Origin of the sequence: Duganella sp. P38 (assembly GCF_050859475.1) — a bacterium.
Taxonomy (GTDB): Bacteria; Pseudomonadota; Gammaproteobacteria; order Burkholderiales; family Burkholderiaceae_D; genus Rugamonas.
On record NZ_CP193936.1, the window covers coordinates 3003876 to 3116373 of the forward strand.

At 64.6% G+C, this 112498-nt stretch carries 100 protein-coding genes, 2 tRNA genes, 7 pseudogenes and 1 other annotated feature (2 of these 110 only partly in view); of the genes and pseudogenes, 52 read left to right on the forward strand and 57 right to left on the reverse strand.

Annotated elements, in window-relative coordinates; all coding sequences use genetic code 11:
• The 8 genes and pseudogenes from ACRQ5J_RS13945 to dcd all read left to right on the forward strand — a co-directional run.
• Positions 1-1800, forward strand: the 3' portion of a protein-coding gene (locus ACRQ5J_RS13945; protein ID WP_432377510.1) for a DNA internalization-related competence protein ComEC/Rec2. It extends 633 nt beyond the left edge of the window; the window shows 1800 of its 2433 coding nt (coding positions 634-2433); its start codon lies beyond the left edge, outside the window; its stop codon occupies positions 1798-1800.
• Between the two features lie 359 nt (positions 1801-2159).
• Entirely contained in the window at positions 2160-8516 is a 6357-nt protein-coding gene (locus ACRQ5J_RS13950) for an SdrD B-like domain-containing protein (RefSeq protein ID WP_432377511.1), read from the forward strand.
• A 95-nt stretch (positions 8517-8611) separates the two neighbouring features.
• Positions 8612-9274 carry a PEP-CTERM sorting domain-containing protein gene (locus ACRQ5J_RS13955; protein WP_432377512.1) on the forward strand — a complete coding sequence of 221 codons (663 nt, stop codon included), beginning with the start codon at positions 8612-8614 and terminating at the stop codon, positions 9272-9274.
• Positions 9275-9485: 211 nt separating this feature from the next.
• Complete coding sequence (locus ACRQ5J_RS13960; protein WP_432377513.1) at positions 9486-11804, forward strand: type I secretion system permease/ATPase; 2319 nt, start codon at positions 9486-9488, stop codon at positions 11802-11804.
• The gene (locus ACRQ5J_RS13965; RefSeq protein WP_432377514.1) at positions 11801-13117 is read left to right on the forward strand and encodes an HlyD family type I secretion periplasmic adaptor subunit; all 1317 of its coding nucleotides are present in this window, start codon (positions 11801-11803) and stop codon (positions 13115-13117) included. The genes ACRQ5J_RS13960 and ACRQ5J_RS13965 overlap by 4 nt, the downstream gene beginning before the upstream one ends.
• Complete coding sequence (locus tag ACRQ5J_RS13970; RefSeq protein WP_432377515.1) at positions 13117-14499, forward strand: TolC family protein; 1383 nt, start codon at positions 13117-13119, stop codon at positions 14497-14499. The genes ACRQ5J_RS13965 and ACRQ5J_RS13970 overlap by 1 nt, the downstream gene beginning before the upstream one ends.
• A 70-nt stretch (positions 14500-14569) precedes the next feature.
• Positions 14570-15392, forward strand: a pseudogene (locus tag ACRQ5J_RS13975) (alpha/beta fold hydrolase).
• Positions 15393-15412: 20 nt separating this feature from the next.
• Positions 15413-15979 (forward strand): dCTP deaminase, encoded by a 567-nt coding sequence (dcd, locus tag ACRQ5J_RS13980; protein WP_161014070.1) that lies wholly within the window; start codon positions 15413-15415, stop codon positions 15977-15979.
• Positions 15980-16007: 28 nt separating this feature from the next.
• Here the strand turns inward: dcd and ACRQ5J_RS13985 are convergent, their stop codons facing one another.
• From ACRQ5J_RS13985 to ACRQ5J_RS13995, 3 genes are all read right to left on the reverse strand, one after another.
• The gene (locus ACRQ5J_RS13985; protein ID WP_432377516.1) at positions 16008-16265 is read right to left on the reverse strand and encodes a hypothetical protein; all 258 of its coding nucleotides are present in this window, start codon (positions 16263-16265) and stop codon (positions 16008-16010) included.
• Between the two features lie 74 nt (positions 16266-16339).
• On the reverse strand, positions 16340-17929 hold the full coding sequence (locus ACRQ5J_RS13990) for an ATP-binding protein (RefSeq protein ID WP_432377517.1): 1590 nt from the start codon (positions 17927-17929) through the stop codon (positions 16340-16342).
• 3 nt (positions 17930-17932) lie between these two features.
• Complete coding sequence (locus tag ACRQ5J_RS13995; RefSeq protein WP_432377518.1) at positions 17933-18625, reverse strand: response regulator transcription factor; 693 nt, start codon at positions 18623-18625, stop codon at positions 17933-17935.
• Between the two features lie 200 nt (positions 18626-18825).
• On the opposite strand from ACRQ5J_RS13995, the gene ACRQ5J_RS14000 reads away from it, so the two are divergent.
• The 3 genes from ACRQ5J_RS14000 (at position 18826) to ACRQ5J_RS14010 (ending at position 21068) form a co-directional block, all read left to right on the forward strand.
• A complete protein-coding gene (locus ACRQ5J_RS14000; RefSeq protein WP_432377519.1) occupies positions 18826-19392 on the forward strand; it encodes a Spy/CpxP family protein refolding chaperone in 567 nt (188 codons plus the stop codon).
• Positions 19393-19423: 31 nt separating this feature from the next.
• Entirely contained in the window at positions 19424-20086 is a 663-nt protein-coding gene (locus tag ACRQ5J_RS14005; protein WP_432377520.1) for a hypothetical protein, read from the forward strand.
• A 73-nt stretch (positions 20087-20159) separates the two neighbouring features.
• Positions 20160-21068, forward strand: a complete 909-nt coding sequence (locus tag ACRQ5J_RS14010) for an intradiol ring-cleavage dioxygenase (RefSeq protein WP_432377521.1) — start codon at positions 20160-20162, stop codon at positions 21066-21068.
• 15 nt (positions 21069-21083) lie between these two features.
• On the opposite strand, the pseudogene ACRQ5J_RS14015 reads toward ACRQ5J_RS14010, so the two are convergent.
• The 18 genes and pseudogenes from ACRQ5J_RS14015 to wrbA form a co-directional block, all read right to left on the reverse strand.
• A pseudogene (locus tag ACRQ5J_RS14015) lies at positions 21084-22518 on the reverse strand (DUF1501 domain-containing protein).
• Positions 22519-22528: 10 nt separating this feature from the next.
• Positions 22529-24304 (reverse strand): DUF1800 domain-containing protein, encoded by a 1776-nt coding sequence (locus ACRQ5J_RS14020; RefSeq protein ID WP_432377522.1) that lies wholly within the window; start codon positions 24302-24304, stop codon positions 22529-22531.
• Positions 24305-24585: 281 nt separating this feature from the next.
• A complete protein-coding gene (locus ACRQ5J_RS14025) occupies positions 24586-26838 on the reverse strand; it encodes an Orn/Lys/Arg decarboxylase N-terminal domain-containing protein (RefSeq protein ID WP_432377523.1) in 2253 nt (750 codons plus the stop codon).
• Positions 26839-27031: 193 nt separating this feature from the next.
• Positions 27032-27604, reverse strand: a complete 573-nt coding sequence (locus tag ACRQ5J_RS14030) for a DUF4337 domain-containing protein (protein ID WP_432377524.1) — start codon at positions 27602-27604, stop codon at positions 27032-27034.
• Between the two features lie 15 nt (positions 27605-27619).
• Complete coding sequence (locus ACRQ5J_RS14035; RefSeq protein ID WP_432377525.1) at positions 27620-28105, reverse strand: dihydrofolate reductase; 486 nt, start codon at positions 28103-28105, stop codon at positions 27620-27622.
• Positions 28098-28805: an alpha/beta fold hydrolase gene (locus tag ACRQ5J_RS14040; RefSeq protein ID WP_432377526.1), complete on the reverse strand. Its 708-nt coding sequence runs from the start codon at positions 28803-28805 to the stop codon at positions 28098-28100. The genes ACRQ5J_RS14035 and ACRQ5J_RS14040 overlap by 8 nt, the downstream gene beginning before the upstream one ends.
• Positions 28806-28807: 2 nt before the next feature.
• Complete coding sequence (locus ACRQ5J_RS14045; protein ID WP_432377527.1) at positions 28808-29779, reverse strand: thymidylate synthase; 972 nt, start codon at positions 29777-29779, stop codon at positions 28808-28810.
• A gap of 40 nt (positions 29780-29819) precedes the next feature.
• On the reverse strand, positions 29820-31469 hold the full coding sequence (locus tag ACRQ5J_RS14050; RefSeq protein WP_432377528.1) for a DEAD/DEAH box helicase: 1650 nt from the start codon (positions 31467-31469) through the stop codon (positions 29820-29822).
• Positions 31470-31482: 13 nt separating this feature from the next.
• Positions 31483-32568, reverse strand: coding sequence for a threonine aldolase family protein (locus tag ACRQ5J_RS14055; RefSeq protein WP_432377529.1), 1086 nt, complete (start codon positions 32566-32568; stop codon positions 31483-31485).
• A 32-nt stretch (positions 32569-32600) separates the two neighbouring features.
• Positions 32601-32780 (reverse strand): sterol desaturase family protein, encoded by a 180-nt coding sequence (locus ACRQ5J_RS14060; protein WP_432377530.1) that lies wholly within the window; start codon positions 32778-32780, stop codon positions 32601-32603.
• 16 nt (positions 32781-32796) lie between these two features.
• Positions 32797-33372 (reverse strand): sterol desaturase family protein, encoded by a 576-nt coding sequence (locus ACRQ5J_RS14065; protein WP_432377531.1) that lies wholly within the window; start codon positions 33370-33372, stop codon positions 32797-32799.
• A 67-nt stretch (positions 33373-33439) separates the two neighbouring features.
• A complete protein-coding gene (locus ACRQ5J_RS14070; RefSeq protein WP_432377532.1) occupies positions 33440-35143 on the reverse strand; it encodes an ABC transporter transmembrane domain-containing protein in 1704 nt (567 codons plus the stop codon).
• Between the two features lie 173 nt (positions 35144-35316).
• Complete coding sequence (locus ACRQ5J_RS14075; RefSeq protein ID WP_432377533.1) at positions 35317-36558, reverse strand: lipocalin-like domain-containing protein; 1242 nt, start codon at positions 36556-36558, stop codon at positions 35317-35319.
• Entirely contained in the window at positions 36558-39107 is a 2550-nt protein-coding gene (locus ACRQ5J_RS14080; RefSeq protein WP_432383653.1) for an ABC transporter permease, read from the reverse strand. The genes ACRQ5J_RS14075 and ACRQ5J_RS14080 overlap by 1 nt, the downstream gene beginning before the upstream one ends.
• Positions 39108-39232: 125 nt before the next feature.
• A complete protein-coding gene (locus ACRQ5J_RS14085; RefSeq protein ID WP_432377534.1) occupies positions 39233-39664 on the reverse strand; it encodes a DUF4124 domain-containing protein in 432 nt (143 codons plus the stop codon).
• Between the two features lie 11 nt (positions 39665-39675).
• On the reverse strand, positions 39676-41082 hold the full coding sequence (locus tag ACRQ5J_RS14090) for an FAD-binding oxidoreductase (protein ID WP_432377535.1): 1407 nt from the start codon (positions 41080-41082) through the stop codon (positions 39676-39678).
• Positions 41083-41098: 16 nt separating this feature from the next.
• Complete coding sequence (locus ACRQ5J_RS14095; protein ID WP_432377536.1) at positions 41099-41485, reverse strand: DUF2069 domain-containing protein; 387 nt, start codon at positions 41483-41485, stop codon at positions 41099-41101.
• 5 nt (positions 41486-41490) lie between these two features.
• The gene (gene wrbA, locus ACRQ5J_RS14100; protein ID WP_432377537.1) at positions 41491-42096 is read right to left on the reverse strand and encodes an NAD(P)H:quinone oxidoreductase; all 606 of its coding nucleotides are present in this window, start codon (positions 42094-42096) and stop codon (positions 41491-41493) included.
• Between the two features lie 63 nt (positions 42097-42159).
• Here wrbA and ACRQ5J_RS14105 point away from each other — a divergent pair, with 63 nt between their 5' ends.
• Positions 42160-43536 carry a YihY family inner membrane protein gene (locus ACRQ5J_RS14105; protein ID WP_432377538.1) on the forward strand — a complete coding sequence of 459 codons (1377 nt, stop codon included), beginning with the start codon at positions 42160-42162 and terminating at the stop codon, positions 43534-43536.
• Here the strand turns inward: ACRQ5J_RS14105 and ACRQ5J_RS14110 are convergent.
• Both ACRQ5J_RS14110 and ACRQ5J_RS14115 read right to left on the reverse strand, forming a co-directional pair.
• Positions 43520-44287 (reverse strand): alpha/beta fold hydrolase, encoded by a 768-nt coding sequence (locus ACRQ5J_RS14110; RefSeq protein WP_432377539.1) that lies wholly within the window; start codon positions 44285-44287, stop codon positions 43520-43522. The genes ACRQ5J_RS14105 and ACRQ5J_RS14110 overlap by 17 nt on opposite strands.
• Position 44288: 1 nt before the next feature.
• Positions 44289-45380 (reverse strand): PLP-dependent transferase, encoded by a 1092-nt coding sequence (locus tag ACRQ5J_RS14115; RefSeq protein WP_432377540.1) that lies wholly within the window; start codon positions 45378-45380, stop codon positions 44289-44291.
• Positions 45381-45576: 196 nt separating this feature from the next.
• Between ACRQ5J_RS14115 and ACRQ5J_RS14120 the strand changes: the two genes are divergently transcribed.
• Positions 45577-46029: a CBS domain-containing protein gene (locus ACRQ5J_RS14120; protein WP_432377541.1), complete on the forward strand. Its 453-nt coding sequence runs from the start codon at positions 45577-45579 to the stop codon at positions 46027-46029.
• A gap of 45 nt (positions 46030-46074) precedes the next feature.
• Here ACRQ5J_RS14120 and ACRQ5J_RS14125 read toward each other — a convergent pair whose 3' ends face one another.
• Positions 46075-48342 carry a putative bifunctional diguanylate cyclase/phosphodiesterase gene (locus ACRQ5J_RS14125; protein ID WP_432377542.1) on the reverse strand — a complete coding sequence of 756 codons (2268 nt, stop codon included), beginning with the start codon at positions 48340-48342 and terminating at the stop codon, positions 46075-46077.
• A 251-nt stretch (positions 48343-48593) separates the two neighbouring features.
• Between ACRQ5J_RS14125 and aroC the strand changes: the two genes are divergently transcribed.
• Entirely contained in the window at positions 48594-49691 is a 1098-nt protein-coding gene (aroC, locus tag ACRQ5J_RS14130; RefSeq protein WP_432377543.1) for a chorismate synthase, read from the forward strand.
• An 11-nt stretch (positions 49692-49702) separates the two neighbouring features.
• A complete protein-coding gene (locus ACRQ5J_RS14135; protein WP_432377544.1) occupies positions 49703-50854 on the forward strand; it encodes an MFS transporter in 1152 nt (383 codons plus the stop codon).
• On the opposite strand, the gene ACRQ5J_RS14140 is transcribed toward ACRQ5J_RS14135, so the two are convergent.
• From ACRQ5J_RS14140 to ACRQ5J_RS14155, 4 genes are all read right to left on the reverse strand, one after another.
• The gene (locus ACRQ5J_RS14140; protein WP_432377545.1) at positions 50851-52347 is read right to left on the reverse strand and encodes an HDOD domain-containing protein; all 1497 of its coding nucleotides are present in this window, start codon (positions 52345-52347) and stop codon (positions 50851-50853) included. The genes ACRQ5J_RS14135 and ACRQ5J_RS14140 overlap by 4 nt on opposite strands.
• Positions 52344-54065: a putative bifunctional diguanylate cyclase/phosphodiesterase gene (locus tag ACRQ5J_RS14145; protein ID WP_432377546.1), complete on the reverse strand. Its 1722-nt coding sequence runs from the start codon at positions 54063-54065 to the stop codon at positions 52344-52346. Before ACRQ5J_RS14145 ends, ACRQ5J_RS14140 begins: the two co-directional genes overlap by 4 nt.
• 165 nt (positions 54066-54230) lie before the next feature.
• Positions 54231-55079, reverse strand: a complete 849-nt coding sequence (locus ACRQ5J_RS14150) for an enoyl-CoA hydratase/isomerase family protein (RefSeq protein ID WP_432377547.1) — start codon at positions 55077-55079, stop codon at positions 54231-54233.
• On the reverse strand, positions 55076-56245 hold the full coding sequence (locus ACRQ5J_RS14155; RefSeq protein ID WP_432377548.1) for an acetyl-CoA C-acyltransferase: 1170 nt from the start codon (positions 56243-56245) through the stop codon (positions 55076-55078). The genes ACRQ5J_RS14150 and ACRQ5J_RS14155 overlap by 4 nt, the downstream gene beginning before the upstream one ends.
• Before the next feature lie 72 nt (positions 56246-56317).
• On the opposite strand from ACRQ5J_RS14155, the gene ACRQ5J_RS14160 reads away from it, so the two are divergent.
• The 4 genes from ACRQ5J_RS14160 to ACRQ5J_RS14175 all read left to right on the forward strand — a co-directional run bounded on the left by ACRQ5J_RS14160 (position 56318) and on the right by ACRQ5J_RS14175 (position 59495).
• Positions 56318-57985, forward strand: a complete 1668-nt coding sequence (locus ACRQ5J_RS14160) for an isovaleryl-CoA dehydrogenase (RefSeq protein WP_432377549.1) — start codon at positions 56318-56320, stop codon at positions 57983-57985.
• 54 nt (positions 57986-58039) lie between these two features.
• Complete coding sequence (upp, locus tag ACRQ5J_RS14165) at positions 58040-58690, forward strand: uracil phosphoribosyltransferase (protein WP_432377550.1); 651 nt, start codon at positions 58040-58042, stop codon at positions 58688-58690.
• 2 nt (positions 58691-58692) lie between these two features.
• Positions 58693-59046, forward strand: a complete 354-nt coding sequence (locus tag ACRQ5J_RS14170) for an Hpt domain-containing protein (protein ID WP_432377551.1) — start codon at positions 58693-58695, stop codon at positions 59044-59046.
• 245 nt (positions 59047-59291) lie between these two features.
• Positions 59292-59495: a cold-shock protein gene (locus ACRQ5J_RS14175; protein ID WP_008448165.1), complete on the forward strand. Its 204-nt coding sequence runs from the start codon at positions 59292-59294 to the stop codon at positions 59493-59495.
• Between the two features lie 47 nt (positions 59496-59542).
• On the opposite strand, the gene ACRQ5J_RS14180 is transcribed toward ACRQ5J_RS14175, so the two are convergent.
• On the reverse strand, positions 59543-60454 hold the full coding sequence (locus ACRQ5J_RS14180; protein ID WP_432377552.1) for a LysR family transcriptional regulator: 912 nt from the start codon (positions 60452-60454) through the stop codon (positions 59543-59545).
• Between the two features lie 159 nt (positions 60455-60613).
• Between ACRQ5J_RS14180 and aceB the strand changes: the two genes are divergently transcribed.
• Complete coding sequence (gene aceB, locus ACRQ5J_RS14185; RefSeq protein ID WP_432377553.1) at positions 60614-62206, forward strand: malate synthase A; 1593 nt, start codon at positions 60614-60616, stop codon at positions 62204-62206.
• A 70-nt stretch (positions 62207-62276) separates the two neighbouring features.
• Here aceB and gloB read toward each other — a convergent pair whose 3' ends face one another.
• On the reverse strand, positions 62277-63083 hold the full coding sequence (gloB, locus tag ACRQ5J_RS14190; protein ID WP_432377554.1) for a hydroxyacylglutathione hydrolase: 807 nt from the start codon (positions 63081-63083) through the stop codon (positions 62277-62279).
• A gap of 20 nt (positions 63084-63103) precedes the next feature.
• Here gloB and ACRQ5J_RS14195 point away from each other — a divergent pair, with 20 nt between their 5' ends.
• From ACRQ5J_RS14195 to ACRQ5J_RS14210, 4 genes are all read left to right on the forward strand, one after another.
• A complete protein-coding gene (locus ACRQ5J_RS14195; protein ID WP_432377555.1) occupies positions 63104-63880 on the forward strand; it encodes a class I SAM-dependent methyltransferase in 777 nt (258 codons plus the stop codon).
• Positions 63873-64316, forward strand: a complete 444-nt coding sequence (rnhA, locus tag ACRQ5J_RS14200) for a ribonuclease HI (RefSeq protein ID WP_432377556.1) — start codon at positions 63873-63875, stop codon at positions 64314-64316. The genes ACRQ5J_RS14195 and rnhA overlap by 8 nt, the downstream gene beginning before the upstream one ends.
• Positions 64317-64349: 33 nt before the next feature.
• On the forward strand, positions 64350-65075 hold the full coding sequence (dnaQ, locus tag ACRQ5J_RS14205) for a DNA polymerase III subunit epsilon (RefSeq protein ID WP_432377557.1): 726 nt from the start codon (positions 64350-64352) through the stop codon (positions 65073-65075).
• Positions 65076-65124: 49 nt separating this feature from the next.
• Positions 65125-65199 (forward strand) — tRNA-Val (locus ACRQ5J_RS14210).
• A 17-nt stretch (positions 65200-65216) separates the two neighbouring features.
• On the opposite strand, the gene ACRQ5J_RS14215 is transcribed toward ACRQ5J_RS14210, so the two are convergent.
• Complete coding sequence (locus ACRQ5J_RS14215) at positions 65217-65636, reverse strand: tyrosine-type recombinase/integrase (RefSeq protein ID WP_432377558.1); 420 nt, start codon at positions 65634-65636, stop codon at positions 65217-65219.
• 473 nt (positions 65637-66109) lie between these two features.
• Positions 66110-66378, reverse strand: a pseudogene (locus ACRQ5J_RS14220) (IS110 family transposase); the annotation flags it as partial.
• Between the two features lie 90 nt (positions 66379-66468).
• On the opposite strand from ACRQ5J_RS14220, the gene tnpA reads away from it, so the two are divergent.
• From tnpA to tnpC, 3 genes and pseudogenes are all read left to right on the forward strand, one after another.
• Positions 66469-66867, forward strand: a complete 399-nt coding sequence (tnpA, locus tag ACRQ5J_RS14225; RefSeq protein ID WP_432383654.1) for an IS66-like element accessory protein TnpA — start codon at positions 66469-66471, stop codon at positions 66865-66867.
• Positions 66864-67211: an IS66 family insertion sequence element accessory protein TnpB gene (tnpB, locus tag ACRQ5J_RS14230; protein WP_432377559.1), complete on the forward strand. Its 348-nt coding sequence runs from the start codon at positions 66864-66866 to the stop codon at positions 67209-67211. The genes tnpA and tnpB overlap by 4 nt, the downstream gene beginning before the upstream one ends.
• A gap of 29 nt (positions 67212-67240) precedes the next feature.
• Positions 67241-68834: pseudogene (gene tnpC, locus ACRQ5J_RS14235) on the forward strand (IS66 family transposase).
• Here tnpC and ACRQ5J_RS14240 read toward each other — a convergent pair.
• The 3 genes from ACRQ5J_RS14240 to ACRQ5J_RS14250 all read right to left on the reverse strand — a co-directional run bounded on the left by ACRQ5J_RS14240 (position 68789) and on the right by ACRQ5J_RS14250 (position 70961).
• The gene (locus tag ACRQ5J_RS14240; protein WP_432377560.1) at positions 68789-69184 is read right to left on the reverse strand and encodes a hypothetical protein; all 396 of its coding nucleotides are present in this window, start codon (positions 69182-69184) and stop codon (positions 68789-68791) included. The pseudogene tnpC and the gene ACRQ5J_RS14240 sit on opposite strands and share 46 nt — an antisense overlap.
• 46 nt (positions 69185-69230) lie before the next feature.
• Positions 69231-70019 (reverse strand): IS110 family transposase, encoded by a 789-nt coding sequence (locus ACRQ5J_RS14245; protein ID WP_432377561.1) that lies wholly within the window; start codon positions 70017-70019, stop codon positions 69231-69233.
• Positions 70020-70481: 462 nt separating this feature from the next.
• The gene (locus ACRQ5J_RS14250) at positions 70482-70961 is read right to left on the reverse strand and encodes a hypothetical protein (RefSeq protein WP_432377562.1); all 480 of its coding nucleotides are present in this window, start codon (positions 70959-70961) and stop codon (positions 70482-70484) included.
• A gap of 298 nt (positions 70962-71259) precedes the next feature.
• On the opposite strand from ACRQ5J_RS14250, the gene ACRQ5J_RS14255 reads away from it, so the two are divergent.
• Both ACRQ5J_RS14255 and ACRQ5J_RS14260 read left to right on the forward strand, forming a co-directional pair.
• Positions 71260-71487 carry a hypothetical protein gene (locus ACRQ5J_RS14255; RefSeq protein ID WP_432377563.1) on the forward strand — a complete coding sequence of 76 codons (228 nt, stop codon included), beginning with the start codon at positions 71260-71262 and terminating at the stop codon, positions 71485-71487.
• Between the two features lie 78 nt (positions 71488-71565).
• Positions 71566-71721: a hypothetical protein gene (locus ACRQ5J_RS14260; RefSeq protein WP_432377564.1), complete on the forward strand. Its 156-nt coding sequence runs from the start codon at positions 71566-71568 to the stop codon at positions 71719-71721.
• A gap of 531 nt (positions 71722-72252) precedes the next feature.
• Here ACRQ5J_RS14260 and ACRQ5J_RS14265 read toward each other — a convergent pair.
• Entirely contained in the window at positions 72253-72597 is a 345-nt protein-coding gene (locus ACRQ5J_RS14265) for a hypothetical protein (RefSeq protein WP_432377565.1), read from the reverse strand.
• Between the two features lie 753 nt (positions 72598-73350).
• Between ACRQ5J_RS14265 and ACRQ5J_RS14270 the strand changes: the two genes are divergently transcribed.
• The 3 genes from ACRQ5J_RS14270 (at position 73351) to ACRQ5J_RS14280 (ending at position 73890) form a co-directional block, all read left to right on the forward strand.
• Positions 73351-73424, forward strand: a tRNA-Gly gene (locus tag ACRQ5J_RS14270).
• Between the two features lie 65 nt (positions 73425-73489).
• Positions 73490-73639, forward strand: coding sequence for a hypothetical protein (locus tag ACRQ5J_RS14275; protein ID WP_432377566.1), 150 nt, complete (start codon positions 73490-73492; stop codon positions 73637-73639).
• Between the two features lie 80 nt (positions 73640-73719).
• Positions 73720-73890, forward strand: a complete 171-nt coding sequence (locus ACRQ5J_RS14280; RefSeq protein WP_432377567.1) for a hypothetical protein — start codon at positions 73720-73722, stop codon at positions 73888-73890.
• On the opposite strand, the gene ACRQ5J_RS14285 is transcribed toward ACRQ5J_RS14280, so the two are convergent.
• The 5 genes and pseudogenes from ACRQ5J_RS14285 to ACRQ5J_RS14305 form a co-directional block, all read right to left on the reverse strand.
• Positions 73887-74048, reverse strand: coding sequence for a hypothetical protein (locus tag ACRQ5J_RS14285; RefSeq protein ID WP_432377568.1), 162 nt, complete (start codon positions 74046-74048; stop codon positions 73887-73889). The two genes, ACRQ5J_RS14280 and ACRQ5J_RS14285, sit on opposite strands and share 4 nt — an antisense overlap.
• A 62-nt stretch (positions 74049-74110) precedes the next feature.
• Positions 74111-74383, reverse strand: a pseudogene (locus tag ACRQ5J_RS14290) (integrase core domain-containing protein); the annotation flags it as partial.
• A gap of 39 nt (positions 74384-74422) precedes the next feature.
• Positions 74423-75510 (reverse strand): IS3 family transposase gene (locus tag ACRQ5J_RS14295; RefSeq protein ID WP_432377569.1). Its coding sequence is split into 2 segments (ribosomal slippage): positions 74423-75249 and positions 75249-75510, totalling 1089 coding nucleotides; the frame shifts between segments, so codons are not numbered across the junction.
• Between the two features lie 71 nt (positions 75511-75581).
• A pseudogene (locus ACRQ5J_RS14300) lies at positions 75582-76558 on the reverse strand (IS3 family transposase); the annotation flags it as partial.
• Positions 76164-76280: a sequence feature (AL1L pseudoknot), on the reverse strand. It overlaps the preceding pseudogene by 117 nt.
• Positions 76559-76663: 105 nt before the next feature.
• A complete protein-coding gene (locus ACRQ5J_RS14305) occupies positions 76664-76864 on the reverse strand; it encodes a hypothetical protein (RefSeq protein ID WP_432377570.1) in 201 nt (66 codons plus the stop codon).
• Between the two features lie 39 nt (positions 76865-76903).
• On the opposite strand from ACRQ5J_RS14305, the gene ACRQ5J_RS14310 reads away from it, so the two are divergent.
• The 4 genes from ACRQ5J_RS14310 to ACRQ5J_RS14325 all read left to right on the forward strand — a co-directional run bounded on the left by ACRQ5J_RS14310 (position 76904) and on the right by ACRQ5J_RS14325 (position 78648).
• Positions 76904-77341 carry a hypothetical protein gene (locus ACRQ5J_RS14310; RefSeq protein WP_432377571.1) on the forward strand — a complete coding sequence of 146 codons (438 nt, stop codon included), beginning with the start codon at positions 76904-76906 and terminating at the stop codon, positions 77339-77341.
• A 219-nt stretch (positions 77342-77560) separates the two neighbouring features.
• Complete coding sequence (locus ACRQ5J_RS14315) at positions 77561-77767, forward strand: hypothetical protein (protein WP_432377572.1); 207 nt, start codon at positions 77561-77563, stop codon at positions 77765-77767.
• A 160-nt stretch (positions 77768-77927) separates the two neighbouring features.
• Positions 77928-78146: a hypothetical protein gene (locus ACRQ5J_RS14320; RefSeq protein WP_432377573.1), complete on the forward strand. Its 219-nt coding sequence runs from the start codon at positions 77928-77930 to the stop codon at positions 78144-78146.
• Positions 78147-78303: 157 nt separating this feature from the next.
• Positions 78304-78648 carry a hypothetical protein gene (locus tag ACRQ5J_RS14325; protein WP_432377574.1) on the forward strand — a complete coding sequence of 115 codons (345 nt, stop codon included), beginning with the start codon at positions 78304-78306 and terminating at the stop codon, positions 78646-78648.
• 94 nt (positions 78649-78742) lie between these two features.
• Here the strand turns inward: ACRQ5J_RS14325 and ACRQ5J_RS14330 are convergent, their stop codons facing one another.
• Positions 78743-79003 (reverse strand): hypothetical protein, encoded by a 261-nt coding sequence (locus tag ACRQ5J_RS14330; protein ID WP_432377575.1) that lies wholly within the window; start codon positions 79001-79003, stop codon positions 78743-78745.
• Between the two features lie 103 nt (positions 79004-79106).
• Between ACRQ5J_RS14330 and ACRQ5J_RS14335 the strand changes: the two genes are divergently transcribed.
• A complete protein-coding gene (locus ACRQ5J_RS14335; protein WP_432377576.1) occupies positions 79107-79451 on the forward strand; it encodes a nuclease domain-containing protein in 345 nt (114 codons plus the stop codon).
• 160 nt (positions 79452-79611) lie between these two features.
• Here the strand turns inward: ACRQ5J_RS14335 and ACRQ5J_RS14340 are convergent, their stop codons facing one another.
• The 4 genes from ACRQ5J_RS14340 to ACRQ5J_RS14355 all read right to left on the reverse strand — a co-directional run bounded on the left by ACRQ5J_RS14340 (position 79612) and on the right by ACRQ5J_RS14355 (position 82003).
• Entirely contained in the window at positions 79612-80298 is a 687-nt protein-coding gene (locus tag ACRQ5J_RS14340) for a DUF2459 domain-containing protein (RefSeq protein ID WP_432377577.1), read from the reverse strand.
• Positions 80299-80362: 64 nt separating this feature from the next.
• Positions 80363-80647 (reverse strand): zf-TFIIB domain-containing protein, encoded by a 285-nt coding sequence (locus ACRQ5J_RS14345; RefSeq protein ID WP_432377578.1) that lies wholly within the window; start codon positions 80645-80647, stop codon positions 80363-80365.
• Between the two features lie 16 nt (positions 80648-80663).
• Positions 80664-81041, reverse strand: a complete 378-nt coding sequence (locus ACRQ5J_RS14350; protein ID WP_432377579.1) for a TerB family tellurite resistance protein — start codon at positions 81039-81041, stop codon at positions 80664-80666.
• Complete coding sequence (locus ACRQ5J_RS14355; RefSeq protein WP_432377580.1) at positions 81041-82003, reverse strand: TerC family protein; 963 nt, start codon at positions 82001-82003, stop codon at positions 81041-81043. Before ACRQ5J_RS14355 ends, ACRQ5J_RS14350 begins: the two co-directional genes overlap by 1 nt.
• Before the next feature lie 115 nt (positions 82004-82118).
• Between ACRQ5J_RS14355 and nhaR the strand changes: the two genes are divergently transcribed.
• Positions 82119-83018: a transcriptional activator NhaR gene (nhaR, locus tag ACRQ5J_RS14360; protein ID WP_432377581.1), complete on the forward strand. Its 900-nt coding sequence runs from the start codon at positions 82119-82121 to the stop codon at positions 83016-83018.
• A gap of 244 nt (positions 83019-83262) precedes the next feature.
• Entirely contained in the window at positions 83263-84360 is a 1098-nt protein-coding gene (locus ACRQ5J_RS14365; protein WP_432377582.1) for a calcium:proton antiporter, read from the forward strand.
• A gap of 9 nt (positions 84361-84369) precedes the next feature.
• Here ACRQ5J_RS14365 and ACRQ5J_RS14370 read toward each other — a convergent pair whose 3' ends face one another.
• From ACRQ5J_RS14370 to ACRQ5J_RS14385, 4 genes and pseudogenes are all read right to left on the reverse strand, one after another.
• A complete protein-coding gene (locus tag ACRQ5J_RS14370; protein ID WP_432377583.1) occupies positions 84370-84666 on the reverse strand; it encodes a hypothetical protein in 297 nt (98 codons plus the stop codon).
• A 43-nt stretch (positions 84667-84709) separates the two neighbouring features.
• On the reverse strand, positions 84710-86752 hold the full coding sequence (locus ACRQ5J_RS14375) for a family 43 glycosylhydrolase (RefSeq protein WP_432377584.1): 2043 nt from the start codon (positions 86750-86752) through the stop codon (positions 84710-84712).
• Between the two features lie 15 nt (positions 86753-86767).
• Positions 86768-88192, reverse strand: a complete 1425-nt coding sequence (locus ACRQ5J_RS14380; RefSeq protein WP_432377585.1) for a DUF4982 domain-containing protein — start codon at positions 88190-88192, stop codon at positions 86768-86770.
• A gap of 190 nt (positions 88193-88382) precedes the next feature.
• Positions 88383-89489, reverse strand: a pseudogene (locus ACRQ5J_RS14385) (sugar-binding domain-containing protein); the annotation flags it as partial.
• A gap of 77 nt (positions 89490-89566) precedes the next feature.
• Between ACRQ5J_RS14385 and ACRQ5J_RS14390 the strand changes: the two are divergent.
• Positions 89567-90577 carry a LacI family DNA-binding transcriptional regulator gene (locus tag ACRQ5J_RS14390; protein WP_432377586.1) on the forward strand — a complete coding sequence of 337 codons (1011 nt, stop codon included), beginning with the start codon at positions 89567-89569 and terminating at the stop codon, positions 90575-90577.
• On the opposite strand, the gene ACRQ5J_RS14395 is transcribed toward ACRQ5J_RS14390, so the two are convergent.
• Positions 90574-92100 (reverse strand): cryptochrome/photolyase family protein, encoded by a 1527-nt coding sequence (locus ACRQ5J_RS14395; RefSeq protein ID WP_432377587.1) that lies wholly within the window; start codon positions 92098-92100, stop codon positions 90574-90576. The genes ACRQ5J_RS14390 and ACRQ5J_RS14395 overlap by 4 nt on opposite strands.
• Before the next feature lie 11 nt (positions 92101-92111).
• Positions 92112-93047 carry a MerR family transcriptional regulator gene (locus tag ACRQ5J_RS14400; RefSeq protein ID WP_432377588.1) on the reverse strand — a complete coding sequence of 312 codons (936 nt, stop codon included), beginning with the start codon at positions 93045-93047 and terminating at the stop codon, positions 92112-92114.
• A gap of 93 nt (positions 93048-93140) precedes the next feature.
• Between ACRQ5J_RS14400 and ACRQ5J_RS14405 the strand changes: the two genes are divergently transcribed.
• The gene (locus ACRQ5J_RS14405; RefSeq protein ID WP_432377589.1) at positions 93141-93572 is read left to right on the forward strand and encodes a hypothetical protein; all 432 of its coding nucleotides are present in this window, start codon (positions 93141-93143) and stop codon (positions 93570-93572) included.
• Here the strand turns inward: ACRQ5J_RS14405 and ACRQ5J_RS14410 are convergent.
• Positions 93569-95698: a TonB-dependent receptor gene (locus tag ACRQ5J_RS14410; RefSeq protein WP_432377590.1), complete on the reverse strand. Its 2130-nt coding sequence runs from the start codon at positions 95696-95698 to the stop codon at positions 93569-93571. The two genes, ACRQ5J_RS14405 and ACRQ5J_RS14410, sit on opposite strands and share 4 nt — an antisense overlap.
• 221 nt (positions 95699-95919) lie before the next feature.
• Here ACRQ5J_RS14410 and ACRQ5J_RS14415 point away from each other — a divergent pair, with 221 nt between their 5' ends.
• From ACRQ5J_RS14415 to ACRQ5J_RS14425, 3 genes are read left to right on the forward strand one after another with little or no spacing between them, the layout of a single operon-like run.
• Entirely contained in the window at positions 95920-96204 is a 285-nt protein-coding gene (locus tag ACRQ5J_RS14415) for an iron transporter (protein ID WP_432377591.1), read from the forward strand.
• Entirely contained in the window at positions 96201-97808 is a 1608-nt protein-coding gene (locus ACRQ5J_RS14420) for a PepSY-associated TM helix domain-containing protein (RefSeq protein ID WP_432377592.1), read from the forward strand. The genes ACRQ5J_RS14415 and ACRQ5J_RS14420 overlap by 4 nt, the downstream gene beginning before the upstream one ends.
• Positions 97805-98182 (forward strand): DUF3325 domain-containing protein, encoded by a 378-nt coding sequence (locus tag ACRQ5J_RS14425; RefSeq protein ID WP_432377593.1) that lies wholly within the window; start codon positions 97805-97807, stop codon positions 98180-98182. Before ACRQ5J_RS14420 ends, ACRQ5J_RS14425 begins: the two co-directional genes overlap by 4 nt.
• Here ACRQ5J_RS14425 and ACRQ5J_RS14430 read toward each other — a convergent pair.
• From ACRQ5J_RS14430 to ACRQ5J_RS14440, 3 genes are read right to left on the reverse strand one after another with little or no spacing between them, the layout of a single operon-like run.
• Positions 98175-99461 (reverse strand): M20/M25/M40 family metallo-hydrolase, encoded by a 1287-nt coding sequence (locus ACRQ5J_RS14430; protein ID WP_432377594.1) that lies wholly within the window; start codon positions 99459-99461, stop codon positions 98175-98177. The genes ACRQ5J_RS14425 and ACRQ5J_RS14430 overlap by 8 nt on opposite strands.
• Complete coding sequence (locus ACRQ5J_RS14435; RefSeq protein ID WP_432377595.1) at positions 99461-101662, reverse strand: ATP-binding protein; 2202 nt, start codon at positions 101660-101662, stop codon at positions 99461-99463. The genes ACRQ5J_RS14430 and ACRQ5J_RS14435 overlap by 1 nt, the downstream gene beginning before the upstream one ends.
• A gap of 7 nt (positions 101663-101669) precedes the next feature.
• Complete coding sequence (locus tag ACRQ5J_RS14440; protein WP_432377596.1) at positions 101670-102821, reverse strand: pyridoxal phosphate-dependent aminotransferase; 1152 nt, start codon at positions 102819-102821, stop codon at positions 101670-101672.
• A gap of 127 nt (positions 102822-102948) precedes the next feature.
• Between ACRQ5J_RS14440 and ACRQ5J_RS14445 the strand changes: the two genes are divergently transcribed.
• From ACRQ5J_RS14445 to ACRQ5J_RS14465, 5 genes are all read left to right on the forward strand, one after another.
• Positions 102949-104112 (forward strand): branched-chain amino acid ABC transporter substrate-binding protein, encoded by a 1164-nt coding sequence (locus ACRQ5J_RS14445; RefSeq protein WP_432377597.1) that lies wholly within the window; start codon positions 102949-102951, stop codon positions 104110-104112.
• 112 nt (positions 104113-104224) lie between these two features.
• Positions 104225-104719, forward strand: a complete 495-nt coding sequence (locus tag ACRQ5J_RS14450; RefSeq protein ID WP_432377598.1) for a sigma-70 family RNA polymerase sigma factor — start codon at positions 104225-104227, stop codon at positions 104717-104719.
• Positions 104712-105662, forward strand: a complete 951-nt coding sequence (locus tag ACRQ5J_RS14455; protein ID WP_432377599.1) for a FecR domain-containing protein — start codon at positions 104712-104714, stop codon at positions 105660-105662. Before ACRQ5J_RS14450 ends, ACRQ5J_RS14455 begins: the two co-directional genes overlap by 8 nt.
• A gap of 2 nt (positions 105663-105664) precedes the next feature.
• Positions 105665-107974: a TonB-dependent receptor gene (locus ACRQ5J_RS14460; RefSeq protein ID WP_432377600.1), complete on the forward strand. Its 2310-nt coding sequence runs from the start codon at positions 105665-105667 to the stop codon at positions 107972-107974.
• 72 nt (positions 107975-108046) lie between these two features.
• Positions 108047-108499 (forward strand): Fur family transcriptional regulator, encoded by a 453-nt coding sequence (locus ACRQ5J_RS14465; protein WP_432377601.1) that lies wholly within the window; start codon positions 108047-108049, stop codon positions 108497-108499.
• Here ACRQ5J_RS14465 and ACRQ5J_RS14470 read toward each other — a convergent pair.
• The gene (locus ACRQ5J_RS14470; protein ID WP_432377602.1) at positions 108471-109205 is read right to left on the reverse strand and encodes a hypothetical protein; all 735 of its coding nucleotides are present in this window, start codon (positions 109203-109205) and stop codon (positions 108471-108473) included. The genes ACRQ5J_RS14465 and ACRQ5J_RS14470 overlap by 29 nt on opposite strands.
• Before the next feature lie 169 nt (positions 109206-109374).
• Here ACRQ5J_RS14470 and ACRQ5J_RS14475 point away from each other — a divergent pair, with 169 nt between their 5' ends.
• The 3 genes from ACRQ5J_RS14475 to ACRQ5J_RS14485 all read left to right on the forward strand — a co-directional run.
• Complete coding sequence (locus tag ACRQ5J_RS14475; protein ID WP_432377603.1) at positions 109375-110994, forward strand: glycosyltransferase family 39 protein; 1620 nt, start codon at positions 109375-109377, stop codon at positions 110992-110994.
• Between the two features lie 63 nt (positions 110995-111057).
• Positions 111058-112098: a bifunctional UDP-4-keto-pentose/UDP-xylose synthase gene (locus ACRQ5J_RS14480; RefSeq protein ID WP_432377604.1), complete on the forward strand. Its 1041-nt coding sequence runs from the start codon at positions 111058-111060 to the stop codon at positions 112096-112098.
• Positions 112099-112131: 33 nt separating this feature from the next.
• Positions 112132-112498 carry the 5' portion of a response regulator gene (locus tag ACRQ5J_RS14485; protein WP_432377605.1) on the forward strand. Its footprint extends 296 nt past the window's final position, so only the first 367 of its 663 coding nucleotides appear in the window; its start codon is at positions 112132-112134; its stop codon lies beyond the right edge, outside the window.

Below are 112498 nucleotides of genomic sequence, written 5' to 3' on the forward strand. Positions count from 1 at the left end.
GCGGCATTGCGCGAGCGCATTCTGGCTGCGCTGCCCGGCAAGCCCTACGCTGGCGTGATCGTCGCGCTGGTGGTGGGCGACCAGCGCGGCATTGAGCAGTCGGACTGGCAGGTGTTCAACCGCACCGGCATTGGCCATCTGATTTCGATTTCTGGCCTGCACATCACCATGGTCGCCGGGCTGTTTGCGCTGGCGGCGTTCACGCTGTGGCGCTGGTCATTTTTCACGCGTGCGCAACTGCCATTGCTGCTGCCGGCCCAGAAGGTGGCGGCGCTGGTTGGGGCGGCGGTGGCGCTGTTGTACGTGCTGCTGGCCGGATTTGGCGTGCCAGCCCAGCGCACGCTGTACATGTTGCTGGTGGTTGCCGCTGCGCTCTGGCTCAATCGCCTGACCAGCATCTCGCACGTGCTGTGCACCGCGCTCGGCGCGGTGCTGGTGATCGATCCGTGGGCGGTGCTGTGGCCGGGGTTCTGGCTGTCGTTCGGCGCCGTCGCCATCATCCTGTATGCGACCGTGGGCCGCACCACGCCGCCGCGCAAGCGTGCCGCTGCGGTGCACATGCCGGCGCCAGTGAGCTGGCGCGAGCGCTTCTGGCTGACGCTGCGTGTGGGCGCGCATACGCAGTACGCCATCACCCTCGGCCTGGTGCCGATGACGATGCTGCTGTTCGGCCAGGTATCGTTGATTAGCCCGCTGGCGAACGCGGTGGCGATTCCGCTCATCAGCCTGGTCGTCACGCCGCTCGCGCTGGCCGGCAGCATGCTGCCCGCGCTGCTGGCCGCACCGGTGCTTGGTTTCGCGCACTGGCTGGTGGAGGTGCTGGCGCTCTGCCTGCAATATTTCAGCGCCATGCATTACGCCGTGTGGAGCGCGCCGCAGCCGCCATTCTGGCTGTTTTGCTGGGCGATGTTCGGCACCCTGTGGCTGCTGGCGCCGCGCGGCTGGCCCGTGCGCTGGCTCGGCCTGGCGACGTGGATACCGCTGCTGGCCGCCGAACCCACCCATCCGGCGCCCGCCCGCATGACGGTGACCGCCTTCGATGTGGGGCAGGGCATGGCGCTGCTCATCGAAACCAGCGGCCACCGCCTGTTGTATGACGCCGGTCCCGCCTACAGCGTCGAATCCAACGCCGGCAACCGTGTCATCCTGCCGTATTTGCGGGGGCGCGGCATCGGCGCGCTGGATGGCATGATCGTCTCGCACAGCGATGCCGATCATGCCGGTGGCGCGCTGTCGGTGCTGGATGGCGTGCGCACTGGCTGGGTGCTGTCGTCGCTGGCGCCAAATCATCTGATTGCGCAGGCCGCGCGGCGGCATGTGCGTTGCGCGGCCGGTCAAAGCTGGACCTGGGACGGCGTGCGCTTCGAGATCCTGCATCCAGCCGCCGCCAGCTACGCCGACGCCACGCTTAAGCCGAACGCGCGCGGCTGTGCGCTGAAGGTCACCGCTGGCGGACTCTCCATGCTACTGGCGGGCGACATCGAGGCCGCACAGGAGGAGCAACTGCTTGATGCAGACGCGGCCAGGCTGCGCGCGGATGTGCTGGTCGCCCCACATCATGGCAGCGGTACCTCGTCCACGCTGCCTTTCCTGCAGGCCGTCCGGCCGCAACTAGCCTTATTTCTGGTCGGCCATCGCAACCGATATCGCCACCCCAAGGCTGAAGTCGTCGCCCGCTATCGGCAACTCGGCGTCGCGTGCTTGCGCACGGACGAGTCGGGGGCCATCACGCTGCATTTCGCCGGGCAGGTGACAGCCTCCGCTTACCGTCATCATCACAGACGATATTGGCATAAGTAAAGCCCTTAGATGAAACCAGTAGTTACTGGCTTATAAATTCCGTGCGGCAATCAATTTGACTAATTAGTCACATAAATTAAAAAATGTAAATGAATTGGATGCAACAAATGATTATTAAAAGAATCATTTAAGTGACAAATATGCCATCCAACTAGCGATTTATTGACTATAATAACGACAACTTAAATGTTTCAAGAGCAACGCTCCGCCTCCCCGAGCGTTTGTCGTCCAGACTATTAACGCCCCTGTCACCCCGCGCGTCGAATAGTCCAGTCTGGTTTTCACACAATTCAAATCATTGGGATATCTACTATGTTCAATCGACTGAACAGCGGCAGCGTTCGCGTTAAGGAAGCAGCATGAGCACTACCAACATCGGCGCCGTAGTCACCGTCTGCGAAGATACGGAAAGTATCTTTTCGGTCGCAAAAATTTTGAAGGACGCCGGCTATAACGGCACCGGCTCATTCAACGTTTCATCCGTCAAGGTGATGCTGCCGGACGGTACTTTTGCCACCGGCAACACCAATATCTTTGGTCTCACGGCCAGTGGCGACCTGTATGTCCGTCCCGACTTGTGGGCCGCCAACTGGAATGGCGCTTTTAAAACCGCTGAATTGGTGGTCGATAACGGTAACGGCAAAACCATCAGCCTCAGCCTGCAAGTGGTCGTGACGCCGGTGAATGACGCGCCTGCCGGCGCCGACAAGACATTCGACTTGTCCGACGCCCACGGCGTGGTGCTGAACCAGGCCGATTTTGGTTTCCATGAAGTGGTCGCGAACGAACATGACGTGCTGAAATCGGTCATCATCACCACGCTGCCGCCGTCGGGCCAGTTGCTGTTGAATGGTGTGGCGCTGGGCCTGAACGCGGAGATCACCGCCGCCGACATCGACGCGGGCAAACTGGTATTCGTGCCGGACGCCAGCAAGGGCGGCACGTTCAGCGTTGGCTTCGAAGTACGCGACACCGGCGGCACCGCCGGCTGCAACGCGCAAGACACCTCCGCCACGCCGAACTACCTGACGTTCAAAGTGCCGCTGGCCCACATCGGCGACCTCGTATGGGAAGACAAGAACGGCAACGGCTTGCAGGACGCGGATGAAGCGGGCATCGCCGGCGTGACCGTGCAGCTCAAGGACGCCAACGGCCAGATCGTCGCCACCACCAGCACCGACGCCAACGGCGCCTACCATTTTGACGTCAATGGCGGCACGTATTCGGTGGCCATCGTTGCGCCGGCCGGGTATCTGGCCACCACGCCCCGCGCTGGCGGCAACACTGGCGCCGACAGCGATATCGACAGCACCGGCCACACCGCGCCAGTGACGGTTGCGCTGGGCGAAACCAACACCACCATCGACGCCGGCTTGTATAAAGCCGCCTCGCTGGGCGACCGCGTATGGATCGACAGCAATCGCAACGGCGTACAGGACGCCGGCGAAGCGGGCCTGGCTGGCGTGAAGGTCACCCTGCTTGATGCCAACGGCAACATCGTCGGCGCGCCGCTGGTCACCGACGCCAGCGGCAACTACCTGTTTACCAATTTGCCGCAGGGCAGCTACAGCGTCGTCTTCGACAAGACCACGCTGCCAGCAGGCTATGTGTTCACCACGGCGAATGCCGGCACCGACAGCGGCGTTGATTCGGATGCCGACGCGAACGGCGTCGCCAACGTCGTGCTGCATGCTGGCGATAATAATCTGACGATCGACGCGGGTGTGGCCGCCAAGCCAGCCACCATCGGCGACCGCGTATGGGAAGACAGCAACCATAACGGCGTGCAGGATGCGGGCGAAGCCGGCATCGCCGGCGTGACCGTCAACCTGCTGGACGCCAGCGGCAACCAGGTCGGCACCACCACCACCGACGCCAGCGGCAATTATCACTTCAGTGTCGACCCAGGCACGTACTCGGTTGCAGTCGTCGCTCCGGCGGGGTATCTGGCGACCACGCCAGCCACGGGCGCAGACACCGCAGCTGACAGCGATATCGACGCGAACGGCCACACGGCCGCGATCACCGTCGGCGCGGGCGAAGTCAACAACACCATCGATGCCGGTCTGTACCGTACCGCCTCGCTGGGCGACCGCGTTTGGATCGACAGCAACAAGAACGGCGTGCAGGACGCGGGCGAAGCCGGCATGGCTGGCGTCAAAGTCACGCTGATCGACGCCAACGGTAATGCCGTCGGCAGCCCGCTGACCACCGATGCCAACGGCAACTACCTGTTCACCAATCTGGCTCCGGGGAGCTACAGCGTGCAGTTCGACAAGACCACGCTGCCAGCCGGCTATGTGTTCACCACCGCGCATGCCGGTGCGGATGGCGTCGTGGATTCGGATGCGGACTCCAACGGCCTGAGCGACCCGGTTGTGCTGAACTCCGGCGACGTTAACCTGAGCGTCGATGCCGGCATCGTCGCCACGCCAGCCACCATCGGCGACCGCGTCTGGGAAGACAGCAACCATAACGGCGTGCAGGATGCGGGCGAAGCCGGCATCGCCGGCGTGACCGTCAACCTGCTGGACGCCAGCGGCAACCAGGTCGGCACCACCACCACCGACGCCAGCGGCAATTACCACTTCAGTGTCGCCCCAGGCACGTACTCGGTTGCGGTCGTCGCACCGGCGGGCTATCTGGCGACCACGCCAGCCACAGGCGCAGACACCGCAGCCGACAGCGATATCGACGCGAACGGCCACACGGCCGCGATCACCGTCGGCGCGGGCGAAGTCAACAACACCATCGATGCCGGTCTGTACCGCACCGCCTCGCTGGGCGACCGCGTTTGGATCGACAGCAACAAGAACGGTGTACAGGACGCGGGCGAAGCCGGCATGGCTGGGGTCAAAGTCACGCTGATCGATGCCAACGGTAATGCCGTCGGCAGCCCGCTGACCACCGATGCCAACGGCAACTACCTGTTCACCAATCTGGCTCCGGGTAGCTACAGCGTGCAGTTCGACAAGACCACGTTGCCAGCCGGCTATGTGTTCACCACCGCGCATGCCGGTGCGGATGGCGTCGTGGATTCGGATGCGGACTCCAACGGCCTGAGCAACCCGGTTGTGCTGAACTCCGGCGACGTCAACCTGAGCGTCGATGCCGGCATCGTCGCCACGCCAGCCACCATCGGCGACCGCGTGTGGGAAGACAAGAACGGCAATGGCATCCAGGATGCAGGCGACACCGGCATCTCCAATGTTACCGTGCAGCTGAAAAACGCCGCCGGCGCGGTTGTCGCCACGACCACCACCGATGCCAGCGGCAACTACAGCTTCAGCGTGGACGCCGGCACGTATTCCGTCGCCGTGGTGTCGCCGAAAGGCTACGTCGCCACGCTGCAAAACGCTGGCGCGAATGAGGCCGCCGACAGCGACATCAACGCCGCCGGCCAGAGCGACAGCGTGACCGTGACCGCCGGCCAGAACTACAAGGACCTCGATGCCGGCCTGGTAAAAACCGTCTCCATCGGCGACCGCGTCTGGCTTGACTGCAATGGCAACGGCCTGCAGGACAAGGGCGATACCGGCGTGGCCGGCGTCAAGGTCTACCTGCTGGACGCGACCGGCCGCATCGTCGGCAGCCCGGTAGTCACCGACGCCAATGGCAATTACGTGTTCACCGGCCTGAAGCCGGGCACTTACAGCGTCCAGTTCGACAAGGCCACGCTGCCTGCTGGCTATGTGTTCACCACCGCAAACGTCGGCAGCAACGACGCCATCGATTCCGACGCCAATCTCGCCACCGGCATCACGCACAGCGTGACCGCCAATTCCGGCGACGTCATCACCTCGCTGGACGCCGGTATCGTCAAGGCGCCGAAAGCCACCATTGGCGACCGCGTCTGGGAAGACAAGAACGGCAATGGCATGCAGGACGCCGGCGAGTCGGGCATCGCCTGCGTTACCGTGCAATTGAAAGACGCGTCGGGCAAAGTGATCGACACCACCACTACGGATTCGAACGGCAACTACAGCTTCAGCGTCGATGCCGGCACGTATTCCGTCGCCGTGGTGTCGCCGAAAGGCTACGTCGCCACGCTGCAAAACGCCGGTGCGAACGAGGCCGCCGACAGCGATATCAACGCCGCCGGCCAGAGCGACAGCGTGACGGTGACCGCCGGCCAGAACTACAAGGACCTCGATGCGGGCCTGCAGAAGACCGTCTCCATCGGCGACCGCGTGTGGGTCGACTCCAACGGCAACGGTGTGCAGGACAGGGGCGAGGGCGGTGTGGCCGGCGTCAAGGTCTACCTGCTGGACGCAGGCGGCCGCATCGTCGGCAGTCCGGTAGTCACCGACGCCAGTGGCAACTACGTGTTCACGGGCCTGAAGCCGGGCACCTACAGCGTACAGTTCGACAAGACGACGCTGCCTGCTGGCTACGTGTTCACCACCGCCAACGTGGGCAGCAACGACGCCATCGATTCCGACGCCAACGCCGCGACCGGCATCACGCACAGCGTGACCGCCAATTCCGGCGATGTCATCACCTCGCTGGACGCCGGCATCGTCAAGGCGCCGAAGGCCACCATCGGCGACCGCGTATGGGAAGACAAGAACGCCAACGGCGTGCAGGACGCCGGCGAGTCGGGCATCGCCGCCGTTACCGTGCAACTCAAGGATGCAGCCGGCAAGGTGGTCGATACCACCACCACCGACGCCAACGGCAACTACAGCTTCAGCGTCAACGCCGGCACTTACTCGGTTGCCGTGGTCGCGCCGAAAGGATATGTCGTCACTACCCAGAACGTCGGCGCGAACGACGCCGCTGACAGCGACATCAACGCCGCCGGCCAGAGCCAAAGCGTGACCGTTGCCGCAGGCCAGAACTACAAGGACCTGGACGCCGGCCTGTACCAGAACATCAGCATCGGCGACCGCGTCTGGCTCGATACCAACGGCAACGGCATTCAGGACAAGGGTGAGGGCGGTGTGGCCGGCGTCAAGGTCTACCTGCTCGATGCGGCCGGCCGCGTGGTCGGCAGCCCGGTCGTCACCGACGCCAACGGCAATTACCTGTTCAGCGGCCTGAAACCGGGCACTTACAGCGTGCAGTTCGACAAGACCACGCTGCCGGCCGGCTATGCCTTTACCAGCGCCAACGCCGGCACGGACGACAGCAAGGATTCGGATGCGAACACCGTGACCGGCATCACGCACAGCGTCACCGGCAGCTCGGGCGATGCGATCACGTCGCTGGACGCCGGGATCGTCAAGGTCAAGGGCAGCATCGGCGACCGCGTCTGGGAAGACAAGAACTTCAACGGCCTGCAGGACAGCGGCGAAAGCGGCGTCTCCGGCGTCAAAGTCAATCTGCTTGACGCCAACGGCAAGCTGCTTGCCACCACCACCACGGCGGCGGATGGCAGCTACCTGTTCGACAACCTCGCCGCCGGCAACTACAAGGTGCAAGTGGTGACGCCGACCGGCTACTACTACACCAAGAGCAATGTGGGCAGCGACGACAAGATCGACTCCGACGTTGACCGTACCACCGGCACCACCGGCACCATCGCCCTGGCCGCCGGCCAGTCGGTGAGCTCCGTGGATGCCGGCCTGTACCGCAAAGCCAGCATCGGCGACAAGGTGTGGGAAGACAAGGACCATGACGGCATCCAGGACGTCAAGGAAAGCGGCATCGACGGCATCAAGGTCACGCTGTACAACAGCAACAACGTCGCGGTCGCCACCACCACCACGCACGATGGCGGCAGCTACAACTTCAGCAACCTCGATCCGGGCACCTATTACCTGAAGTTCGACAAGACCAACGTGATGTACCACGGCGTCAACATGAGCACCTGGTATTTCGGCCAGAAGAATATCGGCGCCGATGGCCAGCTCGATTCGGACGTAACCGACGACAGCGCCAACAAGGCCGCCCATGGCACGCCGATCAATGTGGGTTACACCGACAAGACCTTCCTGGAATCGGGCGAGAACGACATGAGCTGGGATGCGTCGATTACCCCGATCGTGATCGACCTCAACGGCGACGGCGTGCACACCATTTCGAAAGATGCCTTCACCGGCAAGTTCGACCTGCTGGGCACCGGCTCCGCGATCCAGTCCGGCTGGATTTCGTCGTCGGACGGCTTCCTGGCGGTCGACCACAACGGCAACGGCAAGATCGACGATATTTCGGAGCTGTTCGGCGGCGTCAGCAAAGGCAGCGGTTTTGCCAAGCTGGCCGACTACGACAGCAACCACGACGGCGTGGTGGACGCCAACGACGCGTTGTTCGCTGAACTGCGCATCTGGCGCGACGCCAACAGCAACGGCGTCACCGACGCCGGCGAGTTGATGACGCTGAAGGACGCCGGCGTGGCCAGCCTGACGGTCAGCTACACCGAACTGCCTTACCTCGACGCCAACAACAACCTGCACCTGGAACGCAGCAGCGCCACGCTGGCCAGCGGCAACTCGGTCGATATGACCGATGTGTACCTGGATGTGTCGGCCAAGGATGCGGCGACGGCAGGCATCAAGCTGCCAACGCTGGCGGACCTGCTGGGCGACGACACCGCGCTCGATACCGTGTTGAACGGCAGCGCCGCAGCCGCCACCACAGCGACGGCGACTACATTGTCGTCGGCAGCCGCCAGCGCGGCGGCCATCGACACCACCGTGCATTGCGACGTGGCCGACCTGTTGCGCAAGGCGCATGCGGCGGCCGCCACGCTGCAGGCCGCAACCCAGGCCTGATCCGCAGAAAGTTTTATCAGCAAAGGTCTGGCGCTGGCGCCGGACCCCAAAAATAGCATCACTAACGTTTTAATAATTTAGAGAAAAAGTCCATCATGAAAAACTCCATCGCCATCCTGCGCGCCGCTGTTGCCGCCACCGTTCTGACCCTGGGCGCCGGCGCCGCCAGCGCCGCCACGCTGACCTTCACCGAAGACCTGAGCTCCGTTTTCACCACCAACAACTTCGGCATGGGCGATCCGGGCGTCGGCATCCGCAGCGTTTCGCTGGGCGGCGCGGACTCCGTATTTGCTTTCTGCATCGATCCGCTGACTGGCCTCGATAGCAACAACAACTACAGCGCCGGCGCCGCCAGCGTGACCGACGGCACCAAGAAACTGTACGAATCGTCGTACGCGTCGGTCATCGCCGGTTACAAGGCGAATCCAAGCGACCTGAGCGGCGTGGCCGGCTTCCAGTTGGCCCTGTGGGAACTGCAGAACGACGATGGCGACCTGTCCAACGGCGGCCTGTCGTTCAAGGGCGGCTTGCAGAACCAGGCTGAGGTGGTTGCCGCGCAAGGCTTCCTGACTGCCGCCGCCCGCTATCAACTGAACACCAGCAGCTTCAACTACACCGCGCTGACCAGCGCCGGCGCGGGCACCGAATCGCAGATGCTGCTGACCGTTACCGCTGTGCCGGAAGCCGATACCTGGGCCATGCTGGCTGCCGGCCTCGGCCTGATGGGCGTGGTGGCGCGCCGCCGCAAGTCCGCTTAAGCAACGTTGCAAACAACGCCACGGGCGGCGATGCGCCTCCCGTGGCGTTGTTTTTTTCGTCATCCGCAGCTGGTTTATTCGTCTCGATGACTGCGAATGCAAAAAATCGCTGGCTAGCATTTGATTACCCAATGGAAAGTAAAATTCCCGTGGCAGAATATCGCCAGCAGTGTGTTTTCACACCCGATATCCCGCCCATCCTGGATTCTCTATGACCGCTCCGTCCGCCTCCGCTGATCAGATCGACCACGTCGATCCCGCGCCGCTGCGCGAAGCGATCATCTTCCTGACGCGCTTCTTCGGCACGGCGGTGCAGGCCGAACGCCTGCGCGCCAGCCTGGAGTCGAGCCAGCCCGATGCGCTGGACCAGGCGCTGGCGCACGGCGGCCTGGTCGGTACGGCGCTGCCGGCCCTGGCCGCGCGCCGTCCGACCGAAATGCCGGCCTTGCTGATCAATGGCGCAGGGCAGGCGCTGGTGGTGCTGGCCATCGCCGACGGCAGATACGAGTGCCACGTGCCCGGCATCAACGGCAACAGCTGGCTGGACGCCGACGCGCTGGCGGCCGAGGTGCCGGACGGCCGCTGGGTGGCGGTGCGCCCCATCATGTTTTTCGACCAGCGCAGCCTGTTGTACGCGATGCCTGTCAACGGCAGCTGGTTCTGGGACGTCTTCAAGCGCAACAGCTGGATCTTCCGCTGGGCGCTGCTCGGCACGCTGGTGCTGAACGTCATCGGTACGCTGGTGCCGTTTTATTCGATGGCCGTGTACGACCGCGTGATTCCCAATAACGCCACGTCCAGCCTGTGGGTGCTGACTATCGCTGCGGTGGCCCTGACCGGGTTCGAGCTGATGCTGCGGCTGCTGCGCGGCGAACTGGTGGAAACGGCGGCGCGGCGCATGGACGTGGCGCTGTCGGCCAGCATCTTTTCGCAATGCCTGCGGCTGCGCGCGGCCAGCCGTCCGGCCTCCGGCGGGGCGCTCGCGAACACCGTGCGCGACTTCGAGTCGGTGCGCGAGTTTTTCGCCTCCAGCACGCTGACCGCGCTTGGCGACATGCCTTTCCTGCTGTTGTACGTGGTGGTGATCGCGCTGGTCGGCGGCTGGCTGGCGCTGGTGCCGCTGGCGGCCATGCCGATCCTGCTGCTGGTGGCCATGCACGCCAAGCGCAAGCTGGCGCAGCACGTCGCCGCGTCGATGCAGGAAAGCGGCCAGCGCACCGCGCACCTGTTTGAAACCATGAACGGCCTCGATACCATCAAGGCGCTCGGCGCCGAGGCGTGGAGCCGCCGCAAGTGGGAAAGCCTGACCGTGGCGATCGCCGCCAACAGCGTCGAGACGCGCGAGATCACCACCCGCGTCAACTATGTCAACGCCGCCGTCATGGCGCTGTCGACCACCGCCGTGGTGACCGTTGGCGCGCTGCTGATGGGCGAAAAGCTGCTGACGCTGGGGCAAATCATCGCCGTCAGCATGCTGGCCAGCCGCGCGCTGGCGCCGATTAACACCATCGCCGGCCTGATCATGCGCTGGGAGCAGACCAAGCTGTCGTACGCCGCGCTCAACAAGATTATGGAAGCGCCGACCGACGACGACGACGCCAGTGTGCAGGCGCCGCCGCTGAAGGGGCGGATCGAATTCCGTGACGTGACGTTTGCGTATCCGAATTCGCCGGCGCTGCTGGAAAAGCTGAACCTGGTGATACGGCCCGGCGAGCGCGTCGGCATTATCGGCAAGCTCGGTTCGGGCAAAAGTACCTTGCTGCGCCTGCTGCTGAACCAGTACGGGCCGGAGGCGGGCGCGGTGCTGTTCGACGATTTTTCGAGCACCCAGCTGGAGCCGCTCAGCCTGCGCCGCCAGGTTGGCTATGTGCCGCAGGATGTGACGCTGTTCCATGGAACGCTGCGCGAGAATATTGAACTGGGCCGCAGCCAGCCCGACGATAGCCAACTGCTCGAAGCGATCCGCCTGGCCTGCCTGGACGATATCGTGACGCAGTTGCCGAATGGCGTGGCAACCGAGGTCGGCGAGCGTGGCGAGCGCCTGTCCGGCGGCCAGCGCCAGGCCGTCGCCATGGCGCGCGCGCTGCTGGCCAAGCCGCCGGTGCTGTTGCTGGATGAGCCGAGCAGCATGTTCGATCCGGGCACCGAGCAGCGCCTGATCGCGCGCCTGCGCACGTTGCAGGACACCACCATTGTGCTGGTCACGCACCGCATGGCGATGCTGGGCCTGGTGGACCGCCTGATCGTATTCGACCGCGGCCGCATCGTTGCCGACGGCCCGCGCGACGACGTGCTGCGCGCGCTGGGCCAGTCGCATGGCGGCGCGCAGACGCCGGCGCCGTCAGCCCCAACGCCGGCACCATCCGCCCGTGCACCGGCGCCATCCGCCACAGCGTCCGCGTCCGAGCAGCCGCCCGGCGACGGCGGGCCGGTCGTCACCAACACGGTCAACAGCAGCGCGAACACCGTGGACGGCCGGCTGCACGTCGTATCCGGCAAACTCAATCTCAGCGCCGGAGCCGCCGTATGAGCACGCACCCTAACGCCCGCGCGCTGGCGCCGGCGCATCCGGACCCGGAGCGCGAACCGCGCCGCATCATTGCGCACATGATTGCGCTGGTGGCCTTGCTCATCGGCGCCGCGCTGGTGTGGGGCGCCTTTGCCGAACTCGATGTGTCGGTGCATGGACGCGGCGCGGTCCGGCCGCCGAGCAGCTTGCAGGAAGTGCAAAGCCTGGAAGGCGGCATCGTGCGCGAAATGCTGGTGCGTCCCGGCCAGCAGGTCAAGCGCGGACAATTGCTGGTGCGGCTGGACACCGCCCAGTACGATGCCAATCTCGGCGCCAGCCAGCAGAACCGGCTGGCGGCGCTGGCCGGCCGCGCGCGCCTCGACGCGCTGCTGACCGGCGGTGCGCCCCGATTCGACCCGGCCTGGCAGCGCGCGGCGCCGGACATCGTGGCCAAGGAATTACAGTCATGGCGCGACGGCCAGCGCGAATACGCGGCATCGACTGCGGCCGGCCAGGAGGCCGTGACGCGCCGCCAGAGCGAACTGCTGGAAGCGCAGGGCCGTCTCGCGCAACTGGAGGCCAGCGTCAAGCTGGGCGTGGAAAGCCTCGCCATCGAAGAACGCCTGTACCGGGAAGGCGCCGGCTCGCGCAGCGAATTCCTGACCGCGCAGCAGCGCGTGCTGCAACAGCGCACCGAACTCGATGGCCTGCGGCTGTCGCTGCCGCGCCTGAAGGCGCAAGTGGCCGAAGCCAAGGCCCAGGCCAGCGAAACGGCAGCGCGCATGCGGGCGCAGTGGGGCGCGCAGCGCAGCGAATACGAAGCCAAGGCCGGCGCGCTGGCCAGCACGGTGGCCGGGCAGCAGGACCAGGTGAGCCGCCGCGAGATCGTCGCGCCGGTCGACGGCGTGGTCAACCGCGTACTGGTGGCGACCGTCGGCGGCGTCGCCGCGCCGGGCAAGCCCATCCTGGAAATCGTGCCGGCCGACGCGGAAGTGGAAATCTCCGTGCGCGTGAAGCCAAACGAGATCGGCTTCATCCATGTAGGCCAGACGGCATCGGCCAACATCATGGCGTACGACGCCACCACCTACGGCCGCATGAAGGCGACCGTCACCCGCGTTGGCGCGGACGCGATTCCCGACGAGCGCAACGAGCCGTACTTCGAAGTCCAGCTCAGCACCGACCGCCGCCAGCTCACCGAGCATGGCAAGGTGCTGCCCATCACGCCTGGCATGTCGGTGGATGTCGGCATCCTGACCGGGCGCCGCTCGGTGCTGCAATATATCTTCAAACCGGTGTTGCGCGGCTTGCAAGCGTCGCTGGAGGAGCGTTAATGCGGACGGTGAAACTGGCATTGCTGGCTGCCGCATGCATGTCGGCCGCGCTGGCGCAGGGCGCGCCCGCCGCCGGCCCCGGTATGGCGCTGGACAATGCGCCGCGCGCGCCGGTGTTGTCGGCGGCTGGCCTTGAAGCTGGCGACAAGCCGCTGCCACCGCCAGCGCCGGGCTTGCCCGCGCTGCTCAAGCGCGCCATCCCGCGCGATCCGCAGGTGATGGCGGCCGCCGCCGCTTTGCGCGGCGCCGAGGCGCGCTATAAACAGGCGCGTTCGCGCATGTTGCCCAACCTGGGGCTGGAGTCCGCCAAGGGCCGCAGCAACGACCTTGACCTGGGCCAGCCGGTGGACCGCCGCACCCAGACGGTGGACGCCACGTTGCGCTGGAATATCGCCAACGGCGGCGCTGACATGGCCGAGCTGCGCGCCAGCTGGCGCGACGTCGCGGCCGCCGAGGCGGACCTGCGCAAGGCCAGGGACGACTGCGCGGAAAAACTGGCCGACGCGTACTTCGATGTGCAGCGCCTGAACCACACGCTGGCCCTGTCGCTGGTGCGCCTGAGCGAGGTGGGGCAACTGGTGGCGCTGGTGGCGCGCCAGACGGAGGCGGGCAAGGCGTCACAGCTTGACACGCAGCAGGCGCAAAGCTCGCAACTGGACGCCGAGCTGACGCAGGACAGCCTGCTGGCCGAGCGCGATGCCGCGCTGGTCAAGCTACAGGTGCTGGCCGGCGAGGCCGTGCCGGAACTGCGTGAATTCACCTTTGCCCAGCCGCTTGCCGACCTCGATCCCGGCGACAGCGCCGCGCCGCTGTCTGCCGCCAAAGAGCGCGCCGCCGCCGCGCGCCTGCGCGTGCGCAGCTGGGCATCGACCATGGCGCCCAAGGTGGATGTGCAATTGCGCCGCAACCTCAACAACCACACCGATCCGGCGCCGACGACGATATCGCAGCGCGGCTGGTCGATCGGCATCAACTGGGACATCCCGCTGGGCGGCGAAAGCCAGTATCGGCGCAACGAAACCATCAGCCGCGCTGACCAGGCGGACGCCGAAGTGCTGCGCGTGGGCCAGGTAGCGCGCGCCGAACGCGACAGCCTGCCGGCGCGCATCGCCAGCGCCGAACGCTCGCTGGCGCTGCTCGATGCGCAGGTGGTCAAGATGGCCGCACTGGTGCACGGCACCGGCATCCAGTTCGAGGCGGGACGGCGCAACCTGCAGCAGATCATCCAGACGCGCGACAGCTATTTCTCGGTGCAGCAGCGTCGCATCGAGCAGAGCCACAAGCTGTTGCTGGCGCAGATGCGCCAGCGCACGCTGGCCGGCCAGTTGCTGCCGGCCTTCGGCCTGGCCGACGAACGCACGGCCGTGCCGCCGCCGAATTAGAGCGTTTCCACCAGTCTCTGGCCCCCGCTCACATTACAATGGGGAAAAAACAACCACACGGAGACCGCTTGTGAGCAAGCCCAAGCTGCATTTCGCGCACGCCAACAGCTACCCGGCGGGCGTCTACCGCCAGTATTTCGCGCTGCTGGCGGACGATTTCGATATCCAGAGCCTCGACATGCACGCCCATAATCCGCGCTACCCGGTCACCGACGGCTGGCCGCACCTGGTGGACGAATACATCAACGAACTGAGCAGCCGCTACGAGCGAGCCGGTGATCCTGGTCGGCCATTCGCTGGGCGGCATGTTGAGCCTGATGGTGGCGCAGCAGCGCCTGGACCTGGTGCGCTGCGTGGTGATGCTGGACGCGCCCGTGGTCGGCGGCTGGCGCGCGCTGGCGTGGCGCCTGATCAAGCGGCTGGGCCGCGCCTACGGCGTGCCGCCGGCCAAGTTCTCGATCCGCCGTCGCAATGTGTGGCCGAGCGTGGAGGCGGCCTACCAGCACTTCGCCGCCAAGGACCTGTTTGCCGCGTGGGCGGCGGGCGTGCTCGGCGATTACATGGACAGCGGCCTCAAGCCCCATGCGGACGGCGTGCAGCTGCGCTATACGCGCGAAAACGAAACCGCCGTCTATGCGACGCTGCCGCATCACTTGCCCAGGCTGCTGCGCGGCGGCTACCCGGTGCCGATCGGCTTCATCGGCGGCGACAACTCGTGGGAGACCAGCCAGTCCGGCCACCGGCACACCAAGGCGCTGGTCGGCCGGCATTTCCGCATCATCCCCGGCGGCCACCTGTTCCCGATGGAGAACCCGGCGGCGGCGGCGGCGGCCACCCGGGAAATGATTGTGGCGCTGCTCTCTGGCTTTAGCGTAAAATCCCGGGCATTGTAAAACTTTAGGATTGCCTCGCGATGACGATTAAAAGCGATAAATGGATACGCCGCATGGCGGAAGAACATGGGATGATTGAACCGTTCTTCCCGGACCAGATCCGCCAGGAAGACGGCCGCAAGGTCATTTCGTACGGTACCTCGTCGTATGGCTATGACATTCGCTGCGCCGACGAGTTCAAGGTATTCACCAACATCAACAGCACCATCGTCGACCCGAAGAACTTCGATTCGAATTCCTTCGTGGACGTGAAAAGCGACGTCTGCATCATCCCGCCGAACTCGTTCGCGCTGGCGCGCACCATGGAGTACTTCCGCATTCCGCGCAGCGTGCTGACCGTGTGCCTGGGCAAATCGACCTACGCCCGCTGCGGCATCATCGTCAACGTCACGCCGTTCGAGCCGGAATGGGAAGGTTATGTGACGCTGGAGTTCTCCAACACCACGCCGCTGCCGGCGAAAATCTATGCCGGCGAGGGCTGCGCGCAGGTGCTGTTCTTCGAGAGCGACGAGCTGTGCGACGTGTCGTACAAGGACCGCAACGGCAAGTACCAGGGCCAGCATGGCGTGACCCTGCCGAAGGCATAAAACGGAAAAGCGGGCCAGGGCCCGCTTTTTACAGCTTGATGTCTTCCGGCCGCAGCGCGACGTAGGGCTGGATCGACAGCAGGCCCGGATCGATATCCGCCAGGTCGCTGGCGTAGCGGCGCGCCTTGGCCTCGTTGGCGGCCTCCTCGGCCGCGTACAGGCCTTGCAGCATCAGCAGAAAGCGCTGGCTGTCGCGGGCGGTTTGCAGTTCGGCATCCACTTGGGCCAGAGCCTCGTCCGGCTTTCCCTTCACGCGCAACTGCGCGACTTTGAGTAAAGTTTCCATGGCGATATTCCGTGCGTGTAAAACGCTACTATAGCAAAATATTTCCATGTGGCAATAGTTAATTGATGCTCAATTCAGGCCTTGACCGGAAGTATCATTTCCACGCAGAGGCCGCCACCGTCGCGGTTGCTGGCGCGAATGCTGCCGCCATGCGCCTCAACCACGTGCTGGGCGATGGCCAGGCCGAGGCCGTGGCCTTCGGTGCTGGCATTGCTGGAGCGGAAGAAGGGCTGGAAAATGGTTTCCAGGTCGGCCGGCGCGACGCCGGGACCCCGGTCCAGCACGCGGATGACGAGCTTGCTGCTCTCCGGCGCCAAGCGCGATTGCAGGATCACTTCGCCGCCGTCCGGGCTGTGCTTGATGGCGTTGCGCACCACGTTCTCGATGGCGCGGCCCAGCAGGTCCGGCTGGCCTATCACCTGCACGTCCGCTTCGCCTTCCCGCACCACGCTGCGCTGCTGGCTGGCCGCCTCGTAGTGGGCGTCGTCGACGATCTGGCCCAGCAGGTCGGCCATGCTGATTTCTTCCTGTGAGGCTTTGATGGCGCCGGCTTCGAGCCGGGCCAGCGTCAGCAATTCGCCGACCAGCTTGTCCATGCGGACGCTTTCGCGCTCGATGCGTTCCATCGACGCGCTCCATTTTTCCGGCTGCTGGTGCGCCAGGCCGATGGCCGCCTGCAGGCGCGCCAGCGGCGAGCGCAGTTCGTGCGAGACGTCGTGCAGCAGGCGGGTCTGGCCGTCGATCAGGCTGCGCAGGCGGGCTGTCATGATGTCGAAGTCGCGGCCCAGGTCGTTCAGTTCGGTGCCGCTCTTGCCGCTGGCGCCGGCGAAGCGGGGCGCTAGGTCGCCATTGGCGGCGGCGTTGAAGGCTTCGCGCAGGGCGCGGATTGGGCGCGAGAAGTACCACGCCAGCAGCACCGCGAACAGCAGGCTGGCGGCGGTGGCGGCGGCGATCGGCACCCACGGGCCGAGCGGCTGGAAGCGCGGGCCCCACGGACGGTCGCCCATGTCCGGGCCGCCCTGCATGCCAGGGCCAGGGAAGCCGCCGTCGGGACGCGCGCCATCGCCACCGCCGCTGGCGGACATCGGGCCGGGATAGCCGGCGCCGCCGGGCCTCGGGCCAACGCCGCCGTCGCCTTCGGTCGGGCCGGAGCCGCGGCGCTCGACGCCGTCCAGCACGGACGCCGCTTTCATCGCCATCTGCGCACCGCCGCCGAGGTTGGCCAGCAGCGGACGGTTGTCGCCGTCCATGCCGCGCTGACGCTCGCCCGACGGCAGGAATAGCAAGTAGCGCTTGCCGTCGTCGCCCAGCACCTGGCGCACCCCGCGGCGCCGGCCGTCGTCCTTCAGCCGCGCGCGCGATTCCTGCAAGGTTTTCGGGTTGACGATGCGTTCCAGCAGTTCATGTCCCTGCTCATCCACCGCGTAGACGCGGTGACGTTCCATGCTCTCCAGCATCCGCGCCAGCGCCTTGACGCCACCAAACTCCAACGTCGCGGCAGCCGCGTTGACGGCCATCTCGGCCGGCGGGCTGGTGTCCAGATTCACTTGCTGGGGCGGCTGCTGATTGCGGTTCTTCAGCCAGATGGCGCCGCCGATCCCCACGGTCGCGGCCAACTGCGCCAGAAAAATGGACAGGAAAAACTTCCAGAACAAACGGCCCAAGGCTTACTCCTTGATCAGCTGGTAGCCGAGGCGGTACACGGTTTGCAGGCAGGAGCGGCCGTCGGCAATGGTGCCGAGCTTGTGACGCAGCGAACTCAGGTGCACGTCGATGTTGCGGTCGAAGCGCGCCAAGGGACGCCCCAGGCCTTGCTCCGACAGCGTGTTCTTGCTGACCGGCCGGCCGGCGTTGCGCGCCAACACTTCCAGCAGGTTGAATTCGGTGCTGGTCAGCTCCAGCTTGTCGCCGCCCCAGGTGGCGCGGCGCTGTTCCGGCCACATGGTCAGCTGGCCGACGGTGATGGCGGTCTGCTGGGTGTGGTCGGCCGGCGTGCTCTGCGCGCGGCGCAGGATGGCGCGGATGCGGGCGGTCAGCTCGCGCGGCGTGCACGGCTTGGCCACGTAATCGTCGGCGCCCAGCTCCAGGCCGACGATGCGGTCGGTATCGTCGCCGCGCCCGGTCAGCATCAGGATCGGCAATTGGCTGTTGCTGCGGATGCGGCGCAGCGTTTCCAGACCGTTCATGCGCGGCATCATCACATCGAGGATGGCGATGGCGTACATGCCGGTGAACGCCTCGGCGGTGCCGGCTTCGCCGTCGTGGACCATCTTGACGTCGAAACCTTCCTGTTCCAGGTATTCCTTGAACATGCCCACCAGTTCGATGTCATCGTCTATCAGCAGAACTTTGCTTTTCATTGCTTTTTCTCTAGGTACAGATCACCTATCTTAACAGTTCGCGCTGGCGCAAAGCGGCGGTTTTACCCGGTTTTACAGCGTCTTGCCGCACGACAATCTGATGTCAGATCATCATCTTTACCTTGATTTACCTTGCCCTAACGTCACTTAACACGGCCGGCCCGGAGAATGGCGGCTCACTACCAATCAAGGAATAGGGCATGAAAACACTGAAACTGAACCTGCTGGCCGCCATTCTGGCGCTGCCGCTGTTGACCGTGGCAGGCGCAGCCCGCGCCGAGGATGCGAATGTCGCGCCACCGCCGGCGCAAGGCGAAGGCCCGGACGGCGGCCCGCAACACGATGGCCCCGGCAGCCCGCAGCGCGGCGGCCCGGAGGGCGGCCCCGGTTTTGGCCCCGGACCTGGTCCCGGCTTCGGCCCGGCCTTCGGTCCCGGCTTCGGTCCCGGCCGTCCGCCATTCTTCCGTGGCGTCGAGTTGAGCGAAGCGCAGCAGGACAAGGTATTTGCCATCCTGCACGCCGAGGCGCCATACCTGCGCGACCAGGCCAAGGCCGCCGGCAAGGCGCGCGAAGCGCTGCGCGCGCTGGCCGGCGCCGATAAGTACGACGACGCCAAGGCCGCCGCGCTGGCCAAGGAGGCCGCCACCGCAGACGCCAACATCGTGCTTCAGCATATCCGCACCCGGCAAAAACTGCTGGCCGTGCTGACCCCTGAGCAGCGCAAGCAGCAGGCCGAAGAACAACCGCGCCATCCGCAGCGCCCGTAATCCCAACCCTCAACCACAAGCGGAGAGTCGTATGTCCATCAGCGCCCTGAGTTCCACCAGCGCCGCCAGCGCGCTCAGTTTCCTGAGCCGTCTGAGCAGCACCAACAGCATCAGCAGCAAAAACAGCGCCAACAGCACCGAGGCGGTGCGTCCGCCGCCACCGCCCGACGGCGGCGGCTTTGCCGACGCCATTGCCGAAGCGCTGAAGTCGATCGGCGTCACCGACACCAGCACCGACGCCAGCAGCGATGCCTCGGCCAGCACCACGACTGAAACCACCGACAGCAGCGACGTGGCGGCGGCGCTGGGCAGCTTCCTGCAAAGCCTGATGGGCGCGCTGCACGCGCAAAACAGCGATGGTCCTCAGGAACCGCCGCCATACGGCGAGCAGCAGGCTGGCGCGGGCGGGCCGGGCAAGCTGGAATCGGACCTGAAAAGCCTGATCGCCAAGCTGAGCGCCGACCCGGCCGAAAGCAGCGACGCCAGCGACGCGGTCGACCAGCTGGAATCGTCATTCGCCAATCTGCTGGACAAGCTGGGTGCAAGCAGCGCGGATAGCGCCGACAGCGCCTCCGCAAGCAGCACCAGCACCAGCACCGACGCCGCCACCAAGCTGGCAGCGTTCCTGCAAGCGCTGTCGAGCAAGGTCGGCGGCAGCGGCGCCAGCGGCAACCTGGTCAACACCACGGTCTGACGACCCACCACGCAGTTACCGCCGCCGCGCCGCGTGCGCGGGCGGCGGCTTTCACACCCAAGCAGGAGCAGGCATGGAAAACCACCACGACGAACACGAACATAGCCTGGCGGCCGACCTGACCGCCATGCTCAACCTGAACGGCGACCGTCGCCAGACGCTGCGCTGGCTGCTGGCCGGCGCCTCCGCGCTGCCGCTGCTGGGCTGCGGCGGCGGTTCCGACAGCAGCGACACCGCCAGCACTTCGAGCACCACCACCACCGGCACCTCGACCGGCGCCAGCACTGGCACGACCACAACCACAACCACCACAACCACCACGCCAACAGTCGGCTCATGCTCGGTAATTCCGGAAGAAACCGGCGGCCCGTACCCGGCCGACGGCACCAACAGCAACAGCAGCGGCGTGGTCAATGTGCTGACCCAGTCCGGCGTGGTGCGCAGCGACATCCGCAGCAGCTTCGGCAGCGCCAGCGGGACGGCGGCCGGTGTGCCGCTGACCATCAAGCTGCAAATCGTCAACGCCAACAACAACTGCGCTGCGCTGGCGAATGCCGCTGTCTACCTGTGGCATTGCGACCGCGACGGCAACTACTCGTTGTACTCGTCGGGCGTGACGAGCGAAAACTACCTGCGCGGCGTGCAGGAAACCGACAGCAGCGGCAACCTGACCTTCACCACGATTTATCCGGGCTGCTATTCGGGCCGCGTGCCGCACGTGCACTTCGAGGTGTATCCATCGCTGGCCAGGGCGACCAGCGCGTCCAGCCGCATCAAGACCTCGCAATTCACCTTCCCGGTTGCCACCAGCACCGAGGTCTATGCCACCACCGGCTACAGCGCCAGCGTGCGCAACCTCGCTGCCATCAGCTTTGCCACCGACAACGTGTTCAGCGACGGCTACTCGTTGCAGATGGCGACCATTACCGGCAACGTCACCGACGGCTATGTGGCCACGCTGGTGGTGGCTGTCTCGGCGTGACGCAGCCGCCCGGATTCAGGCGGCCATGAAGCCGAGGTCGCGGTTGTTGAAATTGACGATGCCGGGGAACACGTCAATGACCTGGCTCGGCGACAGGCCGAACCACTTGGCCAGCGTGGCGCCATACTGGTCGACCGAGGTGGTTGGCAGCAGCGAGCCGGAGCCGACGTCCAGCGCGTGGCCGAGGCCGGTCACGGGCATGCTGCCGTAGATGTCCTTGCCCTTGACCGCGCCGCCCATGACGAAGTGGTGCGATCCCCAGCCGTGGTCGGTGCCGTCGCCATTGCTGCTGAAGGTGCGGCCGAAGTCCGACGCGGTGAACAGCGTGACCTGGTTGCGCATGTCCGTGCCTTGCAGACTGGCCATGACGCCGTCGAAATACGCCATGGCATGGGCCAGCTTGGCCAGCAGGTCGGCGTGGTTGGCGCGCTGGTAGTCGTGCGTGTCGAAGCCGCCGAGGTTGACGTAAAACACCTGGCGGCGCGCGCCCAGCCCGTTGCGCCCGCCGATGATGCGCGCCACCGTTTGCAGTTGCACCGCCAGCGGATTGACGGCGGCCACGCCGGTGTTCGGATTAACGTAGGGCGTCGGGTCCGGCACGCCGGTGCCGGCCGCCAGCATCGCGCTGCTCAGCGCGGCCTGGGCATTGACGGCGCGCGTGACCACTGCCGCATGCTCCTTCTGGAACAGGTCGGACTGGTCGGCCGAAACGATCTGGCGCAGCGGATTGCTGCCTGCGGGCAGGCCGAACAGGCCGTCGTTGATGCGGTTGATCGGCGCCGCGCTGGTGCCGCTGATCTGGTACTGGCGCACCGAGCGTCCGGCCAGGAACAGCGCAGTGCCGGCGCTGGAAATACAGGTGAACTGGGCATTGCCGTTGGCCGAGGCCAGCAGATCGGCCATGCGGCCGCCCCAGCCGGAAGCAGCCGAAGATCTCGGTCTGCGACGCTTGCCAGGTGGCTTGCTGGTCGTTGTGCGAGAACAGGCGCGACGGCAATTGCACGCTTCTTGTCTTGTACTGCGTGAGCGTGGTCGGCTGCACCAGCGTGCCGACATTGGCCAGGATGCCGAGGCGGCCGGCGTCGAACAATTGCTTCAGCGGGCCGAGCGACGGATGCAGCGCGAAGCTGCGACCGCCTTGCGGGGTGTTCGGTTCGATCGGCAGCACGCCGCCGGTGGCGCCGACGCCGGGCAGGGCGATCGAGCCGCCGTCGCTGGTTTCACGGATGCGTTGATATTCGCTCCACGAACCGCTGTCGGTGGGCAGCACGGTATTGAAGTGGTCGTTACCGCCGGTCATGAACAGGCAGACCAGCGCCTTGTAGTCGCCGGCGCCTTGCGCGGCGGCCGTGCCCATGGCGGCCAGGTTGAGCGTGAAGGGCGCCGCGCCGGCGCCGGCGGCGGCCAGCATTTTGCCGAGGAATTGACGACGGGATGGGTGGTGGTGCATGGCGGTCCTCTTAGCGTTGGGCCAGGTATTCGGGCGAGGCCATCGTCAGGTAGACGGCCAGATAAACACGGTTCTTGCGCGCGGTTTCCACCGTGCCGCTGTTGTTTGCGGTGGCGGCAGGCAGGTTGACTGCGTTCAGCGCGGTGATCAGCTGATTGCGTAGCGTGCTGGACATCTGGCCGGCCAGCAACAGCAGGTTGACGCGGTCAACCAGTTGCGCCGGCTGCTCGGCCAGCGCCAGTTCCGCGCTGTAATCCGGCATGATGTCGCGGTTGCCGCCAACGCCGTACTGCACGGCGGTCTGCATGTAGTTCAGGTAGCCGGTCACCGACGGTTCGCCGGTGATCTGCATCTCCGGCGCTACCATGCCCGCCGAGGACAGCGCGGTATTTGGCGGCGTATAGCCTGGACGGAAGTAGTTGAACACCGACGGCGCGCGGAACGGCGTCTGGCCCAGGCTGGTCATCGGGTCGTCCGTGTTGGCCATCATGAAGCGGCCGGTGGTTGACTTGGCGTTGAACGCACGCATCCAGTGGGCCAGCCGCAGAATCGGTTCGCGCAGCTTTTTGGCGTTGCCGGTGGCAGGGGCTTCCGGATCGAGCAGGATGGCGCGGATGACGGCGCGCATGTCGCCGCGTACACCGGCGCCGTTGTTGTTGAACACGCCAGCCACGCGGCTGACGTAGGCCGGGCTAGGGTTGCTGCTCACCAGGCGCTGGATCAGCTGGCGGCCGATGAACGGGCCGACATTCGGGTGGTTGAACAGCGTGTCCAGCGCCACTTTCAGGTCGGCTTCGCCGCTGCCGTTGGTGGTGGCGCCAAGGAAGCTCTTGCTGGCGGTGGAGTGGAAGGCCGGGTACTGCTGCATCGGCGTCCAGTCGCGCGCGGCATAGGCGTTGCCGCCATTGAAGCGCGTGGTGCTCTGGTCCGGACCGGCCCAGCTCCAGCCGGTGAAGACCTTGGCCAGGCCCATCACATCCTCATGGCTGTAAGTCTCGACCGGCTGGCCGCCGCTGAGTTTGTTGCTGCCGTCCTGGTTCAGCTGGTACAGGCCGATGGTCATCAGCTGCATCACTTCGCGCGCGAAGTTTTCGTCGGGCACGCGGGTGCCGCTTTCCTTCTTGTTGCGCAGGTGGCTCATGTACAGGCCCATCATCGGATGCAGGGCGACATTCTCCAGCAGCGTGCGGAAGTTGCCGAAGGCATTCTGGCCCAGCATGTCGTAGTACGAGGCCACGCCTTCAGGACGGGTGGCCAGCTCGCTACCGACGATGGACACCACGAAGATCTGCGACAGCGCAAACGCCACGCGCTGTCGCAGCTGGTCGTCACCGGTCACCGCCTGTTTCCAGAACGATTCATAGGCCTGGTTCTGGCCGATGGTGACACCTGCGGCAGCCGCCAGCACGACGTTATTGCGGTGCTGCGAAGGCGCCATCTGGAACTGGGCGTTCAGCCATTCCGCCTTGCTGCTGGCGGCAAGCTCGTCGATGCTGGCCGCGGTCGGGCCGAACGTGGCCTGGGCCAGGAACTGCGCGGCCGCCTGCCGGGTCGGGCGCGTGGTGGCGTCCGCCGCCGTGACCGGCGGCAGCGATGGCTCGACTGGGGCGGCCGGCGCGGGCGTGCTCTCTGGCAGCGTGGCGCCGCCGCTGGTTGAGCCGCCGCTGCCGCTGGAGCCGGTGGAGCCGGTGGAGCCGCCGGAGCCGCTTGATATGGGCGCGGTGGCGCCGGAGCTGCCGGCGCTGCTTCCGCCGCCACCGCCGCCGCAGGCGGCCAGCGTTAGCATCAGAGCGGCAAGTAATGGGGATCGAAGTTTCACGATATTGGCCTATGGAAATAACAGGCTAATTGTGACACGAGACGATTTAAATTATTTCTTATCTTGCAGCCAAAATTGACTTATTAAGCTTTTTATTGGCGAAGTTAGTTCATTATGTCGGCATTTTGAGAGAAGTTTATAAAGCGAAAACTAACATGATGATTTGTAAATGTCACATCCATGCAACGGAAAATTTACAAGTAATAAAAAAGGCGGCCGAGGCCGCCTTTTCGTTACGCAGATGGGGTTTATTGCTTGACGCAATCCACGAAGTAGCCGCGCTTGCCGTCCACCTCGCGTTTGACGAGGCCGTGCACGTCGGTTTCGAAGCCGGGGAAGCGCTCGTTGAAGTCGCGTGCGAAGCGCAGGTAGTCGACGATGGTCTTGTTGAAGCGCTCGCCCGGGATCAGCAGCGGAATGCCCGGCGGGTAAGGCGTCAGCAGGATCGAGGTGATGCGGCCTTCCAGTTCGTCGATGGCGACGCGTTCGATTTCGCGGTGCGCCATCTTGGCGAACGCTTCCGACGGCTTCATCGCCGGCACCATGTCCGACAGGTACATTTCGGTGGTCAGGCGCGCCACGTCATAGGCTTTGTAGAAGTCGTGGATCTGCTGGCACAGGTCGCGCAGGCCGACCTTTTCGTAGGTCGGGTTGGCGGCCGCGAATTCCGGCAGGATGCGCCACATCGGCTGGTTCTTGTCGTAGTCGTCCTTGAACTGTTGCAGCGCGGTCAGCAGCGTGTTCCAGCGGCCCTTGGTGATGCCGATGGTGAACATGATGAAGAACGAGTACAGGCCGCACTTCTCGATGATGACGCCGTGCTCGGCCAGGTACTTGGTGACGATCGACGCCGGAATGCCGCTCTCGTCGAACTTGCCGTCCAGCGACAGGCCCGGATTGACGATGGTGGCCTTGATCGGGTCCAGCATGTTGAAGCCCGGCGCCAGCTTGCCGAAGCCGTGCCAGTCGTCTTCCGCCTTGATGATCCAGTCTTCGCGCGAGCCGATGCCTTCCTCGGCGAATTCGTTCGGGCCCCAGACCTTGAACCACCAGTCGTTGCCCCATTCCTGGTCGATTTTCTTCATGGCGCGGCGGAAGTCCAGCGCCTCCAGGATCGATTCCTCCACCAGCGCGGTGCCGCCCGGCGCTTCCATCATGGCGGCGGCGACGTCGCACGAGGCGATGATCGAGTATTGCGGCGAGGTCGAGGTGTGCATCAGGTAGGCCTCGTTGAAGGCGTCCTGGTCCAGCTTAACCGATTCCGATTCGCGCACCAGCACCTGCGAGGCCTGCGACAGGCCGGCCAGCAGCTTGTGGGTCGACTGGGTCGAGAAGATCATCGACTCTTTCGCGCGCGGACGGTCCTTGCCGATGGCGTGCATATTCTTGTAGAAGTCGTGGAAGGTGGCGTGCGGCAGCCAGGCTTCGTCGAAGTGCAGGGTGTCGATCTGGCCGTCCAGCAGCTCGCGCAGGGTTTCCACGTTGTAGACCACGCCGTCGTAGGTCGACTGGGTGATGGTCAGGATGCGCGGCTTCTTGTTCACCGCTTCGCGCGCGAACGGGTTGGCTTCGATCTTGCGCATGATGCTCTCCATCGAGAACTCTTCCAGCGGGATCGGGCCGATGATGCCGAGGTGGTTGCGCGTCGGCATCAGGAACACCGGAATCGCGCCGCACATGATGATCGAGTGCAGGATCGACTTGTGGCAGTTGCGGTCGACCACGACGATATCGCCGGGCGCGACGGTCGAGTGCCAGACCATCTTGTTCGAGGTCGAGGTGCCGTTGGTGACGAAGTAGCAGTGGTCGGCGTTGAAGATGCGCGCGGCGTTGCGCTCGGACTTGGCCACCGGGCCGGTGTGGTCGAGCAGCTGTCCCAGCTCTTCGACGGCGTTGCAGACGTCGGCGCGCAGCATGTTCTCGCCGAAGAACTGGTGGAACATCTGGCCGATCGGCGACTTCAGGAAGGCCACGCCGCCCGAGTGGCCCGGGCAGTGCCACGAGTAGGAGCCGTCGTTGGCGTATTCGACCAGCGCGCGGAAGAACGGCGGCGCCAGGCCGTCCAGGTAGGACTTGGCTTCGCGGATGATGTGGCGGGCGACGAATTCCGGCGTGTCCTCGAACATGTGGATGAAGCCGTGCAGCTCGCGCAGGATATCGTTCGGGATGTGGCGCGAGGTGCGGGTTTCGCCGTACAGGTAGATCGGGATGTCGGCGTTCTTGTGGCGGATTTCCTCGACGAAGGCGCGCAGCGATTTCAGCGCGGTGTCGGTGTCCTCGGTCGAGCCGGTGCCGAATTCTTCATCGTCGATCGACAGCACGAAGGCCGAGGCGCGCGACTGCTGCTGGGCGAACTGCGACAGGTCGCCGTAGCTGGTCACGCCCACCACTTCCATGCCTTCTTTTTCCATGGCGTCGGCCAAGGCGCGAATGCCCAGGCCGGACGTGTTCTCGGAACGGAAATCCTCGTCAATAATGACGATGGGGAAACGAAATTTCATGCATGTCTCCAAAAAGCAAGCCGCCCCTGACTTGTGTGGAGGGGCGGACTAGGGCGCGACCGGTGGGCCGCAAAAAAATAAGAACGGGATTCTCGCAGAAATAGCCGCTCTGCGGGAAAAAATTATCGTACCAGAATGCATGAGTGACATGACGCCCCAATGACAGGGAGAAATGTCACTCGATCAATGTTGCTTAGTGGCCACCGAACCAGGCGAGCGCGCCCAGCACGATGCCGACGCCGGCCACGCCGTAGGCCAGGCCCATCATCCACTTTTTGCGCGTGAGCAGGGTAATAGCGGCCAGCGAGATGGCGATCTGCTCGGCGGTGGTGGCCAGCGCCCACTCGTGGTGCTTGTGCATGGCTTCTTCCGACTTGTGGTTCCATTCCTTTGAGGATGCCTCGAACTTCTCGGCTTCCTTCTTGATTTCTTCCTTGTCGTGCTTGTAGCGCGCGACATCGGCCTCGTAGCGCTTCGGATCGACGCCGGGCAGCGTCATCGCCAGCTCGGCCAGGTTCTGGCGCGCCGACTTGGCCTGGTAATAATTCCAGCGGTTGGCGGCCTCGGTCTTGTCGATGGCGGCGTTGTTCTTGAACATGGCCGCGTCGTTCTGCGTGGCGCCGCCGAGGTAGCCGAAGGCCGCGCCGACGGTGGCGAGGATCGCCGTCATCACGGCGATATTGTTGGAAAAACCGTCGCCGCCATGCGCGGCGTGTTCGACCGCGTGATCGTGCGGGCCGTGAACGTGGAAGCCTGAACCAGACATGGGTATCCTTAAAACTTACACCTTGCGGCGCAGGGTGACAAAAGCGTAGTGCAAACCGGATGCCTCCGAAACGTGTTCCTCGCGGGCGGCTTCCTGCCACGCGCTGGCGTCGATTTCGGGGAAGAAGGCATCGCAGTCGTAGGTATGGGCGATCTGCGTGATAATCAACTGGTCGGCCAGGTGCAGCGATTGCTTGTAGATTTCGGCGCCGCCGATGACAAAGCCTTCGGCGCCGTCCAGCAGCGCGATGGCTGCCTCGATTGAACCGACCGTCTCGACACCGTCGTGCGTCCATTTATCGTTACGCGTGACGACAATATTGCGGCGGTTCGGCAGCGGCCGGCCGATCGACTCGAAGGTCTTGCGGCCCATGATGATCGGGTGGCCGCTGGTGGTGCGCTTGAAGTGCGCCAGGTCTTCCGGCAGCTTCCACGGCAGGGTGTTGTTGATGCCGATGCCGCGCTGGGCGTCGGTGGCGACGATGATGGTCAGTTTACTCATGGTGTGATTGATAGAAGGCTTGCATGTAATCGGCCAGCAGTTGCGGCGCTTCCAGCGGCATCATGTGGCCGGCGCCGTCGTCGGCGTTGAGCACGTGCAGCCGGGCGTTGGGGCAGTTGGCGGCCAGCTCGCGCACGTCGTCGGCCGGCGCCAGCTTGTCCAGTTCCGAGCCGATGATGAGCACCGGGCAGCGCAGCTCGCGCACGCGCTGCATCAGGTCAGGGCGCTCGATGGTGCTGCGGAACTGCGCCAGCAGCACGTCCTTGCCGAGGTCCACGGCCATTTGCTGGATCACGTCGATGAGGGCGCCATCGTCCAGGTGCTGCGGCGCGACGATTTCGCGCAGCCGCATTTGCGTCATGCCCGTGTACTGGTTCTTCTCCAGTTGCGGAATGATGCGTTCGCGCGTGGCTTTTTCCTTGTCCGCCAGCTTTTTGCCGGCGCTGCCGATGATGGTTAGCGAGCGCACGCGCTCCGGCTGCGCCAGCGCGTATTCCAGCGCCAGGTAGGCGCCCAGCGAGAAGCCGACCAGATTGGCCTGCGGTGCGCTGTGGGCGCCGATCAGTTCCAGCATCTGGCCGCGCGTCTGCGCCTGGTACAGCGGCACGTGGTTGAAGGTGTAGCCGTCGCCCAGCAGCGGCAGCAGGCGGCCCCACATGCGTTCGTCGCACAGCGTGCCGGGAACGAAGTCCAGCTGCATTGTTATACCGCCATGGGGGCCGTGATCGGGGCGTGGTGCTGGTAGCCTTCCAGCGCGAAGTCGGAGGGCTCGATCTTTTCCAGCCATTCCGGTTGGTATTTGCCGGTCTGCGCGAACGCGGGCACGCGCTCGGAGATGATCAGCTGCGGCAGCGGGAACGGTTCGCGCTTCAGCTGTTCCTGCACCATGTCCATGTGGTTCTCGTAGATATGGGCGTCGCCGATGAAGTAGGTGAACCAGCGCGGCGTGTAGCCGGTCAGGCGGCCGACCAGGTGCATCAGCGCGGCGCCTTCGGCCAGGTTGAATGGCGTGCCCAGGCCCAGGTCGTTCGAGCGCACGTAGAGGCACATCGACAGTTCCCTGGTGGTCGGGTTGGGGATGAACTGGTACAGCAGGTGGCAGGCCGGCAGGGCGACGGCGTCCAGCACGGCCGGGTTCCATCCGTGGAACAGGATGCGGCGGCTGCCGGGATTATTGACGATGGTGTCCAGGCATTCACGCAACTGGTCGATGGCTTTGTAGAGCAGCACTTTCTGCACGCCGTCTTCTTCCAGTTGCGAGACGATGGTGAAACCGTGCGCTTGCGCGTCGGCGATTTGCGCCGGCTGGTCAGCGTCGAGCAGCTTGTAGCCCGGCCATTGGCGCCATTGCACGCCGTAGACCGGGCCCAGGTCGTCGGTGCCGAGGCGATAGGGGTTGTCCAGCCATTGCTGGTTTTCGTTGGCGTTCTGATCCCAAACCTTGCAGCCCAGCGCGCGGAAATCGGCGGCGCTGCGCGAGGCGCGCAGGAAGGCGCACAACTCGCCGACCACGGATTTGAATGCCAGCTTTTTGGTCGTCACCGCAGGAAAACCCTTGGTCAGGTCGAAGCGCATCATCGCGCCCGGCACGCTCAGCGTGCGGATGCCGGTGCGGTTGTCTTGCCAGCTGCCGGTGTCGATGACGGTTTGGATCAGGTCCAGGTATTGCTGCATTCAGTTCTCCAACGTGGGGTGTCGCTCAAAGACGCGTATTTTAGCAGGGCGGCCGCGCCGCCGTGCGGCGTCTAGCGGGAGCCTGACTTGGGCTTGCGGCCGCCGGTCTGCGCGGCGGCGCGGCCGGCAGACCGCGCCTGCGACTTGGCCCCGCGCCCCCCGCGACCACCACCGCGCCCTGCGACTTGACGCCGCGCCCTCCGGCAGCGACCGCTGCGGCCTGAGGCTTGACCCCGCGTCCCCCTGCCGCTGCTACCGCGCCCTTCGGCGCGGCGTAGCCGTCGCCGCCCGACCTGCTGCCGCCGGCGTTACCCCGTGCAGCGCCGCCGCTGCTGTTGCCTGGCGCGCGGTCGCGGCCTGGTGTCTTGACCTTCTCTTCCGGCGTCCAGATGCCGAGCGAGGCGCTGCCGCCGGCCGGCCGCGCTTCAGTCTTGGCCGCCGCCGGCGCTTTGCTTAAGGGCTTGGCGCTGCCTGGCCGCCTGGCCGCGTTCGGAGCAGGGCCCTTGCGTGCCGGCGACGCGCCGGTCGCGCCTTTGGCTGACGTCTCCGGCACCCGGTGATCCGCCTCGAAGCCCGCTTCCTCGTAGCGCGGAATCGCCTGGCGCGTCAGCGCTTCGATGGCGCGCAGCGTGTCCACCTCATCGGCGCACACCAGCGACACCGCTTCGCCCTCCAGCCCCGCGCGCCCGGTCCGGCCGATGCGGTGGATGTAGTCCTCCGCCACCGTCGGCAGATCGAAGTTAACCACCAGCGGCAGCGCCTCGATGTCCAGCCCGCGCGCCGCCACGTCGGTGGCGATCAGCAGTTGCACTTCCTTGCGCTTGAAGCGGTCCAGCGCGCGCAGGCGGGCCGGCTGGGTCTTGTCGCCGTGGATGGCGTCCGCTGTCAGGCCGTGCGCCTGCAAGTCCTTCACAAGCGCCTCGGCGCCTTTGCGCGTTTTGACGAACACCAGCGCCTGCGCCCAACCCAGCTTGTTCAGCAGATGCAGGAACAACTCCGGCTTGCGGCGCTTGTCGGTCGTCACCAGCCACTGCTTCACCGAGCGCACGGCAGTATTCGCCGCCGCCACCTGGATCGACACCGCATCCTTCAACATCCCCTTGGCCAGTTTGCGAATCTCATCCGAGAAGGTGGCCGAGAACAGCAAGGTCTGGCGCTGCTTGGGCAGCGCCGCCAGCAGGATATCCAGATCGCGCTCGAAGCCCAGATCGAGCATGCGGTCGGCCTCGTCGAGCACCAGCGTTTGCAACAGCGCGAAGTTGATCGCGCCCTGATCGTGCAAGTCGATCAAGCGGCCCGGCGTCGCCACCAGCACGTCCAACCCCTTGCGCAGCTTGGCGATCTGCGGCGCGATATCGACGCCGCCATAGGCCACCGCGCTACGCAACGGCAGGTTGCCGCCATAGCTGCGGAAGCTTTCGTAAACCTGTTCGGCCAGCTCGCGCGTCGGCACCAGCACCAGCGCCCGCACGCACTGCGGCTCGGTGACGCCATCCATCGTCAGGCGATGCAGGATCGGCAGCGCAAAGCCGGCCGTCTTGCCGGTGCCGGTTTGCGCGGCCGCCATCACATCGCGGCCCGCCAGCACGGCCGGAATGGCCTGTTTCTGCACAGGCGTAGGCTGCTTGTAGCCGAGCGCATTCAGCGTGCGCAATAAAGGGTCGATCAGACCAAGTGCTTGAAAAGTCATGTAAATTCAATCGTTAATGGACCAGCGCTTCGGACCACAGGTCCAGAATATCGCGCACACGCTGGTCCGGAAGTTGTAGCAGGTTGTCGCCGACATACAGCTCGACGTAGCTGCGATCCGGCAGCGCCGCATGATGGGCGCCATTGAACAGCCACACGCCATGCTGCTCGGCGATGCGGCTGCGGATGTCCAGAGCGCGCTCACGCTCCACCGGCAGGTGGATGTGCAGCATATTCGCGTGCGGCCGCGCAGGGTTGGGCGTCAGCAGCGGGAACGCGCGCAGCGCCTCGTACAGCCATTGCGTGCGCTTAAAGTAGTCAGGCATGGCGGCCAGCCGCGCATCGAACTGCATCGCCGCCGCCACCACGTACGGCGTGCGCTGGTACACATTGCCGCCCTGGCGGCGATACCATTCCGCCGCCTTGGCAACGAAGGCCGCGCTGCCGGCCAGCATCGCGCCGCCCATGCCGCCGATGCCTTTGTAGAGCGACACGTAAGCGCTGTCGAAGCCCGCCGCGATCTCGCCGACAGGGCGGCCATACGCCGCCGCCGTCTCCCACAGGCGCGCGCCGTCCATGTGCAGGTGTATGCCCTGTTCATGGCAATAAGCCTTGATGGCGGCCAGTTCGTCCCAGTCCGGGCATTGGCCGCCGATCTCGCGCGCCGGCAGTTCCAGCGTGGCCGCGCCCAGCCGGTCGGGGATCGCCTTCAGTTCATTGAGCGTCCATGGGCGATGCGGATCGCCGATCTGCAAGGCATCGAAATGGTCGAAGAGCTGATGGTTGCCGCGTTCATGCTTCAGAATGTGCGACGTCGGATGCAGCGCCACCAGATTGCTGCCGCGCTCCGCGCAGGCGATACGCAGCGCGGTCGCTTGCGTCATGGTGCCGGTGATGCAGAACACGGCCGCCTCAAAGCCCAGCAGGCGCGCGACTTTCTGTTCGAAATCCTGTATCAGCGCGCCGTTGCCGTAGACGTCGTGCGACACGCCATGCGTCTCGCACCACTCGCCCATGGCCGCAAACAGCGCGGCGGGCGATAGCGCGCGGTGACCCGGTATATGCGTGTGGCACCGCTGTTTGAGTTCTGCGTCGGTCATGGTGTATTCCTGAAAGGCGGAATGTTACCACTTCAGCCTCGGTCGGCACGCAATCCGGCCTCGCGGTAGTGCTGATCGTAGTGGGGCGACAGTGTGCCCATCATGCGGTCCCAGAACAGGAAATGCCAGCCGAAGTTGTAGCGGGCCTTGGCGTGGTGCACATTGTGGGCGGTCGAGGTGTTGATCCAGCGGCCCAGCCAATGGCGCGACATCGCACGCGGGAACAGTTCATAGCCCAGATGCGTATAAACCCGCGTACGAGGTGTTGATGATGCTGAAGACAAGCAGCGCCCAGCCGGTCATCGGCACGATCATCAGAGTCAGTACGGCCGCGCCGCTGTCGACCAGCGCTTCCAGCGGATTGACCGAATACGTCGACCAGGGGTTGGTGTTGGTCGAACGATGATGCGTGCGATGGAACCAGCGGAACAGCCGGCGATGATGCATCAGTCGATGGGTCCAGTAAAAGTAGGTGTCCTGGATGATCATCGCCAGCACTATGCTGAGGAAGAAGTACGGCCAGCCATGGGTGTCGATGCGCGGGTAGAACTGCGTGTGCCGCCAGAAACCGAAATAGAATAGCACTGGCAAAAAACTGGAGAATACGATGATGCTGCCGACCGACGTCCACAACTCGCGTCGGATCTGCGCCGGCTGCACCTGTGCGGCCTGCAATGGCGAGCGTTTGCCGCGCCGCAGGCGCCACCATAGCCACATGGCGAAGAACGCGCCGGCAATCACCAGGTAGTACAACACCGTCTGTTGGAGATTGAGCAGGATTCTGGACAACAGAGGATGGTGCATGGCGTCTCCGTCGCGGTGGGAGACGCCATCTTAAGGCCGGCGCGCGCCGGCTGTGCTTATAAAATCATTAATGCTGGGCGTGCACGTGGTGGAACTGCAGCGCCGCCAGGTTGGCGTAGATGCCGCCCAGCGCGACCAGCGAGGCGTGCGTGCCGGTTTCCACGATCCTGCCGTCTTCCATGACGATGATGCGGTCGGCCCGCTGCACCGTCGCCAGCCGGTGCGCGATGATGACGGTGGTGCGGCCAACCATGGCCGCTTCCAGCGCCTTCTGCACCAGGCGTTCCGATTCCGCGTCCAGCGCGCTGGTGGCTTCGTCCAACAGCAGCAACGGCGGATTTTTCAGCAGCGCGCGGGCGATGGCGATGCGTTGGCGCTGGCCGCCGGACAGGCGCACGCCGCGCTCGCCGAGGAACGACTGGTAGCCTTGCGGCAGTCGCTCGATGAATTCGTGGGCGGCCGCCAGTCTGGCGGCGGCGATGACTTCTTCATCGGTCGCGTCGGCGCGGCCGTAGCGGATGTTCTCCATGGCGTTGGCCGAGAAGATCACCGTATCCTGCGGCACGATGCCGATGGCGCCGCGCAGCGTGTGCAGGTCCAGCTGCTTGATGTCGACGCCATCGAGCTTGATGCTGCCGCTTTGCGGATCGTAGAAGCGCAGGAACAGCTGGAACAGCGTGGTCTTGCCGGCGCCGGATGGGCCAACCACCGCCACCGTTTCACCCGGCTGGATGTCCAGCGCGACGTGATCGAGCGAGTTGGTTTCCGGGCGCGAAGGGTAGGAGAACACCACGTCGCTCAGCGTCAGCGCGGCGCCGTTGGCGGCGCGCGGTGGCAATGGCAATGGCTGCGCCGGCGGCTGAATCTTCGATTTTACCGACATCAGTTCCAGCAGGCGCTCGGTGGCGCCGGCGGCGCGCTGCGCCTCGCCCATCACCTCGGACAGCGCGCCGATGGCGCCGGCCACGATGGAGGCATAGAGGATGAACTGACCGAGATCGCCGCCGGTCATCTCGCCCGACAGCACCGCGTGTGCGCCCAGCCACAGCACAAACACGATGGCGCCAAACACCAGCACAATCGCCAGCATGGTCAGCACGGCGCGCGCGCGGATGCGGCGCATGGCGGTCTGGAACGCGCCTTCGACCGAGCCGCCGAAGCGGTCAGACTCGATCTTCTCATGGGTGAAGGCCTGCACCGTCGGCATGGCGTTGAGGATTTCGCCGGCCATGGCCGAGGCGTCGGCCACCCGATCCTGCGAGTCGCGCGACAGCTTGCGCACGCGGCGGCCATACATCACGATCGGCAGCACGGTCAGGATCAGCAGGCCGATGATGATGGCCGACAGTTTGGGACTGGTCACGAACAGCATCACCAGGCCGCCGATGAACAGCAGCATATTACGCAGTGCCATCGAGATGCTGGTGCCGACCACCGATTGAATCAGCGTGGTGTCGGTGGTGATGCGCGACAGGACTTCGCCGGTTTGCGTGGTTTCGAAAAATTCCGGGCTTTGCGTGACCACATGGCGGTAGACGGCGCTGCGGATGTCGGCGGTGACGCGCTCGCCGAGCCAGGATACGGTGTAGAAGCGCGCCGCCGTGGCCAGCGCCAGGATGGTGGCGAGGCCGAACAGCGCCAGGAAAACCAGGTCGACATGCTGGATGCTCTTGGCGCCGGCGCCGCCGAATCCGAGGTCGATCATCTGCTTGAAGGCGGCCGGAATGGCCAGCGTGGAAGCCGCCGCCACCACCAGCGCAATCCCGGCCATGGCGAACTGGCGCTTGTACGGCGCGAGGAAAGGCGCCAGCCCGCGCAGGGTGGCGAGGCTGCCTTTTTGAGTTCGCGGGAGGTGCTTGGTGCAGCGGCGGTTGGCGTGCTGGCGGTGGTGCTATTGGTCATCGGGTAGCTGCGCTTACTTTAATATCTTGTTAGACGTTGTTCTTACAGTTTTATTGCACTTACATAGCCGGTCATTTCCAGGTAGGCGCGGCCGGCCGGCTTGCCGTCGCGGCTCAGCGTGACCGCACCCTCCCAGTACACGGCGCCGGTGGAACGGCGCGAGTCCAGTTCCTGGTCGTCCTGCAAAGGCACGATGTCCCACACGGCGTCGCCGGTGGTCAGGCGGGTCGCCACGGGGTACTCGGCGTTGGTGCGCGGTGAGCGCCAGCGCCGTTGCGGCGTAAAGCTGACCTGGTCCGGGCCGAATTGCGTGACCTTGCCGGAGGCGTCGCGCCATGTCGCGTGCGCCCATAGTTTAGCACCTGTCTTGCTTTTGACCGCGAATGCCATCAAAGCCCCGCCGTCATTGAGGTTGGCGCCGACCCAATCCCAGCCGCTGGCCTCGGCGTCCAGGGCCTCGCTGGACCATTCGTGATCGAGCCACGCGGTGCCGGTGATGCTTGTCTGCTGATTAAGGCGGGTGACGCTGCCGCTGACTTGAAGGTGCGGCTGGCTGTAGTAATAGCTGCTTTGCGCAGGACGCGGCCCCTTGCGCGAATAGCCGCGTTCTCCCTGCAGCAGGTCGGGCTGGGTGGGCGTGAGTTTGAGGTCGTATTTGAATGTCGGGCTGTCGACGTGGACCGTGTAGCTGCCGTCGGCGGCGCGTACCATATGCCAGTCTTCCAGCTTGACGTTGGTGTCGCCGGTTTTAGCGTAGGACAGGCCGAAGCCTTCGCGCGCGCTGCGCTGGTCGTGCAGCAGCTTGCCGTTGGCCGCGTCGGACAGCGCGGCGTGGCCGATGATGAGCTGCCTGGGCGCGAACTGGCTCGGGTTGGCGCGGTCGTGCGTGGTGGCGCTGCGGAAGAAGGTGACCTGGAAGCCCAGCGGCTTGCCATCTGGGGTGTTAAGCCAGCCGGTGACGTACCACCATTCGGTCTTGTAGTCCGGGTGTGCGCCGTAGTCTTTAGGGAAGGTCAGCGACTGGCCGGCCGGCAGCGGCACCACGGCGGGGAACTGCGGCGCGGCCGCCAGTGCGGGGAGGGACCACGCGAGTAGCCAGACACTTGCCGCGAGAGCGGCAGCAGCCTTCGCCGGCGGCGCGGCGGCACGCGCCAGTCCACGCACTAGCCCGCGCACTAGCCCGAGCACAAGGCAGGGCGGCAGGTCGCGCATCAGGCCGCGTGCCGGGCCGCATGCCAGGCGGTGCATGCGCCTGATGGCGCGAGTGTGCAGCTTTGCGAGCATTACCAGTCCTCCCTGACTGCGCGTATCGGTCCGCCGGACAGCGATTGGCGCCCGGCCAGTAGTGCGGTGAGCGCGGCGGCGGCCAACAGCAGCCCTGCGACGCTGGCCAGCAACCGCCACGGCATGTGCAGCTGCATGGTCCAGTGGAACGACTGCGGATTGACAACAAATACAAGTATCAGGCTGATGACCCAGCCCAGCACAAAGCCGGTGGCGATGCCGAGCCCCGTCAGCGCGCCGCCTTCGATGGCGAGAATCGACAGCACCTGCCGGCGCGTGACGCCGACGTGGCGCAGCATGCCAAACTCCCTGGCGCGCGCCAGCGTCTGCGCAGAGAAGGTGGCGGCCACGCCAAACAGGCCGATGACGATGGCGATCGCTTCCAGCAGATAGGTGATGGCGAAGCTGCGGTCGAAAACTTTCATGCTCATGGCGCGGATTTCCGATGGCTCGCTGGCCTCCAGCGCAGCGGCGAACGGCAGGCGTTTGAGCGCGGCCAGCGTGTCTTCGGCCTTGGCGCCCGGCTTGAGCGTCAGCGCGACGCCGCTGGCTTCCTGCTGGCCGGTGATGGCGCGGTAATCGCTCAGGCGCATCTGGATGGTGCCAGTGGGGCGGGCGTAGTCGCGCCAGACGCCGGCCACGGTGAACGGATGCAGCTTGCCGCTGAGCGGCAGTTCGATGCGCCGGCCCGGCCGCATGCCGTACAGGTCCACCATGGCCTCAGACACCCACACCGGCGGCGCGCCTGGCGTGGCGGGCGCCAACTCGCCGACGATGGCGAGCGTGCGCGCCGGGTCGGCTGCGTCGATGGTGCGCGCCATGAGTGTGACCGCCGGGCGCGCCGGGGCCAGCGAGACGTCGCTGGTGTGCAGGAAATCGGCGCCGGCCACGCCGGGCAGCGCGGCGACCAGCGCTTGCTCGTCAGGACGCAAGCCGGCGGTGGCGCCGCCGCTGGCGGTGCTGACATAGATATCGGCCGGCAGGATATGCTGCAGCCAGTCGTCCAGCGAAACGCGGAAGCTGGCAACCATGATGGCCATGGCCACCATCAGGCTGAAACTGGACAGCACGCCGCCCAGCGCGATGCCTGCCTGGCCGGAGGCATTGGCCAGCCGTGACAAGGTGAGCGTGATGACGGCCGAGGCGCCCGGCTTGCCGGCGGTGGCCGCGCTCCAGCGCCGGTGGGCGAAGCGGAACACGATGGCGGCCAGGCGCGGCATCAGGCCGATGGCGCCGACCAGCAGCAGGGCGATCGACAGGTAGCCGAACAGCGGCAGTTCAAAGATCGGCGGCGCTTGCGACAGCAGCGCGGCGAGCGCCATGCAGGCCAGCGATGGCCAGGCGCGGGCCAGGCGCGACATGGCCGCTTCCTCGGTGCCGGATTTGAGCGCGACCGCTGGCCTGGCGCGGGCGGCGTCCAGCGCCGGCGCGGCGCAGCCCAGCAGCGCGACAGCGACGCCCAAGGTGAAATAGATGGCGGCGGCCACCGGCGTGAAGTGCACTTGCGGACGCACGCCGGAGAAGAAGCCGGCGCCGAGGTCCGCGCCCATGAAGTGCAGCGCCGCTGCCGCCATGCCGTAGCCGGCGGCGATACCGATGGCCGAGCCGGCGATGCCGAGGCACAGGCCTTCTATCAGGATCTGGCGCAGCAGGCGCTGGCGGTCGAGGCCCAGTACACGCAGCAGGGCGAACTGGCTGCGGCGGCGGATCACCGATAGCGCTTGCGTGGAGAACACCAGGAAGGCGCCGGTAAACAGCGCCACCAGTGCCAGCACGGTGAGGTTGACGCGGTAGGCGCGGCTCATGCCTTCGTTGCGGCTGTTCTGTTCCTGGTCGTTGGGCTGGTTGATGCGGAAGCGGCCCGGATATTGGCTTTGCAGGTCTTTTTCCAGTTGGGCTTTGAACGCTTCGCGGTTGATGCCGTCGCGTAGTTTGAGGTCGATGCGCGAGAGTTTGCCGAGTTTTTCGAAGCGCCACTGGGCGGCGCCGATGTCCATGATCGCGATGCGCTGGCCGGCGCGGGCGCCCGGCACCGGGCCGCCGACCCGCAGTTTGAGCGTGCCGGTACCGATTTGCAGGTCGATCGTGCCGTTGACGGGCTTGAGCCATTGTTCGGCTGCGGCGGAGAGGAACACGGCATCGTCCGAGAGCGTGTCGCCGATGTTGTCGCCGGCGGGCAGGCCGACCAGGTCGGGCGAGATGTAGCCGGCGCGGAAGGCGTCGGTGGCGATGATTTTGAGCGCGGTGCGCTGGCCGGCGACGGAAGCGTCGAATTCCAGCACCGGGGAGGCGACGGTGACACCTTCTCGTTGTGCCAGGGTGGGGTAAATTTGCTCGTCAAAGAATGGCTCGGTGCCGCGCACCTGGATGTCGGCGACGCCGGACAGGCCTTTGATGGCGGCGGAGAATTCGTTGAAGGCGGCGGCGTTGATCAGGTGGATGGCGAAGCCGAGCGAGATGCCGACCGCGATCGCCGCGATGGCCACCACGGCCCGCAGCGGGTGCGCGCGCCATTCTCCCAGCAACAACCAGCGCGAAAGCCGCCGCATCGAGGCCACTGGCGCGTCGCGGATCACCGGGCCCGCGCCACCCGAGCCATCGCTTGCGCCGCCGCTGGCGAAGTCGTTCGGCGGCGATTGCGGGCGGCCGGACGGAGAGGGCGGGCGGTGCGGCATTAGCGTGGGCACTCCAGCGCCATGGCTTCGCCGGCGCGCTGGGCGCGCAGGCGGGCGGCTTCGGTGGCCTGGCCGGTGGCGCGACGGGCGTCTTCATCGGCCCAGCGTTTATTGAGTTTCAGCTTGTCGCACTTCTTGCGCTGCACGGCGGACGCTTGCGCGGCGCGGGCCGATTCGCGCTCGTCGCGCTCCTGCTGCCTGAGGCGCGTTTTCGCCAGCGCGTCCGCCTGCTTTTGCTGGCGTTTCAGATCGCGCGCGGCGGCCGGATCGGCTTTCGGCGCGGCGGGCGTCTCCAGCGTGGCCGCCTGCGCACCGACCGGACAAGGCGTGTCGCTATAACTGACCTTGCCGTCCACCGTGCATTTGTAGACGCTCTGCCCATAGGCCGCCGCAGCGGCGGCCCACAGCATGACAACGATCGGCAATTTCATCTCGGCCTCGCTCAAAGGATTTTCCCGGGATTCATGATACCCAGTGGGTCCAATGCCGCTTTGATGGCTCGCATCATGTTGAGTTCTACAGGCGACTTATAGCGCGCCAGCTCTTCACGCTTCAGTGCGCCGATGCCATGTTCGGCGGAAATCGAGCCGCCAAAGGCTTCCACGCTGTCATACACCACGCGGTTGACCTTATCCTGATTCAGCAGGAAGTCTTCGTTCGATACGCCGGTGGGCGGCGCCACGTTGTAATGCAGATTGCCGTCGCCCAGGTGGCCGAAGCACACCAGCTGGCAGCCAGGGAAGGCGGCGTCCAGCTTCGGCCCTGTCACGGCAATAAACTCGGCGATGCGCGACACCGGCAACGAAATATCGTGCTTGATGTTCTTGCCGGCTCTGGCCTGCGCCAGCGGGATATGCTCGCGCACCTGCCACAAAGCGGCCGATTGGGACACAGATGTCGCCACCACCGCATCGTCGATCACGCCGCTGTCCAGCGCCGCGCCGATCGCCTGTTCCAGCAGGCCGACCGCATGCTGCTCCGATTCGCTGCTCGACAATTCCAGCAGCACGTACTGGGCATGCGGCGCGGCGAAGGGCTTGGGCAGTTGCGGGAACTGCTCCGCCACCAGTTGCAGGCAGTAGCGCGACATCAGCTCGAAGCCGGTCAGGCTGGCGCCGCAGCGGTCCTGCATCAGCACCAGCAATTGCAGCGCGGCGGCGGGCGAAGGCAGCGCCGCCAATGCGGTGATGCTGGCTTTCGGCTGCGGATACAGCTTGAGCACCGCGCCGGTGATGATGCCCAGCGTGCCCTCAGCGCCGATGAACAAATCGCGCAGGTCGTAGCCGGTATTGTCCTTGCGCAGCCCGCGCAAGCCGCTCCAGATTTCGCCTTGCGGCGTCACCACCTCCAGCCCGAGACACAGCTCGCGCGTATTCCCGTAGCGCAGAACCGCCGTGCCGCCGGCATTGGTGGCGAGGTTGCCGCCAATGGTGCAGCTGCCTTCCGCCGCCAGCGACAGCGGAAACAGACAGCCTTCCGCCGCCGCTGCCTCCTGAATATGCTGAAGGATGCAGCCCGCGTCCACCGTCATGGTGCGGTTGACCGCATCGACCTGGCGCACGCGGTTGAGCCGCGCCAGCGACAGCAGCACCTGCGTGCCGCTGCCATCCGGCACGCTGCCCAGCACCAGCCCCGTATTGCCGCCCTGCGGCACCACGGCCACGCGATGCCGAGCGCACGCGCGCACCAGCGCCGCCACCTGTTCCACCGTGCCGGGGCGCAGCACCGCCAGCGCCTTGCCGGTGTGGCGGCCGCGCTGGTCGGTCAGGAAGGGCGCCATCCCGGCGGCCGTATCGAGCACATGGGCGTCGCCGACAACAGCACGGCATTGTGAAAGAAAGTCCATCATTTAACCGTGTTGACCTTTACTTTATCCAGCAGGTCCTTGGCCATTTTTTGGCAGCGCGCTTGTATGGGCGAAGGTACAGGACCGCGCACACGAAATACACGCACACCACCGCCGCCTCGCCCCAGCCCAGCCACGCCGACACATCGCCGGTATCGCTCCAGCCGCGCACCACGCCCTCAGCGAAGTACAGCAGGATCATCATCGATGTCCATTGCAGCGTGTAGATATCGCGCTTGTAGACGCCGTACAATGGCAGCAGCAGCGGCGCGGCCTTCAGCACCAGCCACGAACCGCCCGGCTTCAACGGCGCCAGCACCATCTCCCACAATACACACCAGACGATCAGCGTCACCAGGCTGCCGATCGCGCCCCAGTGAAAATACTTCTGCATTGTGGTTTCCATGGCGCTTATTCCTTCAATTTGACTGCTGTTTCGGCCAGCCGCTTGCCGAGAGCGATGGCCAGGCGTTTCTCATCTTCGGTGATGACTTTTTTGCCGTCGAGGCCAGACCAGTGGCTGGCGCCATACGGCGTGCCGCCGCTGGAGGTGGTCATCAGTTCGGGGTTGGTGTAGGGCAGGCCGAGCACCATCAGGCCGTGGTGGAACAGCGGAATCATCATCGACAGCAGCGTCGACTCCTGGCCGCCATGCAGGCTGCCGGTGGAGGTGAACACGCAGGCCGGCTTGCCCGCCAGCGCGCCGGACAGCCACTGGCTGGCGGTGCCGTCCCAGAAGTACTTCATCGCCGCCGCCATATTGCCGAAGCGCGTGGGCGAGCCGACCGCGATGCCGGCGCATTCGCTCAGGTCGTCCAGTTCCACGTACGGCGCGCCGTCGGCCGGCACCTCCGGCGCGGTGGCCTCGGCCACGGTGGAGACGGCAGGCACGGTGCGCAGGCGGGCGTCGCAGCCAGGCACGCTTTCGATGCCCTGGGCGATCAGCTCCGCCAGTTTGCGGGTGGCGCCGTGGCGGGAGTAAAACAGGACGAGAATAGTCAGATTAGAAGGGTTCATCAGCGGTATTATAGGGCGCTTTGGCGGATGGTATCATTGCCACTGTTGTCACGATTGATACTTATGTACGAAAAATACCTCCGTCCGATCCTGCAGTACCTGTTCCGCACCTGCCGCAGCGGCATCCAGACCGTGCGCTCGCTGTCCCGGCCCGAGGTGCGCGACCTGATCTTGTTCGCCCAGCGCCGCTTGCGCGAAGAGAGCCTGCCGCAGGTCGCCGGCAGCCTGACCTTCACCACCGTGTTCGCGCTGGTGCCGCTGCTGACCATCGCGCTGGCGATCTTCACCACCTTCCCGATGTTTAACGCCTTCCGCAGCTCGCTGGAGGCCTACTTCGTGCAGAGCGTGATGCCGAAGTCGATTTCCAACAACATCCTGAGCTACCTGACCATGTTCGCGTCCAAGGCCACGCGGCTGTCGGCGGTGGGCGCGGTGACGCTGATCTTCACCTCGATTGCGATGATGAACCTGATCGAGCGGGTGTTCAACCGCATCTGGCGCGTGCGCGGCCAGCGCAGCTGGACCAAGCGCATTCTCGTGTACTGGGCGCTGATCACGCTCGGCCCGCTGATGATCGGCGTGTCGCTGACGCTGTCGTCGCAGGTGTTCATGGCCACCAGCGACCTGGTCGGCCACGTGCCGGTGATCGGCGCGGTGATCTACACCGCGCTGTCGCTGGCGCTGACCATGGCCGCGTTCACGCTGCTGTACGTGGTGGTGCCGAACCGCGACGTCGACTGGCACGACGCGGCCTGGGGCGGGCTGGTGGCCGGCGTGGCGTTCGAAGTCGCCAAGCGCGGCTTCGCCATCTTCATCACGCAATTTCCGACGTATTCCAAGATTTACGGCGCGCTGGCGGCGGTGCCGCTGTTCCTGCTGTGGGTGTATGTCTCCTGGCTGATCACGCTGGTGGGCGCGCTGCTGGCGGCGGCGCTGCCGGTGGTGAAGTACGAGCGCTGGTGGCACGAGGCGCAGCCGGGCGGCGAGTTTGTCGACGCCATGGCCATCCTCAAGGTGCTGCACCTGGCCTGCAAATGCGGCGACACGGCGCTGGTCAGCGCCGGCCATATCCGCGAGCGCACGCGCCTGGGCTTCGACGAGATGGACAATCTGCTGGAGCGCATGATGGCCGAGGGCTGGGTCGGCCGGGTGCCGGTGCCGGCGCCGAAGCGGGTCCAGTGGGGCAAGCGCGTCAGCGACGGCTCGGACCACTGGGTGATCCTGGCCAATATGGAGAAGCTGATGCTGGCCGATGTCTACCGCCTGTTCGTCTTTGCCGGCATGCCGGTCAACGCCGGCGTGGTGGCGGTTGGCGACGATGAGCGCGACCTGCGCGCCGCGCGCGACGCCGCGCTGCTGGCGCGCGAGGTGGAAACCGCGGTCGAGGCCGGCCTGGGCAAGACCCTGGCCGCGCACTTCGGCCCTATCGACTGCCGATAAACTCCAGCAGCGCGGCCAGCACCTGCTCCGGCTGTTCGCTCATCAGCGAGTGGCCGCTGTCGAGCGTGACGCTGCACGCGTGCGGCATGGCGGCCGCCAGCAGGCGGGTGGATCTGGGCGGCGTCATGACGTCGGCGGCGCCCGACAGCAGCAGGGCGGGGCAGCGCACCGAGGCCGCCGCCAGCTCGCCGTTGGCGTAGCTGTTGCAGGCGGCAAGGTCGGTGTGCAGGCGGCCGGGCATGCGCTGCATCAGCCGGCGCGCGCTGTTGCGGGCAGTGTGGCTGGCCAGCGGCAAATGCGACCACGCCGTCACCATGTCGATCGCCGCCGCTTCGTCGTCGCGCGCGCTGGCCAGCAGCGCCTCGGCCACTTTCATCGGATAGGCGCTGCCGGCCAGCGCCAGATGGGTGACGCGCTGCGGCGCCTGGAACGCCAGTTCCAGCGCGACCAGTGAACCCATGCTATGGCCGGCCAGCGCCGCCTCGCGCGCGCCGGCCGCGTCCAGCAAGGCCAGCAGCCAGTCGGCCATCTGCGCCACGCTGGCCTTGGGCGCGCCCAGGCTGCGCACATGGCCCGGCAGGTCCGGCGCCAGCACGCCGTAGCCGAGATGGGCGAAGTAGCGCGCCTGCGGCGCCCATACCGAATGGTCGTTGGCCGCGCCGTGGATGAATACCACGGTCGGCCGCGCCGGCTCGAAATGCACGCCACCGGTATAGCAGTAACTTGGGATGCCCTGAACGGTGAGCTGCATGTCAGGCTCCTTTCTGCGCCAGTTTGAGGGCGCGCGACAGGTCGTCCAGCAGGTCGCCGGCGTCTTCCAGGCCGACCGACAGGTGCACCACGCCGTCCGCCGCCGCTGGCGGGATGATTTGCGAGCGGGCCCCGCCCAGGTCGTCGGCCGCCGAGAATACCTGCAGCGCCTCGGCGAAGCGCAGCGCGCCTTTCAGCTGGAACGACAGCGCCGAGCCGCAGCCCTTGGGCAGCAGCCGCTGCGCCAGCGCGTGGTCCGGGTGCGTCGGCAGCTCCGGATAATGCAGCGCCTCCACCGCCGGATGCGCGGCCAGCAGCGCCACCACCTTGCGCGTGTTGGCGACGTGGCGCTCCATGCGCAGCGGCAGCGTTTCCAGCCCATGCAGGATGATGCCGGCGTGATGCGGGCTCATCGGCGCCAGGTTTTCGTGCCGCGCGCGCAGCGCAAAGGCGGCGACGGTGGACTCTTCGGCGAACACCACGCCGGGCAGCGGGTCGTAGGGCTCGCACAGTTCGGCGTAGCGGCCGGTATGCTGGTAGGCCGCCTGCCAGTCGAACGTGCCGCCGTCGACCAGCAGGCCGCCATGCTCGGCGGCGTGCAGCACCAGGTCGGCGCCGTGGTCGAGCGGCTTGAGCAGCCACGGCGTGGTCAGCGTGGCGTCGGCCAGCAGCGGCAGATGATGTTCATGGGCGAGGGCGGCGACGGCCGGGATGTCGAGCACTTCCAGCCCGGCGCCGCCCAGCGTTTCGGCGAACAGCAGCCGCGTTTCCGGCTGGATGGCGGCGCGCCAGGCGTCCAGATCGCGCGGATCGACAAAGGTGGTCTGGATGCCGAAGCGCTTGAGGCCGGACGCCAGCAGCCGGCACGAAGCGCCGTGCAGCGCGCGCGAGGCAACAATGTGCGCGCCGGCGCCGGCGATGGCGCCGACCGCCAGCTGCAGCGCCAGCTCGCCGCTGGCGGTGGCCACCGCGGCCACGCCGCCTTCCAGCGCGGCGATGCGCTCTTCCAGCATCGCCACCGCGCCGCCGGCCGCGCAGGCGGCGCCGGCGTGCAGCGACAGCGTGTGAAACCCGGGGTGTTGGTTGGCGCTCATGGTGTCCCGTCGTCGTTATGTGTATGCTGCGCATCCTAACCTGAAATGCAGCGTGGCAACCGCACGACAATAATGTTATGTTTTGCTTATCGGAAGCGCTGGCTTTTTGCCGGGCATAGGCTACATTCCCAACAAGGCTTAGAACAATTAGAACTCCCATTCACAGAGCGCCCATCAGCGAACAGGACGGCCCAACATGAAAGTTTCGGAAATTCTCCAGGTGAAAGGCTCCATCCTTTACACCATCTCTCCCGATCAACCACTGGCGGACGCCGCCAATACCATGGCCGAGAAAGACATCGGTTCGCTGGTCGTCATGGAGTTTGGCGACCTGGTGGGCATGCTGACTTTCCGCGAGGTGCTGCGCGCGCTGCACGAAAACCAGGGCACGGTTGGCGGCGGCACGGTGCGCAAGCACATGGAAGACGCGCCGATCACGGTCACGCCCGACACCGACGTCAACGAGGTGCGCCGCATCATGCTGGAAAAGCACGCGCGCTACCTGCCGGTGATGAACGCCAAGACCATCCTCGGCGTGATCTCGTTCTACGACGTGGCGCGCGCGGTGCTGGAGGCGCAAAGCTTCGAGAACCGCATGCTCAAGGCCTATATCCGCGACTGGCCGGCGGAAACCGAAGCGACCGACTGAATCCTCGTCTAAACGATCAACGCCACGTCACCGTGGCGTTTTGTTTTAGGGGGCGGCGCCTTCGAGGGCGTCGTTGCTGAGCCAGCTGTCGAGGGCGCTGGCGGTCATCGGCCGCGCGAACAGGAAGCCCTGCGCCAGCGGGCAGCCCAGCGCTTGCAGGATTTGCGCCTGCCGTTCGTCCTCCACGCCTTCGGCGATCACGGCCAGGCCGAGGTTGCGGCCCAGCTGGATCACCATTTCCGCGATGCTGCTGCCGCGCGCCGAGCCGGTGATTTCGGTGACGAAGGCGCGGTCGATCTTGAGCCGGTCAACCTGCAGGCGCTGCAGGTAGGACAGCGACGAGAAGCCGGTGCCGAAGTCGTCGATCGCAATGCTGACGCCGGTTTGCTTGATCTGCGCCAGCATCCGGATCAGCAGGTCCGGCTCCTCCATTGCCATCGATTCGGTGATCTCCAGCTCGATATGCTCGGGTGGCGCGCCGCTATCGTCCAGCGCGCGCTTGAGGATGTCGAGGAAGTGCGGGTGGCGGAACTGCACCTGCGAGACGTTAATCGACATCATGAAGTCATGGTGGCCGGCCTTGCGCAGGTCGACCAGCTCGCGGCAGGCGGTGCGCATCACCCATTCGCCGAGGTCGATGATCAGGCCGGAATACTCGGCGATCGGGATGAAGCGGTCCGGCGAGATGAACTTGCCGTCCGGCGTCTGCCAGCGCAGCAGCGCCTCGGCGCCGACCGGGCGCCGCGTTTCCAGGTCGATCTGCGGCTGGTAGACCACGAACAACTGGTTCTGGCCGAAGGCGGTGCGCAGCGCGTGCATCATGCGCACGCGCTCGCGGATCTCGACGCCCATCGAGCGCGAGAAGTAGAAGTGGCCGGCGCGCTGCTGCGACTTGGCGCGCTTGAGGGCGATGTCGGCGTCCTTCAGGGCGTCGGCGCCGCTGCCCTCGTGTTCGCCCAGGCGCACCAGGCCCAGCGTGGCCGACAGCTGCACGTCCTGGCCGTCGATGCTGAAGGCGCGCTGGAACAGCGCCAGGATGTTGCGCGGATTGACCTGGGTGGAATCGCCGAGCACGCAGAAAATATCGCCGCCGATGCGGGCCACGGTGACGTGCTCGCCGAGCTCGGTTTGCAGGCGGTTGGCGACGCCGATCAGTAGCATGTCGCCGAACTGGTGGCCGAGCGCGTCGTTGGTTTCGGCGAAGTGGTCGAGGTCGACCAGCGACAGCGTGGCGTCCTCGCGCGCCGGGCCGGCCACGGTGGCGTCGAGGATTTCCACCAGCCGGGTGCGGTTGGGCAGCTTGCACAGCTGGTCGTAGAAGGCGGCGTTGTGCAGGTGCGTGACCAGCTCGACGTTGTCGAGGCCGACCGCGACATTGCTGCAAAACACTTCCAGCAGCCGTTCGTCGATCTCGGTCAGCGCCCGCCGCAGGTCGAGGAAGGCGACGAAATCGCGGCTGGCCTTGCCGGCGAAGTGCAGCGTGACGTGGTCCGGGCCGTGGATGTTGCGCCGCTGCGTCAGCGCCAGTTCCAGCGCGGCGTGGATGCGCTGGTCCTCGCGCACGGTCAGCGTGATGTTGTGCAGGTGGCGGAAGGTGCCGGCGGTGGCCATCACCATCAGCTCGCGGCAGCCGTCGTCCGGGCATTCCAGCACGCACAGCACGCCGTTCGGTTCGATGTTCAGCAGGTCGCCGACCTGGGCCAGCACGCCGGCGGCAAAGTTTTGCACGCCGTGCAGCGACATCAGCTCGGTGCTGGCGGCCACGATCTGGTTCAGGCCGCGCCGGCTGTCGTTGATCTTGCGGATCTGCTCGTAGGAGCGGATGGCCGAGGTCACCGTGGTAAACAGCTTGATGCGGGTCAGCTCGGACTTGGTCTTGTAATCGTTGATGTCGAAATCGCGGATGGCGTCGATTTCGGGCGCGTAGCCGGGCTGGCCGGTGCGCAGGATGATGCGCACATCGTGCAGTTGCAGCGTTTCGCGGATGTAGCGCACCAGGTGCAGGCCGGCGTCGTCCTGCTCCATCACCACGTCGAGCAGGATGACGGCGATTTCCGCTTCGTGCTTGAGCAGCTCGCGCGCCTGGCCGGCCGAATAGGCGTGGACGAACTCCAGCGGGCGGTGCTGCATGTCGAGGTTGCCGAGCGCGAAGGTGGTGGTCGAGTGGACGTCCTCGTCGTCGTCGATAATCATGATGCGCCACACATTGCGCGCGCCCGGCGCCGCGGCAGGCGCGGCCGGATGCTCTTCTAAGAATACCAGATCGTCCTGATCATCCCTGGACTGCTCAAGGTGTGTGACCGGTGGGGGCATGTGTAGCTTCTCCAGAGTACTCGGTGTTCTTGCGTTCAAGTATAAGCGAATTGTCAAAAAGAATGCAGTTTTACGGCGCTTTCAGCCAAAGCGTGCGCGCCGCCGTGCATTGACACCGTACTTGTATCAAAAGAATGAAATTTTGCCAAGGAATAATTGTGTTCGGGAAATTATGGTGCGGCCGTCGCGCCACAGGGCGCTGGCTGGTAGAATGAAGCACTTTCCCCATTTTTTCCGAAGATTCTTTTCCTATGTCCGGCAATACTTTTGGCAAATTGTTCTCAGTAACTACTTTTGGTGAGTCGCACGGTCCCGCGATCGGTTGCGTGATCGATGGCTGCCCGCCGGGACTGCCGTTGTCTGAGGCCGACATTCAGCCGGAACTGGATCGCCGCAAGCCGGGCACCTCGCGTCACGTGACGCAGCGCCAGGAGTCGGACACGGTGGAAATCCTGTCGGGCGTGTACCAGGGCGTGACCACCGGCACGCCGATCGCCTTGCTGATCCGCAACGAAGACCAGCGTAGCAAGGACTACGGCAACATCGCCGACACCTTCCGTCCCGGTCATGCAGACTACACCTATTGGCACAAATACGGCGTCCGCGACCCGCGCGGCGGCGGCCGCTCGTCGGCGCGCCTGACGGCGCCGGTGGTCGGCGCCGCCGCCATCGCCAAGAAGTGGTTGCACCAGCAGTACGGCACGGTGTTCAAGGGCTGCATGAGCCAGCTGGGCGAGATTGCGGTGCCGTTCCAGGACTGGCACCACGTGCCGGACAATCCGTTCTTCGCCGCCACCGGCGACGCCGCTGTCATCGCGCGCATGGAAGCGTATATGGACGAGCTGCGCAAGGCCGGCGACTCGATCGGCGCGCGCATCGAGGTGATCGCGCAAAACATCCCGGTCGGCCTCGGCCAGCCGATCTACGACAAGCTGGACGCCGACATCGCTTACGCGATGATGGGCATCAACGCCGTCAAGGGCGTGGAGATCGGCGCCGGCTTCAAGTCGGTGGTGCAGAAGGGCAGCGAGCACGGCGATCCGCTGACGCCGCAAGGCTTCGTCGGCAACAACGCCGGCGGCGTGCTGGGCGGCCTGTCGACCGGCCAGGACATCACCGTATCGATCGCCATCAAGCCGACCTCGTCGATCCGCACGCCGCGGCCGTCGATCGACAAGGCCGGCAACCCGGTGATGGTTGAAACCTTCGGCCGCCACGATCCCTGCGTCGGCATCCGCGCCACGCCGATCGCCGAGGCGATGCTGGCGTTGGTGCTGATCGACCATGCGCTGATGCACCGCGCGCAGTGCGGCGACGTGCACGTGTCGACGCCGAACATCGCGCTGTAAGCCGGTAAGCGGTGCCCGCGCAAGCGCTCAGCTTCGCCTTCTTCCTCTTCTGCTACTACGCCCACGCGGGCACCTGGTCGACCTACGCGACATTGTTCTTTGCCGACAAGGGCATGACGGTCGCGCAGATCGGCGTGCTGATGTCGATGATCCAGGTGTTGCGCATCGTCGGCCCGAATGTCTGGGGCTACGTCGCCGATCACTTCGACCGGCGCGTGCTGGTGCTGCGGCTGGCCGGCTTTGCCGCGCTGGTGGCGTTCTCGGGCTTTTTCGTCGGCAGCACCTTCGGCCACTTCATGCTGGCGATGGTGATCCTCAACCTGTTTACCAGCGGCCGGGCGCCGATCTGCGAGGCGCTGATGCTGTCGGAGATGAAGGGCGACCTGACATACTACGGCCGCATCCGCATGTGGGGTTCGGTCGGCTTCATCGTCTCGGTGACGCTGGCGTCGCTGGCGCTGGAGCATTACGGCATCGTCACGCTGCCGTGGCTGGCGGCCGGCCTGCTGCTGGCGACCATCGCCGCCGCCTTCCGCCTGCACGACGTGCCGCGCCGCAGCCACAAGACGCCGCCGCCGCCGTTGCTGTCGCTGCTGCGCCGGCGCGAGGTGATCGCCTTTTTCGCCTCCACCGCGCTGATGGTGGCGGCGCACACCTCGCTGTACACCTTTTACTCGCTGTTTTTGGAGCGCAACGGCTATAGCAAAACCGTGATCGGCGCCATGTGGTCGCTGGGCGTGCTGGCCGAGGTGCTGCTGTTTTACAACCAGGCGCCGCTGCTCAAGCGCTGGGGCGCGCGGCGCATGATGTCTGTGGCGCTCGGCGTCGCCGTGCTGCGTTTCTTGATGATCGGCCTCGGTTCGCACGTGCTGTGGCTGCTGATCGTGGCGCAGGTGATGCACGCGGCCACGTTCGCGCTGCACCATTCGTCATCGGTGATGTCCTTGCAGCGCTGGTTCGCCGGGCCGTTGCAGGCGCGCGGGCAGGCGCTGTACATGAGCATCTCGTACGGCGTCGGCGGTTCTCTGGGCGGCCTGTTCCTGGCGCAATGGTGGGAGCGGGCCGGCGCCGAATCGGTCTATTACGTTGCCGCCGCGCTGGCCGCGCTGTCGGCCGTCGCCGCCACGCTGTCGTTCCGCTGGCAACGCAACGACGGCCACTAGCGGGCCACCGCCTCCGGCGCGACGCCGTGGCGGCGCTCGACGGCGCGCACCACCATCGCGCGCATGTCGTTGAGCAGCGAGAACTCGGTCTGGCTCAGCGAGATCGGCGGGAACGATTCGTCCCAGTCGCCGTACAGGAAGCCGGCCGGCTGGCCGTTGGCCGACAGCGGCAGAATGACGAAGCTGCGCGCCTCCGCCAGCGAGCTGCGCCACCACAGCGGCAGCTTGGCGGCGAACTTGGCGTCGTGGGCGTTTTCGATGAAGATCACGCGATCGCTGTTGAGCGCGGCATGGAAAACGTTGGGCTCGTAGGCGTCGTCGAACACCATCGCCGGCAGCAGCTCGCGCGTGCCCTCGCCAAAGCAGATCTTGGCGGCGTATTGATTGTCCTTGCGGTTGCGCACGAAGGCCACCGCGCGCGAAAAATCCAGCCCCTTGTAGACGGTTTCCAGCGCGATCTGCACCATCTGGCCGGGATTGGCCGTTTCCAGCATGTCGCGCATGTCGGCCAGGCCGCTGAGCAGGATCTTGTTGCCGGCCGCGCGCTGGCGGGTCTTGGCCAGCGCCCTGGCGCGGCGCTCGGCCGGGCGCGACAGCGGGGCGATGGTCAGGTCGTTGGCGGCGATCACCTTGGCCTGTTCGATGGCGTGCACCAGGTTCGGCGCGTCGACGCCGAGCATGGCGGCGTAACCGTCGGTCAGTTGCCGCACCTTGTCGGCGGCGGCCGGGTCGTCGTGCCACAGGAATTCGGCGCAGGTGGCGGCCATGGTGGACAGCCCGGCGATCCAGTCGGACGGCGAAATCGCGGCGCCCGGTGCGGCCGGCGCCAGCGTGCGCATGCCGCTCAGCAGCGCCTTGGGCAGGCCCCAGTGCAGGGCGGCGGCGTGGCCGATTTCCTCCAGGCTCAGGCCCAGCAGCTCGGGCGCGGCGTCCTCCACCGTGCGTTGCGTCTGGTCGGCCAGGCGTTGCAGTTCATGCCAGCGCTCCGGCATGTAGAAGGTCAGCATCATGCGCCCCAGCGTGTGCAGCATCGAACACACCACGGCCTCCTCGCCGTGGCGGCTTTCGGCGGCGTAGGCGACTTGTTGCGCGACGATGCCGGCCAAGACCGCCTTTTCCATTTCGATGTGGGCGATCGTGGCGTCGTTCGAGGTGGCCGCCAGTTCTTCGATCAGCTTCAGTCCCAGCGCCAGGTGGCCGATGGCCTCGGTGCCAAGCACCAGCACCGCCTTCGACACCGTGTTGACATGCTGGCCGAACGCCGAGTACATGCCGCTGTTGGCCAGGCGCAGCACTTTCTGCGTCAGCACCGGATCGGACAGCACGGTGCGGGTCAGGTTGAATTCGTGCTCATCCTCGCCGCGCATGGCGCCGAGGATGGCGGTGATGGCCTTGGCGAAGCCGGGCATGTCGCCGCGCCGGCGGGTGCAGTCGCCCAGTTCGGTCAGCGTCCGGTTGCCCAGCGCCGTGCCGGCCTTGTAGCTGCTGATCATGGATGCACCTGGCGCAGTTCCGCCGGCACCACGTTGGCGTGGATGCTGTCGCGCAGCGCCGCCAGCGCCACATTGGCGGCCATCGGCTTGCCGGTCAGATAGCCCTGGATGTACTGGCAGCCGCGCCGTTGCAGGTATTGCAGTTGCTCCTCGGTTTCCACGCCCTCGGCCACCACCGACAGGTCGAGGTGTTTGGCCAGGTCGAGCACGGCGTTGCAGATGGCGCCGTCCTTCTGCGAGCCGGGCAGGTCGCGAATGAAGGTGCGGTCGATTTTCAGCACCGAGATCGGAAAGCGCTTGAGGTAGGCCAGCGAGGAATAGCCGGTGCCGAAGTCGTCGATGGCGATGCGGGCCTTGCGCTCGGCCATTTTGGACAGGATGGACTCGGCATGCACCGGGTCGATCATCAGCGTGCCTTCTGTGATTTCTAAAACCAATTGCTCACCAAGCAGGCCGGAGAAGGCAAGCGCATCGTCCAGCACATCCAAGAATTTATCATTGCGGAATTGCCGCGGGCTGATGTTAACAGAAATGTACAGGTTTCGTTTGGCAACTTCTTCAAATTGCTTCAGTTGTACGCAGGCCGCCTTCAGCGCCCAGGCGCCGAGCAGGTTGATCAGGCCGTTGGTTTCGGCGATCGGGATGAAGCGCGCCGGCGGCACCATGCCCAGCGTCGGATGCTTCCAGCGCATCAGCGTCTCGAAGCCCTGGATGGCGCGCGTGCGGGCGTCGACGATGGGCTGATAGTACAGCAGGAATTCGCCTTCGCGCACCGCCTGGAACATGGCCGCTTCCAGCGAAATGTCGTGCTGCGGCGGGCCGGCGTGGGCCGGGCTGTAGACCACCGCGCGCGCCTTGCCGGTTTCCTTGGCGCGCGACATGGCGGCGTCGGCCAGCGCCAGCAGGCGGATTTCGTCCTCGGCGTGCTGCGGGTAGATCGACACGCCGACCGAGGCGCCGACATAAATGGTGTGGTTCTCGATTTCAAACGGCGATTGCAGGGTGGCGATCAGGCGGCCGGTCACCAGCTTGATCTGCGCCTCGGTGGCGGTGCCGGGCAGGATGGCGACAAACTCGTCGCCGCCGACGCGGGCCAGCGTGTCGCTGTCGCGCAGCGTCTTGCGCAGGCGTTGCGCGGCCAGGCGCAGCATGGCGTCGCCGATCGGATGGCCGAGGCCGTCGTTGACTTTCTTGAAGCCGTCGATGCCGATGCTGGCGACCGCAAAGCCCTGGCCCGAGCGGCGCGCGTTGGCGATGACCATGCGCATGCGGTCGGACAGCAGCAGGCGGTTGGGCAATTCGGTCAGCGCATCGTGCGTGGCCATGTGGCGCAGGCGTTCTTCGGTGGCGTGCTGGACTGTCATGTCGCGCCCGACCACCAGCAGCTCCGGCGCGCCGCCGGCGTTGCGGTAGCACGAGACGCGCAGCTCGTGCCAGATGTCGATGTCGGCCGTCTTGACGCGCGCCTGCAGCAGTCTCGGCGCGCCGCTTTCCAGCACCGAGGCCAGCACCGGCGGCAGTTGGGCCTGGTCGAGGTCGGCCAGCAGCCTGGCCAGCGGTTGGCCCACCAGTGCCACGGCGCCGCCGATACGGGCAATGGCGCGCGCGCTGGCGAACAGCAGCAGGCCTTGCTGGTCCAAACGAAACACAATATCTCCAGCCTCTTCCAGGAGGTTATCCAATTCCTGACGCGGCTGGTGCAGTACGCTGGTTGGCATCGCGAAGATCTATTCTTTCTATTTATGCATGGGACAACGTGGTGGCTTGAATCTTTGCAAAACCAGAACGAAATGTATCACCTATGCCAGTGAAATTACATGAAAAACGACAACATTTCCGCGACTTTTATTGATTTCTGTTGAGATTGCTCTAAAAAGCGGCGCCTATAGATAAAGGCGGTCCTTGCGCGGCCGCGGATTAATGGCTGTTTGACAAAAATATCGGCTTTCGATCAGCAGCGCCTGCTCAAAATTCACGCGCATGCCTTCGACCATGGCGCACAGGATGGCGGCCGCCGGCGGCGCTTGTCCGGCCAGCCGCGCGGTCCAGACTGGCAACAGCGCGCGCAGCGCCGGCGCATCGGGCATGCCGCCGGGCGGACTGTGCTGGCGTGCGCGCCATGGTTGGCTGGCGCCTTTGTCCTGGACGGCGACGGACAACCGCGCCAGCTGCGCCACATCGGCGGCAATCGCGTGCAGCAGGCCCGCTTGCCGCGCCTGGACGGCGTCGAACTGCGCGCCGTCCAGCAGCAGCGGCATGGCGGCGCGCAGCCCGACCAGCCGGACCGTGCGGACGATTTCGCCGGCCACCGGCGCCAGCCCGAGCCGCACTTGCGGCAGGCTGAAGCGGGTGTCATGCAGGCCCAGGCGGTGGTGGCAGGCCAGCGCCAGTCCGAAGGCGTGGCCGCTGACCTCGCCGCTGAGCGCCGCCACCACCGGCAGGCCGAGGTTTTCCAGCCGCAGCAGCAATCGGTTGTAGGCGGCCAGCATCTGCATGCAGTCGGCGGCCTGGGCCGGCGTGAGCGCCATCAGGTGCGCCAGTTCGTGGCTGCTGGCGCCGGACTCGGCGTCGAAGCTGATGGTGACCGCGTTCAGCTTGGCGCGGCGGACCTCCAGCTTTTCCAGCAGCGTCGCCAGTTCGCGCTGAAACAGGCGGCTCAGCGGATTGATGGCGCGCGCCGCCAACCGCACCGCGACGACGCCGCCGTCCTGGCCGGTGGTGATCATGCTCATACGCGCTCGATGATGGTGGCGATGGCCATGCCGGCGCCGGCGCCCATGGCGACCAGGCCGCGCCGCAGCCGGCGTGCCTCCAGTTCGTCCAGCAGCGTGCCCAGCAACATGCAGCCGCTGGCGCCGGCTGCGTCGCCGAGCGCGATGGCGCCGCCGTTGACGTTGACCTTGTCGACCGGCAGCGCCAGCTCGCGCACGAAGCGCAGTACCACCGCCGCGTAGGTTTCGTGGACTTCGAACAGGTCGATGTCATCGATCGACAGGCCGGCCCTGGTCAGCGCCTTGCGCGCCGCCGCCGCCGCTTCGCCGCCGGTGACGGCGCCGGCCGCCATGCGCGCGCGCGGCTCGACGCCCAACCGCGCGCCTGCCGTTTTGCTGCCCACCAGCGCCAGCGCCGCGCCGTCGGCCGGGCTGGCGGCATTGCCGGCGGTGTGCAGGTGCTCGACGCGGCCCGGCAGCGGATGGCGCAGCAAGCAAATGGCGTCGTAGCCGGCGTCCGCCAGTGGCGTCAGGCAGCCGAGCGCCTCCAGGCTGAGCTGCGGCCGTATCATTTCGTCGTCCGCCAGGACCAGCACGCCGTTCTGGTCGCGCACCGGCACGATCGAGCGGAACCGGTAGGCGGCGCGCGCGGCGACCGCCCTGTGTTGCGAGCGCAGCGCCCAGGCGTCCAGCTGTTCGCGCCGGTGGCGCTCCAGCGTGGCCAGCACGTCGGCGCTGGTGACTGCCGGCACGTAGCCGGTGGCGAGGCTGGTGCCGGGGTCGAGCGACCAGGCGCCGCCGTCGGCGCCGGCCGGCACGCGCGACGGCGATTCGACGCCGCCGGCGACCACCAGCTCGTCCCAGCCCGAGCGCACCTGCTGCGCCGCGAGGTTGAGCGCGGCCAGGCCGGAGGCGCCGAAGCGGTTCAGCTGCGCGCCGGCCACCTTGCCGTCCCAGCCGGCGGCCAGCACGGCGATCCGCGCCAGGTTGGCGCCCTGGTCGCCAACCGGCGTCATGCAGCCGAGCAGCAGATCGTCGATCAGCGCGGTGTCGAGCTGGTGGCGTTGCTGCAATTCGCGCATCAGGCCGGTCAGCAGCGAGATCGGCTTGATGCTGTACAGGCTGCCTTCCTGCGTGCCCAGCCCGCGCGGCGTGCGCAGCGCCTCATACAGATAGGCGTCCGTCATGTGAGCTCCTTTCTTATGCTAGTCTGGGCATTGTTCAAGAAAACAGCTAACCGCGATTTGAACGGAGACAAAATGCAGCCTTTCGACACGCATGAAGTGCGCAATACTGTTGCGCCGTTCGAGAACATCAACCTGTTTGCGGCCGATCCGGCGTTGCAGGAAGCGCTGGAACGCGAGGGCGCGGGCGACGCCGCCGTCGCGCTGCACGCGCTGGGCGCCGAACTGGGCAGGGCGGAAACGCTGGACCTGGCGCGGCTGGCCAATGTCCACGGCCCGCGCTTGCACAATTTCGACCGCCAGGGCCACCGCATTGACGAGGTGGAATTCCATCCGGCCTGGCACAGCCTGATGGCGCTGCTGATCGGCCACGGCGCGCACGCTACGCCGTGGCAGGGCGGTGCAGGCGCGCAAGTGGCGCGGGCGGCCCGCTACCTGCTGTTCGGCCAGGTGGAAAACGGCTCGCAGTGCCCGGTGACGATGACGTATGCAGCGGTGCCCGCGCTGCGGCAGTCGCCGCGCCTGGCCGCGAAGTGGCTGCCGAAAATTCTGTCCTGCCAGTACGACCCGCGCTCGCTGCCGGTCGGGCAAAAGCATGGCGCGCTGATCGGCATGGGCATGACCGAGAAGCAGGGCGGTTCCGACGTGCGCGGCAACACCACCTGCGCCGCGCCGGTGGCGCCGTCCGAGGCGCGCGCCCGCTTCGGCGACGACGGCGAGGAGGTGTTCCGCATCGTCGGCCATAAATGGTTCTTTTCCGCGCCGCAAAGCGACGCCCACCTGATTCTGGCGCAGGCCGAGGCCGGCCTGTCGTGCTTCCTGCTGCCGCGCTACCTGCCCGACGGCGCGCGCAACGCCATCCGCGTGCAGCGCCTGAAGGACAAGCTCGGCAACCGATCGAACGCGTCGGCCGAGGTGGAATTTGCCGGCGCTTACGGCTGGTTGATCGGCCAGCCCGGGCGCGGCATTCCGACGATCCTGGAAATGGGTAGCCACACCCGGCTCGATTGCGTGCTCGGCAGCGCCGGCGCCATGCGCGCCGCGCTGACCCATGCGCTGCACCACGCGCGCCGCCGCCTGGCGTTCGGCCGGCCGCTCGCCTCGCAGCCGCTGATGCAGAACGTGCTGGCTGACCTGGCGCTCGAATCCGAGGCCGCCACGGTGTTCGCGATGCGGCTGGCGCGCTGTTTCGACGAGTCGGCCGACCCGGCCCAGGCCATGCTGGCGCGGCTGCTGACGCCGGCCGGCAAATACTGGATCTGCAAGCGCGGCCCGGGCTTCGGCGCCGAGGCGATGGAGGTGATCGGCGGCAGCGGCTATGTCGAGGAAAGTCCGCTGGCGCGGCTGTACCGCGAGTTGCCGGTCAATTCGATCTGGGAAGGCTCGGGCAATGTGATGTGCCTGGACGTGCTGCGCGCGCTGAACAAATCGCCGGCCGCGCTGGAGGCGCTGGCGACCGAACTGGCCCGGGCCGGCAACGGCGACGCCTTCTTTGTTGCCTACCGCAGCACCTTGCTGGCCGACCTGGCGCAGCAGCAGCAGCCCGACGAATTCGGCGCCCGCGTGCGCGCTGAGCGGGTGGTGCTGGCGGTGCAGGCGGCCTTGCTGTTGCGCCACGCGCCGGACTATGTGTCGTCGGCCTTCATCGCCTCGCGGCTGAAGCGCGAGCCGGGCGGCGCCTACGGACGGCTGCCGTCGGGCGTGGATTGCGCGGCCATCCTGGCCCGGGCGTTGGTCGAATAAATGGGCCTGGCCTAGTATAATGCGGCGTATAACTATCTCAGCAAGAGCCTGCCCATGAAACAAGATCCGCGTTTTCCTAACCTGTTCATCACCGATCACCCGCTGATCCAGCACAAGCTGAGTCATATGCGCGCCAAGGATACTTCGACCCGTACCTTCCGCGACCTGCTTAAGGAAATCACGCTGCTGATGGGTTACGAGATCACCCGCGACCTGCCGTTGACCACCCGCCATATCGAAACCCCGCTGATGACCATCGACGCGCCGGTGATCGCCGGCCGCAAACTGGCCATCGTGCCGATCCTGCGCGCCGGCATCGGCATGAGCGACGGCCTGCTGGACCTGGTGCCGTCGGCCCGGGTCGGCCATATCGGCGTGTTCCGCGATCCGGCCACCCACCAGCCGGTGGAATACCTGGTGCGCCTGCCCGACACCGCCGAGCGCACCTTCATCCTGTGCGATCCGATGGTGGCGACCGGCAATTCGGCGGTGCACGCGGTGGACGTGCTGAAAAAGCGCGGCGTCACCGACGAACAGATCATCTTCCTGTCGCTGGTGGCGGCGCCGGAAGGCATCGACGTGTTCCAGAAAGCCCATCCGGACGTGAAGATCTACTGCGCCGCGCTGGATTCCCACCTGAACGAGCACGCTTACATCGTGCCGGGCCTGGGCGACGCCGGCGACCGCATCTTCGGGACCAAATAGCCATGGCCACGCCTGTCGATCCGGATTTCCGCGCCCGCCTGTCGGCCCTGAACGAAAAATTCGCCGCCACCGTGCCCGGCACGCTGGTCAGGATCCGCGCCGCGTTGGACGCCTGCCAGGCCGGCGGCGCGCAGCCGTCGCAGGAGGCGCTGCACCAGTTGCACGAGGTGCTGCATGGCGTGGCCGGCTCGGCAGGGACGTTCGGCTTTGCCGTGTTCGGCCAGGAAGCGCGCCGCGTCGAGCAGATGGTGCGCGCGGTGCTGGCCAACCATGGCGGCTGGGCGCCGGTGGCGCCGGAGGTGGAAAAACTGCTGGCGTGGGCGTCGCGCGATGCGAAAGCGGCGCAATACGATTAATCGTGCGCTTGATCCAGGTCAAACCCTATACGATTTAGTTGTCTATAGTGACATTTACGGGCCCACGCGAGAGTTTTCTACCAAAAAATGCGACGTCCTGCATTTATTTTCGCGAAAACGTGCTTTTCTCTCGTAAATGGGTATAATGCGACATCGTTTAGATTCAAGAGTAGTACGGTTTGTATTTCTTGCCTCAAAAACGATATCACGGGCGCAAGCCCAAATTAACTGAAATAGGAATTGTAATGGCAACTGGTATCGTAAAATGGTTCAATGACTCGAAGGGTTTCGGCTTTATCACCCCTGACGAAGGCGGCGAAGATCTGTTCGCTCACTTCTCGGCGATTCAGTCGGCTGGCTTCAAGTCGCTGCAAGAGAACCAACGCGTTTCTTTCGAAGTAACCGCCGGCCCTAAAGGCAAGCAAGCTTCGAACATTCAGCCGCTGTAATACGCTGGATCTAACGATCAAGAAATCCTCGGTACCCGAGGATTTTTTTATCTGTACACTTTGCGCCAGTAGTCCGGCTGCGCGTAGGTGCGGCGCAGAAAATCGACAAACGCCCGTATCCGCAGCGGCAGATAGCGGCGCTGCGCGAACACCGCGTAGATGTCGTTGCCCGGCGCCGCGTAGCCGTCCAGCACGGTTTGCAGCTTGCCGGCCTCGATCGCGCTGCCCACTTCCCACATCGACCGCCATGCCAGGCCCTTGCCGGCCAGCGCCCATTCGTGCAGCACCTGGCCGTCGTTGCTGGCCATGTTGCCGTTGACTTTCAATACCAGGTTCTTGCCGTCCTCGCGGAAGGTCCAGCCGCGCTGGCTGCCTTCGCTGCTGATCGCCAGGCAGTTGTGCTTGCTCAGGTCGGCCAGCGTCTTCGGCTCGCCGTGGCGCTTGAGATAGGCCGGCGCGCCGACCACCACGCGCTCGTTGTCGGCCAGCTTGACGCTGACCAGGTTGGAGTCGGCCAGGCTGGCGATGCGGATCGCCACGTCGATGCCCTCGCCAACGATGTCGACCACGCGGTCGCTCATATTCAGCGTGGCCGTGACGTCGCGGTGCTCGGCCAGGAAGGAGGGCAGCAGCGGCGCGACGTGCTGGCGGCCGAAGCCGGCCGGCGCCGAGATCATCAAGTGGCCGGTGGCGTGCGCGCTGCGTTCGGCCACCGCCGATTCGGCTTCTTCGAGTTCGGCCAGGATGCGCTGGCAATCTTCCAGGAAGGCGGCGCCCTCGTCGGTCAGCGCCAGCTTGCGCGTGGTGCGTTGCAGCAGCTTGACGCCCAGCCTGGCCTCCAGCGCATCGAGCCGGCGCCCGATCATCGCCGGCGCGATGCCCTCGGCGCGCGCGGCGGCCGACAAACTCCCTCGTGCAACCACCTCGACAAAGGTGGATATCTGCCTGAATTGCCCCATCGTTCGGTGTCTCCGTCACTTTTTACTAAAACGCATAGATGAAGTGATTTTTAGTCTTGTTTGTATAACTAACGAGTGAATATACTTTATAAAAACACCGCAATGCAACAAGCTTATAATTAGACCGATTCGTTAATATTTTTTTACGGAGACTGCCTCATGACGACCATCACTCTGCCAGCTGGCATGGAAATTACCGGCGCTATCAAGCCGGGCTACGAAACGATCCTGACGCCCGACGCGCTGGCGCTGGTGGCAAAACTGAGCCGCGAATTCGAGGCCCGTCGCCAGCAGTTGCTGGCCGCGCGCGTCGAGCGCGCCAGGCGGCTGGACGCCGGCGAGCGGCCGGACTTCCTAGCCGAGACCGCCCACATCCGCGACGGCGACTGGCAGATCGCGCCGATCCCGCAGGCGCTGGCGTGCCGCCGGGTGGAAATCACCGGGCCGGTCGAGCGCAAGATGGTCATCAACGCGCTGAACTCGGGCGCCGACAGCTATATGACCGACTTCGAGGATTCCAACACGCCGAACTGGGACAACCAGATCACCGGCCAGATCAATATGAAGGACGCCGTGCGCGGCACCATCGCGCTGGAGCAGAACGGCAAGTCGTACAAGCTGAACGACAAGGTCGCCACGCTGGTGGTGCGTCCGCGCGGCTGGCATCTGGACGAGAAGCACGTGCTGGTGGACGGCAAGCGCGTCTCCGGCGGCATCTTCGACTTCGCGCTGTTCATGTTCCACAACGCCAAGGAGCAACTGGCGCGCGGCGCCGGCCCGTATTTCTACCTGCCGAAGATGGAGTCGCACCTGGAGGCGCGCCTGTGGAACGATATCTTCGTGCTGACGCAGCAGGAACTCGGCCTGCCGCAGGGAACCATCAAGGCCACGGTGCTGATCGAAACCATTCTGGCCGCGTTCGAGATGGACGAAATCCTCTACGAGCTGCGCGAGCACAGCGCCGGCCTGAACGCCGGCCGCTGGGATTACATCTTCTCGTGCATTAAGAAATTCAAGCTGGACAAGGAGTTCTGCCTGGCCGACCGCGCCAAGGTGACGATGACCGCGCCGTTCATGCGCGCCTACGCCTTGTTGCTGCTGAAGACCTGCCACAAACGCAACGCGCCGGCCATCGGCGGCATGGCCGCGCTGATACCGATCAAAAACGATCCGGAAAAGAACGAGGTGGCGATGGGCGGCGTGCGCAACGACAAGGCGCGCGACGCCACCGACGGCTACGACGGCGGCTGGGTGGCGCACCCGGGCCTGGTCGATCTGGCCATGGCCGAGTTCAAGAAGGTGCTGGGCGATAAGCCCAACCAGATCGAGAAACAGCGCCCGGACGTGGACGTGAGTGCGGCGCAGCTGCTGGACTTTAAGCCAGAGGCGCCGATCACCGAGGCCGGCCTGCGCTACAACATCAACGTCGGCATTCACTACCTGGGCGCCTGGCTGACCGGCAACGGCTGCGTGCCGATCCACAATCTGATGGAAGACGCCGCCACCGCAGAAATCAGCCGTTCGCAAGTGTGGCAGTGGATACGCTCGGACAAGGGCGTGCTGGAAGATGGCCGCAAGGTCAGCGCCGACATGGTGCGCGCGATGATTCCGGAGGAGCTGGCCAAGGTGCAGGCAGCCGCGCCGGGCGGCGACGGCCCGACCTATCCGCGCGCGGCGCAGATCTTCGAGCAGATGTCGACCTCGGAAGCGTTCGAGGAATTCCTGACGCTGCCGCTGTACGAAGAAATCTGAGCACGTCGCCCCCGCGCAGGCGGGGACCCATACTCAGCATGGACTGCCGGGCAGGCGTCAGCGAGCCCGGCTAGAAATCATTCTTCCACAAGCGCAGCGCGGTGAAGGTTGCCAGCGGCGTATCGACGCGGTCGAGACGCCCGGCCTGCACCAGCTGCTGCGCAATGGCCGGCTCGCGATAGCGCAGAAACGGATTGGTCGCCTTCTCGATGCCAATGGTGCTGGGCACCGTCGGCACATCGCGCTCGCGCTTGTCGGTTTCCACCTTCACGCGCTGCTGCAGCGCCACATTGTCCGGTTCGACCACGCGCGCAAAGCGCAGGTTGGACAGCGTGTACTCATGGGCGCAATACACCTTGGTATCATCCGGCAGCGCCGCCAGCTTGCCGAGCGAGCTGATCATCTGCGCCGGCGTGCCTTCAAACAAACGGCCGCAGCCGCCGGCAAACAGCGTATCGCCGCAGAACAGCCAGGCCGGCTCGTCGCCGGACGCCGCGCGGACATAGGCGATGTGGCCCATCGTATGGCCGGGCACATCGAGCACATGCAACTTCAGCGCCAGGCCGGGCACGTCGATGGTCTTGCCTTCGCCCACCGGCAGCGTGACGGCTGCAATGGTCTCGTTGCGCGGACCGAAAACGGGAACCTGATAATGCTGTAATAATTCAGGAACGCCGCCGATATGGTCAGCGTGGTGATGGGTGAGTAGAATGGCGGTGAGCTTGAGTCCGTTAGCTTTCAGGGCTGCCAGGATGGGTTTGGCGTCGCCGGGGTCGACCACTGCGGCGTGTGTGCCATCATGTATCAACCACAGGTAGTTATCGCGGAATGCAGGAACTGTCAGAATACTGAGCGCTTGAGTAGAAGATATGGTCATTGGATTGCAAAAGGCTAAGCATGGATAAGGCGGGGGCGGAGAAGTCCATTATAGCGCTGGAAGGCTGGCTGCAAACGCCCGCGGGTGTGTACATGCGTGCGTGGGAACAAAGCTGTCTCGATAATTTAACAGCGGATATTTTTGGCTACAACGCGGTGCAGATCGGCATGCCGCAAATCGACGCGCTGGCGGCCAGCCGCATGCCGTACAAGCTGCTGGCGGACCGCAAGACGCGCAGCGTGCAGCCGCCGCTGCGCGCGGTCGACGTCACGCTCGACTATACGGAACTGCCGTTCGCCTCGCAAAGCATCGACCTGGTGGTGCTGCCGCACGTGCTGGAATTCTCGCCCGACCCGCACCAGGTGCTGCGCGAGGTCGAGCGCGTGCTGATTCCGGAAGGGCAGGTCATCATCTGCGGCTTCAACCCGGCCAGCCTGTGGGGCGCGCGCCATGTGCTGCGGCGCGTCGGCGGCACCTCCTTCCTGCCGCGCACCGAGGAGCTGATCTCTATGCCGCGCATGAAAGACTGGTTAAAATTGTTGAATATGAGCGCCAGCCAGAGCCACTTCGGCTGCTACGCGCCGGCCTGCCGCACAGAAAAATGGCTCAACCGCTACGGCTTCATGGATAATGCCGGCTCGCGTTGGTGGCCGTACTTTGGCGGCGTCTACATCATACAAGCGGTCAAGCGGGTGAAGGGCATGCGCTTGATCGGTCCGGCATGGACCAGAAAAACGGCCAACGCCGCAGTCGGCGTGCCGGTAACAAACAAACGACGGGAACAGCAGGATGGATGATAAGGTTGAAATTTTTACCGATGGCGCATGCAAGGGCAACCCGGGCCTGGGCGGCTGGGGCGCCTTGCTGGTGGCCGGCACGGCCGAGAAGGAAATCTGCGGCGGCGCGCGCGACACCACCAACAACCGCATGGAGCTGCAGGCGGTGATCGAGGCGCTGTCGGTGCTCAAGCGGCCATGCAACGTGGTGCTGCACACCGACAGCCAGTACGTGCAGAAGGGCATCAGCGAATGGATCCACGGCTGGAAGGCGCGCGGCTGGAAAACCTCGACCAAGGAACCGGTCAAGAACGAAGACCTGTGGAAGGCGCTCGACGCCGCACAACAGATGCACACCGTCGAATGGCGCTGGGTGCGCGGCCACAACGGCCATCCGGGCAATGAGCGGGCCGACATGCTGGCCAACCGCGGCGTGGAAGTGGCGCGCGGGCGCTGATATACTGCGCTCTGCAATTAAATTCGGAATACTATGCGCCAAATCGTACTCGATACTGAAACCACCGGTATCAACCCCAAGCTGGGCAACCGCATCCTGGAAATCGGCTGCGTCGAGCTGAACAACCGCATGTTGACGGGGAATAATCTCCACTTCTACATCAACCCGGAACGCGAGTCGGAAGAGGGCGCGCTGAACGTCCACGGCCTGACTACCGAGTTCCTGCGCGACAAGCCGAAGTTCCACGAAATTGTCGATCAGCTGCGCGAGTACATCCAGGGCGCCGAAGTCATCATCCACAACGCGCCGTTCGACCTGGGCTTTTTGAATCACGAATTCAAGCTGCTCAACTTGCCGGATTTTACCGAGCACATCGGCGGCGTCATCGACACGCTGGTGCAGGCCAAGGAGCTGCACCCGGGCAAGCGCAACTCGCTGGACGCGCTATGCGACCGCTACGGCATCTCCAACTCGCATCGCAAGCTGCACGGCGCGCTGCTGGACGCCGAACTGCTGGCCGACGTGTATCTGGCCATGACGCGCGGCCAGAACAGCCTGGGCATGGATGTGGAGGAGGAAAAGGTCGACCTCGGCGCGGCGCTGGAGCCGGTCGCCATGGCAGAGATCATCTTCCTGCCGGCCACCGAGGACGAACTGGCGGCGCACGCCGAAAGTCTGGCCGGGCTGGACAAGGCTGTGAAGGGGCAGTGCATCTGGACTGCGTCGCTTCATCCGCCGGTGCCGGCGGAAGCGGCATAATCATCCCTTGCGCTTTGCGCGGGCAAGCTCTATAATGCTCGCACTCAACGGGAGGTTAGCTCAGGGGTAGAGCACTGCATTCACACTGCAGGGGTCGCAAGTTCGAAACTTGCACTTCCCACCAGAATTCTTCTAGTGATATCAATCACTTAGCTCAAATACCGGGAACTCATTTCGGCGTTTGGGATCAATTTGGGAATAAAGTGCTAACAGCTGTGTGCGCTTGTTCCCGTCTAGTCCTCCTGTAATCCACCTGCTGTAGTGCCTTTCGATCATCGCTGTATTCTCGTGCCCAAGCTGTGATGCCACATATAGCGTATTTGCTCCTAACATCAGAAGACTACTAGCGAACGTATGGCGCGTCTGGTAGGGATTTCGGTACCTCACGCCAGCAGCCTTCAAAATACGCCTCCATCGTTGCCTAATGGCCTTGTCACCCGTCCAGCGAGTGTTGTATCGGGCATCTAGGAAGATCAAGTTGTTGATTTGCATTGAAAATTGACCCACTTTCCCCAGTAATTTGCAACTGAATCTCGTATATTGAGCATACCGCCCCATCATCGGATAAAGTGACGGAGGTGGTCAGGCAGGGTGATGCCGATCAGAATTTGGGCCATTGAGCCCGTGGGTCACCCATTAGCCGTCCACAGTCAAGAGCGCGAATGCTTTCCTCGCATACCTCGCGATCAACTTCAATAACTTAGCCATCACCTTTGCCGACATCTCTAACACCGCACCCTGTGCTTCGTTAGCTGGTTGCGTGAATCGCACCAGTCACCCATATGGATCAAGCAGCAGATAGCGAAGCGGCTGCTGCCCTGGCAGTTTTTACCGCCCCAGAAGCATCTCGGTACCGTCTTGCGTCCAATTGATTAGGACAGTTTCATGGCTACCGCTAAGCGGCTCCAGACCTTTGTGGCTCACAATCCGGGCGACTCATTTCCTACTCAAAGGTGATGGCAGACAGCGCGGCATCCAATCAGATTCCTGGCTTCATATCCAACCCACGTTATGGCTTGCCGGCCGTTGCCAATCTACGTAAAACAGCGTTCGATGGAAAATCTCTCTCCGGTTTTTAACATGTGAAAGCAGGCGCGGGCCAGCTTATGCGCCACCGCTTTGATGGCGACAACGTTGTTCCGCTTCGCTTTTTTCCGCTGATGGAATTTACGGGCGGGCTCGCAATAGCGGATGGCAAAATTAGCTGCCTCGACGTAGGCCCATGCCAAGTAACGGTTACCGTTCTTGGTGTTGCCTTCTCCTTTCTTTTTCCATTCGAGATATGCGCACTGCTGACGCACCGTAAGCGTAAAGTCTGCACCGTCTAGACGCTGATCCGCGCACCAGCCATGATCGAATTTTGGCACAGCATTTGTGCCCACAAATTCTGATTATGGACACAAATTTTCAACCGGTCATTTCCGCCAACGCGCGCGGCCACTATCGCCAGCACCCGTTGGAGTTCAAGCGCGCGTTGGTGGCGCTCTCGTTGGAACCAGGTGCCTCCGTTGCCCGCATCGCTCGTGAACACGGCGTCAACGCCAACCAGGTGTTCAGCTGGCGCAGACTTTATCAGCAAGGGGGCCTCGGCGCTCCGGCGTTAATGCGTGAGGATGGTCTGTTGCCGGTGGTGTCGCTACCAACCGTACCTGCGCCTGGCAAAGCCGGTCCCGATGCTGATGCTGATGCTGGCGGCATGATTGTGATCGAGGTGGGTCAGGTCCGCGTCCGTATTGAAGGCAAGCCCGATGCCTTGCTGCTAGCCCAGGTGTTAGATCGGATGCTGCGATGATCGGCCTACCTGCTGGCACCAAGGTATGGCTGGCTGCCGGCACCACCGACATGCGCTCCGGCTTTAATGGGCTTGCTGCAAAAGTGCAGACGGCGCTGGAGGAAGATCCGTTTAGCGGCCATGTTTTTGTGTTCCGTGGCCGGCGTGGAGACCTCATCAAACTGCTGTGGTGGACCGGCGACGGCCTGTGCCTTTTGGCCAAGCGACTTGAACGCGGTCGCTTCATCTGGCCGCAGGCGACCAGTGGCTCGGTAGCGCTGACGCAGGCGCAGCTGTCGATGCTGCTGGAAGGCATAGACTGGCGGCGGCCAGAACGTACTTGGAAGCCAACGTCGGGCTTGTAAACGTGATAAGGCTCGCGTAAGCTTGGCACATGCTCAGCCCAGCCGACCTCCCCAACGATATCGATGCCTTGAAGGCATTGCTGTTGGCCAGCGAGCGCCTGCTGCAAGAGCGCGACGCGCAATTGGTGGGGCTGACGGAACAACTCAACACGCGCGCTGTCGAGATCGAACACCTCAAGCTGCAGATTGCCAAACTGCGGCGTATGCAGTTCGGCCGCAAGTCGGAAAAACTGGACCATCAGATTGAGCAGCTGGAGCTGCAACTGGAAGATCTGCAGGCGGACGAGGCCGAGGCTGCGGGCGAGATGCCTGCCGTCGATCAGGCGCCACGCAAGAAATCGGTACGCCGGCCTTTGCCCGAGCATCTGCCACGTGACGAGAAGGTCTACGCACCCATGGCCGAGGCCTGCCCGGCCTGTGGTGGCAGCCTGCGGCCGCTGGGCGAAGACGTGGCAGAGCAATTGGAGTTCGTGCCTGCCAGCTTCCGAGTAATCCGCCATGTGCGCCCCAAGCTGGCATGCGCCTGTTGCGATGCCATCGTCCAGGCGCCGGCGCCAAGCCGGCCCATCGAGCGCGGCATCGCCGGCCCTGGCTTACTGGCGCACATTCTGGTGGCGAAGTTCGCCGATCATCTGCCGCTGTACCGTCAGTCCGTCATCTACACCCGTGAGGGTGTTGACCTGGATCGCGCGCTGCTGGCGAGCTGGGTCGGCGCTGCCAGCGCGTTGCTACGTCCGTTGGTGGATGCCATTCGGCGCCACGTGCTGGCGGCATCGAAGCTACATGCCGACGATACACCGCTCCCAGTGCTGGCGCCAGGCAACGGCAAGACCAAAACGGCGCGCCTGTGGACCTATGTGCGCGACGACCGGCCAGCCGGCAACACCACACCAGCAGCTGTCTGGTTTGCCTATACGCCCGATCGTAAAGGTATTCATCCACAAACCCACCTGGCCAAGTTTGAAGGCGTGCTGCAAGCCGATGCTTATGCTGGCTTCAACGCCTTATTCGAAGGCGGCACGATCCGCGAAGCTGCCTGCTGGGCGCATGCCCGACGTAAGTTCTACGATCTGCACGCGGCGCGACCGACAAGCGCTAACCACCGAAGCCCTGCAACGCATCGCCGAACTGTACGTGATCGAAGCCGAGATCCGAGGCAAGCCACCGGATGAACGAAGACAAGCACGACAAGCTCGTGCGCGGCCTTTGGTCGATGATCTTGAGCGCTGGCTGCGCGCCGCGCTCGATACCTTGTCACGCAAATCCGACACGGCGGCGGCGATCCTGTACGCGCTCAAGCTGTGGCCGGCGTTGCTGCGCTACTGCGACGACGGCGCCATCGAGATTGATAACTCGGCAGCCGAACGTGCCTTGCGTGGTGTCGCCATTGGGCGCCGCAACTACCTGTTTGCTGGCGCCGACAGCGGCGGCGAGCGCGCTGCCGCGATCTACCCGCTGATCGGCACGGCCAAGCTGAATGGTGTCGACCCCGAAGCTTGGTTGCGCCATGTGTTAGCCCACATCGCTGACCATCCGGTAAACAAGGTGAATGACTTCCTTCCTTGGAATTGCGCCGTTCAGTTAAGCGGTGCCTCGTCATCCGGCGAGTCCCAGTCATCGTAGCTGATGGGCTCACGCGCCGCCAAATCCCATACCATCGAGTGATACTGGACCTCGAACCAGTCCTTAAACATCTTGTAAGTTCGCTTCTGTGGCCACCACGATTCGACGGTGTACCACTCGTTAAGATAACCTTCGAAGAACACCTGCCAACTGCGCTTTACCCACTTCTCTGCATCCTGCTGGCCATCGAGAGCATCGTGCACGAGAAAAGCATTCTGCTCCTGACGAAGTTGTTCGAGCGTCAAACTGGGCGGATTTGGATCGACGCGCATGATCCAGTCGAGGACTGGTTGCTTGGGCATCAAGATGATCAAATGACGGTTGATCGTAAAGCGGGGATAGTTGTTCATGGCAAGGCAGAGTGCGGGAAAACTCACATTCTAGCCGCCACGAATGTCAAACTGCACAAGACGGTGCTGCCTTGACGCTTACGACGCACCGGCAGTACGATGCATAGTTGCCAGCATCAGCAAAACGCTCGATCTCTCCGGTCTCAAGAAGAATGATCGTTGCGAGGATGGGGCCAATTCCTGCCACGCTGGTTAGCAATTTGTATTCTGGATTGCCGTGACAGTATGCAGCCAAAACTTCTTCAACTATATCGATCTGCTTTTGAAGCGCCTGAAGTACGAAAAGATTCGCTTTGATACCGAGTGTCGTGCCCGGATCTAATGACATGTCATCGACAATGGCGCAGGTCAGTCGCTTGATATCCTTGCCGGCGACTGCGCTACCTGTTTGCTGCATCAAACAGGTTTGTATGGACACGAGCTGGGTTGTGCGTTGCTGGACTAACTGCATACGCTTACGAGCTAAGTCCCGAACGGCGCGAACAGGTTGAGGCATGATGTAGCCTTCGGGCAGTAGCCCGAGACGGAGGATGTGAGCCAGATGACGGGCATCGGATTCATCACCGCGATGCTTGAGACCATCATATTGTTTTATCGCAGTGGTGTTCGCTAGGTGGAGCGAGTATCCAGCTGCCACTAAGCCGTCAACCAACCAGTACCAGTTGTACGTGGACTCCACGACCACACCGAATAACTCCTGCTGATACGGACTGAGCGCTGCGCAGATGGTTGCCAGATCGTTGGGTAAGCGCTTGGAGTACACGACCTTGTCGTTGTCGTCGGAGACGACGACAAGGCAGTTGTTGGAATGAAGATCAATGCCACAAAATAACATGACGTCCTCCTTGATAAAGTTCGGATTCGTACCGTGACTTTATTCCTCGGCTTGGCCGGAGGGAGGACGGCTAGATGATTATCAGATTCAGTTGCAAATTACTGGGGAAAGTGGGTCACTTTTCGATGCAAATCAACAGTGGGTGAAGATCGGCAATGCTTGGGACGGTCAGGCCGCCGAGGCGCTGTACCGTCGTGTGGCCGAACGGTCGCTGGCGCACTGGCTGGACGGGAAGTGCCCGGCTTGCTCGGGCAGCGGCAACACCTCGGAGCGCCGCATTTGCGTACCGTGCAAGGGGACTGGAAAAAGCGAGGTTGCTAGCCAGGGATTCGAGCGTGAGCGTGTGCTGGACATGGTCAGCGAGCTGGAGGGGCTACTCCAGTCGCATAATGCACGGTCCGCCGCAATGCTGCGGTGACTGTTTCGAGCCGTAGCCGCGCAGCCTTGAACTCGTAGGTCCGTTTAGAAAGCGGTCTTGATGTGGTCCAGGATCTGAGGTTTCAAGTACTCCATCAACCTGGCGGCTTGGTTTTTGGTCGGATCGCCAGATGCAAACGCAAATGCATTCGAATAATTGAAGGGGACTTCAGTCATCGTTGGGACCGCTTTGGAAGCCCCCTTGCTGATCGCATACATACCAACCGATGCAGTGTATTGCACAACCGAGCCGTAGGATGTCCCGCACAACGTCACATCGTATTGCGCGCGTAACCCATCTGTCGCGTCGTCTTTCGATTTGGCGATCGTGTATCCTTTTCTAATCAGCGCTTCGCGAACCAAGCCATTAACGAAAGTCTCATTGATTGAGGCTATGCTGCCGTTGCTGTTGCACCCGTTCCCCTGAAGAATCCTTGTACTTACGAAAACGCTCGTAGGTGCTTGCGCGTGCGATTGTGCTGCGATTACAGAGGTGATAACTGCGGCAATTATTTTTGCTTTCATCTTTGAGTCCAAAGTTAGATTTCGATAGTGGGTGCAATAAGGTGTTTCAGATGACTGTTTCCCAATGGAAATTCTATCGATGCTTTAAGATTTTCGCAATGATTACAGGCAAATAGATTGATTTATTTTTTTACTACTTTAACGTGAGGCCTACACACTCACTACGTGTCGTAATGTAGAGCTTTGGAGCGCTTCAGCGCGAAACCCAATCGTCTTCGTGGCGGTTCTTCTATTTCCGGCTTGAGCTTTATCAAAATGGCGTGAGCGCGCTTCGGTAGAGTTGGGGGGATAAGAGAACATGGCGCCTAACCGCTTCCAGTCGCTGGCTGCCGCGTGCGAGCTTGCCGGTGTTGGAACGCATGCGCGCGGCGCCCGATATGGCGACTTTTACCGCAAGACAGAAAAGATTCGGCGGGAGGTCTTTCTGCAAGTTTGCGAGTGCGCCATTGGGGCCGGCGGCAGCATCACGCCAGCGGACCGGCGGAACGCTTTCGTGCTGAATGGTCAGATGCTGGTCGGGGTTTAGGTGAGCCGCGCGGAGTACTTCAAAGGACCGCAACATCGGTGCCGTTGGTTCGTCCGGCTGGCACAGGGAACCGAGTTTGTGATTGCTGCTCTGCTCGAACCCTCGGGTGACGCTGTGCGCGCGCTTTTCCCGTCGGCGGCGATGGAGTGGCGGACCGTGCTGTTGCACGAAGAGGGCTTGGCCGAGTTCTCGCAATTCCAGTTTGCTTCGCTGGAGGATATGTTCGGGCTTTAGCGCGCGAGGCAATCTTACGTTGACATCGCGGAATTAGTACGTTAACTTCCAGCCCTACACACTCACTGCGTGTCGTAATGCAGGCTTCGAGCCTCACCGCTAGCAGTGATTCGAGGCTAGCACCCACTCCGTTGATGCTTTCGCTCGCGTGTACAAACCGCTCACTTCGCAGATAGCGCTGGAGCACCAAACCGAGCCGCCCTTGAGGCGGCTTTCTTATTACAGAGATTGGTGTCAAGTGTCGCTAGCCGCTTCTTCTGCAGCGATCCTCATTTGCTCCGAATAGTTTATTTCGACTGCAGGGCTGCGGCCGCCTTCGCTATACAGCAAGTGAATTCCTGTTGCATCCCGCGAGGCCCAAGCGTCAACCTGCTTCCTGTCGTGGGGCGCTGCTATGTTAATCAAATCAATGATCTGATATCTGCCAGGTTTGAGGTTCCTGACTACTCTTTTCGTCCTGGCCGTCGCGAGCGGCAAATAAACTGCAGCGTTTTGCTCTTGCATGGGGATCTCTCGCTGGAAAAGTTTCTGCTAAGGATGTTCCTGCTTGATCCTGGTAATCGAAATTGCTACAGGATCGCTCGCCGGGAAGCTTTCGGCGAGTGCCTCATCTAGTGAAGATTCGGCATTCTCTTTAAGTCTCGTTTCGTTAGACTCTTTAACGGCAGCGTGCGCTGTGGCGTGCCGTTGGCGGAGTTGCAGGTAGGTGTGCTGGCGGGCAGAGGACTGCCGATCGTCGAATTTCTTTTGATAGCGCAGGACAAAAATCGACTCACGAAACGTCAGCCCAATGAGGCTTTCATTCCCCTTGGCATCGCACCATAGGGCGCCGTCGGAGCTAAGTTGCGTGCGTTCCTCTGTGTTGAGGTCAAGCATGGCATCTCCCATCTTTGCTGAAGCCGGTTGTGTCGACCTCGGTGCGGGGCGATCTCCGATATTAGGCGCATGCGCGTTTAGATGGCGCTCTGTTGGAAACAGGAAGTCTAATGACCGATACCTCGCGCCCAACGAAAGAAACGGTCCGCGCGTTCACGGAGCCCCGCACGCACGCGCCACTGGACCCGCCGCCCACGCCCGAAGAGATTCGGCGCCAGCTCGCCTGGCACCTGGTCATGTTTTTCACAGCCGGGCGCCGCCTTCGGGCCGCGCGCCAGACCGGCACCGGACGCTGTACCCGGTACCCAATTCGCTGAACCTACGGTAGCCCCGATGTCACGACAGAGGGCGAGAGCGCAGGGTGGCAACACCATCTAAATGTGTTGACGAAGGGCAGCTAAACATTCTCAGCTGCTCATGCGCGCGTTGTTCCGTATCGCGCAACTTCTCCGCACGTGCTGCGTGGAACTTCGCAAGCAATATCGCGAATGCATCGCTGTTGTCTCGGTTTTCGCATGGGGCGGGTACTTCGAAGTCTAGGACGAACCGCGTCTCCGTAGCTGTCAAGCCAGTGAAGACCGTCCTGCCGTTCTCATCGATCGCAAGGATGCCAGCACTAAATAATGCGACGCTCGTGTCATCGTCAAACTTGACCATAGAACCTCCAAGAAGTACGGTGTAATCTTGATAAGTTTATAGCGCTACTGGCAGATTACAAGGTACCACGGCAGTTTTCGTCGCAAACAACAACACGCTGGTGTAGCTCAATGGCAGAGCTGCGGCCTTCCAAGCCGATGACGAGGGTTCGATTCCCTTCGCCCGCTCCAGTTCTCCCGTTCAGCACCTGCTGGACCTTCGCCGCCTCTGGGCGGCTTTTTTATTCGAGGTATCCATGAAGACCAAGGTTGTCGTCAGGAGCTCGTCGCTGCCGATGCGCTCGCCGGTTAGCTCGGCCTTGCTCTATTGGCTGCTGCTGGAGCACATCAAGGCGCCTGAATGGGCGTACGGCGTTTTTGGACGCTGGTCGCGATCTTGGTCGTAGCGTTCGTAATGAGCTTCTGGACTGAGAAGTCCCGCGACGTGCCAGGCTTCGGCGACGACACGCGCTGATCGGCTGCCAGCATGAGCATGCTCGCCATCATGATGATCGTATGGGGCGTCGACCGCCCCGCGCCGGTGCGGCGCGCACCGAGCGAACCGAACACGGCCACCGTGCTGCTGAAGAAATTCCCGGCATGGGTCGACAAGATCATCGCCGCACTGGAAGTTGACGCTGATTTTTTGACGATCTAAAGCGTCAGCTGGTCGAGCACGCCGAGGCGTCGCTCAAGCTGGGTGCCAAGCAGAAGGACGGCCGCACGCTGCGTTGGCACCTCGAAACGGTGCTGGCGCAGACGGGCATCATGCCGCCGCAACTCGACGTGCCGCCGATCCCGCACGAGCTGGCGCATGTGTGATCGCGGCTACTGAACCCGCATGCTGCCAGGCCAAGCAACTGAATCACCCCGGAAATTTAGGAGGCCGATTGGTGTGAGTCAGGCGAAATAACCTGCTCGGAAAGTTGTCGGTAGTAGTTTGCCTCAGCTTCGGCCGGCGGTATATAGCCAAGCGGTTTGAGCAACCGATGATGATTGAACCAGGTCACCCACTCTAGCGTCGCCAGCTCGACGGCCGCGCGCGTCTTCCAGGGAGCACGGCGATGTATCAGTTCTGCCTTGTACAGCCCGTTAATGGTCTCGGCCAACGCATTATCATAACTGTCGCCCTTACTTCCCACAGAAGGCTCGGTAATCCCCCCATTTTTAGAGCGCGCCAAAAGTAGGGGTTAAGCGGCCAAAGCAAGCTTCTGTTTCGGTGTGATGCCGCCAAGTGCCATGTTGGGCCGGTCGTGATTGTAAGTCCACAACCAGCGGGTTGCAAAATCCTGAATCTCATCGAGCGTGTCGAACAGGTGATGAGCCAGCCAATCGTAGCGCACTGTGCGGTTATAGCGCTCGACGTAGGCGTTTTGCTGCGGCTGTCCGGGCTGAATGAAGTCAATGCGGATGCCGCGCTTAGCGGCCCATGCCAAGGTTACAGCGCTGATGTACTCAGGGCCGTTATCGCAACGAATGACCAGTGGCTTACCTCGCCATTCGATGATCCTGTCGAGCGATCGGATGACCCGTTCCGAGGGCAGCGAGAAGTCGACCTCGATACCGAGTCCTTCGCGGTTGTAGTCGTCGATTACATTGAACAAACGGATACTGCGGCCATCGGACAGTTGGTCATGCATGAAATCCATCGACCAAGTCTGGTTGATCTGTGTGGGCACGGCCAACGGCAGCGGTTTTTCGCGCACCAGGCGATGGCGCGGCTTGATCCGCAGGTTCAGTTCCAACTCGCGGTAAATCCGGTAGACCCGTTTGTGGTTCCAGCCGAACGACTTCACGTTGCGCAGGTACAGAAAGCACAGACCGAAGCCCCAGTTACGCTGATTGCTTGTCAGTCGCACCAGCCAGCCGGCGATGACTTCGTTCTCCGCATTTAGCTTGGCTTCGTAGCGGTAGCAAGTTTGGCTGATGCCAAAGGCCAGGCACGCGACCTTGATGCTCAATCGGCCTGCGGCCACGTAGTGCTGCGCCATCTCACGTCGACGAGATGGCTTCACCACTTTTTTGCCAGTGCCTCCGCGACGATCTCGGCCTTCAGGCGCTCCTCGGCATACATCTTTTTCAGGCGACGGTTTTCGTCTTCCAGCTCTTTCATGCGGGCCATGAGCGAGGCATCCATGCCGCCGAACTTGGAACGCCACTTGTAGAACGTGGCGTTGCTGATGCCGTGCTCGCGGCACAACTCAGGGACTGGCGATCCGCCCTCGGCTTGCTTGAGGATGGCGATGATCTGGCTATCGGTAAAACGGGACGTCTTCATGCAGAACTTTCAAAAATCTGAGTTTGGAAAATTCTACTTTTAAACGCGATCATTTGCTGGGGGGATTACCGCTCAACTCCAGCTTCTGCCAGGCGCTCACTGTAGCGAATGGAGACGTATTGCGAGCCCCTGTCGCTATGATGAATCAAGGCGTCATCACGTTCTGGTTGGCGTGCGTACAGCGCCTGTTCCAAGGCATCCAGAACGAAGTCGGTGCGCATGGAGCTGCTGACGCGCCAGCCCACGATACGCCGGGCAAAGACATCAATCACAAAGGCCACATAGACAAAGCCTTGCCAAGTCGAGACGTAGGTGAAGTCGGACACCCACAGTTGATTGGGTCGTTGTGCCTTGAACTGGCGGTTGACCCGGTCCAGCGGGCAAGGTGCGGCCGCATTGCCGATCGTGGTCTTCACGACCTTGCCCCGCATCACGCCGCGCAGGCCGGCGCGGCGCATCAAGCGCTCAACGGTGCAGCGGGCAACTTCGGTGCCTTCGCGCCGCAGTTGGCGCCAGACCTTTTCGGCACCATAGACCTGCATGTTGGCTTGCCAGACGCGTTCAATTTGAGAGGCTAGCACCTCGTCACTCTTCGCACGATTGCTGCGCAAAGCGGGATTGCACCGCTGCGCGGCGTAACGCCAGTAGCCGGACGGGGCGACTTGCAGGACTTTGCAAATCGACTCGACCCCATACGCTTGGCGGTGCTGGTCGATGAACTGTCTCACGATTTGAAGCGACGGTCGAGCTCCGCCTGGGCGAAAAACGCGCTCGCCAGACGCAGGATTTCATTCGCCTTGCGTAGCTCCTTGTTCTCGCGCTCCAGCGCCTTGAGGCGCTCGCTTTCGGCCGTTGTGGTGCCTTCACGCTGGCCCGTGTCACGCTCACGCTGGCGCACCCAACGGCGCAGAGTTTCGGAGGTACAGCCTATCTTGGCTGCGATGGACGTGATGGCCGCCCACTGCGACTCGTACTCGCTGCCGGCCTCTTGGACCATGCGCACGGCGCGCTCCATCACTTCGGGGGAATATCGGACTGATTTTTTCATGGTGGCTCCATTTTCTCAAATGTTGGAGCCTCCTTCAAACCCGGGGCGATTCAAACCCCGGGGTGATTCAGAGCGTGAGATGGGGCTGGTGGTGGGATGAAAAAATCAATGACCTTCGTCAATGCGTTGTTTGGCTTTTTCGGCGGCGTCCAAAAGTGCGAGCTCTTTAGTTTTGAACGGCCGAACGTGCATTTCGGTTTGATTGACACCATCGATATGAAAGGACCATTGCCACCGCTCAACTGAGATTTCAGTTGCCTCGATGTCGACCCGATGACCCTTATAGCCGAAGGAGTTGTCGAACATGTTGTTCTCACATATCAAAATAAGATAGTACCATGCACCATGCACCATGCCCTCGGCCGAGCGGAGCGCCAGCACCGCGCTATCGCCAACGAAAAACCGGGCCCGTTGCTCGAAACGAAGCGCTGCGCCTGCGGCAAGGCGGCGCCTGCCAGGCTGCTGGTCCATTACGGCAAATGCCACGGCTGCCGACTGGCCGACCGTATCGCCACGCTGCACGACGGCGACTTGCACATCCTACGCCACATGGTCGGCGCCACCGATCACCACCCGCGTGCGCGCTGGGGCTTGCGCAACGAGTATCTGTTGAACCGCCGCGAGCGCGCCGCTATGGAGCGCCCGGCCGCCGCCGGCTTCGCGCGCGTCGGCACTGCGCTGCCCCAGCTGCAATACTTCCACGCCACCGACCCCGGTTGCCGCGTAGCCGGTTTGGATACGAAGCGCTCGCGTGTGGCCCTGTCACTCGGAGCGCAGCCATGATTGCCGGTGCCGCGCTGGTGCGCCGGCTGAGAACCTTCAACGCATCGATCATGTCGCGCAGCGCTTTCACGTCGGCCGAGTGCGCAACTCTGGTTCCGGCAAACAGGTTACTCCTGTTGGCAGGGGGCCGGCAGGTAGTGCAAATCGTCCAACCCGCATGGTAAGTCCTCATAGCTGGAACCATGGTCACCTCCCGATCATAGAGGGAGAAATCGTAGTATGAATCAGATCGGCATTTTCGGCGCCGGCGCGAAGCGGTTGCAGATGACCGGCGCCATCGAAATGACCACGCAGTCGCTGCCGGCCCACGGCGCCTCGCATGACCAGTGGGGTATTGCCTGGTCGGGCGGCAAGGACAGCAGCGCCATGCTCACACTGGTCATGTGGCTGGTCGATCCGCCTGCGTGCCCCGTACTAAAACTCTGACCGTGTGCTACGCGCTGGCGCATGCTGCCCACCGGATCATTGACGAGCTGCGCGAGCGCGGATTCCAGGTTGAGATCGTCATGGCGCCGATGAATAAGCGCTTCATGGTCTACATCGATGGCCGCAGGATCCGGTCGCCGAACGACAACACGCTGCGCTGGTGCACGCGCCAGATCGAGATCGACACCAGGGCGAAAGCGCGATCCGCGACCAGCGCATCGAAACGAGCTGTTCAAATAATGGCGTCGAGTGCGGGCAGGGCTGGTATCAGAAGGTGCTGGCGGAGACCAAGGGCCTGCGCGTACGGCTGGCAACGCTCGCGCCGCTGCTGCACTGGCGCGTCTGCCACGTGGCTGCGCCACTGGGCGCCGGAAGCTGAGTTTGGCGACTGGCACATGGCCGATCGCCGAAGCATACAGCGGCGATGGGGCCGAAGAGATCAATGCCGGCAATGGCTGCAGCGGCTGCCCGTTGGTCGACAGCGGACATGGTGCTGGACAAGCTTGACCCACCCGCGCTGGGCGTAACTGGCGCCATTGAAGCGCATCAAACCGCGGTGGCGCGAGTTGCGGCTGCCCCAGCACCGGCTGCCGCAGCACCGGCTGCCTAAAGCTGGACTTGAGATCCTGAGAAGTGGCAAGACGGTCGCCAACCCGCAGCGCATGGGGTCACTAACTTTCGAGGCGCGCCTGATGGGCCTCGAAACCATCCTCGCGATCCAGCCCGAGGTGAATGCGGCCGCGCGCGCGCAGCGCCGGCCAGAGGTCGACCGGATCAAGGCCGAGGAAGAGGGACGCATCAGGCACGCATCAGGCACGCATCCGCGAGCAGATCGCAATGGAGACTTGGCCCGATGGCTGGGGATGGCGATGAGCCGCTGACCAAGACTGTGATGGATGCTGTGTTTGCGAACGGTGCGGTGCAGCCGCTGCTGATTTCGGCGGCCAACTCCTGATAGTGCGTCACGTCACTGCATCACCTGCGCAACGCATCGATCAGCTGTCGCGCCTCCGCCAGCAGGGCGGCGACGCACGCCTTCCCGCTGGCGAACGGGCGGCCGCTGGTGTTCATCACCTGCATGCGCGAATCGACCCAGTCTTCTGGATTCACACCCGGCAGCAGTTCTGCGCTCGCGATTGCTGTGTAGCTAGCGGGCTGCCCGGCGCGCGCGATCGCGCCGCTACACCGGATCGTGATTTCCCAGCCGCGATAAATGTCCTGAACAATTTGCGCCATCCCCGGCTCCGATTCATTATTGTAAATATCGTAACTCAGCCGAAACGATTGAGCGATTGCTTTTTGCTATCGAATCGCTAGGCTCGGCTATGAAGCGCTCCCGATGCCGCCGCGCAAGCTGAGGATGAAGTCCAATGGCTTCGTGCGTGCCGGGCGCATCGAGCAGCGCGAGGTCACGAAGGTCGATAAGGGCTCGACGCAGACCACGCGCATCAAGTCCAGCAATCTGAAAATGACGCCGATCCGCAAGCCGGCGCGGGGCCAGGATTGCTCCATCATCCTGGCCGGTGTCTGCAATCGCGACCCGGCCACTTCCTGTCTCTGTCACAGCAATAGCCGCGCGGACGGCAAGGGTATGCGCCTGAAAGCCCCCGACAAGGCCGCGGCGATCGGATGCACGCCTGCCACGATGTTTTGGACGGCCGCCGGCCGCGCCCGGCCTAGCTGACGAAGGACGAGGTCGACGCCGCGTTCCGCGCGCGCATCGCGCTGACGTCCCAATTTTTTCAAGGCAGCCGTGCAGCGCAGCTACGACAGCAAGACCTTCCAGCAGTTCCTGCCATGCAAGTGAAATCTCAAGCACCGCCGTGGAGCGTAACTTTTGCCCCTCAAAATGCCTGCGCTATGCCTGGCATGCTAGCAGCACGTTCCTGTTGCAGCTTCGAGATGCGTTCGGCTTGCTCCAGTACGCTGCGCGCGGTGAGGTTGAAGCTGGAAACGGGCAGCTCGGCCGCCCGCAGGGCACCCACTACCCATGAGTTGCAGTTGTTGAAGACGCTGTAATTGCCGGTCGCCCGGTAGAAGCGGTCCGGGCTTTCTTCCGGCTTGCCGAGGTAAATCAGCTTGCCGTCGGCGTCGGCCGCGATGCTGGCGTCGATATATGCAACCAGTTCGTTGTAGCCGCGTTCCGTGATGGCCAGCGAGACGGTGTCCTGCGCCTGCGCGCCGAGTGGGGGATTGGTGTCGCGTGCGCCGACCTGCAAGGCCGGGTAGTCTGAGGCGACCAGCGCCTTGACCGCTTTCGACCACGGCGCGTGTTCGCTGACGAAGTATTCGCCATCGCCCCAGCCGACCAGCAGGTAGCGGCTGCCTTGGAAGTCCGTGCCGAGCCTGGCGCTGCGCGAGAGCGCCGAGGCGCCGTCCAGCATCAGCGCCGTGTGCCAGCCGAATTGCACCAGGTAGACCGTGTGCGGCGTGGCGCCGGCCGGCAGGTCGGCGCGGCGCGGGGCGCCTGCGCAGCCCGCTAATAGCACGGCAAGGAGGAGGGCGGCTAGCTGCTGGACGATGGATCTCATTGATTTCAGGGCGCATGCGGTAAGCCGGCAATTTTACATTACCGGCAGGCATCGTATCCTGAAGTCAAAAGTCGAAGATATCGCTGAGGAAGCTTTCGCGTTTCTTCTTGTGTTGCGGATAGTGGCCGTGGCCCGCGTGCTGTTGATGCTGCTGCGGCTGCTGGTAGCGCGGGTCCGGCGCGCGCGGCGGCGGCGCGGCTGGCGCGGCGGCGCCGACCGAGCGCTCGATGATCTTGTCCAGCTCGCCGCGGTCGAGCCAGACGCCCCGGCAGTTCGGGCAGTAGTCGATTTCGATACCTTGGCGCTCGCTCATGACCAGGCTGGTGTTTTTGCAAACAGGGCAGTCCATATATACTCCTTTTCGTTCAGTTGGCCCACATGGCGCGGGCACGGCTTAGTAAGGTGACTTCGGCGGAGTCCAGCACGCCGTCGGCATTGGCGATGTGCCATAGCGCCTTCAGCAGCCGCTGGCGCAGCTGCGGCGCGTGGATTTCCCCGAGCAGGGTGTCGATGACTGCCGGCGGCAGCTCGACATGGTCGCCCTGGACCGCCTCGCTCAGCAGGTCCTGGCACAGTTCGTCGACCAGCGCATGGAAGTCGTCGATGCCGATGTCGATGAATTCCAGCAGCCGCGAGTGCTGCAGCGCGCGCAGCTCGGACGGCGACAGGTTGCCGTCCACCACCATGCACAGGGCCACGATGCGGCCAGCGGCGCTGGCGCTGTCAGTTGCATAGCTGCGCATTATTTTTTCTCCTTGCGGGTTGCGTACAGGCTGGCGATGACGCTACCGGCGATCAGCGTGGCCACCACGGTCAGCGAGATGTGCACCGGGATGTGTATCCAAGGCAGCAGCAGCATTTTCGCGCCGATAAAGCACAGCACCAGCGCCAGGCCGTACTTGAGCAGGTGGAAGCGGTCGGCGATGTCAGCCAGCAGGAAGTACAGCGCCCGCAGGCCCAGGATCGCAAACAGGTTCGACGTGAAGACGATGAACGGGTCCTTGGTGATGGCAAAGATGGCCGGGATCGAGTCCACTGCGAACACCACGTCGGTCGCTTCGATCAGCACCAGCACCAGCAGCAGGGTCGTCACGTAGCGCTTGCCGTTCTTGACGATGAAGAATTTCTCGCCGTGATCGCCTTCATCCACCGGCAGCGTGCGGCGCGCCAGCTTCAGCACCGGATTGTTCTTGACGTCCGGCTCCTCGTCTACGGCCTTCAGCATGCGCACGCCGGTGTACAGCAGGAAGGCGCCGAACAGGTACAGCACCCAGCTGAACTCGTTCACCACCCAGGCGCCGGCCAGGATCATGATGGCGCGCATGACGATCGCACCCAGCACGCCGTAGATCAGCACGCGGCGCTGGTATTCAGGCTTGACCTGGAAGGCCGAGAAAATCAGCAGGAAGACGAAGACGTTGTCGACCGACAGCGCTTTTTCAATCAGGTAGCCGGACAAAAATTCCAGCGATTTCTGCTCGGCGATCTCCGGTCCGAGCGAGCCTTTCAGATACCACCACAGGCCAAGGTTGAACAGCAGCGCCAGCGAGAACCAGCCCAGCGACCACAGGCCAGCTTCCTTGACCGATACCTTGTGCGCCTTGTTGCCGCCGAAGACCCACAGGTCGACCGCGAGCATCACCAGTACAAAGGCAATAAAGCCGGCCCACATGGGCCCGGTTGCCATGCTTTCAATTCCAGTCATAGACGCTCTCCGTGCTTAAAACAATGATGGGGCTATGATAGGCACGCGCAATACATCGCACAATTCGAATATACTTGCATGAAAGATCCAAAAAACCGATGTATGGAGCGACCCGATGTCCAATCTCAACTATAAACACCTGCGGTACTTCTGGATGGTCGCGCGCAGCGGCAGTATCGTCAAGGCGGCCGAACAGTTGCATCTGACGCCGCAATCGATTTCCGGGCAGCTGACCGAGTTCGCCGATACGCTGGGCGTGGAGCTGTTCCGCAAGGTGGGGCGACGGCTGGAGTTGACCGAAACCGGCAGCCGCGTGCTGCGGCATGCCGAGGACATCTTCAGCGCCGGCGACGCCTTGCTGGATGTGGTGCGCGACCAGGCCGCCACGCAGGTCAGTATTTTCCGGGTTGGCGTGTCGGATTCGGTGTCGAAGGCGGTGGCATGCCGGCTGGTGGCGCCGGCGCTGACGCTGGACGAGCCTACCCGGCTGGTGTGCCGCGAAGGACGGCTGGCTGCGCTACTGGCGGACATGGCCGTGCACCGCCTCGACCTCATCATCACCGACCGCGCCATGCCCAGCCATTTGAGCGTGCGCGCCTACAGCCATCTGCTGGGCGAGAGCGAACTGGGCGTATTCTGCACGGCCGCGCTGGCGGACACGCTGAGCGGGCCGTTTCCCGAGTGCCTGAACAACGCGCCGCTGCTGTTGCCTGGCGAGGATGTGGCCGTGCATTCCCGCTTGATGCAATGGCTGCACACGCATGTGCCGCGGCTGCGGGTGGTGGGGGATTTTGACGACAGCGCCATGATTAACGCCTTCGGTCAGACCGGCGCCGGCTTGTTCTTCGCGCCGGCGGCGATTGCGGAGAATATTTGCGCGCAGTACGGCGTTATTATGCTGAGCACGATTCCGGCGCTGCGCGAGCAGGTTTACGCCATCACCACGGAGCGGCGCATCAGCCACCCGGCCACGCAGGCGATACGCGAGGCGGCGCGGGCGGCGTTTTCGTCGTGAGGCGAATTTTGCGCCGGCCGGGATGTTGTAGAACACGGCGCGCGCCCCTCCGTCATTCCCGCGAAGGCGGGAATCCATAGGGCGGCTCAAAAGCCGACTCAGCATGGATTCCCGCCTTCGCGGGAATGACGGCGATGATATCGCGGCGATGACGGCGCTGATGTTCAGGTAGTCAAGCTCTTAAGTATCACGCAAGTTATTTGTGTTATCGTCGCCGCTGACATAACAGCAACTAATCACGCCCATGAAGATTCAAAATACCCTGCCGCTGTGGACTATCGCCGCCCCTGTTTTAGGCTGGCTGGCCTTGATTGCCAAGTCGATGCTGGGTGGCGAAGGCGCGCCAAGCGTTATTTTCCTGATTGTGCTGGCGGTGTGCCTGTTCGCCGGCGTGCTGGCGGCGGTGTTCCACGCCGAGCTGGTGGCGCACAAAATCGGCGAGCCCTTCGGTACGCTGGTGCTGGCCGTGGCCGTAACGTCGATCGAGGTGGCGCTGATTGTCTCGCTGATGGTGGCCGGCGGCGCCGAAACCACCGGCCTGGCGCGCGATACCGTGTACGCGGCCGTGATGCTGATTCTGAACGGCATGGTCGGCCTCTGCCTGCTGGTCGGCGGCCGCAAGCATGGCGAGCAAAGTTTCACCGCCACAGGCGTGTCGGCCGCGCTGGCGACGCTGGCGGCCATTTCGGTGCTGACCATGGTGCTGCCGAATTACACCACCACTACGCCGGGACCGTCCTACAACACCAGCCAGCTGATCTTCATCGCCGTGATTTCGCTGGTGCTGTACGGCACTTTCGTGCTGGTGCAGACGGTGCGTCACCGGGATTATTTCCTGCCGCAGCAACCGGTCGCCGACGAGGACGATCACGCGCCGGCGCCGCCTGCCCGCATGGCCTGGATCAGCGGCGCGCTGCTGCTGGCCTGCCTCGGTTGCGTGGTGCTGCTGGCCAAGGCGCTGTCGCCATCGCTGGAAAAAGCCGTGTTGAGCATGGGCGCGCCGAAGGCGCTGGTGGGTATCATTATCGCGGCTGTGGTGTTGCTGCCCGAGGGCATCGCCGCCTATCAGGCCGCGCGCGCCAACCGCCTGCAAACCAGCCTGAATCTGGCGCTGGGCTCGGCGCTGGCCAGTATCGGCCTGACTATCCCGTGCGTGGCCATCGTCGCGCTGCTGAACGGCTGGACGCTAACGCTCGGCATCGATATCAAATCCACCGTGCTGCTGATCCTGTCGCTGATCGTCGCCTCGCTGTCGCTGACCGGCGGCCGCACCACGATCATGCAGGGCACCATACTGTTGACCATTTGCGCGGTCTACCTGTTCGTCACCATCGTGCCGTAAGCGCGCGGCTCATGGCGCTTGCGTATTGATCGTGATAGGCGTGGGCGGGGGAGGCGGCGCCTTGGGCGTGGCGTTGTTCAGCACAAATGTGATGACCGTGATGGCCGCCACGCCAAGGCCAATGGCGGTGCCGACCATCCAGCGTATCATTTCGTTCACGCTGCGCTGGATTTCGGTTTTCAGTTCGCCGACCTTTTCCGCCAGGTCGGCCTTGGTGGCCATTTGATCCAGGCGCGACTCTATCCGCGCAAGACGGTCTCTGGTGTCTGCGGCAAACGCTTCCAGCTTTTCGAAGCGATCTTCCATCCGGCGATTATAGGCCCGGCACTGCGCGTTGGCTTGATGCCGCTCAATTGGTGGCGGTCCAGTTGAAGCGCACGCCGTCGCTGCCGTCGGGGATCGGGCCGGGGCTGTCGGCGATCAGGGCGCCGGTTTGCGGATGGATGCGCAGGTAGAAGTTGGTCAGCAACGACATCAGGATCAGCTCGCCGGTGGGCGTTTCCATCCATTGGAAAGTCTGCGCGATGCCAGGCCGGGCGAGCTGTAGCGAAGCGCTACCATCGAGGCCGACGCTGAGATAGTTGTCGCCCGCGCGCAGCGCCACGCGGCCCAGGCCCATGTTCTGCACGGTGAAGTTGAGCGGCTGCGCCGGCGCCCGGCCCACGGCTGCCTTCATCTGGATTTGCTTGTCGTAAGGGATGGCGCGCATCAGGCCGCGCGGATAGGGCTGGTGAATGTCGATGCTGTCGAAGTCCGCCATGCCGCCTTTCTGACTGCCGGTGTTATAGGCGAACAGCCCATAGCGCACGCCCTGGAAAGTGGTCAGCTGGAAGATCATGGTGAACTCCTCGCCGATGGCCTGGAAGTGCTGGCCATCGACGGAATAGCTGAAGCGCGCCTTCTCACTCAGGAAGTCGCATTCGGCGCGCAGCCATACGCGTGTGCCGTTGAGCGCAACGCGCGTGGTGCTGTTGCGCGCCTGGTCAAACAAGGCCAGTGACAGCTTGCTGTTCTTGCGCTCGACCCCCAGCGTGGCGTAGGGCAGGTTAAGCAGCGCCAGGCCGGCGACGTCGTTGTCCAGCAAGCCCGATGCGTCCAGCGCCACCGTCGGCGAAGACATCGGACCGATGGCGCGCTGCGTCAAGGTGTTACGCGCATCCCAGAACGAGCTGGCCGACAAGGCCTGCAAGCGCAGGAAGCCAGGCCGCTCGGTCAGCGACCATTTGTCGTCCACCGGCACATGATTCCACTGCCAGACCGGCTTCAGCGCCGGCTCGGAAAAATCGTCGCTGCGCACGAACGGCACGCGGATCTGCTGCGATTCCTTGGTGCGCGGCTTGACCCAGGTGCGCGGATTACGGCCGAGGTTACCCGGCAGGCCGAAATATGGCCAGCCATCCTGCCACGTCACCGGCGCAAGACTGAGCAGGCGGCCGACCGAGTTATAGTCCATCATCGAAAAGCCCCACCACTCGCCGGCCTCGGTCAGCACGATCCCTCCCTGGTGCATGGCAGTGGCGTCGCGCGAGGCCGGGTTGGGCGGCGTGACGTCGAACGGATACTGCCTGTTCTTCAGCCGGTAGCCGCCCACCAGGCCGAAACCCTCGTCCTTGCTGATGGCCTGATTCACCTCATAAGGCCCGAACACGTGATTGGCGCGCGCCGCCGGCATGCGGAAACCGCCAGCATAGTTCGCGCTGAGGATGTAATAGCGTCCGCCGATCTTGTAGAAATGCGCGCCTTCACCCATGCCGTCGGTTTTGGAGAACAGCACCTGTTCGGTGTTTGGCACGATGTCCAGCAGATCGTCGGTCAGCTGGGCGATGTGCAGGTCCTGATGACCCCAGACAGCATAAGCCTTGCCGTCATCGTCAAACAGCACCGACAGATCGTGCAGGCTGCGCTTCATCTCCCAATGCGTCCATGGGCCGCGCGGATTGATGGCGGAGTAAATCTGCGTGCCGCGCCCGTTCACATTGGTGAAGATGTAAAACACGCCATTGCGATAGCGCAGGCTCGGCGCCCAGATGCCCTGGCCGTAGATATTCTTGCCGTCCTCCAGCCGGTAAGCGGGGCCGAAGTCGAGACGATCGGCCGCATAGCTGAGAAACTCCCAGTTGACCAGATCCCTGGAGCGCAGCACCGGCAGGCCGGGCATGGCGTGCATGGTGGTGCCGGTGAGGTAGAACCATTCTCCGACGCGGATCAGGTCCGGGTCGGAGAACTCGTCGTAGAACAGCGGGTTGGTGAAAGTGCCGTTGTTGTTATCCGGCGTCCAGGTGCGATGCGAAAGCGGTGAGTCGGTGCGCGGTTCCCGTTGCGCGCTGGCCGGCAAGGCCAGCGCCGTGAACATCGTGGTGAACATGAGCGCTGCGAACGTGGCTTGCTTCATCGCTTCCCCTGATTGTTATTTACTGCGCAATTGTACCTCCGCGCCGCGCAAGCCCTCCGCATTTGCCCGTACCGTGATGGCGCCGCGTTGCCCCGGCTTGGCGCGGACGATGGCCAGCGCCAGGCCGTTGAAGGCGGCGCGCTCCGACGACTGGAACGACTCGAAGCTGGTCGGGTCGCCGTTGTCGGTCGCCACCAGTTCGCCGGCGCCTTCCACCGTGAAGCGGATGCGCTGATCGGCGCGCGGCGCGGTCACGCCGTTGGCGTCCGTGATGCGGACGGTGATGAAGGACAGGTCCTTGCCGTCGGCGGCAATGGTGGCGCGGTCCGGCTTCGCCTCCAGCACGGCGGCCGCCTGCGCGGTCTTCACCGCCGAACGCGCCCACTCCTTGCCGTCCTTGTAGGCCACCACGCTGATCTCACCCGGCTCATACACCACGTAGTCCCAGCGCAGGCGGTATTCGTAAGGCGCCTTCTTCTTGCGGCCCTGCGATTTGCCGTTGACGAACAGCTCTGCTTCGTCACCGGACGTGAACAGGTGCACCGGCGTCACTTCGCCCACGCGCTCGGGCCAGGTCCAATGCGGCAGCAGATGCGCCAGCGGCAGGTCTGGACGCCAGCGCGACTGGTACAGGTAGTAGCGGTCTTTCGGGAAGCCGGCCAGGTCGACGATGCCCGAGTACGAGCTGCGCGCGCCGTAGTACGGCGTCGGCTCGCCGATGTAATCGAAGCCGGTCCAGACGAATTCCCCCGCCACGTAAGGGTTCTGGTCCTGCGCGGCCCACGAGCGGTCGGCCGAGCTGCCGAAATCGGCGGCGAACAATTCGTAGGCGCTGACCTGCTGGCGCTTCGGATCGCCGCCAGCACCGGGACGCACCGGCGCGCTGTTCACGCCCGGCACCGGGAACTGGTACTCGCCACGGCTGCTCAGCGCCGACGCGCTTTCGGTCGACAGGATCATCTTGTCGGGGAATTTTTGATGGAATCCGGGGAACTGGCCGGGCAGGCTGCGGATGCCGGCGCCCTGGTAATTCAGGCTGATGACGTCCACCGTGCCTGGCAGGTGCATGTCCGGCTTGGCGTAGTTCATGGCGTTGGTGACCGGCCGTGTCGGGTCTTCCTGGCGCGCGATGTCGCGCAGCTTGTTGCCGATGGCGGCGCCGGCTTCGGCGGTGTACTGTTCGCCGACCTCGTTCCCCACGCTCCACATGATGATGGAAGGGTGGTTGCGGTCGCGGCGCAGCATCGCGCGCAGGTCCTGCTCGTGCCAGTCGGGGAAGATCAGGTGGAAGTCCAGCGGCGTCTTCTTGCGCTCCCACGAATCGAACACTTCGTCCATTACCAGAAGGCCCATGCGGTCGGTCAGTTCCAGCAGTTCCGGCGCCGGCGGGTTGTGGCTCATGCGCACCGCGTTGGCGCCCATCTCCTGCAATATCTGCAATTGGCGCCTCGGCTGCGCGCACATTGAAGGCCGCGCCCAGCGCACCGAGATCGTGGTGGTTGTTGACGCCATTGATCATGATCTTCTCGCCGTTGACGAACAGGCCCTGGTTGGCGTCGAAGCGCAGCGTGCGGATGCCGAACGGCGTCTCCTGCGTGTCCACCGCCTTGCCATTGCGGCTGATGGTGGTGACGGCGACGTAGCGGTTGGGGCGTTGTGTCGGCAGCGGCCCCCACAAGCGCGGCTGCGCCACGCGCGCGCTGGCATTGACGGTGGCCTTGCCGCCGGCGCCGATGCTCACCCGCTGCACCGGCAGCGTGGCGACCACCGCGCCGGTGCGCTTGCCGTTGTCGTCCAGCGCGTAAAGTTGGGTTGCCACTTCCACCGCCGCATTGTCCTTGCCGTCGTTATCGACGGTGATGGCGACAGCGACTTTCGCCGCTTCGCGCGAGACTTCCGGCGTGCGGACCACCGCGCCCCAGTGCGCCACGTGCACCGGATTGGCGAGCGTCAGCCACACGTTGCGGTACAGGCCCGCGCCCGGATACCAGCGCGCCGATTCTGCTGGATTGTCGAGCCGGATCGCCAGCTGGTTCACGTCGCCCGGCGTTACGTATGGCGTCAGGTCGAGGCGGAAGGAGTTATAGCCGTAAGGCCAGCCGCCCACCAGTCGGCCATTGAGCCACACGGTCGCGTGCGACATGGCGCCGTCAATGTCGAGGAAGACGGACTTGCCCTTGTCGCGCGCCGGGATGTCCAGCTTTTTGCGATACCACGCAGCGCCCCAGGTTTGCAGCCGGCCCATGCCGCCGTATGGACCGGTCTTGAGGAAGGGACCCTCGATGGCCCAGTCGTGCGGCAGCGTGACGGCGCGCCAATCGCGCTCGTCGAAGTCGGCGCGCAGCAGCGGCGCGTTCACTGCCGGATCGGCGGCCGGCCGCTGCGCGCGCCGTCCCGCATCGGCGACGAAGGCGTTACCACTGGGGAGCACCCATGGCTTGAGCAAGCCTTCGGCCGGGCGCTGCACCTTTTCCGCTTCGTCCGGGCGGGCGTCGGCCACCTTGCCGTCGGCGCTTTGCCGGACTTCCGGCCGCACGTCGTATTGCAGCTGGGCCGCATAGCCTTGCGGGTCGCCGCGCTGGAAGCGCCAGCCGTCGTTGATCGAGATGCGCTCGGCGGCGAGGGCGGTGAACGGCAGCAGGGCGGCCAGCGCGAGCACGAGCGGCCGGGCGAGCGGAAGGCGATGCGGGTTCATCAGTGTCTCCTGTATTTTGATTAGAAATGATTGCGCAATCATTTTCTAGTGTAGGGCAGTTGTGGCGCCGGTGTCAATTCGCTTAGAATGGTCACGTAATCAACATTTCGAGAGCATAAATGGCCGCAACTCCCGTCACCCTGATCGATGTCGCCAAGGCGGCGGGCGTTTCGCCGATTACCGTGTCGCGCGCCCTGAACGAACCGCAACTGGTGCGGCCGGCCACGCTGGCCAAGGTGCAGGAGGCGGTCAAGCGCACCGGCTACGTGAAGAACATGCTGGCCGGCGGCCTGGCGTCGAGCCGCAGCAAGCTGGTGGCGCTGGTGTTGCCGACCATCTCGACCCAGACCTTCGCCGACATGGTGCAGGGCGCTACCGACAGGCTGACGGCGGCCGGCTACCAGCTCTTGCTTGGCATCGTCGGCTATGAAACCTGGCGCGAAGAGATCCTGGTCGAAACCATCCTGAGCCGCCGCCCGGACGGCGTGATCCTGACCGGCGCGCTGCACACCGACAGCACGCGCCAACGGCTGCTGCAAATCGGCACCCCCGTGGTGGAGGCTTGGGATTTGACGCCGCATCCAATCGACATGGCCATCGGCTTCTCGCATGAGGAAGTCGGCCACGCCTGCGCCCAGCACTTGCTGAAGCAGGGCTACCGCCGCTTTGGCATGCTGACCGCGAACGACCCGCGCGCCGGCCAGCGCACGCAAGGATTCCAGGTGGCGCTGGCCAAGCAGGGCGTTAACGTGATCGCCTCGCATGTGGTGCAGGCGCCGGGGGCGTTACCGTTGGGCCGCAAGGGGGCGGTGCAGCTGCTGGACGAGCATCCGGAGCTGGATGCGATTTTCTGTAGTTCGGACACGCTGGCGCATGGCGCCTTGATCGAGGCGCAGAGCCGCGGCCTGCGTGTGCCGCAGGACCTGGCCATCATGGGCTTTGGCGACCTGAATTTCGCCGAGTACACCAATCCGCCGTTATCGACCGTCAAGGTGGATGGCGCCAAGATCGGCGCGCTGTCCGCGCAGGCCTTGCTGGACCGGCTGTCCGGCGGCGCAGCCGGCGCCGCGGCGCCGGTCCCGCGTGTGCTGAACACCGGCTTTGAACTGATACAGCGCGGCAGCACTTAAAGCTGCGCGACCCGGCTGCGCAGGTCAGCCGCCTTTTCGCGCAGCGCGGCAAGCGCGCCGTCATCCATGCGCCGTAGCTGCTGGTAGACCATGCCAAGGCGCTGGTTGCCTTGCAGTTTGTCCCGGTTCCTGTCGAAGAAATCCCAGTACAAGGCGTTGTACGGGCAGGCGCGCTCGCCGAGCCGCGCCTTTTTATCGTAATGGCAACCCTTGCAGTAATCGCTCATGCGCGAAATATACGCGGCGCTGGACACATAGGGCTTGGTGGCCAGCAGGCCGCCGTCGGCGAACTGGCTCATGCCCAGCGTGTTGGGCAGCTCCACCCACTCGAAGGCGTCGATGTAAATGCCCAGATACCAGCGGTGCAGTTCTTCCGGCGACAGCCCTGCCAGCAGTGCGAAATTCCCGATCACCATCAGGCGGTTGATGTGGTGGCTGTGCGCGTGTTCCAGCGACTGGCCGATGGCCGCCGCCACGCAGCGCATGCGCGTTTTGCCATCCCAGAACCACCACGGCAGCGGCGTGTGATGGTCGAAGGCGTTGAGCTTGTCGTAGCCGGGCATGCGGTGCCAGTAGACGCCCCGCACGTATTCGCGCCAGCCGAGGATTTGCCGGATATAGCCTTCGGCCGACTCCACCGGCACGGCGCCGTCGCGCCATGCCGCCTCCACGCGTTCGACCACGGTGCGTGGCGACAGCAGCTTGACGTTCATTGCGAACGACAGCAGCGAGTGGAACAGCCGCCAGGCCCTGACGCTCATCGCGTCCTGGAAGCGGCCGAAATGGGGCAGCGCCAGCTCAACGAAGCGTTCCAGCTGCTGAACCGCCTCCTCGTGGTTCAGCGGCCAGGCGAAGTTGCCCGCATTCGGCTCGCCGAAGCTCTTGGCGCCGGCGGCCTGGATGGTCCGCCACAGCGCGCTGTGGTCGTGGTGGAAGCGGATGTCGGCCGGTTCCCACGGGATGCCATCCCATGCCTCGCGGTTGTCGTGGTCGAAGTTCCACTGGCCGCCGGCCGGCTTGCCGGTTGCCGACATCAGCACGCCATGCTTGCCGCGCATGCGGCGATAGAAATGCTCCATCAGCCAGTGGTCGCGGCCATCGAAGATGCGTGCCGCTTCGTCGCGGGTGGTATAGAAATGCTCGCTGTCGTCCATGCGGGCCGGGATGGACAGTCCGGCCGCGTAGTCGGCAAGCTGCCGGTCCAGCCGCCATTCGTCCGGCGCCTGCCAGGCGAATTCGCTGGCCTGGTAGTGCGCGATCAGGTAGTCCAGGTTGGCGGGCAGCGACTGGCGGTTGTCGGCGTCGTCGATGGCCAGGTAGTGAACGCGGTGTCCGGCGTCACGCAGGCGCCGGGCGAAGTCGCGCATGGCGGCGAAGATGGCGATGATCTTTTGTGCGTGGTGCAGGACGTAATCGGTTTCCTGCCGCACCTCCATCAGGACGAAAACCTCGTCTTCATCCGGGGTGGAGAACCAGCTGTGTGCATGATTGAGCTGGTCTCCGAGTATCAGTTTGAGTCTCATGTATTCCCATGTTATCTGGCTGGCATGGGCAATCCCTCCGCGTAGGCCAGTCGTTCCAGTGCGTCTTCCATCATCATGCGGGCGTGGCCGGCGCTGCGGCCCAGGTCCTCGTGCATGGCGGCGTCGGTCGCGTTGCGGTTTGCGCATTGGGCGCTGTAGCGCTCAAAGCTGGCAAGCATCATCAGGATGTCGGCCAGGTGGCGCGGGCATTCGCAGTTGATGCTGGTCGAGGCGCCGGCCAGCGCGGCCAGTTCCTCGTCGTTCAGGCGTCGCGGCGTCGCCGGCTTGCTGGGGCCGGGCGGCGGCAGCGCGGCGCCGGTCAGCGCCGTGTTGCACAGCACCGCCACTTCCGACGCGTCCGACGGCGCGCGCGCCACCAGGCAGCCATGTTCGCGCAGGCGGCGCACGGTGGCGCTGTCGCAGAAGCGATAGAGCACCACGGCCGCTTTCGCCGTCACCGCCTGCCGCAGTGCGCGGATGCGCGGCATGGCGTCGGCGGTCATTTCCGGCGCCTCGATCAGCAGCACGTCGGCGCTGGCGCCGGCGATTGCTTCAGCGGCGCCTTCCAGTTGCGCACAGGTGGCGGTGATTTCCAGCGCCGGCGCGGTCGCGGTGCCGGTGCGGTTTGCCTCCAGCCGCTGGGCGAGGGCGGCGCCCACCACCGCCAGCTTGAGCGGCCGCATGCCGCTGGCCAGTTGAATTCCGGCCAGCGCGGCCAGTTCCTCCACCTCCATGCGGGCGACGGTGCCGATAGCATGGCCCTGGTCGACCACCCGCTTGAGCAGCCCTAGCCGGTGCACCTGCGCCGCCGAGTACAGTCGCTGCCCCTGCGGCGAACGTTCGGCATCGGAAACGCCGTAGCGGCGCTCCCATACGCGCAACGTTTCCACCGGCAGTCCCGCGAGACGGGCGGCTACGCCGCTGCGATAACCTTTTAACGAATTCATTTTAGCGATCCTCCATTTCAAAATGCTAGCATGAACCGGGAATGAACCGCCGTTGTCGCGCCATAAGCCGGTTCGCACCGATATACTCGGCGCATGACAAAAACGCATCTTCAGGTGGCGGTGATTGGCGCCAGCGCCGCCGGCTTATCTTGTGCGCAGCACCTGCGTGAGCAGGGCTGCGGCGTGGCGATGTTCGACCCCGCGCAGGGCGCGACGATTTCGGATTTCTGGTATGACCACGGATGGCGCCTGGTGTCGCGTGAAAAAGGAGCGCACGCGGAACGGTACGACGCGCTGGTGCTTGCCTTGCCGGCGCGTGAATCGGCCGCGCTGCTGGAGCCGCTGCTGCCGATGACGGCGATGCGCGCTTTCACGATGGCGCCGTCGGCCGATCACTGCATATGGATACCGGCCGTGCAGGTTGGCCTGTGCGGCGACTGGCTGTGTGGTGATGGCGAAAAGGATGCGTCGCTCAGCGGCCGCGCGCTGGCGGCGCGGCTGCTGGGCGAGCGGGTGGCAGCTTAGAACTCGGTGGTGGCGGTCAGCGCGAAAGTGCGCGGCGCGCCCAGCACCAGGTAGCCGGCGCCTTGCGAACCACCGGCCGAGGCCCAGTAGTTCTTGTTGGCGACGTTGTCGACGCGCGCACGCAGCACCACGTTGTGGTCCGCCACCTTGAACGCGTAGCGCGCGCTCAGGTCAAAGCGGTTCCACGACGGGATGTCGAGCGTGTTGGCCGCATTGATCGGTTGCGACGAGGTATGCAGGGCACGCGCCGAAACGCTGAAGTCGCGCACACCCGGCACATCCCAATCCACGCCCAGGTTCAGCTGCGTGTCAGGCACGCCGACTACGTCCTTGCCGTCATTGGCGCCGCCGGCGGTGCGCTGCTGTTTGGCGTCGAGGAAGGTGGCGCCGCCCAGCACGCGCAGTCCGCGCACCAGTTCACCGTAGGCAGTCAGTTCCAGGCCGCGGTTGCGCTGTTCGCCGTCGATGCCGAACACCGTGGTGGCCGGGTTGATGACACCCATCGGCTGCGTGGTGGTGAACAGCGCCGCGGTGGCGCCGTAGCGACCGCTGTCATATTTCGCGCCCACTTCCTTCTGCACCGATTTGTACGGCGCGAAAATCTCGCCGCGGTTCGCCGCCGTGGCGCCGGCGATCGGACCTTGCTGCAGGCTCTCCACGCGGTTGGCATAGACCGACACCGAAGGCGTCACCTTGTAAACGATGGCGGCGATCGGCGTGTTGGCGCTTTTCTCGTAGGGCGTTGCCACGTGGGTGTTGTAGGTATAGCCGGTCTGCTTGATGTTCTGGTGGCGCACGCCCACCGTCACCAGCAGCGTGTCGTTGAGGAAGCCCATGCTGTCGACCAGCGCCTGGCTGACCAGCGTTGCCTTGTTGGTGGTTTGCGGCGCCGTCATGTCGTTGAAGACGCCGGTCAGCGCCGGCAGGGGCAGCGCTTGCGTGTTGTAGATCGACGTGTTCACATAGGCCGAGGTGGCGTAGGCGTTGCGCGAATCGAGATCGAGGCCGGTGGCGGTGGCGGCGAACTTGTGGCTCACCGCGCCGCTGCGCACTTCGCCGCGCACGCCGATCTCGCCGGTGGCCACGTGGTCTTCACGGGCATTGTCGAAGCGGCGCACCTGGCCGCCGCCATTGGCCGCGTTCAGGTTGATGGTGCTGGCCAGGCGGTTCAGTTCATGGCTGCGACGGCCGCCAAGTGCGGCCCACGCCACCAGGTCTTTGCCGAGGTCCCACTCGCCGCGCAGCGTGCCGAACACGTCGCGTTCGCGGGAGTAATCCCATGGCTGGCCGTAGTTGGTCGAGGCGTCCGGCGCCGCCGGCACGGCCAGGCCGGCGCCGACGTTGATCGCCGGGCGCGAGCTATTCAGCTTGCTGCTTTGCCAGCCCGCGTCGGCAGACAGGCGGAATCCGCGGCCGCGATAGTCGGCGCCAATGGCGGCCAGCTGGATCTCGCGGTCTTCGTTGTCGATGCCGGTGCCGCCCCTGCGCTGCGCCACGTTGACCCGCACGCCATAGCGGTTGTCATCGCCGAAGCGGCGGCCGATGTCGGCGGCCAGATAGGTTTGCTTGCCGGTCTGCAGGCCGGCCGACACTTCGGTCAGGTCGGCGTTCGGCGCACGCTTCGGCAGCAGATTGATTGCGCCACCAATGCCGCCGCCGCCCGGCGTCGCGCCGTTCAGGAAGGTATTGGCGCCGCGGAACACTTCCACGCGCTCCAGCAGTTCGGCGGCGATGTACTGGCGCGGCAGCACGCCGTTCAGGCCGTTATAGGCAAGATCGTCCGAGTTGACCGGGAAGCCGCGTATCACATACAGCTCCTGGTAGTTACCGAAGCCGCGCGCCACCCGCACGCCCGGATCGGCCTGCAGCACGTCGGCCACGCTGCGCGCTTGCAAGTCCTGGATGAATTGCTGCGTGTAATTGGTGCTGTTGAACGGCGTGTCCATCACGTCCATGGTGCCGAGCAGGCCGACGCGGCCGCCCTTGGCGACCTGGCCGCCGGCGAAGGTTTTCGACAGGCCGGCTGCCGATGCATCGGCAGAGGCGCTGATAACCACCGATTGCACCGGCGCCTCATCGGCGGCCTGGCTCTGGGCATAGGCGGGCAGGGCGTACAGCGAGGACAATACACACAGGGTGAGGGGTTTTAAGGCTGGAATGTGAGGCATGAGAGACATGAAAGGCTTAAGCTGAGAATGATTTGTATTATCGTTCTCATTGTATCACCGGCGGGCAACCTTGACATGTTCATCATCAGACAACTAGAATGAGAATAATTATCAATTACAATCTGGGCTGACCTTCCCCCGCCGGCAATCTGGTCGCTCTGGCCGCAATGATGTCCGCTATGATGCAAATCCTCCTGAACTACCGCCTCGGCGTCGCCTCGCGCGCGCTGGCGGCAATCGGCGGCGGCTATGCCGTCTCCTCTCTGGCTGTTACCGCATGCGCGCTTTTGCTGCCCGGCCGCGATGTCGACCGCGTGGTCGCGGCAACCCTGATCGGCCTGGTGGTTTATCCCTGCGCCGTCATGTGGTGTTTCGCCGCCGGCACCGCCTTGCGTGCCTGGCTCGTCCTGATCGCCAGCGGCCTGCTGCTGAGCGCTATCATTTTCCTCGGAGGCCGCGCATGAAAGAGGGTTTCCGTCAATCGATGGCGTGGCTGCACACCTGGTCCGGCCTGCTGGTCGGCTGGGTGCTGTTTATGGTGTTCGCCTGCGGCACCGCCAGCTACTTCCGCGACGAGATCACCATGTGGATGAAGCCCGAGCTGCATCAGGCCTCGCACGCCGTGGTCGAGCAGGGCGTGGCCGTCGCCCAGATCCAGGACCTGCTGCAGCAGCGCGCGGCGAAAAGCCCGCGCTGGTTCATCACCTTGCCGACCGAGCGCGAACCGACCGTGCGCGCCAGCTGGGCGCCGCCGCCATCCAAGCAGGAAGGCAAGCCGCGCGGCCGCCGCCGCTTTGAAACGGCCAGCATCGACCCTGTCACCGGCCAGGAACTGAGCGCGGCGCGCGCCACCCGTGGCGGCGATTTCTTCTACCGCATGCACTTCGACATGCACTACATGCCGGTGCTGTGGGCGCGCTGGATCGTCGGCGCCTGCGCCATGTTCATGCTGGTGGCGATCCTGTCCGGCATCGTCACGCACAAGCGCATTTTCAAGGATTTCTTCACCTTCCGTCCGAACAAGGGCCAGCGTTCGTGGCTGGACGCGCACAACGCCACCGCCGTCCTGGCGCTGCCTTACCATTTGATGATTACCTACACCGGCCTGGTGACGCTGATGTTCATGTATCTGCCGCAGGGCCTCAACGCGGTTTATCAGGAACGCGACGCCTTCTACGCGGACCTGAACGGCGGGCCGAAGGCGGAAGTTAAAGCCTCCGGCGTGGCGGCGCCGTTGACGCCACTGGCGCCGCTGATAGCGCAAGCGAGCCGGCACTGGGACGGCGCGCCGGTCGGCCGGATCACCGTCAGCCTGGCCGGCGACAGCGCCGCCACGGTGACCGTCTCGCAGCGCCAGGAAGGCGGCGGCTTGAATAGCACCGTGCCGACGCTGACCTTCGACGGCGTGACCGGCGGCCTGCTAACCGCTTCCGGCAAGCCCGGCGCGGCGGTCGAAACGCGCGGCGTGATGGTCGGGCTGCACATCGGCCGCTTTGCCAATCCGCTGCTGCGCGGCTTGTTCTTCCTTTCCGGCCTGGCCGGCTGCGCGATGGTCGCCACCGGCGTGCTGCTGTGGGCCGTCAAGGAGCGCCCGAAACACCTGAAGGCCAACGCCAACGGCCGCATCGGCTTCGGCCTGCGCCTGGTCGACGGCTTGAACCTCGGCGGCATCGCCGGCCTGCTGATCGCCATGAGCGTGTTCTTCTGGGCCAACCGTTTGCTGCCGGTGGAAATGGCGGCGCGGCAGGACATGGAAATCCAGTGGTTCTTCACGGCGTGGGGCATAGCTGCCGTTGCGGCGCTGGTCTTCCCGGCGCGCTGGATGTGGCGCGTGCAGCTGACGGTCGCCGGCCTGCTGTTTGCACTGGTGCCGGTACTGAATCCGCTGACCGGCGGCGCCGGCCTGTTCGCCAGCGTGGCGCAGGGACTGTGGCCGGTGGCCGGCTTCGACCTGGTATCGCTGGCGCTCGGCCTCACCTTGCTGTGGGCCGGCAAGCGGCTGGGGACAGCCAAGGCTCCGGCCAAGGCGCGGGTCAAGATCAATACTGAAAAAGAGGTGGCGGCATGACGGCCCTGATGAATACCATGGCGGTTCTCGCCGCGCTGACCAGCGCCCTGGGCGGCTTTGCCGCATTGAGCCTGGCGATCGACCGCCATTGGGAGGGGCTGCATGGACGCGGCAACGTGCCAAGCGACAGCACCCGCCGCAAGCTGCGCTGGTCGGGCAGCGGCGGTCTGCTGGTGTCGCTGCTGGTCTGCCTGTTCGTCTGGGGCGCTACGCAGGGATGGGTGGCCTGGGCCGGCATGCTGACGGCCGCCGCGATCGGCCTGGTGCTGGTGCTCAGCTACGCCGGCCGCGCCGTCGTGTGCGTGGGTTGGGCCGCCGCCGGCGTCAGCGCGGCCGCGCTGGCACTGGTGCTGCTGGGCCGCGCTGTTATTTAGCCAGCGGGGCGTCCAGCCCGCGCACGCCGACCAGGCCTAGAATAGCCAGCAGCACGTTCTGCGGGCCGGTATGGGCGTTCTTCGGCGCCCACCACTCCAGCTTCTCGGAGTGATAGCCACCGGACGCGCCGCCGCCGGACATGGTAATCGCCGGAACGCCGAGGCTCATCGGCAGGTTGGCGTCGGTCGAATGGGCGCTGTCCAGCAAGGCCGGGCGCCCTTGTATCGTGGCCGCCGCCAGCGCGGTCCTCACGATGATTGAATCGGTCGCCATTTTGCCGGCCGGGCGGTCGCCGATCAGCACCACGTCGGCGCTGATTGCCTGGCTGTTCCAGCGCTGGTTGGTTTCGTTCACGCCGAGCTGGATGGCGTCCTTGATCTGCTGCTCGACCCTGGCCAGCAGCGGCCCGTCCGCCGAGCGGATATCGATCAACAGCGAGGCCTCGGCCGAAATGCTGTTGACCGATTGTCCACCCTGGACCACGCCCACATTGAACGTCACCTTCGGCTGCGCCGGCACGCGGATATCGTCGATATGCGCGATGGCGCGGCCCGCCGCGTGGATGGCCGACGGCAGGCCGAAACCTTCGTAGCTATGGCCGCCGGGGCCGCGCATCGTCACTTTGAAACGGCGGCTGCCCGCGCCCATATAGGTCACTGGATCGCCATCGACGCCCAGTCCCGGTTCCAGCCCGATGAAAGCCTTGATGTCCTTGCGTTGCTTGAACAGGTGCTTGACGCCTTTCAGGTCGCCCCGTCCTTCCTCGCCGACATTGGCGACAAACAGCACATCGCCCTCGGTCTGGATGCGCGCGTCGCGCAGCGCGTGGGCGATGGCCAGCATCGCCGCCAGCGAGCGGCCGTTGTCGGCGATGCCCGGCGCGTACAGGCGGCCGTCTTTTTCGCGCACGGTGAGGTTGGTGCCGGCCGGGTACACGGTGTCGAGGTGCGCCGCCAGCACCACCAGCGGGCCTTTGCCGCTGCCCTTGTAGGAGCCCAGCACATTGCCCGCTTCATCGATGTGCACATCGGCCAGCCCGGCGGCTTTCAGGCGCCGCTCGTAATCGCGGGCGCGTGCGGCTTCGGCGAAGGTCGGCGCCGGAATGGCGTTGATCGCCAGCATATCCCTCTGCGTCGCCGGCTCGTTGGTTTCAATATATGCCAGCGCCTGTTGCACGGCCGGCTGGGCGGCGATGCGCGCCAGCGTTTTTCCTGCGCCTGCGCCGGCAGGGCGGCGGCGATGGCGAGACTGAGTAGCAGCTGTTTCATGTAGTTCCATTATGGGAGCCGGGCGATCAGCGCCAGTAGCGCGTCGACATCGACTGGTTTGACAAAATAGTGATTGAAGCCGGCCGCATTGGCCTGGTCGCGGTCTTCGCGCCGGCCGTAGCCGGTGACCGCCACCAGCGTGGCCTGCGCGGTCTGCGGCGCGGCGCGCAGACGGCGCGCGAGTTCGTAGCCGCTGATATCGGGCAGGCCGATATCGAGCAGGCACAGTTGCGGTGAACTGGCCTGCGCCAGTTCCAGCGCCCGCAGCGCCGTATGGGCCACCGTCACGTGGTGGCCGCCGGCTTCCAGCAGCAATTGCAGCGTCTGCGCGGCGTCGATATTGTCGTCGACCACCAGCACGCGCAGCTTGCGCGTTGGCGCCGCGACCGGGCCGGGCGCGCTGGCCGCCGGCTGCTGGTGCGTGCCGGGCAGGATGATGGTGAAGGTGCTGCCTTTATGTTCGCCCTCGCTGTCCACCGACACCGCGCCGCCGTGCAGCTCCACTAGTGATTTCACCAGCGCCAGGCCGAGTCCCAGTCCGCCCTGCGAGCGGTCGGAGTTGCGGTCCGCCTGCGCGAACAGCTCGAACACGCGGCTGCGCAATTCCGGCGACATGCCGATGCCGTTATCGCTGACCATCAGCTTGACGTTGCTGCCCTCGGCGCGCGCGGTCAGCTTGATGGCGCCGCCGGCCGGCGTGTACTTGGCGGCGTTATTCAGCACGTTCACCAGCACCTGCACCAGCCGCTTATGGTCGCCCGTGACGGTCAGCGGCGCCGGCGGCAGCGCCACTTCAAAGCGGTGCTGGCGCGACTTGAGCAGCGGGTCGGCCTGTTCCACGGCGTCGGCGACGATGCGCGATACCTCCAGCGGCACCCGCGTCAGCGTCACCAGCCCGCGCGTCACCCGCGACACGTCCAGCAGGTCGTCCACCAGCCGCGTCATGTGGTGCACCTGCCGCACAATGATGCCGGCGGTGCGCTGCACGGCCGCCTCGCTGGCGTGGCCGCTTTGCAGCAGCTGGGCGCCGGCGCTGATCGGCGCCAGCGGGTTGCGCAGCTCGTGCGCCAGCATGGCCAGGAATTCATCCTTGCGGCGATCCGCCTCGCGCAGCTGCTTTTCGGCTTTCAGATGCTGTCGTTCCTTCTCCTGCAAGGACTGCGCCATGGCGTCCAGCGCGCGCGCCAGTTCGCTGATTTCTTCATTGCCGTAGCGGATGCCGCTGCGCGCCTCCAGCGTGCCGGAGGCGATGCTGTTGGCGGTGGTGGCCAGCCGCTTCACGCGGCGCAGCACCAGCACGTCGCCGACGAACCATGCGGCTAGCAGCGCCAGGCCGATGGTCGCGGCCAGCGCCAGCAGGTCCAGCATCTGGTCGTGGCGCGCGTTGGCGGTGATTTCATCGGCCGGGATGCCGATGGTGAGCGTGTAGTCGGACAGTCCGTTGCTGCCCACGCGCGCGAAACGGTGCAGCCGCTGCACGCCGTCCGGGCCGGCCAGCAGCACCGGTTTGCCGGGCTCCGCCGCCATCGCCAGCCGCATCTCGGGCGACACCGGCTTGCCGAACCACTGCTCCGGGTTGGGCTTGCGCGAGATGATGCGGCCTTCGGAGTCCGCGGTGAGCAGCAGCGAACCCGGTGGCAGCTTGATGTCGGCGACGAACTGGTCGAGCTGCGTCAGGTCCAGCGCGGCGAACACCACGGCGCGCACCTGGTCGTCGTCGTCCAGCACCGGATAGGTGAGGTTGACGGTGTGCTTTTGAATCACCCGGCCGAAGATATAGCCGCCGGCGACGAAGCGCTTCAGGTGCACGGCGCGGCGGAAATGGGTGCGGTCGGCCAGGTTGACCGGCTTCGGCGACGGCACCGCGCTACAGGTGACGTCGCCGTTCAGCTGGATCAGGCCGAAATTCACGTAGTCCGGATTCTGCCGCTGGATGTTGGCCAGCAGCCGGCTGCACTCAGCCTGGTCGCCCATCAGGTCGGGAATGCTGGCCAGGTCGCGCAGGATCTGGCGCGCGCCGGCGATCGATTGCGCCTCGTTGGCGGCGGCCAGATTGGTCAGGCGCTGCAGGTTGTCTTCGGCCACCTCCACCGCGTGCGCGCGCTCGCGGGCGCCGTTCACCATCGTCATGACTGCGATCGGCGCGATCGCCAGCATCACCAGCAATATCAGGCGGCTGCGCAGGCTATTCAGCTGAAGCAGGAAGGCCACGGCGCGCTCAGTTGGCGTGGTACAGCGCGTTGCCGAAGGCGACGATGGCGCGGACGCCACGGCGCAAGGTGGCCACATCGTCCGAGATGTAGCCGATGCGGATGTAGCCCGGCGCGCCGAGCGCGTCGCCCGGCATGACGGCCACCGCGCATTCGCTCAGCAGCCTTTCGCTGAAGGCCACGGTGTCCATGGTCAGGCGCGAGATGTCGGCCCACAGGTAGGGGCCGGAAGCAGGGCAGCGCATGGTCAGCCACGGCAGGCCGTGGGCGATGTCGAGCACCAGGTCGCGCCGCTGGCGGTAGTCGGCCAGCATCGCCGCCGGCTCGCCGGACTCGAACGCTGCCGCCATCGCCAGCTGCATCAGCATCGGCGCGGCGGCCGTGATCGGGCCTTGCAGCGTCTCCATGGCGCTGACGATGTGCGCCGGCGCCACCGCAAAGCCGGCGCGCCAGCCCATCATCGCGTAGCTCTGCGAGGCGGAGAACAAGGTGACGATGCCGGCTTCGCGCCAGTCCGGCCGCGCCGCCGGGCTGTGATGCGCGCCGTCGAAGATCAGCTTCTCATAGCTTTCGTCGACGATGGCGTGGGCGCCGCGACGTTTCAGCCAGGCGGCGATGCGCTCCAGCTCCTCCCCGCCGAGCACCGCGCCGGTCGGGTTGTGCGGGTTGTTGATGATGAGGATGCGCGCCGGCGGTAGCGCGTCCAGCACCGCGTCGGTGATCTCGTCCGGCAGGTCCACCAGCACCGGCCGCAGTTCCAGCAACTGGCAGGTGGCCACGTAGGCCGGCCAGTGCGGCTTGAAGATGATGACGGCGTCGCCGGGATCGGCCATCACATACAGCGCCTCATACAAGGCCTGCTTGCAGCCGTTGGTGATCAGGATCTCGTCGGCCGTGGCGGGGATGCGGTTCTCGTTGACGACCTTGGCGGCCAGGCGCGCGCGGATGTGCGCATCGCCGCCGACCGCGGTGTAGGGCAGGGCGGGCTGCTGCAAGCCTTGCCGCACGGCGGCCAGCACGCCCTCCGGCGCCGGGAAGTGCGAGATGGCGATGGAGAAGTCGATCACGTCCTCGCCGCGTGCTTTCATGGCGTCCACCCTGCCGTGCATGGCGGTGGTGGCCAAAGGTCTGGAACGGGCAATGCGGCGCGAAATGTCCATATTTGATTCACTCTGGGAAATATTTATTCTACTTTAATCGGCTGCCGGCGCAAACGCGAATTGGCAATCGTGCGCAAAGCTCTGGTATGCTAGCGCCCTTATTTAATTCGGCTTCAACGAGGAATTCATGCAGTTAATAGCAAAATCGGCCCGTCGCGCCCTGGCGCTGGCCGCCATCGGCACGGCCGCCGCCGGCGCCGCGCAGGCGCAGGACATCATCAAGATCGGCCACGTGGCCGCCACTTCCAGCGCCATCGCCCACCTGGGCAAGGACAATGAAAACGGCGCGCGCATGGCGGTTGATGAGCTGAACGCCAAGGGCGTGGTCATCGGCGGCAAAAAGTACAAGATCGTGCTGCAAGCCGAAGACGATGCGGGCGATCCGAAACAGGCCACCACCGCCGCGCAGAAGCTGGCGGACGCCAAGGTGCTGGGCGTGATCGGCCACCAGACCTCGGGCACCACGATCCCGGCGTCGCGCATCTATTATGACGCCGGCATTCCGCAGATTACGCCGTCGGCCACCTCGCCGCAGTACACGCGCCAGCGCTACAACACCACCTTCCGCAACATCGCCAACGACGAGCAGCTCGGCCCTGCGCTGGCGCGCTATGCGATGCAGACGCTGAAGGCCAGGCGCATCGCCGTGGTGGACGACCGCACAGCCTACGGCAAGGGCCTGGCCGACGAATTCGCCAAGACCGTCAAGCGCACCGGCGCGGCCAGCGGCAGCGCCATCGTCGCCACGCAGTACACCAACGACAAGGCCACGGACCTGATGGCGATCCTGACCGCCATCAAGGCGACCAAGCCGGATATGGTTTTCTTCGGCGGCATGGACGCGGTGGCCGCGCCGATGCTGCGCCAGATGAAGCAACTGGGCTTCCCGGTCAAGTTCATGGGCGGCGACGGCATGTGCTCGGACTCGGTGCCGCGCCTGGCCGGCGACGGCATGGTCGACGGCCAGGTAATCTGCGCCGAAGCCGGCGGTATCGAGCCGGCGCAGGAAAAAGGCATGGCCGATTTTCGCGCGGCTTACAAGAAGCGCTTCGGCGTCGAGGTGCAGACCTACGCCGCGTATTCGTATGACGCGCTGATGACGCTGGTGGACGCGATGCAGCAGGCGGGTTCGCCGGAGCCGGCCAAGTACCTGCCGTTCCTGGCCAGGATCAAGCACAAGGGCGTGACCGGCACCACCTCGTTCGACGCGCGCGGCGATGTGCAGGACGGCGCGATCACGATCCATACCTTCAACGGCGGCAAGCGCCAGAAGCTGGCTGTTATCAAGTAGGGATCAACTAAACTATCCCAAAGGCAGGCTGCCGCGGATTGGCAGCCTGCTACGGTTTGTGTCATACTGGGAATGATTCTTATTCCTTGCTGATCTAACTGTGTCCACGTTTGTGCCTTCTCACCATGACGCCGGCTCGCTGTACAGCAGCCATCATGGCTGGCTGCACAACTGGCTGTGGCGCAAAATCGGCTGCCGCGACGGCGCCGCCGATATCGCCCACGATACCTTCGTTCGCGTGCTGGATGCCGGTGCGCTCGGCGTCCTGCGCGAACCGCGCGCCTATCTCAGCACCATCGCCAGCGGCCTGCTGGTCAACCACTGGCGCCGCCTGACGCTGGAACGCGCCTATCTGGAAGCGCTGGCGCAGCAGGATCAAGCGGTGGCGGCCTCGCCGGAAGAGCGTGCGCTGGTGATCGAGGCGCTGATGCAGGTCGACGCCATGCTAAACCAGCTTTCGCCGAAAGCGCGCGAAGCCTTCCTTCTGTCGCAGCTCGACGGCCTGACTTACGCTGCCATTGCCACACGCTTGCAGGTATCCGAGCGCATGGTAAAGAAGTACATGGCGCAGGCGATGCTGCAATGCCTGCTGATCGCCAATGGCTGAAACGGCGGCGCTGGAGTACAGCGTGCTGGAACAGGCGGCCGAGTGGTTCGCCGTTCTCGGCGCGCCAAATGTGACGGCCGGCCAGCGACAGGCGTGGCAGCAGTGGCTGGAAGCCTCGCCCGCGCACCGCGAAGCCTGGCGCCGGGTCGAAGCAATCAACGCCCAATTCAACGCCTTGCCCGGCATGACCGCGCGCGCTGCGCTTTCGGCCGCGCCACGCCGGCGTCGCGCCCTCAAGGCCTTGCTGCTGTTATGCGCCGCCGGCGGTGGCGCCGGCTTTGCGCTGCGCCGCGAGCAGGCGGGCGAGTACCTGGCAGCCCTCAGTGCGCATTACCGCACCGGTGTGGGCGAGATCGCGCCGCTGCCGCTACCCGATCGCACGCAGGCCTGGCTGAACACCGATAGCGCAGCCGACGTGGCGTATGCCGGCGCCGCCCGCCTGGTGCTGCTGCGGCGCGGAGAAATCCTGCTGCACAGCGGCCAGGACGACCATCTGCCGGCGCGGCCGCTGCTGGTGCAGGCGCGCGGCGTGCGCTTGCGGGCGCTCGGCACCCGGTTCGCGGTGCGGCTGACGGCGCAGGGCACGCGGCTGGCCGTGTATGAAGGCGCGGTGGCCGTGGGCGAACACGCGGTGGTGCCGGCCGGCTCGCAGGTGGACATCATCGATGGCCGCGCCGGCGCGCTGGCGCCAGCGCACGAGGAAAGCAGCGCCTGGTCGCGCCGCCTGCTGATCGCCACGCAGATGCGGCTGGCGGATTTCATCGCGGAGCTGGCGCGCTATCGGTACGGTTACATCAGTTGCGATCCGGCGCTGGCCGACCTGCGGCTGGTAGGCAGCTATCCGCTGGCCGACACCGACCAGGCGCTGGACATGCTGGCGGCATCGCTGCCGGTGCGTATCAAGCGCACCTTGCCCTGGTGGCTCACCGTTACGCCGCGCTGACCATGAAAAGATTGTTGCTGTTGGCCGCGCTGCCGTCACTGGCGGTGGCGGCTCCGGTTATTCCCGCCGGTTCGCTCGACCAGGTGCTGCGCGCCTACACGCTGGCCAGCGGCGTTTTGCTGAGCGCGGATGGTCGCCTGACGCTTGATGTGCGCAGTCCGGGCCTGGCCGAGGTGTCGGGGCCGGAACGCGACCTGCCGCGCATGCTGAACGGCACCCGGCTGGAAGCGGTGCGGGCGGCCGATGGCAGTTACCTGCTGCGCGTCGCGGCGCCGGCGCCGCCAGTTGAGGTGCTGCCGGAAGTGGTCGCGCGCCCGCCAGCGCCGGCGCCGTTCGACACGGTCAGCTCGTTCGCCGTCCAGGGCGGCGCGGCGCTGCGCGATATCCCGCAGGCGCTGAGCGTCGTCGGATCGGCGCAGATGCGCGAACGCGGGTTGCAAAGCATGGCTGAACTGCTGGCCTATGTGCCGGGTGCGCAGGCCACGCTGGGCGAGGGCAATCGTGACAGCGCCGTCTTCCGCGGTTATAACACCAGCGCCGATTTTTACCTCGACGGCATGCGCGACGACGTGCAGTACTACCGCGATTTCTACAATACCGAAGCGGTGGAAGTGCTGAAAGGTCCGAACGCGATGGCGCTCGGGCGTGGCGGTTCGGGCGGCTCGATCAATCGGGTCAGCAAGCAGGCGCAGTGGCGCGACATCGGCAACGCGGAACTGCAACTGGGCGCCTGGCGCGAGCGCCGCGCCAGCGTCGATGTCGGCGCGGCGCTTACTCCGCGTCTGGCCTGGCGCCTCAACGCGGTCGACGAAAGTTCGGCATCTTACCGCGACGGTGTATGGCTCAAGCGTTACGGTATCAGTCCTTCGCTGGCGTGGCTTGACGGCGACGGCACGCGGCTGCAACTGAACTATGAACATTTCCACGACCGGCGCAGCAGCGACCGTGGCGTGCCGTCCTATCGCGGGCGTCCGGTGGCCGCCGATCCGTCGACCTTCTTCGGCGATGCGGGCAATAGCTACAACAGCATCGATATCGACGGCATCACGCTGCGCGTCGAGCGGCAGTTCACGCCATCGTTCAAAATGAGCAGCCAGCTGCATTACGCGGTCTACGACAAGTTTTATCAGAACGTGTTCGCCGGCGCTGTGCAGGACGATGGCGCGACCGTCATGCTGCTGGCTTACCAGCGCAGCACACGGCGCGCCAACCTGCTGTATCAGGGCGAGCTGGAGACGCTGGCGACCACCGGCGCGGTGCGCCACCGCCTCAGCGCGGGACTGGAGCTGGGGCGGGTGCGCAACGACAACGTACGCGCCAGCGGTTACTTCGACACCCTGGGGCAGGACACGCTGTACGCCTATGTGCCGGTAACGCGGCCATCGATCCACCTGCCGCAAGGTTTTCGTCCGGCGGCCGGCGACGCCCAGAACGCCAGCCGGGCGGAAAACGTCTCGCTCTATCTACAAGACCAGATGACGCTCTCACCGCAATGGCAAGTGCTGGCCGGCCTGCGCGCGGAGGCGGTGAACGTGGCGTTGCGCGACATCCGCGACGCCCGGCAACTGGCCAGCCGTGACCGTCCGGTGGCGCCGAGACTGGGACTGACCTACCGGCCCGTGTCGCCGGAGTCGCCGTTGTCGCTGTACGCCAGCGTGAGCAAAACCTACGTCCTGCGCGCGGGCGAGCAGCTAACGTCGCTGACAGTGGCCAATCAGTCGCTGGCGCCGGAGGTGGTGCGCAGTCACGAATTGGGCGCGCGCTGGGAGGACGGCGACCGGCTGTCCGCCAGCGTGGCGGTGTATCAGCTACGGCGCGGCAATGTACTGGTCGACGATCCGCTGCGCGCCGGCGACGCGGTGCTGGCGGAAGGGCAGCGCGGCTCTGGTCTGGAGCTGGAGGCAGCGGGGCGCGTCAGCCGCGACTGGACGCTAAACCTGGGCTACGCCTGGCAACGCTCGCGCCTGACGGCGACCCAGAGCGCCACTTCGCAGTCCGGCGCGCGGATGCCGCACACGCCGCGCCAGACCTTGTCGCTATGGAGTTCGCATACGCTGCGGCCGGGCTTCGAGGCGGCGCTCGGTGTTATCGCGCGCGCCAGCATGTACACCTCGACCAGCAACGCCGTCGTGCTGCCCGGCTATGCGCGGCTGGACGGCACGCTGGCGTGGCAGCCGGCGCAGCGCCACCGCGTGCAGCTGCGCATCGAAAATCTGCTCAACCGCCGCTATTTCGCCTCGGCGTACAGCGACAACAACATCATGCCCGGCGCGCCACGCGCGGTGCGGGTGACGCTGACCAGCCGCTTCTGAAAATATCTTTGCGTTGGCGGTTCCCTTTTTTCATCTCGCTTGGCATAGCGGATGTAAGGAGGAGAATCAGCAATGCAAGAACCACATCATGGAACGGCAGCGCACCAGCGGGTGCAGGAATGGATACGCAATTCGCCGTTGCGCATTACGAAGGCACGTTCGGCGCTGGCGGCGGTGCTGCTGCGCCAGGTGGAGCCGATCAGCGCCGAGGCGGTGTTTCGCCAGTTGATCGAAGATGACCAGAATGTCAGCCTCGGCTCGGTGTACCGCATTCTCAAGCAAATGGAGGATGAAGGGCTGGTGCTGCGCGACCGTCACGTGACGTCGGGCGGCGTCAAGGCGATCTACTCGATCCGGTCCGACGTGGCGCACAACCGCAAGTATCTATTCCAGTGCGACGTCTGCGGCCGCCAGCAGCGCATTGCCGATGCGGTGCTGGCCGGGCAACTGGCCAGTGTGGCGGCGCTGGAAGGCTATGCGCTGCCGGACGAAATCCTTATTCCTGCTCGCTGTCGCGGGTGCTGAGGGCGATCAACTGATCGAACAGGTTCGGCCCGGACAAGGCGCGCTTGGTCAGGTCGGCCAGTGATCCCGGCGTTGGCGGGCCGTCGTGGGCCGCATGGTTGAAGTAATTGAAATCGAGCTCGATTTTTTCCTTCAGCGACGCCGCGTAGTCTTCAGGGTACTGCGCCTGCTCCAGCGCCGGCAGCGACTCGAAGTGCGCCAGCACGTCCTTGAAGAAGTTGGTCATCTTGCCGGTCTGGTTATATTCCTGCATGGCTTTAGCCACGACCTGGCTGCGCCAGGCCTGTTCTTCGTTGTAGGCCTGCGTGTCGGCGGCGCGGCGCTCATTGACGGTGAAGGTGCCGCTTTCGTCGTTGGCGATGGTGGACAACTGCTCGCGCGACAGGCCGGCGAACGGATTGCTGCCTTTGCCGTTGACGAAGGCGGTGGCCGCGTCGGCCGACGCGGATGCGCCGGCGTCGTCTGGCACGGGGCGCTGCCCGGCGGCGGCGGCTTTGTGTTCGGCGTCGAGCGTGTAATGGATGGTCCTGGTATTTTCAATCACTTTGGCGTTGAGCTGCGTGTAGGTCAGGCCCTGATTGCGCTCGCTGGTCACGGTGGCTGCGGCGTACAGGCGGCTGGCCAGCGTGGATATCTTCGGCTCATCGGCGACAGCTTTCACGCTGGCAGCCGCTTGCGCTGCGACGGCGGTTTTTTGCATATCCACGAAAGGCATATCCGCGCGACGTGCCTGCAAGTTCGATGTAACGTTAATCATTTTGCACCTCCTGCCGCCAGCGTACCACGATCGGCAATAATCCGCCCGGCGCCATCGTTAATTCACCGTTAACGATGGCTCAAATAGACTGCGTGGTTTTATCTCACCGGTTTCCTTCATGGCTGTTTTTCTCCGCTCGCCGGCCGCGCTTTACCTGCTCGCCGCCATCTTTGCCGCCGCCTCGCTGCTGGTGCTCGACGTGCGCACCCTGATCCCGCCCGACGAGGGCCGCTACGCCGAGATGGCGCGAGAGATGTTCATCAGCGGCGACTGGGTGACCACGCGGCTGAACGGCATCAAATACTTTGAAAAGCCGCCGCTGCACGCCTGGATGAGCGCCGCCGCGTTCTCGCTGTTTGGGCTGGGCGAGTGGCAGGCGCGCTTGTGGAATGGCCTGTGCGGCATAGGCGGCGTGTTGATGGTGGCGCACACCGGCCGCCGCGTGTTCGGCCAGCGCGCCGGCCTGTATGCGGCGCTGGTGCTGGGTTCCATGCTGTTCTGGGCGGCTGGCTCGCAATTCAATTCGCTGGATTTGCCGGTGGCCGCCATCATGTCGCTGGCGCTGTGCGCGCTGCTGATCGCGCAGCGGGATGACGCCACGCCGGCGCAGCGCCGCATCTGGATGCTGGTGTGCTGGGCGGCTATGGCCTTGTCGGTGCTCGCCAAGGGGCTGATCGGCGTGGTGCTGCCGGCCGGTGTACTGGCCATCTACATCGTGGCAAGCGGCGACCGCGCCATCCTGCGGCGCCTGCACCCGATCAGCGGCTTCACGCTATTCATGGCGATTGCGCTGCCATGGTTCGTGCTGGTGGCGGCGCGCAATCCTGAACAGCCGCACTTCTTCTTCATCCACGAGCATTGGAACCGCTTCTTCCTGAAGACGCATCACCGCGAAGGCCCCTGGTACTATTTTCTGGTGCTGATGCTGCCGGCATCGTTACCATGGCTGCCGCTGTTGCCGAAAGCGTTGACCACGGCGCGCAAGCGGGTTGCGGGCCAGTTCCAGGCCGCGCAACTGCTGCTGGTGTGGACCGTTTTCATACTGGCTTTCTTCAGTTATTCCAGCTCCAAGCTGCCGGGCTACATGCTGCCTGTGTTCCCGGCGATGGCGCTGCTGGCCGGGGCCTATCTTGAGCGCGCGCCGCGTTCACTGGCGGTATTGGCGTCGGTACTGCTGGCCGTCATCGGCGTCGTGGGGCTGGCGTGCCTGCCATTCATTCCCGGCCTGGATACCATGCTGCTGTGGATCGCCTTTGTGGCGGCGCTGTTGGCAGGGCTGCTTGCGTGGCTTGCGGAGTCGCGCGGCCTGCGCACCGGCATGGTGGCGGCGCTGGCGGTCGGAGGCTGGCTGTTGACGCAACTGGCGATGGCTTCGCATGAACCGTTTGGCCGCAACAAGGCAGGCCTGCAGGCAGCGTTGGCGATACGCGCCGAACTGCGCGCGGAAACGCCGGTCTACTCGGTGGGAACCTATGAGCAGTCGATGACGTTCTACATGGGCCATACAGTGATTCCGGTCGCCTATGAGGACGAACTGAGTTTCGGCCTGGTGCAGGAGCCTTGGCGGGGCATCGCATCGCTAGACGAATTCCATGCACGCTGGCGCGCGGCCGCCGCGCGCGGCGAACCGCAATACGCGATCATGCGCAGCGATCTGTATTTTGCCGCGCGCCGTCTCGGCCTGCCGATGCGCGAACGCGCCAGTGCAGCGAATATCGTGGTGGTTTCGGCGCCTTAATGCGCCGTTAATGATTGCTTCGGCAGAATCGCAGACTTCAATGATTACCTGATGGTGCAGCAAGTGAAAAAAGTGCTTATTCTCGGCGTGAACGGCTTCATCGGCCACCACCTGTCGAAACGGATTCTCGACACCACCGACTGGCATGTCTACGGCATGGACATGAATACCGACCGCATCCCGGAACTGCTGGACCATCCGCGCATGCATTTCTTCGAAGGCGACATCACCATCAACAAGGAATGGGTGGAGTACCACGTCAAGAAGTGCGACGTGATCCTGCCGCTGGTGGCCATCGCCACGCCGTCCACCTACGTCAAGGCGCCGCTGCGCGTGTTCGAGCTGGACTTCGAGGCCAACCTGCCGATCGTGCGTTCGGCCGCCAGGTACGGCAAGCACCTGGTGTTCCCGTCGACCTCGGAGGTGTACGGCATGTGCCACGACGAGGAATTCGATCCCGAGAACTCGGAACTGATCTGCGGCCCGATCAACAAGCCGCGCTGGATCTACTCCAACGCCAAGCAACTGATGGACCGCGTGATCTGGGGCTATGGCATGGAGGGCCTGAACTTCACGCTGTTCCGGCCCTTTAACTGGATCGGCGCCGGCCTCGATTCGATCCACACGCCGAAGGAAGGCTCGTCGCGCGTGGTGACGCAGTTTTTCGGCCACATCGTCCGCGGCGAAAACATCTCGCTGGTCGACGGCGGCCAGCAAAAGCGCGCCTTCACCGACATCGACGACGGCATCGACGCGCTGATGCGGATCATCGCCAACCAGAATGGTGTCGCCAGCGGCAAGATCTACAACATTGGCAATCCTGCCAATAACTACTCGATCCGCGAGCTGGCGGGCATGATGCTGGACCTGGCCGGCAAATACCCGGAATATGCCGCCGGCGCGCGTCAGGTGCGGATTGTCGAAACCACCTCCGGCGCCTACTACGGCGAAGGCTATCAGGATGTGCGGAACCGCGTGCCGAAAATCAGCAACACCTGCGAGGAACTGGGCTGGGCGCCGCATACCCGCATGGCCGACGCGTTGAGGAAAATCTTCGACGCGTACCGCGGCCAGGTCGCCGACGCCAGGGCGTTGGTGGAGTAAGATAAAGCATTTGCAACGGTGGGAGAGAGCGGCGTGCGCCTGCTTCTGGTGGAAGACGATCCGATGATCGGTGAAAGTATCGTGGAAGGCCTGCGTGGCGAGAACTACGCGGTCGACTGGGTGCGCGACGGACGCGCCGGCGAACTGGCCTTGCAGACGGTCGATTACGATTTGATGCTGCTCGATCTCGGCTTGCCGGGCAAGCAGGGCATGGACGTGCTGCTGGCCGCCCGCAAGCGCGGCGCCGACCTGCCGGTGCTCATCATCACCGCGCGCGACGGCACGCCGGCCCGCGTGCAAGGGCTGGACGCGGGCGCCGACGACTACCTGGTCAAACCCTTCGACCTGGACGAACTGCTGGCGCGCATCCGCGCGCTGCTGCGCCGGCGCGTCAACCGCA

Bases quoted from the DNA above. Each gene is read 5' to 3' on its own strand.
- ACRQ5J_RS14240 (WP_432377560.1), bottom strand. From the start codon at position 69,184: ATGAACAACTATCCCCGCTTTACGATCAACCGTCATTTGATCATCTTG.
- ACRQ5J_RS14280 (WP_432377567.1), top strand. From the start codon at position 73,720: ATGAGCATGCTCGCCATCATGATGATCGTATGGGGCGTCGACCGCCCC.
- ACRQ5J_RS14105 (WP_432377538.1), top strand. From the start codon at position 42,160: ATGTACGAAAAATACCTCCGTCCGATCCTGCAGTACCTGTTCCGCACC.
- ACRQ5J_RS13955 (WP_432377512.1), top strand. From the start codon at position 8,612: ATGAAAAACTCCATCGCCATCCTGCGCGCCGCTGTTGCCGCCACCGTT.
- ACRQ5J_RS14095 (WP_432377536.1), bottom strand. From the start codon at position 41,485: ATGGAAACCACAATGCAGAAGTATTTTCACTGGGGCGCGATCGGCAGC.
- ACRQ5J_RS13985 (WP_432377516.1), bottom strand. From the start codon at position 16,265: ATGGAAACTTTACTCAAAGTCGCGCAGTTGCGCGTGAAGGGAAAGCCG.
- ACRQ5J_RS13965 (WP_432377514.1), top strand. From the start codon at position 11,801: ATGAGCACGCACCCTAACGCCCGCGCGCTGGCGCCGGCGCATCCGGAC.
- ACRQ5J_RS14475 (WP_432377603.1), top strand. From the start codon at position 109,375: ATGGCTGTTTTTCTCCGCTCGCCGGCCGCGCTTTACCTGCTCGCCGCC.
- ACRQ5J_RS14180 (WP_432377552.1), bottom strand. From the start codon at position 60,454: ATGGGGCAATTCAGGCAGATATCCACCTTTGTCGAGGTGGTTGCACGA.
- ACRQ5J_RS14395 (WP_432377587.1), bottom strand. From the start codon at position 92,100: ATGAGACTCAAACTGATACTCGGAGACCAGCTCAATCATGCACACAGC.
- ACRQ5J_RS14445 (WP_432377597.1), top strand. From the start codon at position 102,949: ATGCAGTTAATAGCAAAATCGGCCCGTCGCGCCCTGGCGCTGGCCGCC.
- ACRQ5J_RS14030 (WP_432377524.1), bottom strand. From the start codon at position 27,604: ATGTCTGGTTCAGGCTTCCACGTTCACGGCCCGCACGATCACGCGGTC.
- ACRQ5J_RS14000 (WP_432377519.1), top strand. From the start codon at position 18,826: ATGAAAACACTGAAACTGAACCTGCTGGCCGCCATTCTGGCGCTGCCG.
- ACRQ5J_RS14405 (WP_432377589.1), top strand. From the start codon at position 93,141: ATGACAAAAACGCATCTTCAGGTGGCGGTGATTGGCGCCAGCGCCGCC.
- ACRQ5J_RS13970 (WP_432377515.1), top strand. From the start codon at position 13,117: ATGCGGACGGTGAAACTGGCATTGCTGGCTGCCGCATGCATGTCGGCC.
- ACRQ5J_RS14285 (WP_432377568.1), bottom strand. From the start codon at position 74,048: ATGCGCCAGCTCGTGCGGGATCGGCGGCACGTCGAGTTGCGGCGGCAT.
- ACRQ5J_RS14370 (WP_432377583.1), bottom strand. From the start codon at position 84,666: ATGGAAGATCGCTTCGAAAAGCTGGAAGCGTTTGCCGCAGACACCAGA.
- ACRQ5J_RS14080 (WP_432383653.1), bottom strand. From the start codon at position 39,107: ATGCGGCGGCTTTCGCGCTGGTTGTTGCTGGGAGAATGGCGCGCGCAC.
- ACRQ5J_RS14115 (WP_432377540.1), bottom strand. From the start codon at position 45,380: ATGAGCGCCAACCAACACCCCGGGTTTCACACGCTGTCGCTGCACGCC.
- ACRQ5J_RS14085 (WP_432377534.1), bottom strand. From the start codon at position 39,664: ATGAAATTGCCGATCGTTGTCATGCTGTGGGCCGCCGCTGCGGCGGCC.
- ACRQ5J_RS14440 (WP_432377596.1), bottom strand. From the start codon at position 102,821: ATGGACATTTCGCGCCGCATTGCCCGTTCCAGACCTTTGGCCACCACC.
- ACRQ5J_RS14155 (WP_432377548.1), bottom strand. From the start codon at position 56,245: ATGACGGACGCCTATCTGTATGAGGCGCTGCGCACGCCGCGCGGGCTG.
- ACRQ5J_RS14275 (WP_432377566.1), top strand. From the start codon at position 73,490: ATGAAGACCAAGGTTGTCGTCAGGAGCTCGTCGCTGCCGATGCGCTCG.
- ACRQ5J_RS14365 (WP_432377582.1), top strand. From the start codon at position 83,263: ATGAAGATTCAAAATACCCTGCCGCTGTGGACTATCGCCGCCCCTGTT.
- ACRQ5J_RS14215 (WP_432377558.1), bottom strand. From the start codon at position 65,636: ATGATGGGGCGGTATGCTCAATATACGAGATTCAGTTGCAAATTACTG.
- ACRQ5J_RS14375 (WP_432377584.1), bottom strand. From the start codon at position 86,752: ATGAAGCAAGCCACGTTCGCAGCGCTCATGTTCACCACGATGTTCACG.
- ACRQ5J_RS14355 (WP_432377580.1), bottom strand. From the start codon at position 82,003: ATGACTGGAATTGAAAGCATGGCAACCGGGCCCATGTGGGCCGGCTTT.
- ACRQ5J_RS14340 (WP_432377577.1), bottom strand. From the start codon at position 80,298: ATGAGATCCATCGTCCAGCAGCTAGCCGCCCTCCTCCTTGCCGTGCTA.
- ACRQ5J_RS14065 (WP_432377531.1), bottom strand. From the start codon at position 33,372: ATGCACCATCCTCTGTTGTCCAGAATCCTGCTCAATCTCCAACAGACG.
- tnpA (WP_432383654.1), top strand. From the start codon at position 66,469: ATGGACACAAATTTTCAACCGGTCATTTCCGCCAACGCGCGCGGCCAC.
- ACRQ5J_RS14140 (WP_432377545.1), bottom strand. From the start codon at position 52,347: ATGATCAGCAGCTACAAGGCCGGCACGGCGCTGGGCAACCGGACGCTG.
- ACRQ5J_RS14195 (WP_432377555.1), top strand. From the start codon at position 63,104: ATGGATAAGGCGGGGGCGGAGAAGTCCATTATAGCGCTGGAAGGCTGG.
- ACRQ5J_RS14350 (WP_432377579.1), bottom strand. From the start codon at position 81,041: ATGCGCAGCTATGCAACTGACAGCGCCAGCGCCGCTGGCCGCATCGTG.
- ACRQ5J_RS14265 (WP_432377565.1), bottom strand. From the start codon at position 72,597: ATGCTTGACCTCAACACAGAGGAACGCACGCAACTTAGCTCCGACGGC.
- ACRQ5J_RS14050 (WP_432377528.1), bottom strand. From the start codon at position 31,469: ATGACTTTTCAAGCACTTGGTCTGATCGACCCTTTATTGCGCACGCTG.
- nhaR (WP_432377581.1), top strand. From the start codon at position 82,119: ATGTCCAATCTCAACTATAAACACCTGCGGTACTTCTGGATGGTCGCG.
- ACRQ5J_RS13960 (WP_432377513.1), top strand. From the start codon at position 9,486: ATGACCGCTCCGTCCGCCTCCGCTGATCAGATCGACCACGTCGATCCC.
- upp (WP_432377550.1), top strand. From the start codon at position 58,040: ATGAAACAAGATCCGCGTTTTCCTAACCTGTTCATCACCGATCACCCG.
- ACRQ5J_RS14120 (WP_432377541.1), top strand. From the start codon at position 45,577: ATGAAAGTTTCGGAAATTCTCCAGGTGAAAGGCTCCATCCTTTACACC.
- ACRQ5J_RS14415 (WP_432377591.1), top strand. From the start codon at position 95,920: ATGATGCAAATCCTCCTGAACTACCGCCTCGGCGTCGCCTCGCGCGCG.
- ACRQ5J_RS14310 (WP_432377571.1), top strand. From the start codon at position 76,904: ATGCACCATGCCCTCGGCCGAGCGGAGCGCCAGCACCGCGCTATCGCC.
- ACRQ5J_RS14400 (WP_432377588.1), bottom strand. From the start codon at position 93,047: ATGAATTCGTTAAAAGGTTATCGCAGCGGCGTAGCCGCCCGTCTCGCG.
- ACRQ5J_RS14465 (WP_432377601.1), top strand. From the start codon at position 108,047: ATGCAAGAACCACATCATGGAACGGCAGCGCACCAGCGGGTGCAGGAA.
- ACRQ5J_RS14035 (WP_432377525.1), bottom strand. From the start codon at position 28,105: ATGAGTAAACTGACCATCATCGTCGCCACCGACGCCCAGCGCGGCATC.
- ACRQ5J_RS14390 (WP_432377586.1), top strand. From the start codon at position 89,567: ATGGCCGCAACTCCCGTCACCCTGATCGATGTCGCCAAGGCGGCGGGC.
- ACRQ5J_RS14005 (WP_432377520.1), top strand. From the start codon at position 19,424: ATGTCCATCAGCGCCCTGAGTTCCACCAGCGCCGCCAGCGCGCTCAGT.
- rnhA (WP_432377556.1), top strand. From the start codon at position 63,873: ATGGATGATAAGGTTGAAATTTTTACCGATGGCGCATGCAAGGGCAAC.
- ACRQ5J_RS14025 (WP_432377523.1), bottom strand. From the start codon at position 26,838: ATGAAATTTCGTTTCCCCATCGTCATTATTGACGAGGATTTCCGTTCC.
- ACRQ5J_RS14125 (WP_432377542.1), bottom strand. From the start codon at position 48,342: ATGCCCCCACCGGTCACACACCTTGAGCAGTCCAGGGATGATCAGGAC.
- aceB (WP_432377553.1), top strand. From the start codon at position 60,614: ATGACGACCATCACTCTGCCAGCTGGCATGGAAATTACCGGCGCTATC.
- dnaQ (WP_432377557.1), top strand. From the start codon at position 64,350: ATGCGCCAAATCGTACTCGATACTGAAACCACCGGTATCAACCCCAAG.
- ACRQ5J_RS13995 (WP_432377518.1), bottom strand. From the start codon at position 18,625: ATGAAAAGCAAAGTTCTGCTGATAGACGATGACATCGAACTGGTGGGC.
- ACRQ5J_RS14315 (WP_432377572.1), top strand. From the start codon at position 77,561: ATGAATCAGATCGGCATTTTCGGCGCCGGCGCGAAGCGGTTGCAGATG.
- ACRQ5J_RS14345 (WP_432377578.1), bottom strand. From the start codon at position 80,647: ATGGACTGCCCTGTTTGCAAAAACACCAGCCTGGTCATGAGCGAGCGC.
- ACRQ5J_RS14040 (WP_432377526.1), bottom strand. From the start codon at position 28,805: ATGCAGCTGGACTTCGTTCCCGGCACGCTGTGCGACGAACGCATGTGG.
- ACRQ5J_RS14455 (WP_432377599.1), top strand. From the start codon at position 104,712: ATGGCTGAAACGGCGGCGCTGGAGTACAGCGTGCTGGAACAGGCGGCC.
- ACRQ5J_RS14170 (WP_432377551.1), top strand. From the start codon at position 58,693: ATGGCCACGCCTGTCGATCCGGATTTCCGCGCCCGCCTGTCGGCCCTG.
- ACRQ5J_RS14460 (WP_432377600.1), top strand. From the start codon at position 105,665: ATGAAAAGATTGTTGCTGTTGGCCGCGCTGCCGTCACTGGCGGTGGCG.
- dcd (WP_161014070.1), top strand. From the start codon at position 15,413: ATGACGATTAAAAGCGATAAATGGATACGCCGCATGGCGGAAGAACAT.
- ACRQ5J_RS14150 (WP_432377547.1), bottom strand. From the start codon at position 55,079: ATGAGCATGATCACCACCGGCCAGGACGGCGGCGTCGTCGCGGTGCGG.
- ACRQ5J_RS14055 (WP_432377529.1), bottom strand. From the start codon at position 32,568: ATGACCGACGCAGAACTCAAACAGCGGTGCCACACGCATATACCGGGT.
- ACRQ5J_RS14420 (WP_432377592.1), top strand. From the start codon at position 96,201: ATGAAAGAGGGTTTCCGTCAATCGATGGCGTGGCTGCACACCTGGTCC.
- ACRQ5J_RS14305 (WP_432377570.1), bottom strand. From the start codon at position 76,864: ATGTTCGACAACTCCTTCGGCTATAAGGGTCATCGGGTCGACATCGAG.
- wrbA (WP_432377537.1), bottom strand. From the start codon at position 42,096: ATGAACCCTTCTAATCTGACTATTCTCGTCCTGTTTTACTCCCGCCAC.
- ACRQ5J_RS14250 (WP_432377562.1), bottom strand. From the start codon at position 70,961: ATGAAAGCAAAAATAATTGCCGCAGTTATCACCTCTGTAATCGCAGCA.
- ACRQ5J_RS14335 (WP_432377576.1), top strand. From the start codon at position 79,107: ATGCCGCCGCGCAAGCTGAGGATGAAGTCCAATGGCTTCGTGCGTGCC.
- ACRQ5J_RS14045 (WP_432377527.1), bottom strand. From the start codon at position 29,779: ATGCAGCAATACCTGGACCTGATCCAAACCGTCATCGACACCGGCAGC.
- ACRQ5J_RS14060 (WP_432377530.1), bottom strand. From the start codon at position 32,780: ATGTCGCGCCATTGGCTGGGCCGCTGGATCAACACCTCGACCGCCCAC.
- gloB (WP_432377554.1), bottom strand. From the start codon at position 63,083: ATGACCATATCTTCTACTCAAGCGCTCAGTATTCTGACAGTTCCTGCA.
- ACRQ5J_RS14145 (WP_432377546.1), bottom strand. From the start codon at position 54,065: ATGCCAACCAGCGTACTGCACCAGCCGCGTCAGGAATTGGATAACCTC.
- ACRQ5J_RS14020 (WP_432377522.1), bottom strand. From the start codon at position 24,304: ATGCTAACGCTGGCCGCCTGCGGCGGCGGTGGCGGCGGAAGCAGCGCC.
- ACRQ5J_RS14255 (WP_432377563.1), top strand. From the start codon at position 71,260: ATGGCGCCTAACCGCTTCCAGTCGCTGGCTGCCGCGTGCGAGCTTGCC.
- ACRQ5J_RS13950 (WP_432377511.1), top strand. From the start codon at position 2,160: ATGAGCACTACCAACATCGGCGCCGTAGTCACCGTCTGCGAAGATACG.
- aroC (WP_432377543.1), top strand. From the start codon at position 48,594: ATGTCCGGCAATACTTTTGGCAAATTGTTCTCAGTAACTACTTTTGGT.
- ACRQ5J_RS14075 (WP_432377533.1), bottom strand. From the start codon at position 36,558: ATGCTCGCAAAGCTGCACACTCGCGCCATCAGGCGCATGCACCGCCTG.
- ACRQ5J_RS14160 (WP_432377549.1), top strand. From the start codon at position 56,318: ATGCAGCCTTTCGACACGCATGAAGTGCGCAATACTGTTGCGCCGTTC.
- ACRQ5J_RS14175 (WP_008448165.1), top strand. From the start codon at position 59,292: ATGGCAACTGGTATCGTAAAATGGTTCAATGACTCGAAGGGTTTCGGC.
- ACRQ5J_RS14245 (WP_432377561.1), bottom strand. From the start codon at position 70,019: ATGTTATTTTGTGGCATTGATCTTCATTCCAACAACTGCCTTGTCGTC.
- ACRQ5J_RS14070 (WP_432377532.1), bottom strand. From the start codon at position 35,143: ATGGCCGGGATTGCGCTGGTGGTGGCGGCGGCTTCCACGCTGGCCATT.
- tnpB (WP_432377559.1), top strand. From the start codon at position 66,864: ATGATCGGCCTACCTGCTGGCACCAAGGTATGGCTGGCTGCCGGCACC.
- ACRQ5J_RS14010 (WP_432377521.1), top strand. From the start codon at position 20,160: ATGGAAAACCACCACGACGAACACGAACATAGCCTGGCGGCCGACCTG.
- ACRQ5J_RS14090 (WP_432377535.1), bottom strand. From the start codon at position 41,082: ATGATGGACTTTCTTTCACAATGCCGTGCTGTTGTCGGCGACGCCCAT.
- ACRQ5J_RS14430 (WP_432377594.1), bottom strand. From the start codon at position 99,461: ATGGAACTACATGAAACAGCTGCTACTCAGTCTCGCCATCGCCGCCGC.
- ACRQ5J_RS14425 (WP_432377593.1), top strand. From the start codon at position 97,805: ATGACGGCCCTGATGAATACCATGGCGGTTCTCGCCGCGCTGACCAGC.
- ACRQ5J_RS14110 (WP_432377539.1), bottom strand. From the start codon at position 44,287: ATGCAGCTCACCGTTCAGGGCATCCCAAGTTACTGCTATACCGGTGGC.
- ACRQ5J_RS14330 (WP_432377575.1), bottom strand. From the start codon at position 79,003: ATGGCGCAAATTGTTCAGGACATTTATCGCGGCTGGGAAATCACGATC.